Here is a 115,343-nt window from a genome sequence, read left to right as displayed (position 1 = left end):
ACGCGTTCGGTCGTGCTGGTCAGCAGGGGGCGAAGCTGACCACTTTCGATCGGACCGATCAGACCTGAGAGGTTGTGGAAGATGAAGTCGGCATTTCCGCTGACAACACCTGTGGTTGCTGCACCGCCCCCTTTGAAGGGCACGTGGATCAACGCTTCGGGATCGACGCCCAGATCATCCAGCAGGATCAAAACAGCCATGTGCAGCAATGTTCCGACGCCAGCGGAGGAATAGGTCAGACGTTCACCGCTTTGGATTGCGTTGGCCAGATCTTCGAAGGACTGGTATTCGGAATCCGCGCCAACTGCGATCACAAAGGGGTTGGTCTCCACCAGCCCCAAAAAGGTGAACTCGTCCCACGTGTAGGGAATGGTGGTGTTCATAGCGGGCACCGTAGCCTGCGAGCCAACGCGTGACATCAACAGGGTGTGCCCGTCAGGGTTTCCCTTGGCCACCATGGTCGAGCCGGTGACGCCACCGGCGCCGGCCTGGTTGACCACAAGCACATTGCCGCCCAGGTATTCCGGGGCCTCGGCGCCGATGATGCGGGCCGCCAGATCAGCTGCGCCGCCTGGGCCGTATGGAACAACCAGCGTGACGGGTTTGGATGGATACTCCGCCACCGCCGCAGATGCGGTAAGCGCCACAGCGAATCCGGCGGCTGCAGCTATTTTATTGAAAAAAACCATAAGGTTACCTCCCTAAACTAGGTTTGTTTGGACGTGTTTTTTTTATTGCCCTTATCAAAACCATATGTTATTTACTTACCGTTGGCAACTATTTAGTGAAGCGCATCATACCGTCGGAGGGTTTGGGTGAGGTGCGGTTCTGGATGTCAACGCGGAGGCGAAAGTCAAAGGTGGTGTGTCTTTGCGGACTGTGCAGATGATGGCCATCCGGGGAGGAAACGAAATGCAATTCACCAAAAGCAAAGACCTTTTGGCCGGGGTCATTTTTTGCGCGGTGGGGCTTGCGGCGATATTCTTGTTTATTCCAAAAGGCGTTGCGGTGCCGGGAAGCGTGAAGATATCGGCGTTGTCTCCGGATTTCTGGCCAAGAATAATCGCCTGGGGAGCAGTGCTCGCATCAGTGGCCCTGATTTTGGAAAGCGTTTTTCTGCAACAGCCCCCGGCTGATGATGAGGAAGATGCCGAGGCAGCGGCCCAATACAAGTTGGCCACACTCCCAGCGGTGTTGCGCACACTTGTTTTGATCGTCGTTCTGTTCGGCTTTTATTTCAGCCTGACGACCCTTGGCATGGTGGTGACATCGGTGTTTCTGATTGCAGCGATGATGCTGTTTTTTGGCGAACGAAAATACGTGATGATCGCCTGTCTGAGCATCGGGGTGCCGGTGTTGCTGTATTTGTTCTTTCGCTATGTCGCCAACGTTCCAATTCCGCTTGGCATGTTTGGGTGAAAAGGAGTCGTAACCTATGGATATCATTCTCGAAGCCTTTTCGATTTTCTTCAGCCTTCAAAACATTCTTGTCGTAGGCATCGGTGTTGCGATTGGGACAGTGATCGGGGCAATCCCCGGCATGACCACGCCGATGGGCGTGGCGCTGGCGCTGCCATTTACGTTCAGCATGCCTCCGGTGGCGGGCATCTTGCTGTTGCTGGGTGTTTACAAAGGCGGCCTTTACGGTGGCTCTCTGACCGCGATCCTGATCAAGACGCCAGGGACACCGGCGGCATCCTGTACCGTTTTGGATGGCTATCCGCTGACACAGAAAGGGCAAGCGCGTAAGGCACTGGACATCGCCCTGTATTCGTCCTGTGTGGCGGATCTGATCTCGAACATCGCGCTGATCCTGTTTGCTGGCGTTCTGGCCAGCTTCGCGCTGCGGTTTGGTCCGCCAGAATTCTTCACGCTGATTGTCTTTTCTCTGACAATCATCGCCGGTGTATCAGGTCCCAGCCTGTCAAAAGGCATCGTATCCGCGTCGCTTGGCCTGATCTTGGCGACAGTCGGTCTGGATCTGATCTATGGCACGGAACGCTTTGTCTTTGGCGACTATCGCCTGATGAGCGGCCTGAGCTTTATTCCGGTTCTGATCGGGCTCTTTGCCTTGCCCGAAATCATTGACCGTGCGACGCGACGTGCCCGACCGCCCGGAGCGTCTAAGCAGGAATTGGGCACAGGCGCGACTTTTGCCGAGTTCAAGCGCGTGCTGAAGTCCGTTGTGCGCGGCAGTATCTTTGGCGTTATCCTGGGTGCAATTCCCGGGATCGGGGGTGCGCCAGCAGCGTTTCTGTCCTATTCCGAGGCGCGCCGGAACTCGAAGAACCCGGAAAACTTCGGTAAGGGTGAAATCGAGGGCATTGCCGCCGCTGAGGCGGGCAACAACGGGGTTGCCGGTGCAACCATGATCCCGTTGCTTGCTCTGGGTGTCCCGGGCGATGTGATTACGGCGGTTATTCTGGGTGCTTTCATGATCCACGGCTTGCGCCCTGGTCCGCTGATGTTCGACCAGAACCTGCCAATGATCTACGCCTTGTTCATGGGCATCCTGCTCAGCTCGGCCTATTTGTTTGTGGTCGGCAAAGTCGCGATCAAGTTCTTCAGCCGGGTCGCAACGGTGCCGAACAGAATCCTGTACCCCATCGTTTTCGTACTGTGCGTCTACGGTGCCTATGCGGTGAACAACACACTGTTTGATGTCTTCATCATGCTGTCGATGGGGCTGGTCGGTTATTTGATGCTTAAGCTGGATGTTCCAGTGGCACCTTTCCTTATCGCCTTTGTGCTGGGGCCGTTGCTTGAAGACAACTTCCGACAATCGCTTTTGATCTCTGATGGTGATCCGACGATCTTCTTCCGCAATGCGATCTGTATTGTCTTCTGGGGTCTGACTGCACTGTCGGTATTTGTCCTGATCCGCAGTCGGATCGAGGCGGCACGCACTGGCAAGGCGTCAGTCTTGACCACGGGCGGCTGAGCGATGGCCATTCCACAAAATACACATCTCGGCGAGCGGGTTTTTTCGTTCGCCGTGATCTCCGATACACATGTCAATGTCGATGAAGACAGCTGCAATTCACCCTTCCCTGTAAACGCGCGCGCGAATCGCAGGTTCCGGCACGTGGTGTCCGACCTCAACCAACGTGACATCGACTTTGTTCTGCATCTGGGTGATCTGGTGCACCCCGTTCCCGAATCCGGACCGATATACAGTCAGGCCGCCGACGCATTTCGCAGGATAGCCTCGGAGCTTTCGGTGCCGATCTATTTCACACCGGGAAACCACGATATCGGGGATACACCCGTCTCGGGTGCCCCTGCCGCCCCGACCACGCCGCCGATGATCGCGGCCTGGACGCAGGAGTTCGGGCCGCAATACCAAAGCATTGTCCATAAGGGCATCACATTTGTGATGTTCAATGCCCAACTGCTCAATTCGGGCCTGCCCGAGGAAGCAGAGCAACGCCAATGGGTTGAGACCACTTTGAAACAGACAACTGGGCGCATTGTCTTAGCCTATCATCACCCGGCCTATATCTGCACGCCAGATGAGGCTCCGCATTACGACAACACAGATCCTCCGGGCCGAGAGTGGCTGCTTGGATTGCTCAAGACACACAAAGTGGATCTGATGTTCTGCGGTCATGCCCACAACTTCTGGTATGACCGCGTGTTGGGGACTGACTATTACCTTGCGCCCGCAACCAGTTTCGTGCGGCAGGACTACAGTGAAATGCTGCGCGCTGCGCCGCCGGAAGGTACCGAGTATGGTCGGGATGACCGGGGAAAGCTTGGCTACTTTGTCGTCAATATCTACGAAAATGGGCATACGGTTCAGATCGTCAGAACGCAGGGGGCAGAGCAGGGGGCCGAACAAGAGGCTGCACTGGCATGTCCGGCAGGGCCAACCCCATTGGAAAACAAGCGTCCATCCATCGGTTTCGACCTGCGGGCCAACTGGGCTGAAATCAGCGAAATCGCCCCGTCCGGCGGATTGGATGAGTTTGACCGCAAATTGGCCCGAAATGACTATCCGCTGCTGGCCCTGATTGAGATGGGTGTCCGCGATATCAGAATACCCTTGTCCGACATCCGACGACCGGATCGCGTCGACAGGCTGCGGGCGCTGCATGGTTTGGGTATCCGACCGACCTTATTTAGCTTTGGTGCCCCGACGGAGGCCGATGTTGGGTTGGCCCAATCGTTGTACGGGGTCCTTACAGGCTGGGAAATCACCATCGATTGGGGTCGGTTTGAAGACTGCCTACCTGCCATTTCGGTTGCGCAAGCGTTCACAGGGTTGCCGATTTATCTGTCCCGGATGAGGTCCAAAGACGATCTGGCGGCTGGATCAGTGTATTACCATGTGATCAATCACGGTTTTTCCGCATCAGATATCGGTATGCTGGACACATTAGCCGACCATCGGGACAAGGGAATATCGGGGGCTGTTTTCCGTCTTGGTTCTGATCAGGATGTGCCATCTGGCTTGGCCGAGATCAATGCAGCCGCATCGGCACGCGGTCTGCAGGCCTCCGTACATTTCAAATGCGGTGCCGCGAACCCGGCCGAACCTGCGACGGACCGGAAAAATCTGCTTGGACGTATCGAACAAGTGTTGGCGTTTTCTGAACGGTCCTCATCGACAAGGGTGTATTGCGATACGCTTGCGGATGTGGATCGCGGTTACTTCGCAAGAGTTGGCGCAATTGATCCCTGTGGCAATCCGACAGATGTATCCCGCCGCATTGCCGCCCATCACAAGATGCGGTTGCGTTCGGAACAATGACGGATCTGTTGAGAAGCATTTGAGCGACCTTTGCGGGCCATGTGCGCATATGAGCTATTCCTTTAGGTCTCGGGTCTGAAATCTTCCTTGCTATACGTCAAAGGCACCCGAACAGGTCCGTCTGAGGCGCATAGCCTCACCGACGATACGCTGGTGATCTATACGTCCGATCATAGCATGGCGTTGGGTGAGCATGGCTTTTGGGGTCATGGCGAAGATAGCCGGCCGTCAAATACGCATTGCGAGGCCAACCACATCCCGATGATCATCAAATCACAGCACGCGCCGCGCCGTGGACAGGTTTGCGATCATCTGGTTGGGACAGCGGACATCACTGCCACGATGTTTGATTACACGGGCGCTAAACCATTGGAGCGAGAGAAAGCCACGCGCGTACGATGCGGCCTCTGCTTGAACAGGATACGGCGGATTGGGCCGATGAGATTTTCATGGAGCAGGAGGAAATTCGCTCGATCCGAACCCGCCGATTGAACTTCATGCGCCGCTTTTAGCCCACCTCTTTTGGATTTGGACATACGCTCTTTGATTTGGCGAATGACCCTGATGAACGTGTGAACATGGCAGATGATCCGAAATATGCGTCTGTTGTGAAAGAGCTTTGTGCTCGGTTGGATCAGCAGTGGGGGCCATATTCGGATCCGAAATGGGCCCTTTGGAATGTGGGGCATGTCAAATCGAGCTCGCCCCGATCTTTCCTATGGCGTGAGGTCTGGGGAGAGGATTGGACACCCGGTTTTTAAAGTCCGGACAGGACAGTGCCCTTTGCACTCATGCAAATTCTGGCTGTCCTATCGCGCGGTATTCCACCTGATGCCGAAATCCGAAAGATGTCTTTGAACTCGTCCGGGATAATCCGACACGATTGAATCCACACCAAGATTGATCATCCTGTCTATGTCGTCGGGTTCGTTGACGGTCCACACTGCAACACACAGGCCCAACGATTTTGCATGATCAACATTTTCTGCGGTCACATCTGCAAAGTACGGGCACCAAAGCCCACCACCCGCTTCCTTGACCAACTTTGGAATTTCATCGCGACGGCCACGAAAGTCCGGACAAACTGTTTTTGATGAGTCCTCGCCCACATCGGCTGCGTTCTCTGGAAGCTGCGTCAAGTACGAAGACGGCATATAGGGGGCCTGTCGCTGACATTCCTCCAAGAGAGTCCAGTCAAAGCTGTGCAGAACCGCACGCGACGACATATCCTTGGCGCGAACGTCTTGAAGAACCCGGCCGACGAAGCTCTGTCTGTAAGCCGCATCATGTGCCAAATCAGGATCAGACTTTAGTTCGAGCATCAGGCAGGCATCGCGGTATTTTGGGTCATCGACCAATTCCAGCAGGTTCATCAGCGTTGGAACACGAACACCGTCCATTTGGGCCTGGTCTGGAAAACGACGACCATAGGCCGAATGCCCATCCAACCGTCCGATGTCGAATTGCTGCATCTGTTCGACGGTCAGCGAGGAAACCTTTGGCTCTTCTCCGACCAAAAATCGACCATTGGCGTCACGAAATGTCGGTGCGTGCAGTCGGTGGTTATGGGTTATGACCGGAATGCTATCTGCGGTCAGAACGACATCAAATTCCAGGAGCGGGACGCCGATGGACAGCGAAAAGTCAAAGCCAATCATACTGTTTTCTGGTAAAACGCCGCGTGCACCCCGATGCCCCACAACCCGGATCAGGTTTTCACCGCCACGAAAGGCTTCAACCTGTGGAAACGTCATCAGCCTTGCAGCCTTTCACCGGTTGAATGGTCAAACAGGTGCATATTCTCTGAGGCGACTGAAAACCGCATGTTCGGATGCTGGCCTTCGATTGGGTGGACACCCGGAAGGCTTATCGTAATCGCGCTGCCAGAGCCTATGAGCTGACCGTGCAAAAGTGTGTTTGCGCCCAACGGTTCCGCAATCTGAATCGTAGCTTCCAGCGGACCGTTTTCATCCAACAACAGATGCTCTGGCCGTATCCCCAACTTTACTGCGATATCAGGCCCCTGAGATGCGCCAACCTCAATTTCTCCGATCTTGACCGTCCCGTTTTCACGGCGGGCATCAAACACGTTCATCGCAGGGCTGCCAATAAACTGCGCCGCGAACAGAGTTCTGGGTGTTTCGTAAACTTCCAGTGGCGTTCCAATCTGCTCGGCGATACCGCCATTCATCACGATCATCCTGTCCGCCATCGTCATGGCCTCGACCTGGTCGTGCGTAACGTACAGGGAGGTGACTCCAAGCTTTTCCTGGAGCTCACGGATTTCCAGGCGCATCTGAACACGCAGTTTGGCATCGAGGTTCGAGAGCGGCTCATCAAACAGGAAGACTGCTGGTTCGCGGACAATGGCACGGCCCATGGCCACCCTTTGGCGTTGACCGCCAGACAGTTGTCTGGGCTTACGATCCAGCAAAGGTTCCAACTGCAATAGCTTTGCCGCGGCAGTCACCTTTTGATCGATCTGATCTTTGGGAAGTCCGGCAATCTTCAGGCCGTAACCCATATTCTGACGCACGGACATGTGCGGGTAGAGCGCATAGTTCTGGAACACCATCGCGATGTCCCGATCCATAGGCTCTTTGTCGTTGGCCCGTTCCTCGCCGATCCGGATTTCCCCGGACGTAACCGTTTCCAGCCCCGCCACCATTCGCAGCAGCGTGGATTTACCGCAGCCCGAGGGGCCGACGATCACGATGAACTCTCCGTCTGCGATATTGACATCAATACCGTGGATCACATCCGTCGGGCCAAAACTCTTTTTGACGTTCTCTAGGGTTACTGTTGCCATTTCTTATTTCTCGCTATCGACAAGGCCGCGGACAAAGAGCTTTTGCATCGACACCACCACGATGACCGGCGGGATCATTGCCAGAATTGAGGTCGCCATGATTGTGGGCCAATGCGCAAAATCATCACCCGACGGGAACATCTGCTTGATGCCCATCACGATGGTGTTCATTTCAGGATCTGTAGTGATCAGCAGCGGCCACAGGTATTGGTTCCAGCCGTAGATGAACAAGATCACAAACAACGCCGCGATATTGGTCCGGCTCATGGGCACAACGATGTCGATGAAGAACCGCATCGGTCGCGCGCCATCCACGCGGGCAGCTTCGGCCAGTTCATCAGGGATCGTCAGGAAGAACTGACGAAACAGGAAGGTCGCCGTTGCCGAAGCGATCAGGGGAAAGATCAGACCGTAATAACTGTTGAGCATGCCAAACCCGGCCACAACCTCGAAGGTTGGAACGATCCGCACCTCGACCGGCAGCATCAGGGTCAGGAAGATCAGCCAGAAAAACGTCGTACGGCCTGGAAACTTGAAGTAGACAATCGCAAAAGCGGACAGCAGCGAGATGATGATTTTGCCCACCGCGATGCCAATTGCCATCACCAGGCTGTTGAACAACATCGTCGCAACGGGCACGTTTACACCCGAGAACAGCGCCGCTTTGTAGTTCACCCAGAACTGATCACCCGGCACTACGGGCATAGGTGGCGAGACGATGTCCGCCTGGGTCACGGTCGAGGCCACAAAGGCCAGCCAGATCGGAAAAAAGATGATCAGAACGCCTAGGACCATGAACGCATGGGTGAACCAGATGCCTACGCCCCGTTTTTCGACCATTCCGTGTTGTTGGGCTGCCATCAGTAATGCACCCTCTTTTCCACGTATTTGAACTGAATGACGGTCAGCAGGCCGACAACAATCAGCAAGATGACAGATTGTGCCGATGATGACCCAAGATCCTGCCCAACAAATCCATCTGAGAAGACCTTGTAGACCAAGATTGTCGTAGCCTGTTGTGGGCCGCCCCCGGTGATCGTGTGGATCACCCCGAAGGTCTCAAAGAAGGCATAGACAACATTCACCACCAGCAGGAAGAATGCAGTCGGAGACAGCAGCGGCAGCACAATCGTGAAGAACCGGCGCCAGAAATGCGCGCCGTCAATCGCCGCCGCTTCGATGACCGAGCGGGGAACGGATTGCAGCGCTGCAAAGAAGAACAGGAAGTTATAACTGATGCGGCCCCAGGCCGAGGCGACGACAACCAACCCCATAGCTTCGGTGTCGTTCAGGACATGGTTCCAGTCATAGCCAAGTTGACTGAGATACCACGCCACCACGCCAACGCGTGTATTGAACATGAACAGCCACAGCACACCAGCCACGGCGGGGGCCACGGCATAAGGCCAGATCAGCAATGTGCGATAGACACCCGAACCTTTGATGAGCCTGTCCGCGATAACTGCCAGAAATAACGCCGGTATCATCGAGCAGAGCGTCACAAGCGTCGAAAACACGGCGGTTGTGACGAAAGATGCGCGATAATACTTGTCGCTCAGAAGAAACTCAAAGTTGCCGAGCCCCACAAACTGCGACGACAAACCGAACGGGTCGGGAATGAACAGGGACTGCCACACCGCCTGACCGGCGGGATAAAAGAAGAAGACGGCGGAAATGATGACCTGAGGGGCGATCAGCGCCAATGGCAATAGCCAGCCGCGAAAGGTGACGCGTTTTTCCATCCTGAATTTCCACCGAAGAAAGATAATGCGGGCCCGAGAAGGGCCCGCATGAATTTATGACTTATTGATTGGCGGATTCGAAGCGGCGCAGCAGCGCGTCACCACGTTCCTTCGCGCTATCCATCGCTTCCTGAGCAGTTTTCTCACCGGCCCAGACGGCCTCAAGCTCTTCGTCGATGATACCGCGGATCTGGTCGAATGATCCCAGACGCAGACCTTTGGAATTCGCAGTCGGCTCTTTCGCGGTCATTTGGATCACAGCGATGTCGGTGCCGGGGTTTTCGTCATAAAAACCTGCTGCACGTGTCGCATCACCCGCTTCGGCCGTGATTGGAAGGTAGCCGGTGTTCTGGTGCCAGGCCGACTGCACGTCAGACGATGACAGGAAGCTCAGGAACTCTCCGACGCCCTTGTACTCCTCAGGGTCATGACCTTCCATTACCCAAAGGGATGCGCCACCGATAATGGTGTTCTGCGGCTCACTCGTGACAGCTTCCCAATAAGGCAGCGGGCGGACGTCGAAATCGAATTCGGCCTCTGCCTTGATGCCCGCGTAACCGGCTGAGCTTTCAGTGAACAATGCGCATTCGCCTGACCGGAAGTTCGCCCCGCCTTCGTTTCTGCGACCGGTGTAGATGAACTTGCCATCCTTGGCCCAGTCACCCATCGCGGTCAGGTGTGCCACCTGCGCCGGACCGTTCAGCATCAGCTCGGTATCCAGACCGGCAAAACCGTTGTCCTGAGACGCGAACGGAACGTCGTGATAGGCCGACATGTTTTCAAGATGGATCCAGCTTTGCCATGCGGTGACCAGCGGGCAGTCTTCGCCCCCGGCCTTGAGCTGTTCAAGTACGTCTCCAACCTTTTCCCAGGTGGACAGATCCGTATCTGGATCAACGCCGGCGGCTTGCATGGCGTCGCGGTTGACCCACAAAACCGGCGTGGATGAGTTGAAGGGCAGCGAAAGCATGTCTCCGTCAGTGGTCGTATAGTACCCTTTGACGGCACCGATATACGCATCGGGATCAAAAGACGCGCCACTTTCAGCCATCACTTCGTAGACCGGCCGGATCGCACCTTCGGCTGACATCATCGTTGCCGTGCCGACCTCGAATACCATCAGGATTTGCGGCTGCTCACCGGCGCGGAAGGCAGCGATGCCCGCGTTCAGGGTTTCCGAGTAGTTGCCTTTGTGGCTTTCAACCACGACATACTCGTCCTGACTGGCGTTGAATTCTTCCACTTGCGCTTTGACAAGCTCACCAAGGCGGCCGGTAAAGGCGTGCCAGAACTGAACCTCGGTTTGTGCCATTGCCGCCACTGGGGACAATGCAGTTGTAACGGCAAGAGCGCCGAGAAAATTCTTTTTCATGATTCCTCCCATGCATCAGGTTCGATGCTTCGTTGAATACCGACCGCAACGGGTAAACGGCACACATGACGATTTCACGACGTTAACGTTACAGAAATATAATTCAAGCCCAATTTACTGGATAAAAAAATAACATAGTGTTATGAGGTGAAGGCGGCAGATTGGGATCGGTAATGAGTCAAATTCTTAGGGTCCGGCAGTTAGAAGCCCTTATGGCTGTAACCACCAACGGCTCTGTTACGGCGGCAGCGACCGACCTGGGGGTGAGCCAGCCAGCCGTCAGCAGGTTGCTTTCGGATCTTGAAAAGTCACTTGGGTTTCAGCTTTTTGATCGACGCGAAGGCCGGTTGGTGCCGACGCAGGAGGTTCGGTATCTTTTGCCCAGTGTCGAGCGTGTTCTGGAACTGATGAGGCAAATATCTGACGTTAGCCAGGACATCACACAGCGCAAAGCAGGGCACATCCGTGTTGCATGCCTGCCCGGGTTCGCCACCAGCCATTTGCCCGATGTTGTCGCCAGATTCTTGAAGGATCGGCCCGGCGTCACCCTGACGATCGAACCTGACAGACCCGAGCGCATTCTTGAATGGATGATTGGCGAGCAGTATGATTTCGGGATCACCGACAGCTTTAACGGTCACCCCGCCGTCGAAAGCTGGGATATCGAGGTCCGAACCGTCTGTGTGTTCCCCACCGGAAATGAATTGGAAAACCTCTCTGAGGTCACACCGACGGACCTTGTAAACAGCAAAATTATCCACACTCGACGCGACAGCGACTTTTTCGGACGGCTGTCAAAAGCATTTCAAAGTGCCAATGTGGAATTGAATTCCCATATTGAAGTCAGGCAGTTCACGGCGGCATGTGAATTGGCCGTTAAAGGCGTTGGTGTCTCCGTCGTGAGCGAACTTGACGCCGTCCAATACGCAGCGCACGGATTAAGCTATCGACCGTTCAAGCCATTTCTGCCGCATACTCTTTCTCTTGTTCGACCAATTTTGAAGCAACCTTCACTGGTGACTCTGGAATTCATCGAACAGTTCCGAGACAGCCTTGAGCCTTTCAAGGCAGAATAGGGCGGTCGAAATTAAATGTTGCAACCGGTTGCAAAAATATTGATTGTGTCACCTGAGAATTGATTCGGGGGACCGTATGTTGAAGATCGGATTGCTGGGGGCTGGACGTATTGGTCGCGTGCATGCGGAAGCGATTTCGGCACACCCCAAAACCGAATTGACAGCTATTTCAGACGCGGTGAATGATGCCGCTGTCGGATTGGCTGCTGAGTACGGGGCCAGGGTGCAAAGCTCTGACGAGATTATCGGTGATTCCACCATTGATGCGGTTCTGATCGCAACGCCTACCGATACGCATTCCGATCTGATCGAAGCGGCAACGCAGGCCGGCAAAGCGGTCCTGTGCGAAAAACCCGTCGATCTGAACCTTGAGCGAGCAAAAATTTGCCAAAAAGCCGCGGGCGCGACTGGTCAACCGGTCATGCTTGGCTTCAACCGTCGCTTCGACCCAAATTTCCAGACGCTGAAAGCCGCCTATGATGCGGGCGAGGTCGGTAAAGCTGAACTATTGTCCATTACGTCGTTTGATCCGGCGCCGCCTCCGGTAAGTTATGTCAAGGTATCAGGCGGGTTGTTCCGGGACATGATGATCCATGATTTTGACATGGCCAACTACCTGACGGGACAAATTCCTGTCACCATTTCAGCCGTGGGAACCTCGGTCGTCGATCCGGAAATAGGGCAGGCCGGTGACGTGGATACGGCTGTGGTAACAATGACTTATCCGGATGGCAGTCTGGCCGTGATCAAGAACTCGCGGCGGGCAGCATACGGGTATGATCAACGGGTCGAACTACTAGGCTCAAAAGGTCTTTTGCAGGCGCATAATGTCCTTGAGAACTCAGTTGTTAAATCAACAGCCGACGGCGTGACCGGAGCGAAGCCAACATACTTCTTTCTTGAACGCTACATGGCCGCTTATCGCGCCGAATGGGATGCGTTTACGCGCGCCATTCAGTCCGGCTCGGACGTGCCGGTAACACTTGAGGATGGTGTCGCGGCGTTGGCGATGGCCGAAGCCGCAACGCGCTCGGCGATGTCCGGAAGGCCCGTTGCGATGGAGGAAGTTTTTTGAAACCGGTTGCAAAATGATCGGATATCCGGAAACTGAAGGAAGCCCGATCACCGATCGGAGCAGACGAGATTCGGTTTAGCCGAATGGCCGGGCGGATCCGGCACCAAGATTGAATTTTCTATTGGGAGGAATGGAAATGAAAAAAATCGTAAAAGGTGTGCTGATGGCCAGCGCAGTCGCATTTGCCGGCGCCACAGGCGTTGCGGCAGAAGGCGAGAAATATATTCTGGTCAGCCATGCTCCGGACAGTGACAGCTGGTGGAACACCATCAAGAACGGTATTGCCCTGGCGGGCGATCAGATGGGTGTTGAGGTTGAATATCGCAACCCGCCCACCGGTGACCTTGCCGACATGGCGCGGATTATCGATCAAGCCGCCGCTTCGGGACCCAATGGTATCATCACCACGCTTGCCGACCCGGACATTCTGGAAGGTCCGATCAAAGCCGCCGTGGATTCCGGTATCGACGTCATCATCATGAACACCGGCACGCCGGAAAAGGCGCGCGAAGTTGGTGCGCTGATGTATGTCGGACAGCCGGAATATGACGCTGGATTGGCTGCTGGCCAGCGCGCCAAAGGCGATGGCATCAGCTCGTTCCTGTGCGTGAACCACTATATCGTGCAGCCATCCAGCCAAGAACGCTGCCAGGGCTTTGCAGACGGTCTGGGCATTGAACTGGGTGAGCAGATGATCGACGCGGGTCAAGACCCGGCCGAGATCAAGAACCGAGTTCTGGCCTACTTGTCGGCAAACCCCGAAACGGAAGCCGTTTTGACACTTGGCCCGACTTCGGCTGACCCGACCATTCTGGCACTGGAAGAAAATGGCATGGCCGGTGACATCTACTTCGGCACCTTCGATCTGGGTGGCGAAATCGTCAAAGGCATCAAAAGCGGCGTGATCCAGTGGGGCATCGACCAACAGCCTTTCCTGCAGGCCTACCTGCCAGTTGTCGTGATGACGAACTACCACCGTTACGGCGTTCTGCCGGGCAACAACATCAACTCTGGCCCCGGTTTCGTGACCGCTGACGGGTTGGAAAAGATCGAAGAGTTCGCGGGCGAATACCGCTGACCTTCAAAACGGTGCGGACGCATGACGTGTGTCCGCACCACCTGATGCAAGCATTCAGACGAACGCGCCAAGGAGGCAACAATGGCTGAGTCAGCGCAATCCGCAGTCGGCGGCGACGAGCGGGTAAAAGAGATCTCACCCCTGCGCCAGGCCCTGATACGCCCCGAATTGGGCGGAATGGTCGGCACAGTCGCGGTGTTCACGTTTTTCCTGCTGTTCGCTTTTGACAGCGGCATGTTCACCAGCCAGGGCGTGATGAACTGGTCCGTGGTTTCCGCGCAGTTCATGATCATCGCTGTTGGTGCCTGTTTGCTTATGATCGCGGGTGAGTTTGATCTTTCCGTCGGCTCAATGATCGGGTTCGCAGGCATGATGATCGCGATTTTCTCGGTTACTCTTAGCTGGCCGGTCTGGATTGCTATTATGGTGACCTTTGTACTTTGCGTCTCGATTGGGGCGTTGAACGGCTTTATCGTCGTGCGCACCGGGTTGCCAAGTTTTATCGTAACGCTGGCCTTCCTGTTCATCCTGCGTGGCTTTACCATTTTCCTGCCGCAAACCATCGAGCGGAAGACCATCATTGGCGGCATCCGGGATGTGGCCGAAGGTGACTGGCTGGCATCGATGTTTGGCGGCAAGATTGGGCAGGGCTTTTTCGTCTGGCTGGGCGATAATGGCATTATAGAAACTTTCGAACGCGGTACGCGCGAGGGTCAGCCGGTGGTTGATGGGATCCCGATGCTGATCATTTGGGCCATCGTGATTATCATCTTCGGCCATGTGCTTCTGACCAAAACAAAATTTGGCAACTGGATCTTCGCCTCTGGCGGTGACGCTGAGGCTGCGCGAAACTCGGGTGTTCCGGTGAACAGAGTCAAAGTTCTGATGTTCATGTTCACCGCCTTCTGCGCGACGGTTTTTGCGACCTGTCAGGTGATGGAATTCGGTTCCGCCGGTGCGGATCGCGGGTTGCTGAAGGAATTCGAGGCGATCATCGCCGTGGTGATCGGCGGTGCGTTGTTGACTGGCGGATACGGCTCGGTTCTGGGTGCGGCCCTTGGGGCTTTGATCTTTGGCGTGGTGCAGCAGGGGCTGTTCTTTGCCGGGGTCGAAAGCTCTCTGTTCCGGGTGTTCCTGGGTGTGATCCTGCTGGGTGCCGTGATCCTGAACACCTACATTCGTCGCATCATCACAGGAGAACGCTGAGATGACTGAAGATAGCAAATTCCATCACGGCGATGCACAGGACAAAAAGCCGATCATCCAGATGATCGACATCCAAAAGCACTTCGGTTCCGTAATTGCTTTGGCTGGGGTCAGCTTTGATCTGAAGCCAGGGGAGTGTCACTGCCTGCTGGGCGACAATGGTGCGGGTAAATCGACCTTCATCAAGACAATGTCCGGGGTCCACAAGCCGACAGCAGGTGAGATCATCTTCGAAGACAAACCTATGCACTTCGAGGACCCGCGCGATGCTATCGAAGCCGGTATCGCGACGGTGCACCAGCATCTGGCAATGATCCCGCTGATGAGTGTCAGTCGGAACTTCTTCATGGGAAATGAGCCGACCCGCAAGGTCGCAGGGATCAATTTCTTCGACAAGAAACTTGCCGACGAAATCACCATGGAAGAAATGCGTAAGATGGGCATAAACCTGCGTGGCCCCGATCAGGCTGTGGGAACGTTGTCAGGCGGAGAGCGTCAGACAGTTGCGATTGCACGTGCCGTGCACTTTGGCGCTAAGATCCTGATCCTGGACGAGCCGACGTCGGCCCTTGGAGTACGCCAAACCTCGAACGTTCTGGCAACCATCGACAAAGTGCGCAGTCAGGGTGTGGGTGTGGTGTTTATCAGCCACAATGTCCGTCACGCGCTGGCCGTCGGCGATAGGTTTACCGTGTTGAACCGGGGTCAAACTCTGGGCACGGCCAAACGCGGCGAAATCTCGCCCGAAGAACTGCAGGACTTGATGGCAGGTGGTCAGGAACTGGCCCAGCTGGAAGGGTCTTTGGGTGGAACGGTCTGACGCGGTCCCGCGCAGACCCAGCTTTCGAAAAACTGGTATTCAACGGACTGGCCGGGTGGCCTTGAGTTGAAAGGGATCAATATGGGCAAAACTATCAGACTGACCGCAGCGCAAGCTCTGGTTCGCTATCTGGGCGCGCAGATGAATGAGGCCGGAGAGCCTTTTATCGCAGGTGTCTGGGCTATTTTCGGTCACGGCAACGTAGCTGGCCTGGGCGAGGCGCTGCATGCTGTAAAAGACAGCCTGCCGACCTATCGCGGCCATAACGAACAGACGATGGCGCATTGTGCTATCGCGTATGCGAAGCAGATGCGGCGCACGCGCGCGATGGCCGTGACCTCGTCCATTGGGCCGGGCGCGACCAATATGGTGACAGCCGCCGCGCTGGCGCATGTGAACCGCTTGCCGGTTCTGATCATTCCCGGCGACGTATTTGCAACGCGTGGCCCCGACCCGGTGTTGCAGCAAATCGAGAGTTTTGGCGACGGAACAGTCAGCGTCAACGATTGCTTTAAACCCGTAAGCAGGTATTTCGACCGGATCAGCCGGCCGGAACATCTGCTGACCGCATTGCCGCGGGCGTTCCGCACCATGACGGATCCTGCCGATTGTGGCCCGGCGACTCTGGCCTTTTGTCAGGATGTGCAGGCTGAAGCCTATGACTATCCCGAAAGCTTTTTTGAGCCGCGCGTCTGGTATCAGCGCCGCATTCGCCCGGATGAGGGAGAGTTGGCTCGTGCAGTGGCGGCCATTAAGGCGGCAAAGCGCCCGGTCATCGTGGCGGGTGGCGGTGTTCACTACTCTGGCGCTACAGATGCGCTGCAGAGTTTCGTGGAAACGCACAATATCCCGATCACCGAGACACAAGCAGGTAAGTCTGCGCTTGCATGGGATCACCCGTTGAACCTCGGGCCTGTAGGGGTGACTGGCTGCGAACCGGCCAATTCTGTTTGCGCTGAAGCGGATCTGGTGCTGGCCGTTGGCTCTCGCATGCAGGATTTCACTACCGGATCGTGGGGCCTGTTCTCAAACCCTCAGCGCGAGATGATCTGCCTGAATACTGCGGCTTATGACGCGGAAAAGCACGGTGCGATGCCATTGCAATCCGATGCGCGCGTTGGGCTAGAGGAGCTGGGAGCGGCCTTGCAGGGATACCGCGCCGATCCGGTTGCGGATACAATTAAAGCGGATTGGTTTGGCAAGGTCGACAAGTTGACCGATGCCCCCGGCGACGGGAATGCATTGCCGACAGATATGCAGGTTGTTGGTGCGGTCCAGCGTGCCTCGAACAATGACACTGTCGTCATGTGCGCGGCGGGCACCATGCCCGGAGAGCTACACAAACTATGGAAAGCGCCACGTCCCGGTGCCTATCACATGGAATATGGTTTTAGCTGCATGGGGTATGAGATTGCCGGTGCGATGGGCATCAAGATGGCGCAACCGGATCGCGATGTGATCTGTTTTACCGGCGACGGCACCTATATGATGGCGAATTCAGAAATGGCGACGGCGGCGATGATGGGCGTTTCGTTTACCGTCGTCATTACCGACAATCGCGGCTTTGGCTGCATCAACCGTCTGCAAATGGGCACAGGTGGTGCCGAGTTTAACAACCTGCTGGATCATGCCGTGCATGAGACCCCCTCTGCTATCGATTTCGCGGCCCATGCGGCGGCGATGGGGGCGACTTCGATCAAGGTCACTTCGATTGCAGAACTGGAAGACGCACTCGCCAAACGTGGCGAAGTCAAAGGGCCTTACGTGGTGGTCATCGACACCGATCCGTATCCGTCGACCGAGTTCGGCGGCACATGGTGGGAAGTGGCGGTGCCTGAGGTCAGCATCCGTCCTGAAGTGAACGAAAAACGCGCGGCTTATGAGCTGGCGATTAAGGAAAGAAACACGAAATGAGCGTGAAAATCGGGATTTCTCCGATCGCCTGGCAAAATGACGATTTGCCGGACCTGACGGCGGCGTACACGATGGAACAGGCCCTGAAAGAGGCGCGCGAGATCGGGTACACCGGTGTCGAGCGTGGCCAGCGGATGCCCAGCGATACTGAAGGGTTGCGTGCCTATCTGGAAGGCAGCGACATCGCGCTCTGTGGTGGGTGGTGCTCGGGTGCCTCGCTGGTCAATGATTTCGCTGCAGAACGTGAGGCCGTGCGGGAACAGGTTGAGCAGTTTGTCGCCTTGAACAGCCCGTGCATCGTCTATGCGGAATGCTCGAATACCGTGCAGGGTCAAGCGGGTACGCCGGTGAACAACCGACCCAGGCTGACCAAAGACGAAGTGTTGGCCTATGCCGCCAAGATCACCGAGCTGGCCAAATGGATGGCCGACCAGGGTATGCCGATGGCCTATCATCATCACATGGGCACGGTCATCGAGACAGAGGATGACGTGAACTGGTTGATGGAAGGGTCTGGACCCGAAGTAAAGTTGTGCTTTGACACTGGTCACCTGCTATTCGGTGGTGGCGATGTGATGGCAACGCTGAACCGTTGGGGTGATCGCGTGCATCATGTGCATTTCAAAGACATCCGCCCGGCCATTGTGCAGGACGTAAAAGAAAATGACCGCAGTTTCCTGGACGCGGTCGTTGCCGGAGCTTTCACCGTGCCGGGCGATGGTTGTATCGATTTTCAGGCCGTGGCGAATGCGCTCAAATCCTTGGGTTACAACGGATGGATCGTTGTCGAGGCCGAACAGGACCCGGCCAAGGCACCGCCATATGAATACTCCAAGAAAGGTTACGAGCACATTCTCGACGTCTGTGGACAGGCGGGTTTGGAGGTCCAGGCGTAACGACTCTCCCTACGGGGTTAACACCTAAGCCATGAAAAAGGAGAAGATCATGGTAGATCAACAGTTAGGTTTTATCGGCTATTTCGACCGGGAATCCTGTGATCTGGATGAATTCAAGGTGTTGACCTCGCAGAACCTTACAGCCGATGTCGTCCCGTACGCCACGACGATCGAAAAGAACGTTCCAGTCTATGACATGGACGAGCTGCGCCCTGCGCTGGAAAACGTAGGTAAGCGTAAGGCTCTGCTGGCTGAGTGGGGCCATGTGTTGGACAAATCGTCGGGCGTGATCGTTCTGAAACGTGCGTTCGCCGATACGTCCGTGATTGACCGCGCAACCGATGTCTTTCGCCAGATCATAGTTGACGAAAGCCAAAGCGGCGCGGGAGAGGGTGACCACTTTGCGGCGTCCGGGGCCAATGATCGGATCTGGAACGCCCTGCAAAAGCAATGCCTGCGCGACCCCGAGGGCTTTGCCCTCTATTTCGGGAACACGGCTGTTGCTGCAGCCTGCGAGGCGTGGTTGGGGCCAAACTATCAGGTCACGGCACAGATCAATCAAGTGCGTCCAGGCGGTAACGCGCAGCAGGCGCACAGGGATTACCACCTTGGATTTCAGAGCGCAGAAAGTGCTGCGCGCTATCCCGCACATGCACATCTGGTCACGGCATCACTGACGTTGCAGGGGGCGGTCGCCCATTGCGATATGCCGGTCGAAAGCGGGCCAACCAAGCTGCTGCCGTTCTCGCAGCTTTATCCGCCGGGCTACCTGGCGTTTCATGACGAGGGCCACCGCGCGCATTTCGAAGACTGCTATATCCAGCTGGCGCTGGACAAGGGGGATGCTGTGTTCTTCAATCCGGCACTGTTCCATGCGGCAGGTGAAAATCGCAGTGCGGATATCGACCGGATGGCGAACTTGTTGCAAATCTCATCCGCCTTTGGCCGCGCAATGGAAGTTGTTGACCGACGGTCTATGTCCGAGGTGGTGTTTCCGTCGCTTGTTGCGTTGAAACAGCGCGGCGCGTTGGTCGCTTCCGAATTGGACGCGGCCATTGCTGCCACAGCCGAGGGGTATCCCTTCCCAACCAATCTGGATACGGACCCGCCCGTAGGTGGCAACGCCCCGGAAAGTCAGGCCGACATTTTGCGTCGTGCTGTGTCAGAAGGCTGGACCGAACCACAATTGGCCGAGACGTTTTCGGCACTGCAATCAAGGCAAGCCGCCTGAGACAATAAGGACGGGTTAGTCAAACCCGCCCAATACGGAGAAGAAAACATGGCTGACCTACTCAAAAAGCCCTTTGGGCGTCGAGGTAAAGTGCATGACATCACTCCGGCCAGTGCCGGGTGGCGCTATGTGGGGTTTGGGCTTTACCACCTTCGGGCAGGCGATACAGTGGCCGAGGCAACGGGTGATCGCGAGGTCATTCTGGTCATGGTCGAGGGCAAGGCCCGCATCGCCGGAGCTGAGCGGGACTGGGGTGTTCTGGGCGATCGGATGAACGTTTTTGAGAAGACGCCGCCGCACTGTCTTTATCTGCCGAACGGCACAGAATGGACGGCCACAGCCGAAACGGATTGCGTGATTGCGGTGTGTACAGCCCCGGGCAAGAGTGGCCACTCTGCGCGACGCATCGGCCCCGAAGGCATTACTCTGACCGAGCGCGGCAAGGGCGTAAATACGCGCTATATCAACAACATTGCGATGGAGAATGAGGACTTTGCCGATAGTCTTCTGGTGACCGAAGTGTTTACGCCAAACGGGCATTGGTCGTCGTATCCCAGCCATCGACACGATGAAGATGATTTTCCGCGGATCACCTATCTGGAAGAGACCTACTACCACCGCTTGAACCCGGCGAATGGGTTCGGGATTCAGCGCGTCTATACCGATGACGGGCAATTAGACGAGACTATGGCTGTTTCCGATGGCGATGTTGTCTGCGTGCCCCGCGGTCATCATCCCTGCGGCGCACCTTATGGGTTCGAGATGTATTATCTGAACGTTATGGCCGGACCGCTGCGCAAATGGCGCTTTGTTCCGGCCCCCGAAGTTGAATGGATCATGGAGCGCGACGCGTAACGCCGACGCCTACCTTTGCACAGGGGCACCAAAGGCGCGAATGACCATGCGAGCTGCCGCCTCAACCGGGTCGTGGGTCTCTTTCAGGATCGTCACGCGGTCAAATCTATCAGGGTCTCGGTTGACTGCCTCGCGCAGCGCGTTACCAAATGCCATGCGCAGTTCGGTACCGATATTGAACTTGCAGATCGACGTTTCCCGCGCCAACCGGCTGCGTTGTTCCACAGGCACGCCAGAGCCGCCATGAATGACCAACGGAACACTTGTCGCAGCGTCGATTTCGGCGATGCGGACCTCATCCAAACCGCCTTCTTTGTTCTGTTGCAGATGAACGTTTCCGACTGAGATGGCCATTGCGTCCACGCCGCTTTCACGAGCGAACTGCGCGGCCTCGTTTGGATCTGTCCCGTTCGATCCTTCGCCGCCGGAATAGCCGACAAAGCCGATCTCACCTTCGCAGGAAATACCTGCCGCATGGGCCATTTCGGCAATGGCAGCAGTTTCGTCGATGTTTTGCTGCAGCGGCTTGCGTGACCCGTCGAACATGAGCGATGTGAACCCGCTGTCCAATGCGATCTTGCAGTCCTCGAATGTATAACCGTGATCCAGATGGGCCGCGACCGGAACCGAGGCATTTTCCGCCAGGAAGCGAAACATCTTGCCCAGAACAGGCAGGGGTGTGTGCTCGCGGCAGCTTGGACCAGCCTGAAGGATCACCGGCGCATTTTCCGCCTCGGCTGCGGCTACATAGGCACGCATATCCTCCCATCCCAGCGTAACAAGCCCGCCAACAGCGTAGCCGTTTTCGTATGCGGGGGTGAGGACGTCTTTGAGCGTAGCGAGGGTCATTTGAATTTGGCAATCATGTCTTTGATGCCCGGAATGGTCTCGACCTGATAGGCATGGGTTGGTTGAAAGTACTGAACCAGCGAACGCTGAGTCAGACCGCCCAGGATGGTGAAATAGTACATCTCGTATCCCGGCAGAACACAGCAGGGGTGGTACCCCTTGTCGATGCAGATCGTTGAGCCGTCGACGATGTGGTACGCATCGCCCGGTTCGTTGTCCTCACGCTGCAACATCTGAAGGCCCGATCCCCAGTTGGGTTTGAAACGGAAATTGTAGGTCTCATCGTGCCGCGTCTCGTCGGGCAGACGGTTCGTGTCATGCTTGTGGCTGGGGAAGCCGGACCAGCCGCCCTGACCCACGGTGAACAGTTCACTGACCAGCAGGCGACCCACTTTGTCGTGTTGTTTCTGGCCGAGGATATGTTTGATTTTGCGATGAGTTTTAGTGTCGTCGCTGCCGTATTGCACAAGGTCGTGTTCACGCACATCGAACGGATCCAGTACCTTGTCGTACTTGGCGCCCGCTATGAAGATTTCGGTTTCATCCGACACGCAGACCAGTTGGACCTTAGCGCCGACCGGCACATAAACGCCTTCCGGATCCCCATCCCAGACGTCTTCGCCCCGCTTGCCCAGCTTGGCGAACTGCTCGCCTTCTACATCGACATCGACACTGCCCGTGGCAGGTACGATACACGTCTCGTAACCGGGCACCTGATACTCGAACGCTTCGCCTTTTTTCAGTTTGACGATGTTGAAGTAATTCAGCGGAACCGTTGGATCATCGGCGTCGACGATCGGTTTGTTCTGATTGTCATAGGGAGCGATGTGCATGAGAGGTTCCTATGTCGTTGGGCCGGGATGGGCGGCAAGAAATGCGTCCAGTTCCGGAGTTGTTGGCATGGCCGGAGCGCAGCCGGGCTTGGACACGACGATTGAGGCGCAGGCTGAGCCGCGCATAGCCGCATCCTTAAGCTCGCTTCCAGCGGCGATCGAGGCCAGCAGGCCGGCCATGAAACTGTCGCCAGCACCGTTGGGTTTGACTGCTGTGACGGGATAGATGCCGGTTTCGATTTCCTGATCATCGAGCAACGTGACTGCGCCCTTTTCGCCCATCTTGTAGATCACGATCCGGCCCGGTTTCGCCGCCAACTCCTTGGCTTTGGCGAAGCCTTTGTCGATGCCGCCTGCCATGAACCCAAATTCTTCGTCATTGCCGACGATTAGATCGCTTGCTTCGCCCGCGCGCGACAGGACTTCGGCGGCAACCTCCGGTGATGGCCAACTGTAGGGACGGTAGTCTATGTCAAAAATTACCGGCAAACCCGCATTGCGGGCGTTTTCGAACGCGCGAAACGTGGCGCTGCGCGAGGGTTCAGCGGCAAACACCGTTCCGGCAGATATCACGGCTGAAAATTTGCCGTAGTCGACCTTGTCCATGTCATCCTCGGTCACCTGAAAGTCGACTGCGCCGTTGCGGTAGATGACATTTTGAAATTCTTCGATCCGGCTTTCGTAAACGGCCAGAGACATGCGGTATTCACCGCCGACGACGCGGATATAGGACGTGTCTACACCGTAATGAGCAAGCTTATTCAGGCAGAAGCGGCCAACCGCATCATCTGAGACCGAAGTGATCAAGGATGCCTGGCTGCCCAGTTTGACCAGCCCGGCGCAGATATTTGCTGATGACCCGCCCAGATCGGCGTGAAACGTGTCGGCGTCTTCGCTTTTAACACCAACGGGATCGGCATACAGGTCCATGCCCGCGCGTCCAAAGACCGCGAACCGGTTTCCTTTGATACCGTCTATCAAAGCGCTCACGTCATGTCCTCCGGCAAAAATGGGCTGGCGAGGATCGTTGGTCCTTGCGTTGAATCGATTCACACGATACTGATTTTGCAACCGGTTGCAAATACATTGTTCGGAGCCGTTGCAGATGCCTGAAATCGGAATTGGAATAATCGGCGGTGGCTATATGGGCAAAGCTCATTCAGTCGCGATGTCAGCCGTAGGCGCAGTGTTCAACACAGCCTTGCGGCCACGACTTGAGATGATCTGCGCATCCACACCCGAAAGCGCCGAGCGATACCGCGCGGCTTACGGTTTTCGTCGCGCGACCTCCGATTGGTCGATGCTGGTCAATGACCCGGCAGTGGATGCTGTCGTGATTGCTTCGCCACAAACAACGCATAGACAGATTGCAGAGGCCGCGTTAGCCTTGGGCAAGCCTGTGTTGTGCGAAAAACCCCTCGGATCTTCTTTGGATGATGGACGCGCGATGATTGCCGCGGCCGAGGCCGCGGGCGTCACCAATATGGTCGGGTTCAACTATGTCAGAACGCCCGCAACACAGTTTGCTCGTCAATTGATCGCCAACGGTGAATTGGGGGACATAACCTGGTTTCGCGGCGAGCATACTGAGGACTTCTATGCCGACCCTGACGCCCCGGCCACATGGCGGACGTCCGGAATGGCCAACGGCACGATCGGAGATCTTGCCCCACATATGATCAACGGTGCTTTGGCCCTGATCGGTCCGATTGTCGAGGTTATGGCCGAAGTGGAAACGGTTCATAGTGAACGCCCAGGCGGCACCGTTACCAATGATGACCACGCCCAGATAATGTGCCGGTTTGCCGGTGGTGCGATGGGTAATATCTATGTCAGCCGCATCGCGACGGGGCGAAAGATGGGCTATGCCTATGAAATTACAGGCACCAAAGGCGCAATCCGGTTCGATCAGGAAGATCAGAACGCCCTGTGGCTTTATCGACGCGAAGGACCAGAGGAAGAAAGGGGCTTCACCAAGATCCTGACGGGTCCGGCGCACCCCGACTACGAGCCTTTCTGTCAGGGCCCGGGTCATGGAACAGGTTATCAGGACCAGATCATCATCGAGGCCAAAGATTTTCTTGAGGCCATTCACACGGGCAAATCAATCTGGCCCACATTCCGAGATGGGCATGAGGTCAACTGCGTCCTTGCTGCTGCGCTAATGTCGTCAGAGCAGCGGCAATGGCAGGACGTCAGCACCGTCTGAACACAAAAACTAAGAGATCATCTAAGAGAGACGAGAACCATGGCAAAGCTGAAATGGGGCATGATTGGTGGTGGTGAAGGCAGTCAGATCGGACCCGCACACCGGTTAGGAGCGTTGGCGGATGGGATGTTTGAATTCGCTGCGGGTGCTTTGGATCACCGACCCGATGTTGGGCGAGAATATGCGCAACGACTTGGAGTGGCGTCGGATCGCGCCTATGGCGACTGGCAGGAAATGCTGGCCGGGGAAAAGGACCGCCCCGACCGGGTTGATCTGGTGACCATCGCCACTCCGAACTCCACCCATTTTGAGATTGCCAAAACGTTCCTTGAAGCCGGGTTCAATGTGCTTTGCGAAAAGCCAATGACAATGACCGTGGAAGAGGGCCAAGAGATCGTTCGCGTTGCAGAGGCCTCGGGCAAGATTTGTGCCGTGAACTATTGCTATTCCGCTTATCCGATGGTGCGCCAGGCGCGCGCGATGGTTCGCGCCGGGGATATTGGCAAGGTGCGTCTTGTTGTGACGAATTTCAGCCATGGCCACCATGGCGACGCGACTGACGCCGATAACCCGCGCGTACGCTGGCGCTATGATCCAGCGATGGCGGGTGTGTCTGGCCAATTCGCCGATTGCGGTATCCATGCGCTGCACATGGCCAGTTTCATCAGTGACGATGAAGTCAAAACCTTGTCTGCAGATATGGCGTCTACGATTTCAAGCCGCGAACTTGAGGACGATGCCATGGTCAACTTCCGGACCGAAGGCGGTGCTGTCGGGCGGTTGTGGACCTCTTCGGTGGCAATTGGGCGTCAGCACGGGTTTGATATTCAGGTGTTTGGCGAAACCGGAGGCCTTCGCTGGACGTCCGAGCAACCCAATCAATTGATCTATACGCCTGTCGGCGGCCGTACACAGATCATTGAAAAAGGCGAGGGCGGTCTTCACGACGATGCGCAACGATTGTCCCGTGTGGCGATTGCCCATCCCGAAGGGTTCCCGCTGGCCGTGGCCAACATCTATTGCGATCTTGCCGACGCTATTCGCGGAGAGGCGCGTGATGGTCTGCCTACACCTGCCGACGGAGTGCGGTCGATCGCAGCCGTGCATGCCGCAGTGGCGTCTGCGAAAAATGACGGGGCATGGACGGACGCGCGCCCACCGATGTTTCGCTGATCAGGGTCGGGGCCGCAATGTGCCCCGCTCGATCACACGGCAGGGGAAAATACGGGCCTCGGGGTAACGCTCGGGGTCTTTCAGCATCTCTTCGACCAGATCGACGGAAGCGGTAATGATTTGTTTAATCGGCTGATGAATCGTCGTCAGGTTCACGCTTTCCCAGCGCGACATCTCCATGTCGTTCAGGCCGATGATGCCGATGTCTTTGCCCGGTTTCAGTCCGTGATCGGATAATGCGGACAGGGCACCTATGGACAGAATGTCGTCGCCGCAAAAGTACCCTTCTGCAGGGCCTTCCGCCAGTTGCTGAAGCATTTCTTCTCGCCCGGCTTCAAATGAATAGGCGCCTGCGAAGCAATGCGTCACTTCGAGTTCCGGGTGCTTTTCAACTTCTTCCATGAAGCCGCGATACCGATCCATCGCCGATGTCGCATCTTTCGGGCCGCCCAGATAGCCGATACGACGATACCCCCGCGACGACAGCTCGCGTGCGGCCATGCGTCCGCATTCAACGTTGTCTATGCCTACAACATGCACCTCAGGTGACGTCGCAGATCGACCGAAAGTGTGCACTACCGGAACACCTGCATCGTGGAACGCCTTGGCAAAGCTTGGGGGCAAGGTAGATGAGGCGACGATGGCAGCATCCACAGAATACTGCCGCAGCATTCGGACCGAATTTGTCGGCTCGGTTTCGTCGGTCAGGTTCACGATCAGCGGACGCAGGCCGCGTTCCTGCAGGGCGCGGGTAAACTGGTCAAAGACTTCAAGAAAAATGGGGTTGTGGAAGTTGTTAGAAATCAAACCGATCAACTTGGTGCGTCCGGTTGTCAGCGAAGAAGCCAACGCGTTTGGGCTGTACCCCAGTTCGGCTGCAGCCTTCTCCACCTTGCTACGTGTCTTTGGTGAGACGGACGCGCCTTCGGTAAAGGTCCGCGATACGGCAGAGCGGGATACACCGGCCAGTGCGGCCACTTCTTTTAGGGTCACACTCATGGCTGGCACCGATGGGTTCGGGGATGGCTTTCGGTCAAATTCATGGGAAAATACTACGCCCTATTGCGTCGGGTTTGCAATCGGTTGCAAGGTTGTGCTGAAAAGACGTTGGGTTCCTTGCAAAGGAGCATCTAAAATCTCAAGCCCTTCGACTTGGATGCAATCTGTAGAGCCAGACGCTGTATCGAAAGGGTTTAGGCAGGCGCATCGCACTTAAAGACCCTGACATTGCGTGGCCAGCAACCTGAGAATACCCCTTTCCCGACCTCATTGAAGCAGTGACCATTCAAGACGGTTATCTTTGCACTCTTCAACCCGAGCGCGCATTGCCCCGCCTTTGGTGGGCATAGTGACTATTGTGCCTTCTTTGACGGGCGACAAGGGTGTTGTCGTCCATTGCAGTCTTTGTTCCGGGGTAACATGCTTAAGAGGGCGTTGCAGGCTGGGTTCTTCGTAAAAAACGGGGCGATGAGGTGCATAAACGTTCAGGGAAGTCATCTTGTAGGCGGTGAACACATCAAACGGCTTACTCCGTTTTATGGCCGCCCGCATGGAATACCGCCACGCATCCAGACCTGCTGGTGACACATAGAGAATAGCTATTGCACCGGCCATAGAATGCAGTCTCAGCCAATCGCTGTTCTCAGTCGAAGCGAGTGCAAGGTTGTAATGCGCGCGGTGGCCGAAACGTTGAACATAGCGACGTGTCCAGGGAAAGCAGCCGAAGGGCGAAACCCCCAAATAAACGACGTCCGCATCTTTTGGAATTTCAGGAATGGTCAGGTCTTCGGTCAACGCGAAGACATCATCCTCCAGAACCAATGCCGGGAGCGTTTTGAGTGACTCAAGCGCTGCAAGGTGGGCGCGGGCGCAGTTTAAGGCATGGCTTTGTCCGGTGCTGCCTTCTGAAAATGAAAAACTGATGCCGTGCTTGTTCATCAAGTTGGTCATATGAAGCCGTCTGCTATTGTTATCGGGTAAATTGATGACCCGGCAGTCTGCGACGATTGCGCTCAACTTTTTCATTTTGGTGTCCGTCAGCTGCGCCACGCAATTCGCGCAGCCGATGAATGATCGTGGATCGGGGGTTTCAAGATGCTTGAGCATCGGCTCTGTTGCAATCGTTGCTTTGGCCTACGCGGGGCATGGGACATGGACCTGAATCCGCCCGACAACAATTGTCAGGCAAGAGACAAAGTTGGGCTGTTCTTACATAGCTTGGACGCCTGCCAAAACAGAACGTCCTCAAAATCCTGAAGCGCCTGAGATTTCTCCTGCGTTGCGGGGTACAACAAACCAAAGGTCATCCAACGCTCTGGTGCGATCGGAACCAGGGCCAAACGTTCTTTTGTTTCCTGTGCTGCGACCAACTCGTCAGCAATGGTTATACCGGCGCCTTCCGCGACAAGCGAACAGGCAAGCTGGGACGCCGCGACTTCGCAGGTATGTCTGGGATTTACGCCCGCTGACCGGAAGATGTCATCAAGTTGTTCGCGCAATAGAAGTCCGTTCATCAGCCGAATGACCGGCTCGCGGGCGAGATCAGTGGCGGTTACCGACTTGCGATCAGATAATGCATGCGCAACCGGCAAAACGGCCTGCGCCCGCACCCGCAGCAGGGGTTTTGTCCTGACGCCCGGATGCTCGACCGGCAATGCTCCGATGCCGATGTCATATTCACGTCCGGCAAGCCATTTGCTGGCCTCACGTCGTGCCCGGATGTCCAGAGTTACGTTTGTATCAGGGTGGGCTTGCAAAAACATCGCAAGTGCAGGCGCCGAAATTGCCCGTGCGATACGCGGCATCGTGACCACGCGCAGTGTTTCCGTACGTCCGGCTTTAATCTCTGCAGCGATGCGGGGCACTTCATCAAGGTTGTCCAGGATACGCCCGGCTTCGCGGTAGAATGCCAACCCTTCGCGTGTCGGAGTCAAGTTGCGGCCGCTGCGGTCAAACAGGGTCAGGCCCAATTCTGCCTCAAGCCCGGAAATCAGTCGGCTGATTGCAGGCTGACTCAGGTGCAGAATTTCAGATGCAGCAACCAGCGTTCCTTCGGAAAGGGTGGCACGAAAGGCGCGAAGGGCTTTGATATTCATCAGGTGGACTCTTTACTAATTTGCAAGATAAGATAACATCTTTGCATTTTTATTAACACTGAATTTAAGCTAATTTTGATCGCATCTTAGGGAGGATGCTATGAAGCGTAGAACAATTCTCACTGCTGTTCTTGCGGCAGTAACCGTGACTGCAACGGCAACGGCAAGTTTCGCAGCCGACTGGCCGAAACGTCCGATCAACCTGGTTGTTCCTTACAAAGCCGGCGGTGGTACAGACGCTTATGCCCGCGCTATTTCGGCAGCAGCCGAAGGCATTCTGGACGTTCCAGTAGTCGTCGTGAACAAACCCGGCTCGGGCGGTCTGAATGGTGCGAACTCGGTCGTGGGTGCACGCCCTGACGGCTATACTTTGATGATGACTTCGGGCGGTTCGTTCCTGTTGTCGACCATGACACGTGACACCGATATCGATGCGCTGGACAGCTTTGAGTTTGTTGCTCAGGTCGGTCAGCTGCAAACGTCGCTGATGGTGCCGCTGAACAGCCCGTTCGAGTCCGTTCAGGACGTGATCGACGCGGCCAAAGCCAACCCCGGTCAATTGCGTTGGGCCCATTCGGGTCGCGGAGGCTTCCACCACGTTGGCGGCATGGGCTTCCTGGCCAGCAATGACATCGAAGCGCAGGATGTACCGTTCAAAGGTGGCGGACCGACCCGCGCGGCACTGATCGGTGAACAGGCTGACTTTGGTTTCCTGGGTGTTCAGCAGCTGGCAGGGTTTGAAGAGCAGCTTCGCGCTCTGGCGGTCAACAGCCAAGAACGTGATGGCATCATGAAAGACGTGCCTGCATTTGGTGAGCTGGGCATCCCGTTTGCCGCTGTATCTTCGCCAGTCATCGTTTTCGCCCCGAAGGGCACCCCGGCCGAGGTCGTTGCCGCGATGGAAACTGCGCTGGAGCAGATCGCCGCGAAACCCGAATTTGCCGAACTGCTGGCCTCGCGCGGAACAGGCCCGGTCTATCAGAATGGTGCGGACGCCAAAGCAACGCTGTCCGCCATGAAAGAGGACGCCGCTCCCCTGGTCGAAAGTCTGACCAACTAAAGTCCTCGGGGCCGGGTGGATATTCTTCCCCCGGCCTTTTTGTATCTAACGCAATCAGGGAGGAACGATATGCGCGCCTATGCAGAAGGCCTTGTGCTTGCCCTTATTTCCATCGTTGCCATTTGGGGCGCCTGGCAAGTGCCAGCAGCTTCGCCGGGGGATACCTGGGCTGGCATCGTACCATTCTCAGCATCCATCGCGCTGCTGTTTCTTTCCGGCCTGTTACTGTTAGGTGCCGTCCGTCAACCGGCTGGCGATACCGGTCAGGAACAGGATAACGGCGCAACCCTCCAGATCATTGGTCTGTTCATCATCGCCCTGATCTATCAGCAGTCATTCCGCTGGTTTGGCTATCTTTTGCCAACAGCGATCGCTGCGCCGGTCGTTTTGTACTTCTTCGGAGTTCGAAGCTGGATCGGTCTGGCGGTTTCCGTCGTTCTGTGCCCGTTGATCTTCCACCTCATCTTTTTTGTGCTGCTTGGTGTGTACCCGCCTTATGGCGAGGTCTTTGACCTGCTCAGCTGGATACAGGGGTAAATCGTCATGGAAATTTTTCCCGCACTTCTTTCGGTCATAACCGACCCCAGTTTGCTGTTTGCCATCGTGTTGGCCGCAGCTGTGGGCATGGTCGTTGGGGCCACGCCCGGTCTGACCGCATCGGCAGCGATTGCCATGCTGCTGCCCATCACCTTTTACATGTCGCCACTATTCGCGCTCGCCTTCCTGTATGTGATCGGTAAATCCGGTCGCTATGGCGGATCGATCGCGGCAATTCTGTTCAACACGCCGGGCACTGCGGCCAGTGCCGCGACACAGATTGACGGTTATCCCCTTGCGCGCGCTGGGCAGGCTGGAAAGGCGATGAAGGTCGCGACCATATCATCAGTCATCGGTGACCTCATGGGGGATATCCTGCTGGTCGTCGGTGTCGGTTTCATTGCGGCTATTGCCCTGAAGCTTGGCCCGCCAGAAACCTTTGCGATCTACTTTGCAGCCTTCGTGGTCATCGGTTCGGTCATCGGCAGCTCAATCGTCAAAGGATTGGCATCTGCCCTGATGGGTATTTTGATCGCCATGGTCGGATTGGACCCAATCTCAAGCGAAGAGCGCTATACCTTTGGCTCGTTCGACCTGTCCAACGGGATTGGCCTTGTGCCCCTGATGATCGGTGTATTCGTTTTGGGAGAGGTCTTTGCCCAGTTGGAAACGCGCCGCAAGGCAACCGGTGAAACCAAAGAAAATGAAAGCACGGAAGACGGCAACAGCCTGACATGGGAAGAGTACAAACCTTGCTTGCCCCATGCGTTCCGCGGTGGCTTCATCGGTGCAGGCATCGGTGTGCTGCCAGGTCTGGGTTCAGCTATTGCGGCCTTCATTTCATACGGTGAAGGCAAACGCCGCGCCAAAAATCCCGAGAAGTGGGGCAAGGGCGCGCTGGAAGGTGTCGCAGCACCCGAAGCTGCAAACAACGCGGTGTCCGGTCCGTCGATGGCCCCGCTGCTGACGCTGGGCATCCCGGGTTCGACAATTGGTGCGATCCTTTTGGGTGTTTTCCTGATCCACGGCATCCAGGTCGGACCAACCCTGTTCCTGACCGACAAAGAGCTGGTCTACAAACTGTTCGCCTGCGGGATGTTGGGTATCGTGGCCTATGGTCTGATCGGTTACTTCGGTGCCACTCAGGTTGCGCGAATTATCCTGAAGATCCCGACCAATGTCCTGTACCCGCTGATCTTCCTGACCGCGTTTGTCGCAGCTTATTCTGCACGTGGATCAATGTTTGACGTCACAGTCATGACTTGCGCGGGCTTTGCCGGATGGCTGATGCGGAAATACGACTTCAACGTTGCGGCATTTGTCATTTCGTTCGTGCTGGCCAAAGGTGCTGAAGAGACATTCCGTCAGTCGTTGCTGATGTCGGAGGGTGGCGCCCTGATCTTCGTTGAACGTCCGATCGCTTTGGCCTTCCTGGTCATCGGCGCAGGGGCAATTGCCTACCGTATCCGCGGGATCATGAAAGAGCGCAAGATCGCGAAGGGAGCATTAGAAGATGCTTGAGCACTCCCTCTATCGCGACTGCTTTTCCAGCGCCGATATGCGGTCCGTCTGGTCGGAACACGCCACGATCTCGGCCTGGTTGAAGGTTGAACAGACACTGGCCCATCACCAGGCGTTGGAAAACCTAATCCCGCAAGAGGCTGCAGATGCGTTGGATGCGGTGTCAGTCTGCAATCTGGATACCGAGCGGTTGCACGAAGACATGATGCTTGTCGGGCGCCCGATCGTTGGTCTTGTCGAACAATTGCGAAGGCAGGTCGGCGACCATGCGGAAAAGGTCCACTATAGGGCGACAACGCAGGACATTATGGACACCGCTCTGGCCCTGCAAATGAAGATCGGTCTGGAGCACATCCAGACCGGACTGCAAAGACTGACCACCGCTATTGAGCAACACATCGATCAGCTTGGTGATACTATCATGATCGGTCGCACGAATGGACAGCATGCCTTGCCTATTCGGGCTGAAACCAAACTGACCGTCTGGAAAGTTGAACTGCAGCGGCGTTCACAAGCGTTGGAAGAAGCGGGCGTTCGCGGTTTGAATGCCCAGATTGGTGGCCCCGTTGGCGATCTGCGCGGTTACGAAAACGGGACCGGACATCGCATCAAGGAAGGCGTTGCGGCCACTTTGGGTCTGAATGTAGTTGAACCCCATTGGCAAAACGCCCGTGACGGGCTTGCCGATGTTGTAACTGCGCTGGGAGGGCTGTGTGCGACGCTGTGCAAGATCTCGCATAACGTCAATCTGTTGTCTTCATCGGATATTTCCGAATGTTCCGAGGTGCATGAAGCCGGTAAAGGCGCGTCTTCGGCTATGGCGCACAAACAGAACCAGCGCGCGTCAGAATTCGGAGAGGCCGTCGCCCGGCTTGGACGACAGCGGGCTGAACAGATCGGCGAATTCACCACCCATCAACACGAACGTTCGGGTGGTATGTGGATCGGCGAATGGAACGTCATCCCAGAGACGTTCTTGCTGACTTCGGGCGCTTTGTCATGGGTCGAAACGATCTTTGCGAACCTGGTTGTGGACTCTGAATCCATGGCCCGCAAGGTTTCCGACTTTGAGTATAGCACGGCTGGGAAAACGCACTGAAGCGATAAGATTGGTCATATCACCGCTCTTTTTTCGAGCGGTGATTAACGACGTGGGATAAGATCACAGGGTCCTGCGCCTGAACTGCGGTTTTCGCTTTTCCAGAAAGGCATTCATGCCTTCTTGTTGGGCCGGCAATCCATAAAGCGCGTGATACATCTGCCGCTCGAACCGCAAACCCGATTCAAGTGTGCTCTGGTCGGCCATGTTTACGCAGGTGCGCGCCATATTGACGATATCATCAGCGTAATCTGCAATGGTTTCGGCCACCTCTTGTGCTGTGTCCAAAAGGGTATTCTGCGTGACAACTCGACTGACCAAGCCCATCTGCAGGGCCTCTGACGCGTCGATCATGCGCCCGGTCAGGATCATGTCCATAGCTCTGGCACGACCGATCAGCCGTGTAAGCCGCTGCGTGCCACCAATGCCGGGAATGCAGCCGATTTTGATTTCGGGCTGGCCGAATTTGGCAGTGCCCGAGGCCAGAATGACGTCACACATCAGCGCAACTTCACATCCACCGCCCAAGGCATAGCCACTGACCGCCGCCACCTTGGGCAGGCGAAGCGCTGCAAACTTATCCCATTCGGCAAAGTAGTCACTTGCTTGCATAGTTGCGTAGGTTTGCACCGCAAGCTCGCCGATATCTGCCCCGGCGGCAAAAGCACGATCACTGCCCATAAGGATCAAGCAGCCGATGCCGGGATCCTTGTCGAACGCGGTCGCGGCGGCCAGGACTTCGTTCATGAGTTGAGTGTTCAACGCGTTCAGCTGATCGGGACGGTTGAAGCGGATCGTTGCGACCCGCCCCCGTGTTTCGGTTTCAATTGTCTCAAACATGATCAGCTATCCCAAATTGCGCCATAGGCGGGAATGCCAAGGCTTTCCATGTCATGCACTACCTTGCGGGTCAGCTTTTGGTTTGAGATCACGATGACCGCCTCAGCCGCACTGTCGCGAACGGCTTGCAAGGCAAGGGCCGAAAGGTTCGGTTTGCCGTCTTCGTCGGTGTCCCAGATCAAAGGCTGCTCGGTGTTGGCCTCGATCTCATCCACCAGCGCGTCACCATAGGTTTTGCGTGGGCTGCGGGTGGACCAGATCAGGCGGTTTGGCACCTCTTTAGCCAGCAGATGCGGCAGGATCGGTCCGATGCCTGAACCGGTGCCTACATACACCACCTTTTTGAACAACACTTCGATCCGTGCGACACCTGATGTGGTGATACCCTTGACCCAAACCTTCTTGGGCGGATTGTCGATAAAACGCCCGGTCCAGTCGCCCGCACGGCTGATGGCCAATCGGTAACCCGGCTGGTCCGGGGATGGGATATTGGCGAATGAGTGATACTCGCCAAACGGGGTGTGGCTGATCGCGTTCGAACTGCCGGGGAACGGAGTATCTCCATAGTCAAACTGCGCAATCACCGCATGGTTTGACGGCTTTTCGATCCGGACATTCACGCGTTTCAGGGTCAGCCAAGGGGACAGGATCGACAAGGTGATCAGGCAGAGCATCCAAAAGGCCGGGCTGTGCAACAACATGCCCCCCATGTCCTTAGTGATCGAGATCGTCTGCGCCCAAAACAATCCTAAAACCGTCCAGCCGACAAAGCGGTGCGTTTTCTCGAATGCATTGTGAAACCGGGCGCGGATCGGGCCGAGGGCCGAAATCACCATCAATGTCATCAAGACAACCATTGTGGCGCTCAGGCCCAGTGTCAGGTCTGAGGGCACGGCGGCGCCGTTGGAGCGGTTCCAAATCATCGCAAACAGAAGAAAACCGAACCAGATGGTCCCAGTGACGGTGCCGCCGGAATGCAACCCGCCAAAGTGGAACACCTTGCCGGCCCCCCAACGGATCCAAAGTGGCCATGATGTGGGAATGCGTGTGGCCAGCCAGAACAGGGCGTTGACCACCCGCTGTTGTCGGATCAGGATACCGAGGCTGAGGTTGATCAGCGCCATATCCGCAATAGGGCCGAGCGTGAATGCATTCTCAGCGAACCAAGTCCCATCGCGCAATCCAAACCCAAAGGCGGCCAGATTCACCAATGCAACTAGCATCACCAGGCGGCGGTATTCCATCAGGGCCGGGTGGCGGGTCACCCGCCGCCAGTTCAGGCCACCTGTGTCAAGATTTGTCGTCTGGGTCGTCATCAGCTCAACTCCGCACCAGTTGTCGCAATATGGGTGCGCGCGAGATCCAGCAGTAGACGCTTGTCCAGTTTGCCGCGCGGAGTGCGGGGCAGCGTGTCCATCGGGACTACAACGGCGGGGCTGCAGTAATATGGCAAGCGATCCGAAACGGATTGTGCCGCCTGCTTGGGGCAGGCCGACGACGGTGAGATAAAGCTGACCAGATTGCGGCTGTCATATTGCAACGTCACCGCCTGCTGACAGCAGGGCGAGGCCTCAAGCGCGGATGTAACGCCGTCCAGCTCAACCCGAAAACCCCGTACTTTGACTAGGTCGTCAACGCGCCCGAAATGTTCTAACTCACCGGTCTTCGTCCAGCGTCCCAGATCCCGGGTGCGGAACATCATATGGCCGGGTCGGAATGGGTCGGGTCGATAACGCTCGGCCGTCAGTTTGGGGTTGGCGAGGTAACCGGCTGTGACGCAATCGCCGCCAGCCCACATCTCGCCCTTTTCGCCGATGGGCAAAGGGCGCATGTTGTCGTCCAGAACATAGACCGTGTTGTTCGGTGTCGGGCGCCCGATCGACAGAACCGGTTTGTCGGGGTGATGCGGTTCGGCCGTATTGATGATGGTGGTCTCGGTCGGACCACAGGAATTGTAGAAAGTGCAAAAGGTTGACCAGCGATCGGCCAGCGGGCGGGGGCAAGGTTCGCCCGCTACGGCGACAGCCTTGACCTGCGTGCAGCGGGTCTGGTCCAGTGCATTCAGTATCGAAGGTGTGGCGATCAGTACATCCACCTTCTCGGCCGTTTCCTGAATCGATTTGCCACGGATCACCAAAGTTGCGCCATTGGACAAAGCGCCAAGGATCTCCCACGCGGCCATGTCGAATGAGATCGACAGGATCTGTCCGACCCGCAAGCCCGGCCGCATCCCCAGATCCCCGGGGGCGGTCAGCAGGATGTTGGCCAGGTTCTGATGGCTGACCTGTACGCCGTTTGGAACGCCGGTAGTGCCGGACGTGAACAATATCATCGCCAAATCGTCGGGGCTGGCCCGATAAGCAGGGCCGGGGGCCGGGGCGTCCAGCATCGGGTCGAACATCGTCGTATCAATTGTGATCAGGGTCTGGTCTAGTCCAACGAGGATTTGATCTGCCAGTTCGCTCAGGCTGAGTATGATTTTTGCACCAGTTACATTCGCAACATGGCGTAAGGTTTCCGTCGGCGCGACACCGACATGCTGCGGAATATAAGCGGCCCCAAGCTTTATGGCGGCGACGATACCTACGACCATTTCGACCGAACGATGCAGGAACAGGCACACCGCGTCGCCGCGTCTCACGCCATGGGCGCGCATGACATTTGCCAATCGGTTCGAGGCCTCGTCCAGCGCCCGGTAGCTAAGGTTATGGTCCGCGCATTCCACCGCGGTGGCATCGGGTTGATCTCGCAACGACTGGCGCAGCGCGTCGGCGATGGTGGCATAGCGTGGCGGAACCTGCGGGCCCCAACCAAAGGATAGAAACAGCTCTTGATCTTCGGGGCTGAGCGCGTCCAACGCACCCGGTTTTTTTGTGCGGGTTAAATCGGTTTGAGATAGGGGGGGGTAGTTTGTCTGGGGATCGGTTGCGATAAGGTGCATGGCATTCTCCAGTTCAAGAAGGGGTCACACCTTAGTGATAATGGGAAAAATTCCCATTAAAGATCACATTCGATCACATTTTGAACACGAAAGCGTTGAATTCGTTAATTCTAGGAAAATGTTATCAACTACCAATCCGTGACGAGTTCCCTAATGTCGAATGATCCCAAACCTCCTCTTGAAACCGCCCTGTCTGCGTTGCTGGTCCCACTGGCGCAGGCAATGGTTGCGCATGGGGTGACGCTTGGCACCGCGACCGAAGCGCTCAAACAAGCCCTGCTGACGGCAGCTGAGCAAAGCACAGACGGAAAGCTAAGCGACAGCCGCGCCAGCCTGTTGACGGGCCTGCATCGCAAGGATGTCAAAAGGCTGCGCAACACCGACGATGATGCCCCTTTGAAACGCAGTTGTAATGCGGCGGCACTGGTCATCAGCTTTTGGTCGACGACGCCCGAATTTTTGGACGACTTGGGCGCGCCACGGCTGCTGAGCCGCAAAGGCGACGAAACTGGCCCGGGATTTGATGATTTGGTGCGGCGCGCGCGTGTGGACATGGCCCCAGGTACCGTTCTGGAAACCTTGATCGACCAAAAGAACGTGGAACAGGTCGGCAAAGGCAATCTTCGCCTGTTGTCCCAAGCCTTTCTTCCTTCTGCTGGCAGCGCTGAACAGGTGGCGGCCTACGAGGCGACACTGTCTGCGCACCTTGCGGCGGCAACACAGAACCTGCTGGCCGAGCCGGATGCTCCAAGAAATTTCGACCGCGCGGTTCGGTATTCTCATATGTCGCCTGAATCAATTGAAGAGTTGCGCCAATTTTCGTCAGATCGGGCGCAATCATTGTTGCTAGAAATCAATGCCCTCGCTCGCGCGTTACAGGAAAAGGACAGTGACGGCGATCACAGCGGTCGGTTTGCAATGGGCGCCTTTGTCCTGCCCTCTCCGCAAAGGGTGCCAAGTAAAAACACGAAAGAGGATGAGTAGGCATGGGTGTGTTTCTTCGTGTGCTCGCGGCGTTTTTTATGGTGTTTTGGCTGCCCGCTCCGATTCAGGCCGAAGACAAAGGTGAAACTGATCGTGAAGGTGGCATTATCGGCACCGGTATCGTGGGCACGATCACCCATCTGGGCAGCATCCATGTAAATGGGCAGCATATTCTGTTCGATGACCAGATGCCGGTTGCCGGCTCGGCTCCTCTGATCACTGCGGGCGAGTTGAAGCCGGGTCATACCGTTGCGGTTGTTGTAACTCAGGAAAATGGTGGGTGGCACGCAAAACACATCCGTCAGGTCCTGCCGCTGGTCGGACCAGTGTCCAGCGTGCAGGACGGCAGGATATCGGTTCTTGGGACCGAAGTTGCGTTTGAACGGCGTGCAGACATTCAGGTCGGCGATTGGGTCGCTATCAGCGGATTGTGGCAAGGTCAGTCAGTGCGCGCTTCACACATTGAAAAACTGACAAGCGTTGGGCATCAGGCGCGGTTGTCCGGCACATATCTTGGGTCTGACCCTCAGGCCCAAACAGTGATCGGGGCAAGCGTTGTCAGTGGGCTTGAGCCGCAACATCTGTCGCCGGGTGATCTTGTTCGAGTTGTCGGGCAGCCAACACGCGACGGGATTATGGCCGAGCGTCAAGAAGCCGGGCTGTTCGCCGGTGCGGTCGGCGTTGTTCAGGTTCAGGGCTATTACTCGGAACCCCAGCCCAGTGGGTTGTATACGGTGCTGGGAAGTGGCTTGATCGCCTATAGCGATCAGCCCGAGATGATAGACCCGAACACCCTTGTTATCCGCTGCGGCGACGGCAGCGGGTTGGTGAATGCAGGCAGCATAGGTGCTTTCGCTCAGCTGGGATGCTGAAACGTGAACTCTGGTTTTGGCTTTCCGGCGACACGTTTGATCCGGGAGGGTTTAGTCGTGCCGTCAATCTAATCATAAGGTCTGATCCGTGTGGATTCGGCCGGAGTTTTGAAAGCACGAAAGCGTTTCAGAAATGAAACGCGAGGTGACTTGCCCCAAAGGCAAAGCTGAACTTATCGTCGCACGTAGGATAAGCACCCTGCGGGCAGCGCAGGGTAAAACTCTGGGAAAGCAAGTTTTCAAGAAGGTATGCCAGATGTCTGAAAGCACCCCAACGCGTGACGTCGTACTTAGCCAGGCGCAATCCGACAAATATTGGGGGGATGGGTTTCTTTTTCCGCTGACCATCTTTTCCGAAAAGGAGGCTGCCGAAACCCGCGCTGAGCTTGAGCGGATAGAGCGGGAGTGGCTTGACGCGGATCTGCCCTTGCCGTTGAACACCTATAAACGGGTCAACGCACATCTGGTGATGCCGCTTGCGGCGCGTGTCGCGACGGATCCCCGCGTATTGGATGTGGTTGAGGGTGTATTGGGGCCGGATATCATGGTCTGGTCAGCTGAATTCTTCATTAAAGAGCCGCACACAGCCCATACCGTCGGGATGCACCAGGATTTGACCTACTGGGGTATGGGTGAAACCCCGGATCAGGTCACCGCCTGGATTGCGTTGTCGCCGGCAAGGGTTGAAAGTGGGTGTATGGATTTTGTGCGCGGCAGCCACAAGAACCCGATCCTTCCCCATAAGGACACGTATTCAGACACCAATCTTCTGTCGCGCGGACAAGAGGTTGCTGTGGATGTCGCCGAGAAAGACAAGACCCACATCGAATTGGCACCAGGGCAGATGTCTCTGCATCATGGGCTGACAATCCACGGTTCGGGGCCCAATCAATCGGGTGACCGGCGTATTGGTCTTGCAATCCGCTATCTTAACCCGAATGCCAAGCAACTGGTTGCCGAGCGAGACTATGCCATGCTGGCGCGCGGTCAGGACGGCCAAAGCAATTTTGTTCATGTCGAGCCACCAACCGAGTTGTTTTCTGCTGATGCGCTTGCGCTGTACGACAGGGTTCGCAGCGATCAAAGCGCAGCGCTGGCAGAAGGTGCAAAAGGCTCAGTACCGTTATATGCGTCGTTCTGAAGCGCGTGCGCAAACGGTGGTCAACTGCAGTTGAATCAAAGCCCGATCGTGGCGCAGGGTTGCATTCAGGGGTATATTGCTGTTTCTGAGGCGGCGAAAAGCAAATCAGATATTCTCGGATCGCGGCTATGACAAAAACAGCATTGGTGACTGGTATTACAGGGCAGGACGGATCTTATCTTGCTGAGCTATTGCTGGAAAAAGGGTATGAAGTCCATGGGATCAAGCGCCGTGCATCTTCGTTCAACACACAGCGCATTGACCACATTTATCAGGACCCGCATGTGCCCAATCCGCGCCTGCACCTGCATTACGGTGACCTAAGCGATACATCGAACCTGACGCGCATCATTCAAGAGGTTCAGCCGGACGAGGTGTATAACCTTGGCGCTCAGTCCCACGTGGCGGTCAGTTTTGAATCGCCCGAGTATACCGCTGATGTCGACGCGATCGGTACGTTGCGCCTTCTCGAGGCGATCCGCTTTCTGGGTCTTGAGAAAAAGACACGCTTTTATCAGGCGTCCACGTCCGAACTGTACGGATTGGTCCAAGAAACACCGCAACGCGAGACAACGCCGTTTTATCCGCGTTCCCCTTATGCGGTGGCCAAGCTGTATTCCTATTGGATTACAGTGAACTACCGCGAAGCGTATGGCATGTATGCCTGCAACGGCATCCTGTTCAATCATGAAAGCCCACGCCGGGGCGAAACCTTTGTGACGCGCAAGATCACCCGTGGTCTCTCCAACATTGCACAAGGTCTGGAAAGCTGCCTTTACATGGGCAACATCGACAGCCTGCGCGACTGGGGGCACGCCAAGGATTACGTCCGGATGCAATGGTTGATGCTGCAACAGGACGCCCCCGAGGATTTTGTTATCGCAACGGGTGTGCAGTATTCAGTGCGGCAATTCATCGAATGGTCTGCCGCTGAACTGGGCGTGACGCTTGAATTCTCAGGTACAGGCGTCGATGAAATCGCTACGGTCAAATCCGTCGAGGGCGATAGTGCACCTGCGTTGAAGCCCGGCGATGTCATCATGCGCATCGATCCGCAATATTTCCGCCCGGCCGAAGTGGAAACATTGCTTGGCGATCCTTCGAACGCCAAAAACAAACTGGGCTGGGAACCGGAACTGACGGTTCAGCAGATGTGCGTTGAAATGATCACCGAGGACCTGAAGACAGCCAAACGGCATGCCTTGCTGAAACAGCATGGTTATGAATTGCCGGTCACTCTGGAAAATGGCTGAGGCGGGGGGCATGCGCAAGATCTACGTCGCCGGGCATCGCGGCATGGTCGGCGGCGCAATCCTGCGTCGCTTGCAAGACCGTCAGGCATCAGGTGAGGCGCTAGAACTTGTAACACGGACCCATGCGGAACTTGATCTGACCAGTCAAGCCGCTGTCGCCGATTTCATGCAGGCCGAGCGCCCAGACGTTGTCATTCTGGCGGCGGCTAAAGTCGGCGGAATCCATGCCAACAACACCTACCCGGCGGATTTCATTTACAAAAACCTGATGATCGAGTGCAACGTGATCCATCAGGCGTTTGCCGCGGGGGTCAAAAACCTGCTGCAATTGGGTAGTTCCTGCATCTATCCGCGCGCTGTGCCGCAACCAATGCGCGAAGATGCCCTGCTGACAGGTGTGCTAGAGCCGACAAACGAACCCTATGCCGTGGCAAAGATTGCCGGAATCAAGCTGTGTGAAAGCTACAATCGACAACATGACGTGGACTATCGTTCCGTGATGCCGACAAACCTGTACGGACCTGGCGATAATTTTCACCCTGAAAACAGTCACGTCCTACCCGCCCTGATCCGCCGATTTCACGAGGCACAGCGGAATGGGCTGAAGGAGGTTGTCATCTGGGGCACAGGTAAGCCCCGGCGCGAGTTTCTGCATGTTGACGACATGGCTGAGGCGTCTTTGTTCGTAATGGACCTGCCCCGTGCTGAGTATGAGGCAAATACCCAACCCATGCTGAGCCATATCAACGTGGGATGTGGCGAAGATATTTCGATCGCGGAACTGGCGGCGATGGTGGCAAAGATCACCGGGTTCACCGGGCGGATTACGCAAGACGTCAGCAAGCCGGACGGTACTATGCGGAAGCTGATGGATGTTTCCCGGCTGGCCGACATGGGATGGCGCGCGACTATCGGGATCGAAGACGGGATTCGTGAAACCTATGCCTGGTTTCTGGAGCAAGCCGAGGCAGAACTTCGCGCGAAGTGACCGCTCGGACAAAGATCCGGGCAGTCTGGCGGATCAGAACCAGCGGCCAATAGCTATGGCCGTTGGTGGTAAAGCCGTCGCGTCAGAAGCAGACGAAAGAACTTTGTACACGACCTGAGTTTCGGACGGTTCATCAAAGCCCATGAACCTGCTGATCGCGCCCCCACTGCCGCTGATTGCCGGGTTGGTGCCGGCAGCAAAGGCGGCTGGAAAATCCCATGTTTCCGACGAGCTTGCGAACAGTGCACCTTCGGTGTTTGTGCAAGTCGTTGCATCTAGTGTAGCGGTGCAAATCTGGGTGCCATCAGCAAACCGGACGAAATCACCACTTGGTGTGGCTCCTCGCTCAATCACAGCGCCGGTCGGGGTTCCGCTACTTTGCGTGACCGCCCCCAAAATATTTCCGGGCCCATAGCCATAGTCAGCCCGCATCAGGCGGCCAGCTGTTGTGTCCTCTGCGCTGTTTTGCACGGCCGTGCCAGAGGCGACCCCGGACGCTGGATCAAAGCTTAACGCCTCAAACCAATTGTTCCCATCCGGCGAGACCTTGATAGAAAATCCCGTGCTACCGGACAGACCCATTTCTGCATGACCGGTCCAATTGGATTGAAACAACAGGGATGCGGTCTCATCGGCATTTGCCTTGTTGATCTTTAGTTGATGCCCGGCACCTTCGTGGCTTAGCAAGGTTGCCGGCGCGCGCACTGACAGACGGTTGGTCGTGTCGTGCCCGGTGGCGATTCCGATGCCTGGCAGGTTCTGCGTCGTGGTCGGGGGTTCGATCCATGCTGACCCGTCCCAAATTGTCAGACGGTTATTCTCTTGGTCCCACGCGCGCCAGCCGGATTTGGGGGTTATAAAATGCCAGCCATTGTCCAACCAGGCTGCAAGGTCTCCGGCATGATCCGACCAATCGCCGATGGGTGTCGATCCAAGGGCATAAAGCTCACCCTGTGCCGGAACTGCGGGCGGGGTTGAGGCATTGGTAGACGCAACACTCAGCTGGACGATCAGATCAAGGCGTCTCAGGGCTTCGTTATGTGTGATGTGCTTTTGCGCTTGCGAAGGTTGCAGGAATGGCAGGTTCAATTTGGGCGAATTTTGGGACAAAGGGCATTCTCCGTTGGTTGTCGGATCGACAATTGCGTTGCGCGCCAGACTGCCGTGCCTCACGTGAATCCCACCTGACCGGTACGAACGCTCGGTTAATGTCGTGCCAATATTCTGGCTGAGTGAAGGGCTATCCAATCGCCCCCTGGGCCTTTCATCCACACCGAAAGAAAAAGGCAAACTGCAATGCCCGCAGTTTGCCCTTTAAACGATACCGTTTACCTCGTCTTCGAGGCCGTCATCCCTGGTTACTGAGCTGCCTGACCCGTGGCGACAACGTCGTGCAGGTATTTCTGCAAATCCTCTCGAAGGTCATCGCGCGCCAGCGCAAAGGCGACGGTCGCCTGCAGGAAACCCGCTTTGGACCCGCAGTCAAACCGCTGCCCATCGAATTTGTACCCGAAGACCGGGACACCGTTTCTGATGTCTTCGGCGATTGCGTCCGTCAGTTGAATCTCGCCGCCACTGCCCTGCTTATTCTGGTTGAGGTTGTACAGCACCGATGAACGCAGAATGTAACGGCCGATAACCGCCAGATTGGACGGTGCTTCCTCGGGTTTCGGTTTCTCGACCATGCCGCGCGCGCGGACAACTGTCCCGATGTTATCGCCTACATCCAGAACGCCGTAAGAGCTTGTCTTTTCAGAAGGAACCTCCATTGTGGCAACCATGTTGCCACCGGTTTCTTCATAAGCTTCCATCATCTGCTGCAGACACGGTTTTTCCGCGGCAATAACGTCGTCAGGCAGCATGACCGCAAATGGTTCATCTCCGATCAAGCGGCGCGCGCACCAAACAGCGTGACCTAACCCCAAGGCCTTGTGCTGCCGGATATAGGCGATCGCCCCGCTTTCCATGTTGGTGGCATTCAGCGTTTCCAACAGGTCGTCTTTGCCCTTTTCCTTAAGCGTTTGTTCAAGGATTTGATTGTGGTCAAAATAGTCCTCAAGCGCCGATTTTCCGCGGGATGTCACAAAGATAAATTCGGTGATCCCGGCGGCCCGGGCTTCGTCGATGGCATATTGAACCAGCGGGCGATCGACCAGGGTCATGATTTCCTTAGGTACCGACTTTGTCGCAGGCAGAAAGCGTGTGCCAAGACCCGCTACCGGAAAAACTGCCTTTGTGACCTTACGTCCCATACTACCTCTCAACTAAATGTCTTGTCCGAATGAATGCGCTTTGTCGACGCCACCTAATAGTGCGCGCGGTTGGAACAATCAACGCAAATAGGCAAAGCCAGCCAAGTTGGAGAAATCGTGCCACCGTTGAATTGGGAAGTCAAAATGCCTTGTTCAAGGCGGCCAAATCATAGCCTCGGTTGCGGCGCTAAATTAGTATAAAGCGCGCTTATCGGCATGTATTGGCTTCAAATAGGAAACAATTTGGCGTCCTTGATATTGCCAGGAAGAACCCGCCCCGAATGCAAGGACTTGCTTCGGGGCAGGAAAGTTATGCCTTAGCCATGATCGCTTCGAGCGAGTCGTGCTCGGCCACAAAATGATTGGGCTTTACTTCGCTAAGTTGCGGAACATAGTCATTCTGACCAGCCGCCAAACGACTGGGCAGGAAACGCAACGCGGCTTTCGGATCCATCGGTGAGGGCAGTTCGCCGGGCAATTTCAGGCGTGTGCGACTGCGCTCTACGTCCGGGTCCGGAATTGGCACGGCCGAGATCAGCGATTTCGTGTATGGGTGGATCGGATCGGAGCAGATCACTTCTCCGTCACCCAACTCCACGATCCGGCCCAGATACAAGACCATGATCCGGTTCGATACAGCGCGTACCACGGAAAGGTCATGACTGATGAAGATCATCGACAGACCAAATTCCTGCTGCAACTCGCGCAATAGTTCCACGATCTGCGCCTGAATTGACACGTCCAATGCCGACACGGCTTCGTCACAGATGATCAGCTTGGGTTTGTTGATCATCGCCCGCGCAATGCCGACGCGCTGGTTCTGACCGCCCGAAAGCTCGTGCGGATAGCGGTTGATCATGTTGGCTTTCAGGCCGACCCTTTCCATCATTTCGGCGACCAGCTTCTTGCGTTCCCGCTCGGTCAGGTCAGGGCGATAGGTCTTCAGCGGTTCCGCAATTGAGGCCGAGATGGTCATCCGCGGATCGAGGCTGGCCAGTGGATCCTGGAACACGATCTGCAAGTCCTTGCGGTACTTGTTCAGTTCGCGCCGTTTCAACCCGACAATAGGATGGCCCAGCCAGCTGACATTACCCGCGCTGGGTTCGATCAATTGCAGAACGGCCCGCGCCAGCGTTGACTTGCCGCAGCCGGACTCGCCCACCACGCCCAGTGTTTCACCCTTGCGGATGTCAAAGCTGACGCCATCAACGGCTTTCAGCGGGACTTTGTGCCCAAACAATCCGCCCGAGACATGGATTGGAAAGTGCACTTTGACATCGTCAACTTTCAGCAGAGGGTCATCGACCTTATCAAGAGCCTTGGGCGCATCGCCGGCATCAATACGCGGCATCGCTTCCAGCAATGTTCGTGTGTACTCATGCTTTGGCGCGCGGAAGATTTCGCGCGTCTCACCAGCTTCGACGAATTGACCCAGACGCATGACCTGAACGCGGTCGCACATACGCGCGACAACGCCCATGTCATGTGTGATCAGGGCAATCGCCGTGCCTTCGTCCTTTTGCAGGCGTACCATCAGGTCCAAAATGTCTGCCTGAACGGTGACATCCAGCGCGGTTGTGGGTTCATCCGCAATCAACAGCTTCGGGTTACACAGCATGGACATTGCGATCATCACGCGCTGGCGCATACCGCCTGACAGTTCGTGGGGATACTGGTCCAGGCGCCGTTTGGCCTCGGGGATGCGTACACGGTCCAGCCATTCCAGGCATCGCGCCCGAGCAGCCGAACCTTGCAGCCCTTCGTGAACCTGCAGAACTTCGCGCATTTGTTGGCCAATCCGCAGATGCGGGGTCAGGGCGGTCAGCGGATCCTGGAAGATCATGCCGACATCGTCGCCACGGATCTGGTTCAGCTTGTTGACCGGCAGGTTCAGAATTTCCTGACCGTTCAGCATGGCAGAACCAGTTGCCTGCCCCGCAGGTGGCAACAGGCCCATCGCGGCCATGAATGTCTGGCTTTTGCCGGACCCACTTTCGCCCACGATGCCCAGGCATTCGCCTGGATTGATGTCAAAACTGATGCCTTTGACGGCCTCGACTACGCCATCGGCGGTGTTGAACTGGACGCCCAGGTCTTTTACGGAAAACAGGCTCATATCAGCGATCCTTCGGGTCCAGAGCGTCACGCAGGCCATCACCTATGAAGAACATGGTGATGATGATTGCGACGTAGAATGTCAGCGGGAACAACAGTTGCCACAAGGTGCCATAGCCCATCGTCCCGGCCCCTTCGGCGATCAAGCGACCCAGCGACGTGTAGGGTTCAGAAATCCCGAGACCGAGGAAAGAGATGAAGCTTTCCGTCAAGATCATTTCCGGTACCAGCAGCGAGGCATATACAATCACCACGCCCAGAAGGTTGGGCAGGATATGGCGATACATGATGGTGAACTCGCTAACCCCAGCTGCGCGTGCGGCCTCAATGAACTCGCGATTTTTTAGGGTCAGGGTCTGGCCTCGAACAATCCGTGCCATCGTCAGCCAACCAACCGCGCCGAGTGCGATAAACAGCATAACGAACGATCGACCCGCGACAACCAGCAACAGGATGATGACGAGCGTCGCCGGAATGGCCAGCAAGATATCGACGAAGCGCATCATCACGCCATCAGTGCGGCCTCCGATATAGCCCGCGGCAATACCGTAGCAGGTCCCAACGATCAGGGCCGTCGCGGCACCGATCAGCCCGACGAGCAGTGATGTTGTCGTCGCCTGAATGACACGGCTGTATAGATCGCGCCCCAGATCGTCGACGCCGAAGAAATGTCCAGTCTCTGCGGACGGCATTCCCATGCCGCGTACGTCGCCCATGACGTTCCAGTCGATTTCCTCGTTGCTCCAAACGGCAAAGTAGGGGCCAATGATCGTGAACAACACGATCATCGCCAGAATGAACAGGCTCGCCATGGCGGCTTTGTTGCGAACAAAACGCATCCGTGCGTCCTGCCAGAGTGAACGCCCCTGAATGACCGTGTAATCGGTGATGTCTTCGGCCAGGTGGGCGGCTTTTTGTGATTTACCAAGCATTGCCAGCCCCTCAGTAACGGATTTTCGGATCGAACCAGGCATAGGCCAGGTCGGTCAGCAGGTTTACGAGTACGGTCAGGACGCCATATAGGATCGTGACACCCAACAGCACCGCGTAATCACGCGATAGCGCGGACCCCACATAGGCCTGCCCCAGCCCACCGGTCGAAAAATAGATGTCCACAAAGACCGAACCGGTCAGTACATAGACGAAAACCGGACCCAGATAAGACACGACGGGCAGCAAGGTTGGTTTCAGTGCATGGCGCCAGATCACAGTTCTTGTCGGCAGACCCTTGGCGCGAGCCGTGCGGATGAAGTTCGAGTTCAGAACTTCCAGCATCGATGACCGCGTGATCCGCGCAATGGACCCCATGTATGAGGTCGCAAGCGCGATAACGGGCATGATCAGGTACGGCCACTGGCCGCCATTCCAGCCACCGCCCGGCAGCCATCCCAGCCACAAGGTGAAGGTCAGGATCAGGATCGGACCCATGATGAAGTTCGGCAGCGCCTGCGCTGCGATACCCAAGCCAACAGCGAAATAGTCGATCCAGCTGTTGTGCTTGATCGCCGCGGCAATCCCCAGCGCGACTCCGACGGTTGTTGCCACCAGGAAGGACAGCGAACCGTAGGTCAGCGAGATCGGGAAACCCTGCGCGATGATGTCATTCACATCCCGGTCCTTGAACTTAAAGGACGGGCCGAAATCAAAATGCACGACGATGTTGTACAGATAGTCCCACAGCTGTTTCCACAGCGGTTGGTCCAACCCGTACCGCGCCTCGATATTGGCCAGAACCGCGGGCGGCAGTGGCCGCTCCGAGGTGAAAGGCCCACCTGGCGCGAAGTGCATCAGAAAGAAACTTGCAACGATCAGCAAAAGGATCGTTGGGACGGCGATCAGCAATCGCCGGACGATATAGGCAAGCATTTCATGCCCCCATTATTGGCTTTGCCCCGGAAAGAACTCCGGGGCAAAGCTTGGTCTAAGGAAGATTATTCGGCGGTTTTGTAGAGGTTCTTGGAATACCAGTTCTGCTCTACGTTTTTGACCGGCCAGTTACCGACATCGCTGTCCATCATGTAAACGCCAGCATAGTGATAGATCGGGATAACGGGCGTCTCTTGCGCGATGATACGCTCGACCTCGGTGTACAGAGGTGCCGCATCGTCAGAGGTTTTGGCTTCGGACAGCAATTCATCAACGCGGGCGTTGTTGTACTTGCCGTCGTTATAGCCGGAATCCGACTGTAGCAGATCGAGGAAGGTAGAGGCTTCGTTATAGTCGCCACACCATGCGCCGCGTGCCATATCGAAGTTCTGGTTGCCACGCTCTTCCAGGAAGATTTTCCATTCCATGTTGGCCAGCTCGGCATTTACGCCCAGCTTTTGCTTCCACATCTGGCTCAGGGCTACGGCAACTTTTTTGTGCGCTTCCGAGGTGTTGTAAACCATCTCAAAGCTCAGTGGGTTGTCGGGACCATAACCAGCTGCGGCTAGCAGTTCCTTGGCCAGTTCGTCGCGCTCGGCCTGCGACATGGACGCCATTTCTACGTCTGGAACGTCAAAGCCAGCGGTTGCTGCCGGGGCAAAGGTATAAGCTTGCGGTTGCCCACCTGCCATGATGTTCTCGGTGATGATCTTACGATCAACTGCCAGGGACAGCGCCTGACGGACGTTCGGGTCCTTGAAGGCTTCGGGGCCACCATCGGACAGGTTGAACGTGTAATAATAGTTACACAGGCGCGGGAAGCTGATTGCTTCTTCCGGATGCTCTTTTTGCAAGCGTGGGAACTGACCTGCCGGAACTTCTGTGCGGTCCAGCTCACCTGCCAGGTAACGGGTCAGCGCGACGTTTTCGTCGTTGATGACCAGTGCCACGACTTTTTCGATGATCGTGTTGTCGTTATCCCAGTAGTTTTCGTTCCGCTCACGAACCGAACGTTCCTGCGGCAGATGCTCGGTCAGGACGTATGCACCGTTCGATACGATGTTTTCAGGCTTGGTCCAGGCGTCGCCAAACTCTTCAATGACTTTCTGCGGGGCAGGGAAAGTGGTCGAATGCGTGGTCATTTGCGGGAAGTACGGCAGTGGTGCGCTGAGCGTCACTTCAAGCGTGTGGTCGTCGATGGCTTTAACGCCCAAGTCGTCAACCGACTTGTCACCTGCGATGATTTCAGATGCGTTCTCGATCGACATCAGTTCCATGAACCATGCATAGGGCGAGGACAGGGCGGGATCGACGGCACGTTTCCAGGCGAAAACAAAATCGCTGGCGGTTACCGGATCACCATTCGACCACTTCGCATTGTCGCGCAGGGTAAAGGTGTAAACGTCTTTAGAGTCGTTGGTCGTGTAACCGGTGGCAACACCGGGGACCAGATTGCCGTCTTCGTCCTGGTTCATCAGGCCTTCGAACAGGTCACGCACGATCTCGGCGCCGGATACATCTTCAACAACCTGAGGGTCGACTGAACTGTGCTCGTCCAGAATACGATAGGTAAAGGTCTGGTCATCCGCCAACGCTTCGCCGGTTTCTGGATGGGTTCCGGCGGCAAAGGCAGCGCCGGTAATCATGGTCGAGGTCAACAGCCCCGCAAGAGATGTACGAATATACTTGTTCATGTTTTTCAACTCCCGTTTTTTATTCGGCAACCCACGCGCATCCCTTCAGGATGGCTGAAGGCCACCATGTTTGTCCGACCCAGAAAGAGACCGGGACTGGTTCGAATTTTGCTTTTTCAGATCGCAATGAACACCGCGTCGCAGTCTTTCGGTTTGCAGTCGGGAACGTGTTTGCAAAAGTCGCCTTTCACTGACGTCGAACGTGGCATTATTTCAAAAAAGGTTAAAGCCTTTGCCTGAAAATTGGGCAACCAGAGGTGGATTGTGAATGGAAACGGGGGTGCAGTGGAAATTTTATGTTGAAACTCGAAGGCTTCGTGACATTTTCGTGAAAGGCGACGTTTTTCGTTTGGCTGTTGCCGTCGGGTCAAACAGCTGAAGGGTCTCAGGAACAGGGCGAATCGCTACTGTTTCAGGCTGGCCTTCATTCCCGCATCAGGAAAGCAGGTAGGAGCCTGGCCGATCGATTCTTGCCAGCGTCCGATCGAGCGACGGGTTTTGAAACCCGGTAGGCCATCTGCTCCGCCCACGTCGTGTCCTTGTTGTTCCAGTGTGCGTTGCATGGCAGCGATATCGGATCGGTACATGGCGTCGATCTTGCCCCAGCGACCAGAAAAATCGCCAACGCCATATTGAATGCGGTCTCCGACGTGTCCAACGAACAAGGCATACAGATCGCTTTTGTTGTATTCCTTGAGGACATAGAAGTTCGGCGTGACGACAAAGGCAGGGCCGTTCCGCCCTGCGGGCATCATCAAATACCCATCTCCGGCCAGTTCATGTTTTGGAAACGGCTTGCCTGACACGCGCGCAATTCCCATTGCGGCCCAGTCCCTAATGGGTCTGCCCTGGTCAGGACCTTCCAGCGCGCAGGATATGGTGTCAGGAACAACGACTTCGAACCCCCAATCGCGCCCGGCCCTCCAGCTATGCTGCGCCAGATAATTCCCGATAGAAGCAATAGTGTCTTCGGCAGAGGTCCAAATGTCAGCTTTCCCGTCCGCGTTCCCGTCGGCCGCATAGGTCAGGAAATTGGAGGGCATGAATTGCGGTTGACCCAAAGCGCCCGCCCAACTGCTTTTCATTGAGCCCGGTGGTGCATCGCCCGCCTCTGCGATTTGCAGTGCCGCGATCAGCTCTTTGGTAAAATAGTCAGCGCGGGTACTCATGAACCCTTTGGTGCCCAACACCTGGAACGTGTTGTGCCGAATGGGAACTTGCCCATAGCCGCTCTCACGACCCCATATGGCCAGAATGATGCGGGCGGGCACGCCTGTTTCGGCCTCGACGCGCGACAAGGTTGCGGCGTGTCGCCGGGCCATCTGCCGCCCGACTGATGTCGCTCCCTGTACGGAACCCGCCTTGAAGTAACGACCCGGAGAGCCAAATTCAGCCTGTTTTTGCCGTTTCGGGGTTTTGATCGGTTGCCCCGGCGGCACGAGATCCGGCAATTTCCAGTTCAGCGTCACACCGTCAAAGGCCTGCTGCATCGTGCGCCTGGAAACACCCTTGGCTCTGGCCTTTGGCCAGATGGTTTCTTGCAGCCAAGCCTGGAATTGTTTTTCAACCGCAGCACGATCTTGTGCGGTTGCGCTTGTGGACAGGCACCAAAGACCCAGGACGAACATAATCCATCGCATCGCTTAAGGTCTGGCTTGGTCAAAGCCGCAAGTCAACAGCGGTTTTCCCGTGGTTTTGTCTGCACCTATTCCCACAGTTGATCAGGGTCGGTGGCAGAGCACCGACCTATTTGGGAAAAAGCCTTGAGAAATTTCATTTGTCTGCTGATAGTTGGCGCGAGAGATTGCTTTAGGAGGACAATCAGGCGTGGCCCTATTCCGAATGTCACCAAAGGCGATGCAAGTTGTGATTGTCGCTGCGGCTCTCTCTGCTACGGCGCAAGCTGCCGGTGCAAGTGACAGTTTCATGGACCCACAAGGTCCGATTGCCGCTGTCCAAAAAGTGCACCTTTTCCGGGCAACTGTCCTGATCCTATTGGCAGTTATTCCGGTTCTTGTTCTGGTGCCGCTGATTGCTTTTCGGTATCGCCGCCGAAAAGAAGGCGGAGCCACATACCGGCCCAAGTGGGATTTCTCCGGTCCGTTGGAGTTCGTTATGTGGGGCGTGCCGGTCCTGATTGTCGCGCTGCTGTCTTTCTATCTGTGGAAGGCGACCCACCGATTGGACCCATATTCGGATCGCTTTGGCGAAATGCCTGCGCTGAACGTTCAGGTCGTCGGATTGGATTGGAAATGGCTGTTCATCTACCCTGACCTAGGCATCGCCAGCGTCGGAGAGCTTGGCATTCCCGTCAAACAGCAGGTCGCAATGACACTGACGACCGACACTGTGATGCAGTCCTTCATGATCCCTGCTTTGGCTGGCCAGATTTATGCAATGCCCGGTATGACGACAGAACTGCATGTCGTGTCGGATGTGGCTGCAACAATGCAGGGCGAGAACACCCAATATAACGGGCGCGGGTTCACCAAACAGAAGTTCCAAACCGTCGCCATGTCCGCTGAGGAATTCAACGAATGGGCCGACAAGGTCCGCAGCAACGGCATTGCGCTGAATGACGAGACCTATCGCATTTTAGCCATGCGGACGGACCGGGACGAGGTGCAGGCCGCGTTGGGAACCGCGCAAATGCCAGATAACGCGTTGTATTTCACGCTGGAGGACAGCAACCTGTTTCATTCAATTGTGCATCGGTATCACGGCAACAATGCTCTGACCGCCGACCAGCAGCCAGGGACGGTAGAATTCGGACGGGAGGCGCAGCAATGACCACCAATGGTTCTGGCTTCTTCGGCCGCCTGGATTGGGACGCGTTTCCGATCACAGGGCTTATTCAGAATCCCAACACAAATGAGATTGTCGCCAACACGGCCGCTGCGATAGTGATCGTCGGTGTCATCGTCGTCGTCGGATCATTAACGTGGTTTCGTCTTTGGGGACCATTGTGGCGCGATTGGCTGACCAGTTCGGATCACAAGAAGATCGGCATCATGTACATCGTCTTTGCAATCGTCATGCTGGCGCGCGGTGTGTTGGAAGGCGTGGCAATGCGTGCGCAGCAGGCGGCAGGGCCGGGCGACGGGTTTCTAGAGGCCGAGCATTTTGCCGAGCTCTTCAGTACTCACGGGACCATCATGATCTTCTTCGTCGCCGTACCATTTGTGTTCGGTCTTGCGAATTTCCTGATACCGCTGATGATCGGCGCTCGCGATGTGGCTTTCCCCGTGATGAACCAAATCAGCCTTGGGCTGACCGTCTCAGCCGGGATGATGCTGATGGTCTCGCTTGTGGTGGGCGAGTTTTCGACTGGCGGCTGGACAGCATACCCGCCGTACACTGGTGCGGCGTTCAATCCCGGTGTTGGCCCTGACTACTGGATCTGGGCGATCGTCGTCTCTGGTGTCGGAACCACACTTACGGGCATCAATTTTGCAGTCACGATCTATAAGCTGCGCGCGCCGGGCATGAAATTCATGCGGCTGCCGATGTATTGCTGGACAATCATCTGCAGCTCAATCCTGATCGTCTTTGCCATGCCGCCTCTGGGCGTTGCCGCACTGATGCTTGCAGCAGACCGGTATCTGGACTTTCATTTTTTCACCAACGACCTTGGTGGCAACATGATGAACTATGCCAATATGTTTTGGCTGTTTGGTCATCCCGAAGTCTATTTGCTGGTTCTGCCGGCCTACGGTATCTACTCAGAGGTCTTCGCAACATTCTCGGCCAAGCGCTTGTATGGCTACAACTCACTGGTTATCGCCACCATGTCGATTGCGGTGTTGTCATTCACCGTCTGGCTACACCACTTCTTCACTATGGGTCAAAGCGCGCTGATCAATGCCGTGTTTGGCATCGCCACAATGCTAATCGCGATCCCGACCGGCGTGAAAGTCTATGACTGGATGGCAACGCTGTTCCGGGGGCGCATCCGGTTTTCCGTTCCCATGCTCTATGGCCTGTCTTTCCTGATGCTGTTCGTTATAGGTGGGCTATCCGGCGTGATCCTCGCCAACCCGACGGTGGACTATCAGGTTCACAACACACTGTTCCTGGTCGCCCACTTCCATAACGTCCTGTTGCCAGGCGTGCTGTTCGGACTGCTTGCCGGATACAACTATTGGTTCCCCAAAGCATTCGGGTTCCGCCTGAACGAGTTCTGGGGCCGTATCTCGGTTGCGTTGTGGACCGTCGGGTTCATGCTTACATTCCTGCCGCTGTATTTCGTCGGCCTGATGGGAATGCCACGCAGGTCATTCAGTTGGGAGGACCCGAGTTTCCACCCGTACATGATCGTCGCCGTCGTCGGCGCGCTGATGATATTGGCGGCTTTGCTGTCGGTGGTCGTGCAACTGTGGGTCAGTATCCGTGATCGGGAAAACGCACGCGTTCCGGTCGGTGATCCGTGGGATGCGCACACGTTGGAATGGGCGATCCCGGCCCCGCCTCCCTCCTACAATTTTGCCATCATCCCCCATGTGACCGATCGAGACGATTTTGCCGCCGCGAAAGAGCGCGGCAACGCGTATCCGTCGCCTGAGGCCTATGAGGATATCTCGGTTCCGTTGAACACTGGCATTGGGTTCAGTCTCTGCGTGCTCAGCGGGGTTTGGATGTTTGCGCTGGTCTGGTGGATTTGGTGGCTGGCGGCGCTGATGACAATCTTGATGCTTGCATCCTTTATCGCATGGACGTTTAAGGCCGAAACAGAGCGGGTCATCCCGGCAGACGACGTGCGTAAGCAGCACGAAGCCTGGTTGGATCTGGTTCACAATTCTACGCCCGTTGACCGTGATCACGAAACAGCCCCGGAAAATCGCGGATTGGCCCGCTCTGATCTGGAGGCCGTGACATGAAACGCGCGCCCACCCACAGCTATCCCGGCCTGAACCTTGGACGGCGGCACGCAAGTGCCGACAAGGCAAGCGAAGTCGTCACCTTTGGGTTCTGGGTCTTTCTGATGAGCGATCTGGTCTATTTCGGGCTGATGTTCGCGATCTACATCACGATGATCGACGCACAGGCAGGCGGACTCGGGCCGCACGAACTGTTCGACCTTAAAAGCATCTTTGCGCAGACGCTGATCCTTTTGACCAGCAGCCTTACCGTGGGTCTGGCGATGCTTGCGCTCAAATACAATCTTCCGCGGTGGCGGATCATATTCTGGTTCTTCGTGACTCTGGTTCTTGGTCTCAGTTTTCTGGTTCTGGAGATCCGCGATTTCATGGCGATGGCGGAAAAGGGCGGTATCCCTCAGCGTAGCGGTTTTCTGTCCGCGTTTTATGGCTTGGTACCCCTTCACGGCCTGCACGTTACAGCAGGGTGCATTTGGCTGATCGTGCTGGGCATTCAGCTAAGGGTCTTTGGCCTGACTGATCTCCTGATGTCACGCGTGGTGCGGCTGGCGTTGTTCTGGCACTTTCTGGACCTCATCTGGATCGGCATCATCACGATCGTTTATTTCGGAGGGCTGACTTATGGATAAACGTAGCGAAATGCATCGCCGCGAGCGCCGCCGTTATGTGATCGGCTATGGTGGGTCGCTTTTGTTGACCTTTGCAGTTTTCGGAATCGCTTATCGTTACGGCATTGAGACAAAGGGCGTTTACCTTGCAATCAGTCTGCTTGGGTTGGCTCAGCTGATCGTACAGCTGGTTTATTTCCTGCACATCGACCGACGTCGCAGCAGCCGCGAAGATCTGGACCTTATCCTGTTTTCCACGATGGTGCTGCTGATCATCATTCTTGGAACTGTTTGGATCATGGGTAATCTGGCGGTTCGGATGCACACGTTTCCAATGTGACGTTCGGCCAAGCCAAATGAAGGGGGCTGGTTCATGAAATCTCTTAAGGTCGTTGGCGCGGTGGTCATCTTGGCCGCAATTGCCGTCGGGCTGCTGTAGTACTGGCGCCATCAGGAACGATACCCTTCGACCGATGACGCCTATGTGGGGGCGAACATCATATACGTGGCACCACAAGTCACCGGTCAGGTTGCCGAAGTGCTTGTGATTGAGAACCAGCCGGTCAAAACCGGGGACTTGCTGTTCACAATCGACGATACGCAATTCAAAGCTTCGGTCGATCAGGCCAAGGCCAACCTCGACAGCGCGGTGCAGCAGGCGCAGTCTTACGGTACGCAGATCGCGGCTGCACAAGCAGTGGTCGACAGCACGCAGTCGGCCTACAATACGGCTCAGAGCAATCTGGAACGTGCTAAGGCGCTGTTTTCAGATGGTGATCTGGCGCAGGCGTCACTGGATCAGACCAGTTCGGAATTTGCGCGCGCCGCGGCGCAACTTACCACAAGCCAATCCGCCCTGTTGGCCTTACAAAGTGGTTTGGCGGCCAAACAGGACGATATACTGTCATCGCAAGCCCAAGTGGAAATTGCTCAGGCCAATCAAAATTGGACCAAGATCTTTGCATCGGCAGATGGGTGGATCGCCAACCTGACTCTCAGGCCCGGATCGTCGGTTTCAGCTAACGCGCCGCAGTTTTCGATCGTCGAGTCGTCTGATTGGTGGGTAGATGCCAATTTCAAAGAGACATCACTGCCGCGCATTCGTCCGGGTCAGCAGGTCACGGTAAAGATCGACATGATGCCGGGCGTCACCCTGACGGGCAAAGTTGCGTCAATCGGACGGGGGTCGGGGGATACGTTTTCGCTTCTGCCGTCCGAAAATGCCAGCGGCAATTGGGTCAAGGTGACGAGGCGCTTTCCGGTGCGGGTTGAACTTGATCCGACGGATGCCCCATTGCGAGTGGGTGGCAGTAGCAAGGTGACCGTGGATACCACACCGCAGGCCCAAAAATGACATCCCCGGCAGCAGGCCACATCAATCCGGTGATTGTGGTTGCTGTTGTCCTCAGCGCTATTCTTGAGGTGCTCGACAGTACAATCGTCAATGTCGCGCTGCCCCATATTCAGGCGGCGTTCGGCGCAACAACCGATCAGGCCACGTGGATACTGACCAGTTATATTGTGTCGGCCGTTGTGGTCATGCCACTGACGGGCTTTGTCGCCCGCCGTGTCGGCCGTCGACGTCTGATCCTGACCGCTGTGACCGGGTTCGCGACGATGTCGGTCATGTGTGGCCTGTCCTGGAGCCTTGAGACCATTGTTGCCTTTCGCCTGGCGCAAGGCATGTTCGGGGCGTTTCTGATCCCGTTGTCCCAATCCATTCTATTCGACGCCTATCCCCGTGAAAAACGTGGGCAGGCGATGGCGGTCTTCGGTTTGGGAGTCGTCGTGGCCCCGGTGTTGGGTCCCACGGTAGGAGCAATCCTGACCGAATACTTCTCGTGGCGAATGGTGTTCTTCGTGAACCTGCCGGTAGCCGCGATGGCGTTGCTTTTGTTGGCCGGAGAGTTGCCAGACGATGAAACAGAAGAAGTTAGCATCGATTGGACCGGTCTTGCCCTTCTGGCCATCGGAATTGGCTGCCTTCAGTTTTTTCTGGATCAGGGAGAAACCAAGGACTGGCTGTCATCGCGTGTCATTCAGGTTGCAGTAATCGCGTCGATTTTGGGTGCGCTTGGTTTCATCATTCATGTTTTGACCACCGAGAAGCCGGTAGTCGATTTGCGGTTTTTTGCGGATCGCAATTTTGCGCTGTGCAATCTGGTAATCGCCGGATTTGCGATTTCCCTTTTTGGGGGTATCGCGATCCTGCCGACTTTCGTTCAGAATCTGCTGGATTATCCGGTCATCACATCCGGACATCTGTTTATACCGCGAGGCGTCGCGGCGGGGCTGTCGATGGTTCTGACCGGCGCAGTTCTGGTCACGCGATTTGACCCGCGCGTTCTGGCTGGTTTGGGCATGTTTCTGACGGCCGTCAGCAATTTCATGATGGGCAGGCTCAACATGGATGCAGGTTTTTGGGAACTGGCATGGCCAGGAGCAGTAAGTGGTCTGGGGATGGGGCTGGTGTTTGTGCCAATGTCGATTTTGGCTTTCGAGAGCATCTCGAAGACCCGTCAGGACGAAGCATCCGGCCTGTTCAATGTGACCCGCCAGCTTGGGTCATCGGTTGGTATTTCTCTGGTGGGCACTTGGGTCGTTCGTGGGCTTCAGACAAACACAGCTATTCTCAGCCAAAATGTGACGCCCTATAACCCGGCCGCGCAAGCTTATCTTGCGCCACTGAACCTGACGCCAGACAGTGCGCAGGGGGCGGCCATTCTGGGGCAGGAGATCGCGCAGCAGGCTGAACTGATTTCATATCTAACCGTCTTCAACAATCTGGGGCTTTTGGCTTTGGCGACCATTCCGCTGCTGTTCTTTTGCAAAGCACCTAAACCTGGAATGCAGACGTCGGTGCCTGCACATTAACGCATTACGAACAAGCCAAATGCCAATGCCGCCCAGCAAAGACCCAGGCTGAGCATTATATTGCCCGCCGCCAGCGCGATGGTCCGTTCGCGTCTGAGTTCCAGCGACTGATAGGCAAAACTGGAAAAAGTCGTGAAGCCGCCACAAAAGCCAAAGACCAGGCGTCTTTGTTCTTCGCCCATCTCTATTGATCCGCCGAGATAGCCGATCCACAAACCCAGCAGCAGGCTACCCAGAACGTTTACAATCAGGGTCGAAAACGGCAGGTCATGAACAATCCGCAGTGCGATCCAGTGGCGCAAAACAGCCCCTAAACCGCCGCCCAATCCGAACATCGCGTGCAGGAACAATTCGTTCATTCAGTCGCCCTCGGCGGATGAAAGCGCCGTCCGATAGCCTCACCCAGAATGGCGGCTGCCAGTCCCGCCGCGATTTCCAACGCGGCGGCCGAAGCCGCAACCCAGATGTTGGACAACGCCAACCGCTCCAATTCCGCAACAAACGAGGAAAAGGTCGACAGGCCACCACAAAAGCCGACAGCTCCAAGATGCAGCACATGGGCATGGACGCGGTTTCGAACCGAATACAGCCACCCCAGTATGAAGCAGGCCACTATATTGATGCCAAAGGTCTGCGTCAGAAATCCGGCATGCGGTATGCTCACCGAGAACAACTCGCGCAGCAGCGACCCAACTGCGCCACCAAAGAACACGGCTCCGAACATCAATGCCGTGGTCCGAACATGCGTTCGTTTCTGTGTCACAGCCTGCCGTCCTGCCCCAATCCCGTTTCTTCGGGCATAATGGCTGACGTTGCCCGGATCAACCGTGACCAATGTCCGCGCCTTATTTCACATCTTCGCCCGATTACGTGAAGGCGGGCACAATCGCTTGCAATCTAACAGCGATTTGGCCCACGTTTGGCAAACACCTCGGCTGCTACCGCAGACCGGAAAGCACGCGATCCTGGGAGAGCACGAATGATTGTACGCAGACTCTATTACTTCATTGCATATGTGTGTCTGCCGCTGACTCTGTTGTGGGGTTTTTTCTGGCCGCCCGCCCATTGGTTGCTGGTAGTGCTTATTCCATATGCCGTAATCGGCCTTTACGACATGCTGACGACCAAGCACAACGTTCTGAACAATTATCCGGTCCTGGGGCATTTCCGGTACATGCTGGAGTTCGTCAGCCCGGAAATCCGGCAGTATTTTGTTGAAACCAACGAAAGCGGCCGCCCTTTTAACAGAATCGTACGATCACTTGTCTACTCGCGTGCCAAAGGACAGGTGGATACGCAGGCATTTGGTACACAATACGACGTCCTGTCAGTCGGATATCATCGTGCCAACCACTCGCTTGCGCCCAAGCATGTGGATGAAAGCGAAGAACGGATCATGCTGGGTGGGCCGCAATGCACGCAGCCATACAGCGCGTCGCGGCTGAACGTCTCCGCCATGAGCTTTGGGGCACTCAGCGCCAATGCGATCCGGGCTTTGAATGGCGGCGCCAAGGACGGAGGATTTGCGCACAACACCGGGGAAGGCGGCCTGTCCCCGCACCATCTGGCCGAGGGTGGCGACATCATTTGGCAGATCGGAACAGGCTATTTTGGTTGCCGCACGCCCGAGGGTGGTTTTGACAAGGACCTGTTTGCCGAAAAGGCCAAAAAGGACGTTGTCAAAGCGATTGAAATCAAGCTGTCGCAGGGGGCCAAACCCTCGCATGGCGGGGTGCTGCCTGCCGCAAAAGTGGATCAGGAAATTGCCGAAATTCGCGGCGTGCCCGAACATCAGGACGTGATATCCCCGCCCACCCACTCTGCCTTCGAAGGCCCGACCGGTCTGATCCATTTTGTGCAGCATCTGCGGGAAATGTCTGGCGGCAAACCAATCGGGTTCAAGCTGTGTATTGGCAGACCGTCCGAATTCATGGCGATTTGCAAGGCGATGCTGGAAACAGGAATCCTGCCGGATTTCATCACAATTGACGGTGCCGAAGGCGGTACCGGTGCCGCCCCGGTCGAATTCACCAACCGTTTGGGCATGCCGTTGAACGAGGCGCTGATTTTCGTAAACAACTGCCTGCGTGGCGTCGGTTTGCGCGACGAAATCCGGATCATCTGTTCGGGTAAGGTGGCCACCGGCTACGACATGGTCGAGAAATTCGCGCTGGGGGCCGACATGTGCAACGCGGCACGCGCGATGATGTTTGCCGTGGGGTGTATTCAGGCGTTGCATTGCAACACCAACCGCTGCCCGTCCGGCGTTGCCACTCAGGACCCGATACGGGGCAGGGCGGTCAATGTTCCCCAAAAACGCCAGCGCGTACACCGCTTTCACGATGCGACCTTGGAAAGCTTCCGCGAACTTTTGGGCGCTATGGGCAAAGACAAGGTGTCCGAGCTTCACCCGGTGGATATCCGCCGCCGCACGGCAGACGAGCGGGAACGGTCTTATGCCGAACTATATACCCTTATCGACGAAGGCGTTTTGTTGACAGACGCAATACCGTCCGACTTCGCGGCCGATTGGAAACTCGCGTCGGCGGACCGCTATTAATTTTTTTTGGCTATTTCGCCAAGGATTGACGTTTTCGATCCGTCATACTCAGTGTGATGCGTATGAAAACATCGGATGAGGACTTGGCCAGGGCCGCCGCGGACGGGGACGCTGATGCGTTTGCGACCCTGTTGCAGCGCCATTACGATCGGGTCTTTCGTCTGGCTTTTCGTCTGACCGGACGGGCTGATCAGGCTGAGGATCTCACACAGGATATCTGTGCGGCGCTGCCCACCAAAATCGCGGGCTTCCGGGCGCAGGCCAAGTTCACGACCTGGCTCTATCGCGTCGTCGTCAACGCGGCCGAGGACGCTCGGCGTCGCCAGGCAAGTCACAGCCGCGCCGTCGCAGGGTGGGGTGATGTGGAGCAATTGCGACGGGCAGAGGCGACCGAAACGGCCCAAGCAATGGATTGGTTGCAGCGCGCCATGCGGTCTCTGCCACTCGATTTGCAAGACACACTGGCCCTGACATTAGAGGATGAAATGACTCACGCCGAAGCTGCTGCAGTTCTGGGCGTGTCCGAAGGCACCGTGTCCTGGCGCATGTCCGACATTCGCAAACGTCTGCGCGCCCTGCGACAAGAGGAATTGGCACAATGACCGATGATCTTGATGACTTCAAAGCCTTGATGGATGTCGCGACGCCGGCACCAGATGCCGAACGGCGGGCGAAAAACTTGAAATTGGCTCAGAAAAAATTTGCACACAGCCAAGGATCGCATGCTGCGGTGCGTCCGACTGTTAAGCGAGGCCCAATGGCCCGCATGACAGAAGGAGCGAAATCCATGTTGAATGCCTTGTCCCATCGCGGCGCCCTGACCGCCACAACCGCAATTGCCGCTGTTGCGCTGATCATGTTCGTGCCGCAGTCCCGCGACATCGTTGTGCAGCCCCTATCGCGCAGTGAAAGCCCTGCGCCCGCACCCGAAGCAGATTCTGCCGCATTGGAAGATCTCGTCGTTGAGGCCCCGGTCGTAGTTGAAGAGTATGCCGCGCCCGTGCGATCCAAAGCGGCCGCCCCTCAGCAAGGCGTTTCGGGCTTGGTTGCTAAAAACACTGCGCGACTTGGCGTCACTTCGGGCGATGCCACTCATATGATGGTTGAAACAGAGGTGGGAATTCTGCCCCTCCCGGATACCGAGGTGTTTTCAAACGCTGAAGCCAATCCTCTGAAAGTCACCAGTGAAGAGCCTGTTTCCACCTTTTCAATTGACGTTGATACGGCCTCATATTCGATCGTCCGGTCCTCTCTTATGCGCGGTCAGCTTCCACCCAAGGACGCCGTCCGTGTCGAAGAGATGGTAAATTATTTTCCTTACTCGTACCCCGCACCAGAAGGGGACGCGCCGTTCCGGCCGACGATCACAGTAACACCGACGCCTTGGAATGAGGGTACACAGCTTGTGCACGTCGGTATCCAAGGGGCATTGCCGCAGATTGAGGACCGACCACCGCTTAATCTGGTCTTTCTGATCGATACCTCGGGATCGATGCATGATGCCAACAAACTACCTCTGTTAAAACAATCGTTCCGTTTGATGCTGTCAGAGTTGCGAGATGAGGACGAGGTCTCGATCGTGACCTATGCCGGAAGCGCGGGGCAGGTTCTGGAACCCACCGCGGCCGTGGAACGTGACAAAATCCTCGGCGCGCTCGACCAGTTGGAGGCAGGCGGTTCGACCGCAGGTCAGGCCGGGTTGCAACAGGCATATCAGGTAGCCGAAAGCATGAGCGCCGACGACGAGGTCACGCGCGTCATCCTGGCAACGGATGGCGACTTTAATGTTGGCTTGTCTGATCCTGATGCGCTGAAAGACTTCATAGCAAATAAACGTGACAGCGGTACGTTTCTGAGTGTTTTGGGTTTTGGCCGGGGAAATCTGGACGATGCCACGATGCAGGCACTTGCGCAGAACGGAAACGGACAGGCCGCGTATATCGACACGCTGAGCGAGGCGCAAAAAGTCCTGGTGGACCAGTTGACCGGCGCATTGTTCCCAATCGCAAACGACGTAAAAATTCAGGTCGAATTCAACCCGTCACAAATCGCTGAGTATCGCCTGATAGGATACGAGACGCGCGCGTTGCGTCGGGAAGATTTCACCAATGACAAAGTGGACGCCGGCGATATCGGCGCAGGCCACTCGGTTACGGCGATTTACGAGGTCACGCCTGTTGGTTCAGACGCGATCCTGAACGATCCGTTGCGTTATAATGCCCAAGCGGTACGTGACGGTTCGGATGAGATCGGGTTTTTCAAACTGCGTTATAAAACGCCGGGGTCCGATCAGAGCCAGTTGATCGAACAGCCCATTGCGGCGGCGCAGGACGAGGTTTCAGACGATGTCCGCTTTTCCTATGCCATCGCCGGGTTCGGGCAGTTATTGCGCGGTGCAGAATATCTGGGGAACTGGTCCTACGACGATGCGATCGGATTGGCAAACGCAGCCCGCGGTGAAGATCCCTTTGGGTACAGGGCCGAAGCCGCCACGCTCATGCGGCTTGCGCAAACGTTGTCAAGGTAACAGCGGGCAATGGGGCGCTGCGTTGGGCAGCGCCCGTGTCCCGTCAATACGATCTTTGGTTGTTGGCCGCATGTGTATTGATCCGGCGCACGCTCCACTCTACGGCGTCGCGCATGGTCCTGCCCAAAGCATCGTCAAAGGCTTTCACAAGGTCAGGCGTCGCATCGCTAGCAGAGGCAACAACTTCCCGAAATGAACTGGACGCGATGATCTTGTCTTCGAATTCATCAATGATCTTAATGTTCATGCGCACTTCGACGCGAATGGTTTTTGTCCCCTCAACATCGCTGACGACGAACCCCTGAAATTCGCGCAGGTCCGGAACGATGACATAATCTGCGCGCAGACCCACGGTTGAGCGACCAACAGCGGCCACCTTGCCGCTGTTTTCATAGCTTTCGACCAACAGCGCCTGTACGATAAGCGGTGCACGGTCGACCCATCTGGCGCGCGGTAGATATTGCACCTGCAATGGGGTTGGCTGAACAGCGATCTGATCGGTATTGACCGCGGCCGTAGCCGTCGGTTCCTGTACAACGATTTGTTTTTGCACACGCGGTAACGAAGACGAAAAGGTGCTTTTGGGCGTCAAGAGATACAGGTCGTTTGGCTTGGAGGCCTGCCTCAGCGTACCCAACCCGGTGCATGCGCCCAGCGACACCAACGCCAGAACCAAAAGAAACAGCCTGATCATTGGCGAAACTCCGAAGCTTGGGTTCCCAGTAAGAACCTTGCTGGGTCACGTTCGACTTTGTCCACCAGCCGATCCAGGCTGATCACCAGTCGTTGCGACTCTTCTATGAAACGTGTGAATTGGGGCAGGCCGACGCGGAGGAAGTCGGACAATTGCCGCCGATTGTCCTGGACGATGCCGTCGATGGTCCCCAGTAACTCGGATGCCGATCGCGATGCATTGAGGATATCTGCCGAAATCTCGTCCAGCTTGCTTGTGACATTAGACACCGTCGAGGCGACCTGATTGGCCGCATTGCGGATATCGTCCATGACTGCGCCGACGTCTTTGTTGATGACCTCATTGGCCGAGTCAAAAGCGCGTTCCGCAGAAGCCAATGTGGTGTTTGCCGTATCCATCGCTGCCGTGATCGACCCCAGTGTTTTGTTTGCATTCACAAAGGTCTCGGTCGCGGTCGCCAAAGCAACGCTGCCTTCGTCGGACAGGCCGGTCAGGCGTTCTGCCAATGTCGAGGCGCGATCGATGAAGGGTTTCACGTCGTCCTGTATTATGCGATCGGCCGATTCAATTGTGGTCTTGGCGCTGTTCAGTGTTTCCGTTGCGGACTCGGATGCAGTTTTTACGCTTTTGAGTGTGTCTGTCCCTGTCGTCAGGGTGGTTTCGGCTGTGTCGGCCAATTTATCAAGCCGCGTTGTAAAGTTGCCCAGTTGCTTGGCAGCGCCGCCAAGGTCGGTGGACAAGCTTTCGAAATCTGTCAGCGTTTTGTCCAGCCTGCCGGATGCAGAAGCCAGGTTGTCCAAAATTTTGCTGACGGATTGGCGGTTCTTGTCGTCAACGACCGAATTCAGACTCTCAAGCAGGGTAACCGCCTCATCCAGAACTTTCGGGGCACCTTCGAACAAGGATTGAATCGCGCTGCGCTTGCTTTTGATTACGCTGTTTTCCGGCAAGGGTTTGTCGCTGCTTTTGCCACCCGTCAGCTCAACATAACTGACGCCAGTTACGCCCAGAGATTGTAGCTGCGCGATGGTATCTTCGGTGACGGGTATGTCGGCATCTACTTCAAGCTTAACGCGCACCTTTGACGGATCGTCCTCGTCCAGGTTCAACGAAATCACCTGACCCACGGGCAAGCCGTTGAAGCTTACGCCACCTGCGGAGGAGAGGCCCGATACGTTTTCGAACAGAACGTCGTAATATGCGTATTGGCGCGACACCTCGAATTTCGCGAGCCATAGGAAAAACCCGAAGGCACCAAGGATGCCCGCGATTGTGAACGCGCCGATCAGGATATAGTTTGCCCGGGTTTCCATAGCCTTTACCTATCCTGACCCTTCTCTTGCGCCGCGCGGGCCCGGGGGCCGGTGAAATACTCTTGAACCCAAGGATGGTCGACTTTGGTCATTTCTTCAATCGGACCTTCAACCAGAACCCGTTTTTCTGCGAGCACTGCGACCCTATCGCAAATGGCATAAAGACTATCGAGGTCATGCGTGACCATAAAGACCGTCAAGCCTAATGCATGCTGCAATTCGCCGATCAACTCGTCATACGCAGCCGCGCCGATTGGGTCGAGGCCCGCGGTTGGCTCGTCCAGAAACACAATTTCCGGGTCCAACGCCAAGGCGCGGGCAAGGGCGGCGCGTTTGCGCATTCCGCCGGACAATTCGGAAGGCAATTTCCCGCAACTCAGTTGCGGCAAACCGACAAGGCTGATCTTCAGGTTACCAAGCGCGCACATCAGGTTTTCGCTCAGCCCTGTATGTTCGCGCAGTGGCGCCATCACGTTCTGCAAGACCGTCAGCGAGGAAAACAATGCCCCATCCTGAAAGGCAACGCCCCAGCGACGCTCAATCCGGCGGCGTTCCTGCTCTGGGCCATTCAATACGTCGACACCCAGCACCTCGATGCTGCCCGCCGCGGGTCTGTTCAAGCCCACAATCGTGCGCAGCAGAACCGATTTGCCAGTTCCCGATCCGCCGACGATCCCCAGAACTTCACCACGCCACACATCCAGATTCAGATTCTGATGTACAACTTGAGGCCCAAACTGGTTTGTAAGATTGCGAACGCGGATAACCGCTTCGCGTTGAGCGTCGGATTTAGAAGTTTGTTCCAGCGTCGTACCGTCCAACTCAGACCTCCATCACCGAAAAGAAGATCGAGAACAAAGCATCCAAAGCGATCACCAGAAAGATGGATTGCACAACCGAAGCCGTGGTTCGTTGCCCGACGGATTGGGCAGACCCCTTGACCTGCATGGCCTGCCAACAAGCAATTACGCCGATGACCAAAGCAAAGAAGGGGGCCTTGATCATGCCAATGGCGAATTGCCAAATACCGGTGTTCTCTTTCAGGCGTGTGACGAACATGCCCGGGCTAACACCCAGGTCAATCCAACTCATCAATCCGCCGCCGATAAGGGCGGCAAGGTCGGCGATGAAACCAAGGATCGGCAGCATGATCAACAGGGCAACAACACGCGGGATCACCAACACCTCGATTGGGTCCAAACCCAACGTGCGCATTGCGTCGATCTCTTCCTGAACCTTCATCGAGCCAATCGAGGCGGTAAAAGCCGATCCTGAACGCCCCGCAACGATGATTGCGGTCAGCAAAATGCCGAGCTCACGCAAAACTGAGATCGAAATCAATTCGACCACGAAAATCTCGGCGCCGAACTGCTTTAGCTGGGTTGCGCCCTGAAAGGCCAGTACGACGCCGATCAGGAACCCCATAAGGGCAACGATCGGGATGGCCTTGAGTCCGGTCTCTTCCATTTGCGAGACCAAGGCCGCTTTGCGCAGACGGCGCGGCATTAGAATTGTACGGACAAGGCGATGCAGCGTCAGACCCAGGAAGCCCAGCAGGGATAGCATGTCTTTTCCGGCCTGGGCGGTGCGTTCCCCGACACTTGCGACCCAGTCGGTAAAACTGCGTTTTTCAGTTGCCACACCGGGGTCGTCGGGAATGTTTTCCGCCACGGTGTCTAAAAGAGCGGAATGGGCGGGCTTTAACCCTTCATAATGTACGGTCGCGCCACTTGCCTTTGCGCGCCGTGCAACATCGGCAATCAGCCATGCGCCACCGGTATCCAGTGCTCCGACCTTCGAAAGATCGACTGTTAGTTCGTCTCTGTCAGCGCTAAACTCTTCAAACGCCTTTTCGACCGTGTCCAGGGATTGAGTCACCAAATCACCCGAAACCCGCAGGTAAACGCCGTTGGCGTCACGGTCCGACTGTATCACTGGCTGCGTCATGAGCGTATGTGATGGCAAAGGACATTGACCTGCAACGGATTTTTGCGAACTGTGTTGTATTTATTGGCGCTCAATAGCGTCTAAGTGACATCTCCAGACACGAAGGTCGTGGTTGTGGTTGGTTTTGCGCTCAACTGGGCCGATCGGCGCAAGATCATTTCAAATAAATCTGTTGCTTCTGTTGCATGGGCGCGCCGGGCGAAAATCCGATGGGTCGTGACTCAGGTGTTGCGGGGTTCTGCGAACCAAGACAGAGTTCGCTCTGGCGCCACTGACGTGGAATCAGGGAGAGCGAAATGCGGCACGCTAAGAATGTTTTGTTCATCATCATAGATCAGTTGCGCGCCGACTGTTTGAACGGCGCTTTAGCGGCCCATGTCGATCTGCCAAACCTGCGTGCATTCATGGACGAGGCGGTGACGTTTGACCGGCATTTTTCGGTGACCAACCCCTGTGGTCCATCGCGTGTGTCAATCCTGACCGGGCAATATGCGATGAACCACCGATCGGTTCGCAATGGAACCCCGTTGCGGCATGACACCCCGAACATCGCGACCGAAATGCGCAAAGCCGGCTATCTGCCCATGCTGTTTGGATACACGGATACATCCGCCGACCCTAGGGTACATGACCACAACGATCCGATCCTGAAATCCTATGAACACCCAATGGCTGGGTTTCATGAGGTCCTCGAAATGCGGTTGGAGGAATCCTATCCTTGGCGCGGACATCTGATGCAAAAGGGCTATGCGTTCGAGGATTACTGGGATGTTCACAAGCCGGTCGCGCCGGATGGGGGTGAACCCCGGTTGAATGACCCGGCTATGTACCGGGCTGAAGACAGCGATACAGCCTTTCTGACGGACGTGTTCTTGAACAGCATGGCGCCTTATGTTGGCCAAGACTGGTTTGCCCATCTGACCTATATTCGACCACACCCGCCATTGGTCGCCCCGGCACCCTACAACGATATGTATGACCTAGCGACCCTGCCTCGGCCCGCAGGGTTCTCTGATCCGATGGATGAACGGGCGATGCATCCGTTTATTGGCCCGACAATTGACAATACGTCCGCCGGTGACTTTGTTTTGGGCTTTGAAGGGGTAGAGCCGACGCTTGAAAACATCCAAACGCTGCGCGCGGTTTATCTGGGTCTCGCAACCGAGGTTGACCATCACATCGGGCGTGTCGTCCAATTCCTGAAGGATAGTGGCCAATACGACAACACGATGGTTGTCATTACTGCGGACCACGGAGAGATGCTGGGCGACCGACACAGCTGGGGCAAGATGGCGGTCTTTGACGCCGCCTATAAAACGCCATTGATGATTAGGGACCCCAACAATCAATCGCATGCCGGGTCGGTGATCTCGGTACCGACGGAATCCATCGACATTACGCCGACTATTTTGGATTGGATCGGCCAGCCGATCCCAAATTCCATGGACGGTCGATCGTTGCTGCCGCTGATGCAAGGGCAAATCCCTGACGATTGGCGCAGCTATTCCTTCAGCGAGTTGGATTTTGCCGAACCAGAGCAACCTACGATCTGGCAGCAGGTTTTGGGTACGGGTAATAGCGATTCATGTCTGGGCATCCTGAGGGATGAGCGTTTCACTCTGGTCGAGTTCGCCGCAGACCTTCCGCCCATGCTGTTTGATCACCAGGATGGTGGAGAATTGCGGAACAAGGCGAATGATCCCGAATATTTGTCGGTCTTGATGCGCCTATCCAGACAAATGTTGCGCCATCGGATGAAAAATATGGATCATACACTGTCTCTGGATTCCATTACGGCGGATGGTCCCAAGACCAAATCCAGGTATTGATCGCAAAATATGTGCGACCCGTTTTTCCAACCTGTCGCGCTCTTGCCCTCTACACCTGTAACAGATCCAGTGTTACGCATGTGTCGCGGGGAGGATGGATTTGGAAATAACCGAGCAACAGATAAAGTCCATGACGACGGCTGGTCTGAATCTGATCGGCCAGGCCCTGTCAATTTATGACAGCCAGCTTCGGCTGGTGGTCAGCAATCGACCGTTTCAGACGATGTTTGATCTGCCGGACCATCTCGTACAGCCCGGCGCTTTGTTCAGTGACACGATCCGCCACCTCGCATCCAGTGGCGAATACGGCGATGTCGATGATGTCGAAGCGGCTGTCGATCTGCGCGTCAATCAGGCGCTGACATTCGAACCTCATTACATCGAACGCGTTCGGGCCAATGGTCAGGTTATTTCGGTTGAAGGTGCCCCCTTGCCCAAAGGCGGATGGGTGGCGGTCTATACAGACATCACCAATACGAAACAGGCTGAGGCGCTGTTGCGCGCCCGTTCCGAGGAGCTTTCTGGTCAGTTGTTCGACAGGGCTGAAGAGCTGTCAGCAGCGAACAGAAAACTGGCGGCCACAAACTCGGCTTTGGAAGAAGCCAAACGCCAATTGACCGAGATCGAAGCGCGCACCCGTATGACGACCGAGATGATGCCGGCCCATATTGCACATCTGGACGCCAAAGGCTGCTACGATTACTCCAACCGGCGGCTAAACTCGGTCATGCCAGGTCGCCCGTCCGAGATTTTGGGTATGCATATTTCTAAGGCTTTGGGCTCTGCCGCTTTTACACGGGTCCAGGCGCATCTGCAAAAGGCCTATGCCGGGGAAACCTCTGTTTTCGAGTTTACCGAAGATCAGGATTCCAGGCGCATTCGCGTATCCTTCACACCTGATGGCGAAGGTGGTGTTTACATCATGTCCGTCGACATCACTGAGGAAACGCAAGCGCGCGTCGCGCTGCAACAAACCCGTCGCCGCGCGATGGCCGCACAAATGACCAGCGGGTTGGCGCATGATTTCTCGAACCTTTTGACCATTATTCTGGGCATGCAGTCCAGGCTGGAAAAGATGGATTTGCCGGAAGATGCTCGTGAGCTGATTGACGCTACCAAGCAGACAGCGCGCAGGGGTGGGCAACTGTTGAATCGCATCGCCGATATGACGGGTAACCGGACACCTCAACCCAAAGCGACGGACATGCGCGGATTGCTTGAGGATTTGCGCATTCTGGCCTCTCCATCCCTGCCGCGCGGGGTCGGCTTGTCGGTGGTTAATACGTTGCCGGACAAAGCTCTGATGCTGGATCCCGGGATGGTTCAGGACGCCTTGCTGAACCTGGTTTTGAACGCGCGGGATGCTTGTGGAGAATCCGGCCAGATCACAATCAGCGCCCATACCATTGGTGAAATATGGACCGAAATCGCAGTGTCAGACACTGGCCCCGGGTTTTCGAAAGATGCATTGGAAAAGGCGTTGAACCCGTTTTTCACAACCAAAGGCGACAAAGGGTCGGGTCTTGGTCTGCCGATGGTCTACGACACCGTCAAGCTGGCCGGCGGCGACCTGAGTTTGCGCAATACTCCGTCAGGTGCATCGGTCATTTTGCGACTGCCGTACCGAGTAGCCCTGCCAGTACAGGAAGGGTTGGTTCTGTTGGTCGAAGACAGCAACGATCTGCGCAGTCAATTCCGCGATATGTTGGTCGACATCGGGTTTGCAGTGATTGAGGCGACGTCTTGTGACGAAGCCATCGCCCTGGCAAAAGATGTCAAAGACATTGCTTTGGTGCTGTCCGATATTCGCCTTGAAGGGCAGGAGACGGGTTTGGATCTTTTGGCAAAACTGGAGCCCGCCTTGCCCCGTATCCTTATGACATCCTTGCCTTATTCCGATCCGTTGTATCGCGAGGCGCTGAAACGTGCGCCGGTGCTGCGGAAACCCTTTACCCGGGCCCAACTGTCCGCCCTGATCCGTGACGAGGCTGCCTGATGACCCAACCGCTGGTGACCATCGTCGATGATGAGCCCGAGATCCGGCGCATTCTGACCGACGCGCTTGAAGAAGCAGGCTTTCGCACCCAGAGTTTTGCGCGCGCGCGGGAATTCGAAGCGTCGCTCAAACGGGTTACGCCGGACGTATGTCTGGTTGATTTGTCCCTGCCGGATACGGATGGGTTGGCACTGGTCCATCGGCTGGCATTGGAGCAGGGGGCTTCGGTCATCATCATTTCTGGTCGTGCGCAGGTACAGGATCGCGTCACCGGTCTGGAACTGGGGGCGGATGACTATATTACCAAGCCGTTCGACCCGGCCGAAGTTGTGGCACGCATTCGGGCGCGGTTGCGATCCCCCAAGGCGCAGACCGCACAATCTGACGTGGCACGTTTCAACGGCTGGACGGCCTACTTTGATCGCTACATCCTAGAAGACGGATCCGGTGCCGAAACTCCGTTCAGCCATGCAGAGGGCGAAGTTCTGAAGCTGTTTCTGGAAAGTCCCAAGCGATTGATCAGCCGCACTCAGATGCAAGATGCTCTGGGTGGTGCTGCCGGCGACAGTTTTGATCGTGCGATGGATGTCAGAATTTCCAGGTTGCGGACCAAACTGGGCGAAGACCCCAAAAACCCTCGCCTGATCAAAACTATCTATGGTGCCGGATATATTTTTTTGGGCGATGTTGAATGGTAAGCACTGGTCAAAACGACGACTTGCCGCACAAAAAGACAGGGCGCTGTTCCGGTCGTGTCGCGGTTTTTTGACTGAGGTAGAGGTAAACGCATGCCTTGGTGCTTGTTGATGTTAATCAATCGCGAGCAGGTTTCTGAGTGATTTCCTTGAAAGGCTGCCACTTACCCACGGGATTGGATGAAACCTATCTGCGAGTTCGCGGTAGGTGGGTGCAAATTTATTGAGGCGTCAACATAGCATGAAAAAGTCAGTTCACACCCGGACTCCCTCTGTTTCTGCGGCTTGCTCAATTGGCAAGGAGCAGCGCCACTTGAGCGGTTCAAATTGAAAGTTAGTGCACGGTTGGCCTTGACCTCTCCCGGTTTCCGGTCAGGTATTCATGCGGCCTTTCGGGTTTCGGTTAGTTGGCCACGATTACGTTCAGCGTCAAGTTTCCGAGCGAAGAATATGACCTGTTTTCATAATAGTCGTGCCTCCAATTGTTGATCTGGGTTTGCGCGCCATCCATCGGCAATAGCCATGTCGCGTCCTCGTCTGACTAGGCGGGCAAAACGCCTGCCTATTCCTCACGTCCCGCTACGATCAATCCCCTGGACCGCAGAAGTTCGGTCAATGGTCCGTCTTCCAGACCAACATCCAGAATCTCGTAGTTTTCCAGTGCCGTAGCATCGGCATTACCCATCCGGCCGAGAGTCAGGTCCGGAGTGTGGGTTTCAAGCTGTATATCACCTTAGGCCAGCGCAACGCTCCAGCCAGATCGATCACGCGCCAAAGCCGGTAATTGCGTTCGGAGGGATTCATAACAACTTCATTATTCAAGACATCGCAAGGGCGCGCTGGTTACGCGTAGTATCATCTCTTCTACTTCACGCAGGCTCGAATTGAAGCAAAAAAGAGAGCCACACCGTGTGAGTGTTGTCCAAACGAGGCAATCGATAGCGCAAGTAGCAGACTAACGAAAAATTCATCGAAGTCATCAATGCACAATTGCCAACATGTGCAACTAAACGACGGTCAGCGTGACGGCACCGACCGAGTTGCCCTGCTGATTTCTTAGAGTGAATCTCCGTCGTGAATTGTGTCAGAAAGGGGTTTTTGCGTGCAAAACACTTCCGATAAATTTTTAGTAATGATTTGAGACTCAATGTTGCATTTTGGCAATGAGCGCGGAGTAACTCCAACAGAGCGAATTTAATTCGAATTATCGCCTTAATCTTGTGTTTATTTTATTCCGATATGTGATGGGGAAATTCGAATTGTAGGTTGCCGTTCTGCGCGAACGCGGTTTGCCCCCATGTGTTGTGACTAAGTCGTATGTGGGGTGCAAGGGTGTCCAAGAAGTCAAGTTTGCTGCTTGCTGTTTCTTTTTATACTTTAATTTCAACACCTTTATTCGCAGCGCCCACGGCAGACTCGAAAGTAGGCGACACGGTGGCCAACCCGGTGACAGGTATGGATACCACTGTCAGCGCACTGATTGTCGACCCGGCCTCGACGCCCACAGCCGGAACAACAGCATTTGTAGAGACAGCAGATGGATACGTTTTCCTAGTCAAAGATGCCGGGGACACAATCTACAATTCCGACAATCCTCCGCTAGCATTCGAAATTGTATCCATTTCAGGAACAACGGCTCAAATTAGCAATTCCGGAGCATCCGGTACGGCCGGTTTGTCCACTCAATTGACGCTGTCGCAGTACAATAGCAATTTCAACAGCTCTGGGACTCCAGGTGCGGTGACACCACCTGAAGATGTGTCGGGACCGAACGGCGTGAACCAAGTTGTCTATGGTCAGGATGGGAGCAATGGCCGTGACGGCGCGTTGGTTGTACCGCCTAGCTCAGGCGGCAATGGCGCAACTGGTCCGACGCAAACAAAGACCCTTAGCAGTGATGTCAACGCCACCAGCAACATAGGGTGGCAGGTCGGCAGCGTCGGCGGCGATGGTGGCAATGGTGGTGACTCCTACCTGAGCTTCTGGGACGGACGCGATGGCGGCGATGGCGGCAAGGGCGGCACCGTCAACGCAACACAGTCCAGCAGCAGCACAATCCAAACCTCGGGCAGTGGCAATTACGGCATTTTCGCATTCAGTCGAAGTGGCGAGGCTGGGAATGGCGGCAGCGGGTTCGCCGCCCCCGGCGGTGGTACTGGCGGGCATTCAGCGGATGGCGGCAATGTGACCGTCACGCAGAGAGGTGAGATTTCGACGTCCGGAGATTCCGCCGATGGTATCTATGCCCTGAGCGTTTCGAACAATGGTGGCAACGGCGGCGCGCAGTGGGGCCTGGTAGGATCTTCAGGTGACGGCGGCTATGGCGGAAGCGGCGGAGCTGTGACAGTCAATACCACATCAACCGGCAGCATTCTGACAACCGGCGACTATGCGAACGGGATTTATGCACAGTCGATTGGGGGTTCGGGTGGGTCCGCAGGGACCAGCGGCAACCTATTGGTGTCCTTGATCGGCGGTGCCGACAACGGCGGTAACGGCGGGACGGTCACGGTTTCCCATGCTGGCGCCATTGAGACACAGGGAGACTTTTCGCGCGGGATTGTGGCGCAGTCCATTGGCGGCGGCGGTGGGTCTGGCGGAACAGGTGGTGGCCTGGTTTCGCTGTCTCTGGGCGGGGTCGGATCGAATGGTGGCAGCGGCAGCGCCGTTAGCGTGACGGTTCAGGGCAGCGGCAGCATTCTGACCTCAGGCAAAGGTGCCGATGGGGTCATGGCGCAATCTATTGGCGGCAGTGGTGGCACGGGTGCGAACTCATACGGGTTGGTCGCAATCGGTGGCACCGGGTCAAGAGGAGGCACAGGAGCTGCAGTAAGCGTCAGTAACTACGGACAAATCCAGACCGGGGGCGACGGCGCGCGCGGAATCATCGCTCAGTCGATTGGCGGCGGTGGCGGCGACGGTGGCTCGTCCGCAGGAATGGTATCCGTTGGCGGAAACGGCAGCGGCGGTGGCGCTGGATCAACTGTGACCATCGTCAATGACGGGATCATTACCACGACCGGAGATGATGCGATGGGCATTCTGGCCCAGTCCATCGGCGGCGGTGGCGGCAATGGCGGTTCTTCTGGAGCGGTCGGCGCATTTGTGGGCGTCGCCATCGGCGGCGATGGCGGGTCCGGAGGCAAAGGCGGCGACGTGAACGTCACATTGTCGAACACCGACAGCAGCCAGCCTTCTGCAATTCAAACCTCGGGCGCTCGCTCCACTGGTGTGTTCGCACAATCCGTCGGCGGCGGTGGCGGTAATGGCGGCGGCGCTGTTTCAGTAGCGGTCGGTGCCTTTGGCGCTGCTTCGGTCTCGGTCGGCGGCTCCGCCGGCAGTGGTGGCGACGGCGGCGATGTGTCAATCAGCGGCAGCGGGTCTGCATCTGTGCAAACCGGCGGCGACGATGCAATTGGCGTCATGCTGCAATCCGTTGGCGGCGGAGGCGGCAATGGTGGATTTGCGGTGTCTGTTGCGGTGTCTGGCGGTCCGGTTTCGGGCTCTTTGGCGGTTGGCGTCGGCGGCGATGGTAGCACGGGTGGCAAAGGCGGCACGGTCACGGTCGGCCAGTTTGACGGCAGTGGCTCTCCGACGGCTGCGGGGTTTGAAGGCACCGTTGTCACAACCGGGAACCGCTCGACCGGTATGCTTTTTCAATCCGTTGGCGGCGGTGGTGGTAATGGCGGATTGGCTGTGGCAGCAACCGGTGGTGCCTCGGCGCTGTTTTCCGGCAATGTCTCGGTTGGTATCGGCGGTGAGGCTGGCAGTGGCGGCGACGGCGGCGATGTGCAGGTCTATACCAAGGCTGACATCACAACGACGGGAACCAGTTCGAGTGCTTTGATCGCACAGTCCGTTGGCGGCGGCGGCGGCAATGGCGGTGGCAGCATTGCAGCCGGTGTCAGCGCAAGCGGCGTGGCGGCAATTGGGATCAACGTGGGTGTTGGCGGAGATGGCGGCGGTGCCGGGATCGGCGGCGACGTCACCCTGATTGCAGGCGGGACAAACATCGAAACCAGCGGAGCGTTTTCCAGCGGTGTTGTCGCACAGTCCGTGGGTGGCGGCGGCGGCAATGGCGGCTACAGCGTCGGCGCGAGCGCCGATATTGGCGGGGCGGCTGCTGGGTCTGTCAGTGTGGGCCTTGGCGGCAAAGCCGGCGGTGGCGGTGACGGCGGCGCAGTGACCGCACAGGTTGACGCAAACGTCACAACGCGGGGCGATGACTCTGGTGCTGTTGTAGTTCAGTCCATCGGCGGCGGTGGCGGCAATGGCGGCTTCAGTGTCGCCGCGGGTCTGGCCGCAGGCGGAGCCGGTGCAGGAACCGTTGGTGTCGGGCTTGGCGGCGAAGGCGGCAGCGGCGGTATCGGCGGCAGCGTGACCGGTGTTCTTGTCAATGGTGATGTCCGCACCGAGGGACTGCGCTCGACCGGTGTTGTGATCCAGTCCATCGGCGGTGGCGGTGGTAACGGCGGTTTCAACGTGACGGCCGGTGTGGCCGCTGGTGGCGCAGGCGCTGGTTCGATTGGTGTCGGACTTGGCGGCGGCGGTGCAACAGGCGGCAATGGCGGCATTGTTGAAGGACAGGTCGTGGGCAACGTGACCACGCTTTCCGACAATTCCAGCGGTGTCGTATTCCAATCTATCGGCGGCGGTGGCGGCAATGGCGGTTTCAACGTAACCGCCGGGGTAGCCGGTGCAGGCGCTGGTGGCGGCGCGGTTACGGTTGGCTTGGGCGGCGACGCGTCCGGCGGTGGGATCGGTCGATCAGTGACTGGTCGGGTTACCGGAACTGTCAGCACGACTGGTGCGGATTCAACAGCGGTTCTGGCGCAATCCGTCGGCGGCGGCGGCGGTAATGGAGGCTTTAATGTCAGCGCCTCACTCGCGGGCGCGGGTGTGGGCAGCGGTGCCGTTTCAGTTGGGCTGGGCGGCAGCGGCGGCACAGGTGCAACTGGTGGCACGGTAAATCTGACAACCACGGATGCAATCGTAACGGCTGGGGACAGGTCGTCCGGCGTAGTCGCTCAGTCCATTGGCGGCGGCGGCGGCAATGGCGGCTTCAACGTCTCGGGCACAGGCGCAGGCGCCGGTGTCGGGTCCGGTGCAGTTAGCGTGGGGCTTGGCGGCGACGGAGCTGGAGGCGGCGATGGCGGCGCGGTCACTCTGACCTCCGGCGGGACAATCCTGACTCAGGGCGACTCGGCGACGGCGTTTCTGGCCCAATCCATCGGTGGCGGCGGCGGCAATGGCGGGTTCAACGTCAGTGCTTCGGTCCAGGGATCTGGCGTTGGCGGGGGCGGAGTTTCGGTTGGCCTTGGCGGCGATGGTGCTGGCGGGGGAGATGGCAACACCGTCATCGCAACTTCGAACAATTCGGTCGAAACCCGTGGTGATCAGTCCTCGGGCGTAGTGGCGCAATCCATCGGCGGCGGCGGCGGCAATGGCGGGTTCAATGTTTCTCCGGTTCTGTCAGGTGCAGGAACTGGTAGCGGAGCCGTCAGCGTCGGGCTCGGCGGGTCAGGCGACACTGGCGGCAATGGCGGCAACGTGACACTGACGTCGAACGGTACCATTCTGACTGACGGCTTTGCCTCTGGCGGTTTTGTGGCGCAGTCCCTTGGCGGTGGCGGCGGTAACGGCGGCTTTAACGTCTCGCCAACCCTGTCAGGTGCAGGCGTCGGAGCGGGTTCAGTTTCGGTTGGGCTAGGAGGTTCAGGCGGCGGCGGCGGCGACGGCAGCCTGGTAACCGCGAGCACAACGGCTAACGTAGTGACCAAGGGAGATGCTTCGGTTGGTATTCTGGCACAGTCCGTTGGTGGCGGCGGCGGCAATGGTGGCTTTAACATTTCACCTGCCTTGGCAGGTGCGGGCACCGGGGCAGGCGCGATCAGTGTCGGACTGGGCGGGTCTGGCGGTAGCGGCGGCACCGGCGGTGTCGTTGGTCTGACCGTTGCGAACAGTGTGCAAACGGAAGGCGCACAATCCGGCGCGGTTGTTGCCCAATCCATCGGCGGCGGCGGCGGTAACGGCGGCTTCAATGTCTCGGCTTCAGTTGGCGGCGCGGGCACAGGTTCTGGCGCAGCAGCCGTTGGGCTTGGTGGTCGGGGAACCGGCGGCGGCGATGCCTCAGCGGTAACCGCAAACGTGACCGGGAACCTTGTGACGTTGGGCGAAGCCTCGACCGGTTTGCTGGCGCAGTCCGTCGGCGGCGGAGGTGGTAATGGCGGAATGAACATCTCAGTCGCGGTTGCCGCGGCAGGTACGGGATCGGGCGGCGCATCCGTTGGTCTGGGCGGCGCATCTGGAACGGGCGGCGACGGAGGAACGGCTGAGGCCTCTTTGAACGGCAACGTTTCGACGCAAGGGGACGAGTCCGGCGGTTTCATAGTTCAAAGCCTTGGCGGCGGCGGCGGCAACGGCGGCATGAACGTCTCTGCCACAGTCACGGTTGCGGGAACCGGCAGCGGTGGTGCGTCTGTCGGGCTTGGCGGCAGCGGGGGTAATGGCGGTGATGCCAGTACGGCCGACGGAACGGTTGTGGGTGATGTCACAACGGCCGGCGACAATTCGGGCGGTGTTTTGGTCCAGTCCGCCGCGGGCGGCGGTGGTAACGGAGGGCTGAATGTCTCTGCGGCCGTGAATATTTCGGGCACCGGCGGCGGTGCTATTGGCGTTGGCATCGGTGGATCCGGCGGTGACGGCGGTAATGCAAGTGCGGCCACTGGTTCGGTTACCGGCGACGTTACCACCAGCGGTGAAAACGCAACCGGCGTTCTGGTTCAGTCTGTTGGCGGAGGCGGTGGCAATGGCGGCGTCAACATCTCGGGTGCGCTCAGCATTGCGCGCACGGGGTCCGGTGCTGCAGGAATCGGAGTGGGCGGCTTTGGCGGTAGCGGCGGTACCAGTGGGGCCGTCGACAATACGTTCTCGGGCAATGTCAGCACTTCGGGCACACGCTCGGCTGGTATTATTGCCCAAAGCCTCGGCGGCGGCGGCGGCAACGGTGCCACGAATATTTCCGGCGCGATTTCGGTGGCCAGCAACTATTCAGGTGGTCTCGGGATTGGTGTTGGTGGCTTTGGAGGTGACGGTGGTAATGCAAACAATGTCACGCAACAAGTCACCGGCAGTGTTGTAACAACAGGAGACGACTCGGTCGGGATTCTGACACAAAGCCTTGGTGGCGGCGGCGGCAATGGTGGCACCAACATTTCGGCCGCGTTGTCCCTGTCTCGGTCGGCCAATGCAGCCGTGGGTATCGGCGTAGGCGGCTTTGGTGGCGGCGGCGCAAATGCTGGTGCCCTGGTTCAGTCGACTGTTACGGGCGGTGTTGGCACCGTCGGCGATCGCAGTACAGGTATTCTGACACAGAGCGTCGGTGGCGGTGGCGGCAATGGCGGCACGAATATCTCGGCCTCGTTGGGCATTAGTCAGGAAAATGGCGGCTCGGTCAGTCTGGGCGTGGGTGGCTTCGGGGGCGGGGCCGGTAACGCGGGTGACGTGATCAGCACCCTGCGGTCCAGCACAGATAGCAGCGGCACAACCTCGGTGGTCACAATAGGGGCGGACAGCATCGGTGTCATGGCGCAATCCGTTGGCGGCGGCGGCGGCAATGGCGGCCTGAACGTCTCGGGTGCCGTCAACCTGACAGGTAAATCCGGTGCGGCGGTTGCTTTGGGGCTTGGTGGCTTTGGCGGCGGCGGCGGTGATGCCGGGGCAGTAACTCTGGATGTGGAGAGCGATGTTGTCACGGCGGGTGACGGGTCGCATGGCGTGTTCGCCCAGAGCCTCGGTGGTGGCGGCGGCACAGGAGGCGTGAATATCTCGGGCTCTCTGGCGCTGACAAAGCCCTCGGGGTCGGACACAATCTTTTCGGTCGCGGCTGGTGTTGGCGGCTTTGGCGGATCGGGTGGCGATGCCAGCAATGTTGATCTGGACTACACCGGCAATGTTCAGGCCGTTCCGATGGTCAGGCAACCCGACGGCACATTTGCCGTCGACCAAAGCAAAGGCGCCAGCGGTATTATCGCGCAATCGCTGGGCGGTGGCGGTGGCAATGGCGGCACCAATGTCTCCGGCGGTATCGCGATCAGCGGCAAGCCAGGTGCGGGCCAAACGGACAGCAGTAAGTCCTATGCGGTGGTCGTGGGCGTCGGTGGGTTCGGCGGCGGCGGCGGTGATGCCGGGAATGTCGATGTGAATATCGGCGCAGGCAGCACGATCAGGGCGCACGGAACCGGCCAATCCGGTCTGTTGGCCCAATCCCTTGGCGGCGGTGGCGGCAATGGCGGCCTGAATGTGTCGGGTGGTATCGTATCCGACAGCTCGTTGATTGTTGGTGTTGGGGGTTTCGCCGGTGACGGCGGCAAGGCAGGAGACGTCACGCTCACGTCGCAGGCTGACATCACAGTCACAACCAACCCGGACGATATCTCTATTCCCGATACGACAACATTTGAAGACAAGCTGCGCGATTTCCTCGGCGACACGATTGTCGACGACACCGAAGAGCTGGCCTCGTCCTTCGGGCTCGAACGTTTGTTCATCGATATGGGTGTCTTCAACGAAGAAAAACCGGATACGGATGGCTCAGCTGGTTTGATGGCACAGTCCATTGGCGGCGGGGGTGGTAACGGCGGTCTGAACGTTTCGGGCGGTATTGCGCTGAGCAAAGATGGCAAGATCCCTTCGGTTACCTTTGGCGTCGGCGGCTTTGGCGGCGACGGCAATGTTTCGGGTGATGTGACCGTGGGTCATACCGGCACCGTTTCGGTGGCAGGTAACTGGAAGCACGGTGTTTTGGCGCAGTCCATCGCCGGCGGTGGTGGTAACGGCGCGTTGAACGTGACCGGGCAGCTGAACTATGGCGACTCTAACAACTCCGACGGTAAAACCGATCTGAGCATTGTGGGCGGTCTGGGTGGCCACGGTGGTACCGGCGCTGATGCTGGTGGTGTTTCAGTTACGCAATCTGGAAATATTTCGACAAATGGCTATCACGCGCGCGGTATCTTTGCCCAAAGCATAGGCGGCGGCGGCGGCACCGGTGGGATTAATGCGACCTTCGTCGGCACGAAAGACAGCTCGCCAATTGCTATGGGTATCGGCGGCTTTGGCGGTGGCGGCGGCGATGCAGGCGATGTCACGGTTGCGCGTGGATCCGCGGCTGCGGCTGCGGGTACCATCACGACTGACGGTGCCGGTTCGCACGGGATCGAAGCCTCAAGCATTGGCGGCGGCGGCGGTGATGCCGGTATCAACGCGGTTGTGGGCATCAGTAAAACCACCGGAAGCAAGAGCAATGGCGGAACCGGCGATTCAACTGACCGGAAAACGCCCACCAACACGGGCGTCGATGACTCGGTAATTGCCAACTACAACGCCGTTCTCGATGAGTTGGAGGGCAAGGTGAACCCTGCCGACTCCTCCGGCAATAAAACCGGCGTGTCGGCTGTTATCGCCATAGGCGGTGATGCTGGAACGGCCGGGGACGGCGGCACCGTGGATATCGATCACTATGGTGACATCGTTACGCTGCAGGACGGCAGCCACGGGGTCTTTGGTCAATCCATTGGTGGAGGCGGCGGCAACGCGGCTTTGAACCTTGGTATGACGTACGAACTGGCCTCAGACGCGACCAACAAGGGCTTTGGCTTAGCAATCGGTGGCGGTACGGGTGAGGGTGGTATCGGCGGTTCGGTTGATGTTCGCAATACCGGGGACATCACGACCAGCGGCGCAGACTCTCATGGTCTGTTCGCTCAATCTGTTGGAGGCGGCGGCGGCAATGCGGGCTACAACTCTGCCTCGACATCCGTAGATGGCGGCAACGTGAACATTCAAATCGGTCGGACCGGTGGCACCGGAGGAAGCGGCGGCGATGTCTATGCAAGCTCGAATGGCATCGTTCGCACCGCCGGTAACCGCTCATATGGCTTCTTCGCTCAGTCCATCGGCAACGGCGGCGGCAATTCGTCCTCGACATCAGTCAGCATAGGTACGCCCAAGACCGGCGACAGCAAGGGCAACAAAGCCAGCTTGTCAGTCGGGCTTGAAGGAGGCACTGGTGGCGAAGCGGGCGATGTGACGGCGGTTGCCGCAGGAACAGTCGTCACAGAGGGGACGGATGCTCACGCCGTGTTTGCCCAGTCCGTCGGTGGTGGCGGTGGCAATGGTGGCAAGGCCAGCAATTCAGCCGGTAAGGGTACGTCTGTTGCGCTTTCCATTGGCGGCACGGGCGGCACAGGTGGCGTAGGCGGCAAAGTCGACGTGTCCAACACTGCACGAATTGCGACCTTCGGCGATCGTTCAGTTGGTTTGATGGCGCAATCCATCGGTGGTGCGGGTGGCACCGGCGGCATGGTTCAGGCGGGTCAATCGAACCTCGACACCATCAAAGCCGTGGTCAATCCGTCGACGGTCGGCACGACTATTTCGGTTAACATCGGTGGCACAGGCGGCGACGGCATGACTTCGGATACCGTGACTGTCGTCAGCGATGGGATCATCACGACCGAGGGCACGATGGCTCATGGCATCTTCGCTCAGTCCGTTGGCGGCGGTGGCGGTATGGGTGGTCTGGTTGAAAATCGGATCATCAGCCTGCGCAAGGACATCGGGAACACAGCGACTCTGTCCATTGGTGGAAATGGCGGAACCGGGGCAATGTCTGCAGCGGTTTCCATCACAAATCGGGACCTAATCCAGACGACGGGTGACAAGTCCATTGGTATCTACGCGCAGTCCGTCGGCGGCGGGGGTGGCGATGCGCAACAGGTGCGCAACATCATTCTGGGCCGGTCCTCGGACGGGGCAACGACAAATGCAATTCTGATTGGTGGCACGGGTGGCACTGGCGGGTCTGGCAGCACGGTAACTGTCGTCAATGAAGCTGATGCCACTATCCGCACCACCGGTAAGGAGAGCCATGGCATCCTTGCGCAGTCCATCGGTGGCGGCGGCGGCAATGGTGGCTCTACGATCTCGGTCGACGGGCGCTATGGCGGGGCAGAGGCCAGCACGCGGCGAGCACTACAATTCGGTCTTGGCGGATCGGGTGGTACTGGGGGCACGGGCGGCAACGTCTTGGTGACCAATGCAGGGACGATCGTGACAACTGGTGAAGGTGCGCATGGTATTTTCGCCCAATCCATCGGTGGTGGTGGTGGCAATGGTGGCAGTTCGATCACTGGGACGCTGCGACTGAAGACGGGCGACAGCAGTTCTCCGACCGCGCAGTTGAATATTGGCGGTTCAGGTGGCAGCGGCAACATCGCCGGCAACGTGGTCGTAACAAACAGCGGTGACATCCGGGTTGATGGTGCGGGTGCATACGGCATCATGGCGCAATCCGTTGGCGGCGGTGGCGGCAATGGCGGGCTGGCTGTTGCGATGGATGTAAATGACCTCAAAAACACCATGGCAGGCAAGTCCTACTCGAAGATCGCCATTGGCGGTTCGGGCGGGGATGGCGCAGATGGTGGAGACGTCACGGTCAACCATACAGGCGCGATTGTCGTGAATGCAGAAAACGGGTTTGGCATCTTTGCGCAATCTGTTGGTGGCGGCGGCGGAAACGCCGGATATTCAGTGTCATCCCCGCTGGTCTCTGCGTTGGATTACACGGTGTCGCAACTGCTTGGTGCGCGCGAGGGTGCCACTGGGTCGGTTGGAACCGTTACCGTCAATTCGACCGGGGACATTCTTGTGAATGGGACAAGTAGCGAGGCTATTTTCGCTCAGTCCGTAAATGGCGGTGGTGGTAATTCCGAAACATCAGTCGATTTCACCACCGAAACTGCCAGTGCTGGAGGAACCGGCACTTCCTATATCAGCGACATCTCTTTGGGTGGCGATGAAGTTTCAGACATGGCTGGCAGTCAGGTTGCGCAATCACATACCGGCAATATCGCGACGACAAGCGATCGCTCGACCGGCTTGATGCTGCAGAGCGTTGGCGGTGGTGGTGGTATATCAGCGAACAACGTCAATGTTCAGGACGGTGACGGTATCGACATCACCGCACGTCTGGGTGCGATTAACACGGATGACGCCAGTGGCGGCGACGTGACCGGCAGCCGGACCGGAGATGTGGGCACAGACGGCGCATTTTCCTCGGCGGGTGCAGCGCAGTCTATCGGAGGCGGCGGTGGTAAGCTTGTGCTGAACAGCGCTGGCACCGCGAATACAAACAAAGCTGCTTCGGTGATCCTGGGTTCCGACCCAAGTTTCCGCAATGACGGCGGTGATATCGACCTCTCTCTGGACGGAGACATTACCACTACGGGTGATCGGTCATTTGGTCAGAGTGTTCAAAGCATTGGTGCGGGTGGCGGTGAGGTCGTTGTTGCTGGACTAGGACGTTTGGATGTAACTTTGGGTGCACAAGACGATTCAACCGGTGACGGCGGAACTGTTGGTCTTACCAATATCGGGGGCATCACCACCAGCGGCTCTGGGTCGCATGGTTTCGTAATCCAAAGCATAGGCGGCGGCGGCGGTCTGGTCTCTACAGATTTGGATGCAAGCCAAATCACAGTGAATCTCTCGCCTGCTAATGGTGGTGACGGTGGCGACATTACGTTCACCCAAAACGGTAATATCGTCACCACCGGTGAAAACGCGATTGGTGTTGTGGCGCAGTCACTGGGCGGTGGTGGTGGCATGGTGGATTCGGCTTTCCGTGGATCTGCGGGTGGTGCTGGGGCCGGTGGCACCATCGACATGGCGCTGAATGGCAATATCCTGTCCGTGGGCGAAGGCGGCATCGGCGTTCTGGCCCAATCCGAAGGGCGTGACGGAGCGGGTGCAATCACGCTTGGCTTCGATGGCGTCGTCATGGGCGGGACCGGGCAAGCAGACGCAATTGCATCAATCGTTGTGGACGGCGGCGCGAACAACGCGCTGACTTTGTCCAAGGACACAGTGCTTCTCGCCGGGAATAACCAGTTGGTGAACGGCGGAAACGGCAATGAACAGATTTCGTTGGCGGGTAAGGCACTGGGCAATCTGGACCTTGGCGCGGGTACCAACGGTCTGACCGTCGAGGAACAGGGCGCCTTTTATGCGCTGGACACGATCAATCTGGGCGCTTCTGGGTTGATGCAAGTGAATGGCGACTTTGTTTTGGGAGCGAACTGGGGTCTGAATACGGACATGACGCCGACTGTTAAGTCGGGTGACTTTGTCTTTACCGGTAACGTCAGCCAGACCACGAACCTGACGGGAAGCCTAGCCTTTGGTGCGACGGCATCCTCGACCTTCGACGTATATTACCTCACCACGGGTGCATCGGGTGGCAATAGCGATCTGGTTAATGTCAGCGGCAATGCCACTATAGGCGGCACACTGACACCACAGCTCAATACGCTTCAACGGGCGTTACCTCTAGTCATCGTCAACCCGAGTGGGACAGCTGCGGATGCGGGTACGACGATTCAGGACACAGTAGTGTTGGATTACTCGATTGGCTTGAACGGCTCGACATCGGACGGCAGTTCGATTGATCTGGTGATAACTCCGGACTATTCGACCGCGAACATGAACGCGAACGAGGCGGCCGTTGGTGACTACATCAACCAGGTGCTGAACGGGCAGGGTTCTGCTGCGCAAGGTGAGTTGTTCGCCCTGATCGGGAACATGACCTCCGAAGCTGACGTCATCGCGGCAATCGGTGCATTCACTGTGGCTGACTACGCAGCGGATGCAGTTGATGCCTACTACGGTACACGGGTATTCGCAGACGCACTGCACAATTGCGAGCGGTTTACCGATTACCAAGCCGGAGACGATCCACGCAATTGTGTCTGGTTCTCCGGAGGAAGGTCTTTCTACGACCGCGAGCAGACTGGTATCTACGATGAGTTGGACATCAACAATACCAACCTGTCTGCCGGTGTCCGTTTGCCGGTTGGGGATGAGCTCTATGCCGGTTTCGCGTTGGGTCACGACCAAATAAGCCTTCGGAACGGATCGCAGTACAATGCGACCGGTGACCGGTTCAATCTGGGTGCTTCGCTGACCAAATACACCGGCCCGTGGGAGTTCGCGGCCATGCTGTCAGCCGGTTGGTCAGACTATGACTCCGACCGGTCCGGTGGGATCAGTGGTGTGCTGCCCAACGGAAACGTGGTTAACACCGTTGGCGTCAGTTCGATCAAGCACAAGATGAACCAGCAGAACCTGCGGTTGAGTTTTGCCTATGATCACAGATTTGCCGGTGGCAGTTCCTATCTGCGACCCGAGATCGCTGTTGACGCCACCCGTCTGGCGACAGAAAGCAACGGTGATGCAACTCTTTCGGGGATTGTCCTGCAGGATGATAGCGAGATGATCTACTCCCTGACCCCATCGCTTGAGATCGGGACGGAACAGATTCTCAGCGCCTCTCAAAAGCTACGCGTAAGCTTCCGTGCCGGCGCCATCATCTCGTCGAACGACACGGTATCAGTAAGCGCCGGTTTTGCAGGCGCAAGCGCAGCTGATGGTGGGTTTACGAATACCAGCTTTATCGGAGACGCCCATGGGCTGGTTTCGGCGCGATTGGGGCTGTATGCGTTGGATGACAGCAGCTTTATCAATCTGAGCCTGGACCATATGTTCGGGGACTCAACCAAGGCTCTCCAGGTTGGTCTGGGCCTTGGGCTACAATTTTGAGCAATGAGGGACGGCAGTATGAAAATTTGGCTTGGTGCGCTAGGAATCTCACTGGGTTTGACACATCCTCTTGCCGCGCAAGAGAACGGCACACTCCCGTGGTCGGTAAATTGTGGAAATCCGGGCAACGGAACCGAGCTGGTCTGTGAAATGACCCAGAGTATTGTTTTGACCGAAAACAATCAGAGGCTTACCTCCGTTGCGTTCGTGAAGCCTGCGGGAAAAGATGAGACCGAAGCCGTGCTGACCTTGCCGTTTGGTCTTCTGTTTTCCGAAGGGGTGATCGCAATGGTCGATGACGTCGAAGTCGCCCGTCTGGAGTTTCTGACCTGCGAGGCTCAAGGCTGCTTTGCTCGTTCCGCTGTCTCAACAGAGTGGATGTCTGCGATGCGGGCGGGTAAGCAATTTACGATCGAAAGTAAAAACACAGCAAGAGATCCAATCTCCTTTGGTTTCGATCTGACGGGATTCAGCAAGGTATCAGATATTCTGCCATAACGACTGTTTTTTGCATACAGGCATCTGTCTGGTGCTGGTCATCGAAATCGGACCCTTGATCGTGCCGGGCATGGAACATTGATCGAACGAAGACCGCCATAATCGTACCGGGAGCAGCCATACCCCACAAACGCCATTCCAAATCATAATCAAGGGCAAAGAGATCTGGAAGGAAAAGTTCCTGAATCAAACTTGAACGGACAGACACTGCCGGAAAAACAGCCAACGGTCAGATCACATCGGAACCACTACAATTGAAGTTGCCAACATAGTTCTAAAACGCCAGTTACCCTAGCAATTCAACAACCGGATTTCGGGTGTTTGCCGAGATTGCGGGATAGGTGCACCCTCCAAGAAGCCGACTTTGTTCACTCAAAAACTCGCGGCACAATCGCTGATCCTGCGTTTCACACAGCGCTTGATTATTCACGCAGGGCGCGATCTTTGATCTTGATTACGGGTTGCAAAAAGTAGTCTAGAACCGTTTTCTTGCCAGATAAGATATCCACTTCCGCAATCATCCCCGGGATGATCTCGACGGCTACGCCGCTTGCGTCCAAAATAGCGTGACGTGTCTGGATTTCGATGACAAAGACCTCTTCATCATTGCGTTCGGGCCTTGTCACCGTGTTGGCGCCTATGCGGGTGATCTCACCGTCCAGCGCGCCGTAACGCGCAAAATCATAGGCCGTAATTTTCACCTTAACGGGCTGGCCTGCGTGTAGAAACGCGATATCTTCGGGGCGAACATAGGCCTCGACCAGAAGCCTGTCGTCCAATGGAACAATCTCGATCAGTTCTTCACCGCTGCGTGCCAAACTGCCAATCGTTGTCCGGTGAACGCGATTTATGATTCCACGCACGGGTGATCTGATCTGTGCGCGATCCGCGCGGTCTTGCAAGGCCGGTAAGGACGGCCGAAGTGCCGCGAGTTCGGCTGTCGAGACCGCAAGGTCGGTGAGCGCTGCGCTCCGGAACCTGCTATGTGCGGCTTGAATACGATCGTCGATTTCTTCCAGTCCGGTTTTCAACCTGTTGGTCACTGCAACTGCACGGACCTTGCGACCCTCCCATTCAGCGGAACTGCGGCGCAGCGACAAAAGCGTTGTCGCAGGCTCCATCCGTTTTTTCACCAACGGGGTCATGATGGCGTGTTCTTCGGCCAGAATCCCAAGCGTCTCTTCGGCTGTCACCTGGTCTACCAGCCCTTCCTCATACTCGCGCTGGCGCTGCTCACGCTGTCGCTCCAGAATGGCGATTTCAGCGGCCAGTTCCGCCTGACGGCCCTGATACAAAGCAGTTTCGGTTCTGACCACTTCTGGCGCGCCTTCAATCAGCTTTCCTGAGAAGGTAAGCTGGGTGCCGTCAATCTCTGCCTGCAATCGTTGGGCCCGAGCCATTAATCCATATGCGCGCTGTTGTTCCTGGCTCAACTGACTGTCGATCTGCGTTGTGTCGAACTCCATTAACAGCGTTCCCTTGTCGACAACCAGCCCTTCCGCGACGTGCAAGTATTGTAATACTCCGGGTTCTGTTGCCTCAATCAACTGCACGTCCGCCGACGGCACAATCCGGCCATCCACGCGGGTCACGTCGTCGAGTTCCGTCATGTAGGCCCAAAGCCCGGCGGAGACGAGGCAGGCAAGGATAACAAGCAACAGGAGAGATCCCCCCAACGGAGATTTCCCCCGCATTTCTCTTGCCATCATGGCAAGGTCAGGATGCCGCGACATTCAGATGCCTCCCTGTTGCGCGCGCGCGCTGGGTCAGCATGCTTTTTGGACCGTCTGCGCCGACCCGGCCGCGTTCGACCACAATGACCCTGTCGACCAGATCAAGCAGGCTGGTCCGATGTGTGACGATAACCATTGTGGTGTCTTTGGTTTCTTGTTTCAGACGCTTGATAACCTCGGCTTCGGTCTTCACATCCATTGCACTGGTCGGTTCATCCAACAACAACACTGGTGGGCGTCCAATCAGCGCGCGGGCCAGCGCGATGGCTTGACGCTGGCCGCCCGATATTCCTTCGCCACGTTCTGCCAGTTGTTGGTCATAGCCGTTGGGGCAATGCGCGATAAAATCTTCAACCCCGGCCACGTGGCCCGCTCTGATCAAATCTTGATCCATGGGCCGGATCGCACCGCTGGCAATGTTTTCGCGAATTGAGCCGGAAAAAAGCCAAACGTCCTGCAAAACCGAACCGACATTGCGACGTAAGTCGCCGGGGTCAATCTGACGGATATCGACCCCATCCAGCATTACCGAACCGGTCCTCGGCTCGAATAAACCGAGCATCAAACGCGCGATGGTGCTTTTCCCGGATCCGATCGCGCCCAGAATGGCAACTTTTTCACCCGGTTCTATGTCGAATGAGACACCTGAAAGGGCATCATCGGCTTGTTCAGGATAGGCAAAATGCACATCTTTGAAAGAAATGCGGCCTTTTGCATGTGGTCGACTGATCCAGTTGCGTCCTTCGGGCCGCTCATTTTCCGCCCGCATCAAAGCGTTTAGATTGCGATACGCGCTGCGCGCCTGGTTCACACGTGTGAGTGTCTGGGCAAGCTGCCCCAGTGGCGCCAGCGCGCGTCCAGTCAGCATTACAGACGCAATTAACGCACCCATACTTGCCTGCCCTTCAGTGATCAGGAACACGCCGAAGAAAACAATCAGGACCTGCGCCGCCTGTTGCGTGAATCCTGTCAGGTTCAATGCGAATTGGGTAACTGTCCGGCTGCGGATTCCATGGGAGGACTGCCGCTCGATAGCATCTTCCCATCGCGCCCGCATTTGTTTTGCCGCTGCGGTTGTTTTGATGGTTTCAAGACCGGAAACGGTCTCGACCAGTACGGATTGTTTTGACTGACCGTCCGCAAAACTTTTTTCGGCCAAGCGCGATAACATTGGTTGCACTGCCAGGCCCGCAATCAAAACAATCGGAACGGCAAGGGCAGGTATCAGCGCCAGAGGTCCACCAACGAGGTGAATGACCAGTATAAAGAGGGCGATGAAGGGCAGGTCCACGAGGGCGACCAGAGTTGCCGATGTAAAAAACTCGCGCAGAGTTTCAAATTCGCGGATCGTGCTGGCCATAGCACCGGTCGATCCGGTCCGCGATTTCATTTTGATATTCAAAACCTGGTCAAAAACGCGCCGCCCCATAAACATGTCGGCCTTTTGCCCGGCCCGATCAATAAAGCCAGCGCGCAAGAGTTTGAGGGCGAAATCGAAAGAAAGGGCAAGACCAACCCCTGCGGTCAGTGCGATAAGGGATTCCGTCGCCTCATTCGGAAGAACCCTGTCATAGACGACCATGATGAAAACGGATGTGGAAAGACCCAAAAAATTCGCTACCGCGGCGGCAAGCACCACTTGCGCATAAGACCAGCGGTTTGCCAACATGGCCGACCAAAACCAATGCCCGGATGCGGTCCTGTTTCGACCTGGTGTTTCCTCATTGTGGCTGCGCCGAAACAAAAGTGTGTAGCTGGTGTAGCTTTTCCCTAAAACTGTTTCTTCAACCTCTCCGATGCCTTCCCCCATCTCAGGGTCGAAAATCAGAAAACGGCCGCTCTTGGTACGCCCGTGAAATACAACTGCTTTATTGTCGTCCAACAGAAAAATTGCTGGGACCAGTGTGTCATCGAAATCCGCAAGTTTTCGCGACCCAAATCCCGCCTGCAACCCGGCATGGCGTGCCACTTCGAGTGCATCGCGCTGGGTCAAATGGCTTGCGGTGCCGGATTGCGCAGCGTGAACTGCCCCAACCGTGATTGAGCGACCAAGATGCGAGGCGACGTGCAGCAAGCAAATTTCCAACGGAGAAAGCTCTTGTTTAGGTGCCAAAGGGTTCAACGCGGCCATGAATCTTCACCTGTGTTTGCAATCGAAATGCCGAGGTAATCCAGAATGTCCCCAGTCAGGCTGAGGGCAGCGTAGTTTGTGAGGAAGAAGCTTTGTTCCGCCAAAATCAGCCTTTGCTGCGCGTTCACATAGTCTCTCTGTGCATCCAGTATCTCGACCAAGCTGCGTCGGCCGATGGTGAATTGGGCCCGTGCAGCTTCCACGCTTTCGGCGTTGGCCTGGGCAGCTAAACGAGCCGCTTGCAGGCGAACCGCGCCTGCGTCCTGATCTGACCGGATGAACTCTAATTCGCGGCGGATTTCTCGAATTAACGTCTCACGGGCGAATTCGGCCTCTTTCACCTGAGCTTGGGCAGCAGCTATGGCAGCCTTACGTTGACCGGTGCTGTCCAGTTCATAGTTTACGGACAGGTCGACACCGAAATTAGCATCATTGCTGTCATCGCGATCTGCAAAAGCCGCGATTTCTACACCTGGCTGTCGCCGCGCAATGGCTGCAGTTTGCTCGGCCTTTGCAGCGATCAAAGCGGCATTCGCACGTCGTACTTGTGGGCTGTCCAAAACGATTTGCGAATCCGTTCTGGCCAATTTGGGCGCAGCGACCGGAGCGGTAAGTGCCCCCGGTGGGCGTCCGAAGACTTCCTGGTACTGTGCCTCCGCCCTGTCTGTCCGAGCCTCTGCATCGGCAAGCTGCGTTCGCGCGTCTGCCATGCGCGAGCGTGCGGTCAAAACGTCTGCATTTGAGCCCACGCCCTGCGTGCTGCGTTCGGTGATCTGGCGCACGATCTCAGCGTGCACCTCAACATTCTGGGCTGAGATTTCCAGGATCTTTCGTCGATCAAGGACCACAACATACGCTTCGATTGCGGCAAGGGCCAGCGCCGCAGCGGTTTGCAGTTGACCGCCCCGGCTTTCGAGGACGCGAGCCTGAGCCGCAGCCAGTTCGCCCGACGCAGCGCCTCCGTCATAGACGAGTTGCGAAACGCGCAGATACGGGGTGAAGTCTGCAATATCGGAATTCACACGCTGTGATCGCGCATTGATTCCCATTGATACGCGAGGAAGGAAAGCACCCTTGGCCGCATTTTCGTCAGCGTCTGCGATTTCCAGTCGTGTCGCGCTTTGTGCGAGGTTTGGGTTGGTTTCGACGGCCGCCCGCACCCGTTGACCAAACTCGCTTTGCGTCAGACGTGGAAGGGGGGGCTGCGCACCAGCCCCGACAGAACCTGCTGACAGAGAAACCTCTACGCCCGTAAGGTCGGGTGGAGGCGCGCAAGCCGCCATCAAAGGAATACACAGACAGGCAAGATACTTTAGGCCAGAGTTGCAGGAGATCAGAGGCATTTTCACACCTCACCAGCCATAAAAAGTTCGTCATTTTGAGCGTGTGCCATGGCGGTAAGGAAACGCGAAATGTCTGAATTTTCGGTATATTGGTTTTGAAGTTTTGGCTTCGCCAGCTGCTCTTGCGCCTGCGACAGCCAAGAAATGTGTGAAAGTGATACTTGATGGGCGTGCAGTAATTGAATTGCACCGACATCGAACAATGCAAGTTTCTCTGTCTGCGAAAGAGCCTTCAAGCGTCGGACATCCAGGACCAGATACCCTGCCGGCAGCGCGACGTCATCGTAGCTTGCCATTTGTTCAAAAAGACCCATCCCTTGAATGACGTTACACACGGACCGAATGTCCTTGGCCGAGGCCTCTCGTGCTTGAAAAAATCTGAGGACGTTTGAAAGCTCAACGGTCAACTCACCAGCATCGGTAAAGAACGGTTCGTCCTTCGGAGCATCGGTGACCAGACCAGAAGATTCATCGATCAGAAGTTGCGGATCACAACCCGTTTTACTCGGCAAACCCGCTTGAAATGGCGGGCACCGCAACGCGGACGGAATGTAGGCGGCCAACCATCGCCCTTCGTCGGACACAAAAGGGGTTGGCGCGTCCGGATTCAATGACATTAGTGCTACAGGTTCAATTTCCCCCCTGATTTCGCGAAACATTACCGGATACGTGGCCGCGACGAGCAGAATTTCTTTCTCGACAATCGAGCAAGCCTGCTGGGTTTCCGCAAAGTGGTAAGATGAAAAACGCTTCCAGTATTTGTCACCGTGCCGCTCATATGTGACTGGAAACAGGCCGTTCTCTGCCATGTTTGATCCTTTGGTGTATGGAGTGGCTGCCGGTTGAAAAGCCGGCAGTCCGTGTTTTGATCAAGCCGTTGCTCCGGTCGGGTCGGCGATCAGGATATTGTCCGCGCTCAATCCGCTCAGATCGTCTAACCCCGAAAATTGCGCCATGGTTTCAACGGTGGCTGCAGTCGGGGAGGAATAGTCGACCCTGACCAGAACGCTATCGTCTCCATCTGTCGCGAGTACGTACATCTCGTCACCCGCCTGAAGTCCCGTCAAACTTTCGACGGCAGTTTCAATTGTATTGGTCGACAGGTCTGCCAGAACTGTGGTTAAGCCGATGACGCCCGTGTTGGCACCAACCGCGCCGCCTACATTTAATGTCTCAATGCCCGTGCCATCGCCGCGCAAGGTAGAGTGATCGAGGCCATTGAACATCAACGCATCTGCCACATCCTCTGCCGCTCCGAGTGAAAAGCCGGTGATCGTGTCTACCCCGTTTGCCGCAGGGGCGGCTTCGAACACAACGACGTCGCGACCCGCGTCCGAGACATTGATGGCGTCGTCGCCGTCCTGACCACGAACAAAGCTGTCCACATCGCTGGCGACCAGGGTGTCATTTCCATCAGTGCCGATTATGACGGTCGTCGGACCCCCATCCGGGGTGGTAAGCGACAGTTCAACCGGTTTGCTGGGATCCTGAACGGTCATGGTGAATGTCACCAGGGGTTGGTTCAGATCCGTAAAGCTGGTCGCGACACCTGCAAAGTTGATCACGGAGCCCCCAACTGGGTTGGACAGATACAGACCGAAAGCCCCGTTCCCAACATCGGATCCTGCGTCGAAGGTCACAACTGACGGATCAAATCCCAACTCGATCGTCATCGCTAGCCCGCTGGAAACGTCGCGGTCAGCGTCTGCGAAGATTTGGTACGTGATAGTTGAACCGCTCCGACCCGCTTCTGCAATGACATATGCGCCCGGTACATGCGCCGTCGTCTCACCGGTTACCGGTAAAGGATCAGGGCCGCCGGAAACCGTGGCCTGCGCCTGAAAGTTCAGGTCATCACCTGCTGAAATACCTGTGAAATCCGACGCCGGAACTGCAAGCGACCAGGTTCCATCAGCTGCGATAGTAGCGGTGCCGACAGAGTTACTATTGAGTGTTACGTTCACCGCTTGGCCAGCGGCGAGGCCAACGGATGTTCCAGATACAACAACGCCAGAACTCTGTGCGTCGCCGAGTGAGATTGAGTTGTTCGCCCCTATAGAATTCAGGTCTAACAGCGGCCGGAAATCCGTAGCGAGTGTTGTGGTCGCTGGACTGGCGCTATTGCCGGCCTGATCACTGACCGTTGCAGAAATGGGGAAATTTGTACTGTCCGCCAATCCGGAAAGATCCGCCGCAGGTACAGTGACCGACCAAGTGCCACCAGTGGCGACACCGGTATATGATTGGCCATCCAGCATGACGGTGACTATTTGTCCTTCTTCCGCCGATGTCGCCCCGGAAATGGACAGATCGTTGCCCTTTTCGGAGACGTCCAAAACAGATCCTACAGCCAATGGGTTGATCGTCACAGTTGGTGCTGTGAAGTCTGTTCCAAACCCATCACTCGCGCTGGCGCTGTTTCCAGCCGTGTCTGAAACCGTCGCATTCACACTGTAAATTTCGTCGTCTTGCAGGGCATTTAAGCCGGCCGCCGGCGAAACCAACGTCCAGGTGCCGCCACTGACCGTAGTGGTATTGCTCAGGTCTACAGTGCCATCCGCTCTGACGACTTCCACGGTGATGGTGGTGCCGTCCGGGGCATCCGACGTGCCTGAGACCGTCAGATCCGTGCCGCGTTCCGCCAAGTTCATGACCGGGCCGTCGGACAAATTGGTGATGGTGATGGAATGAGGTGAGAAATCAGTGTCAAAATTGCCGCTTGCCTGCAGTGCTGGGTTTCCGGCGGCATCTGTCACGTCTGCAGTCACCGGGATTGTTGCGGCATCGGACAGTGCCGTCAAAACTGCTGCGGATACAGTCGCGCTCCAGACGCCACCAGAGACGGTACCAGTATAATCTTGGCCGTTTAACGATACGGTTACGGTCTGTCCGTCCTCTGCATCAGTTGACCCGGTGATTGTCAGGTCCGTATCACGCTCAGCGGCATTCAGGACGGCACCATCAGAGTATCCGTCGATGGTAAGGGTCGGGGCGGTGACATCCTTGGACACGGGTGCATTCGCCTGGTTGGCTGCGAGCCCGTCCGTATTGGATACATCTGCGGTGATGGTGAATGTGCCCCCATCTGCCAATGCTCTAAGGTCGGTCGCTGGGATGGTCACCGACCAGCTGTTGCCGGATACTGCACCGGTGTAACTCTGGCCGTCCAGCACGACTGTTACTTGCTGGCCGTCTTCTACGTTCCCGGTAATTCCCGAAACCGTTAAATCCGAACCGACTTCAGCCGCGTTCACAGCGGATCCAACTGATAGCGGCGATATGGAAATTGCAGGGCCAGTCAGATCTACCGGAACGGAGGTCATTGCCGGAACCGAAGTGTTTCCTGCTTCATCGCTGACGACGACCCTTATTGACACAGGAGTACCTGAGGGCAGATTTGCGAGATCAGCGGATGGAATAGTGACGCTCCAACTACCGTCAGAGGCGGTTGTCGAATAGGTTTGCCCGCCGAATTCGACCATAACTGTCCGGCCATCAGCTGCTGTTGTCGATCCGCTCAGCTCCATATCGTTCTGAACGTCGACCAATTCGATTTTGTCGACGGGGAGAGGATCCAAGGTAACGGTCGGCGCCGTAAAGTCTGTCTCAATGCTGTCACCGATCTGTGCTGCCGGGTTCCCCGCCATATCTGAAACATCTGCGGTCAACACGATGGTTTCGCCATCCGGCAACGCGGCAAGATCGCTGGCAGGAACAGTGACGGCCCATTGACCGTCGGTCACAGTGCTAGAGTATGTTCCGCCGTTCAGAGTTACCGTCACGGTCTGACCGTTTTCCGCGTTTGTCGTCCCGGAAACGGTCAGATCCGTTGCGCTTTCCGCCGCATTTATGACCGCACCGTCCGACAATCCGGAAATTGTCAGAGTAGGGGGTACTGTATCGATGTTGTAAGATACGGTCTCTACCGAAAGTTCTCGCCCGCCGCTGTCCAAGTGACGAACCGTGACGTTCTGAACACCTTGTGGCAGACTGGCCGCTTCGACGGCTGTCAGCGAAATGCTCCAACTTCCATCGGGATTGCGTGGCACGGACTTGACCAAAGACCCGATCGTAAGTTCCACTGTTTCGGTTCCATCCGGGACCCTGATATTCGCCTCCGTGCTGCTGAGCGCAGTGGATTGTGCCTGCGCGAGGTTCAAAACCTGAGGCGGTGCAGGCGGCGCGGGTTGAAAATCACCATCGTCTCCACCACCGCCGCCGCCGGCCCCCGCAGCGGCGGCCCCCGCGAGGCCCAATCCGCCCAATGCAGCCCCGACGCCACTGATGCCGCCGCCCGCCGCAGCGGCACCACCTGCTTCGGCAGCCAGACTGAATTGCGCAATTTCACTCACGGCATTTTCGGCGATCATGATCGCGCCGCTGTCCAGAACCTGAACGTTTTCCGCAGCGACAATCATTGTACTGCCATCTATCATCTTCAGCAGAACATCCCCGTTTTTTAGGAGCTTCACTGACTGAACGCCGGGAATCGTTTCTGCAAACTGATAGGCATAAAGCTCTTCTATCGTTGCCTGCGCCAAGGCGGGTAGCGCCATGAGAGTCGAGCCAAGCCCCCCAGCGATACCGCGTCCAATCCAGCGTCGCATCTTGCCATCAATCCACCGGCGAATGTGGTCCTTGCGACCATTGTCTGATCCGGCGTCTGCAGTTTTGGCTTTGGGATCATGTTCTTTGGTCATCTTACCCTCACATGTGATGTCTGTGTCCGCCTGGATGGGCCAGGTTTTGTTCATCAGTCTTTCGCGTTTGTGACTCATGCGGTCGGACCAGGAAAAATTGTGTTAAACTGAAACCGAACTCCTCGTTTTCACCACAATTCCGCTTTGGTATCGGGCCGGGCATCGGATCATCCTGCAGTCATTGCCAATTTTGGCGTGGGGTGATGTAGTATGATGCTTCAGTTCGAAAGCGTGGTTGCAACAGGAAGCGCAGCGCTCGATTCAGGTATCCGTGATACGGCTTTAAAAACGTTTAACGGGACCACGTATCTGTACAGTTTGACCGGCCCCGGCGGCGGTGTTGCTGTTTGGAAGCTTGTCGATGGCGCGGTTCCGCAACTGGTCGATACCGAGTATTTCAGCGGTTCGATCACGTTTCAGGTGGGCCGCACGGGGACTCCGGTTTCGTTTGGTGGCAGTGATCAGCTCGTATTGGATATCGACACGGCAAATGGGCTGGTGGGGTATGATTTGAACCCGGATGGGACCGTTGGATCCTTGCGGGAAACCGGGATATTGACCGGCGGCGGTGACATTTCGGCCTTGGTGAAACTGTCGACCGGGTCCGGCGATCTGCTGATGATGGCGCATGAAGATACCGGGCGGATTGTCACTTATACCGTGAATGGGGACGGCACATTGACGTCCTCGGGCGTAATCGTGGCACGATCTGATTCGATGCAGTCATTGAACATTGGTGCAGACAACTTTGTTATTGCGACCGACGGGGCCAGCAACACTGTCTCGACTTACAGGGTTGACGGGGGAACCGCAGCCATAGCAGTGGTAGACAACAGCGAGGCCCTGACGACTTTGGGAATCGCGACGCCCACAGCGGTTGAAGTGATACAGGCATATGGCAAGTCCTGGGTGGTGGTCGCGGGGGCTGAAAGTAACTCTCTCAGTGTCATGGAATTAGCCGCCGATGGCCGTCTAATTCCAACCGACCATGCCCTGGATTCGCTGCACACACGGTTCGAGTCGGTTCAGGACCTTTCTGTGGTCGAGATCAACGGGCATGTGTTCGTCGTCGCGGGTGGTGGCGATGATGGAATAACCTTGTTCGCCATGACGCCCGGTGGACAACTGGTGCATTTGGACAGTTTTGCCGATACGCTTCAAAGCGGTTTGCAGAATGTGGAGTCGTTCAGCGTCGCGCAGGTCGGTGATGAGCTACAGATTCTGGTCGCTTCGCAACAGGATGCGGGGCTGACCCAACTAACGGTGGATGTCGCAGAACTGGGTGTCGTGCGTAGTGGCTTGGGAACAGTTAACGGTACAGCTGGTAACGATATGCTCAGCGGCAATATTCTTCCAACGACCCTTATTGCTGGGGCAGGGGATGACATATTGATTGCCGGTTCGGCCGAGACCACGATGACCGGTGGATCCGGTGCAGACATCTTTGTCATGCAATACGGAGCGGAAACCACCACTATCACGGACTTTCAGGCTGGTGTCGACCGGTTGGACATGTTCGATTATCCGCTGCTCAGAACGCCTGGACAGTTGACTTTTACCGTGACGGCGCAAGGCGCCCGGATTGAATACTTCAATGAGACAATATACGTGAATTCAGCCTCAGGTGGTCCGCTAACCAGCGCTCAGGTGTTTGGCGCGGGTTTTGGCGGCCCCGATCACATTCCCGTCGATTTCGGCGATTTCGGGGGGCTCGATCCGGGCAGTTCCGATGGGGTTTTAGGGGATGTCTCAATCAATTCAGAAACCGCCAACCCCAGCCTCAGTGACGCTGAAATCAGCTTCACCCCAAATGGCGGAGCCACAATCAGTGCTCGTGCAGACAGCAATGGACGGTTCGATTTGAATTTACCGTCCGGCACTTTTGAGGGCGAGTTTGACGTCATCAAGACCTATTCCACTGCGAGCAAGGACATCAACGCATTGGACGCGCTGCAAGTTTTGCGAATTTCGGTCGGACTGGACCTGACATGGGGACCGGCCTCGCCGGAGAATTTGATCGCGGCAGATTTCAACCGGGATGGTTCGGTGAATGCGCTCGATGCTTTGTCGATTCTGCAAGTAGCAGTCGGACAGCCGACTGCCGTTCGCCCGGAATGGGTTTTCATCGACAGTGACGCGGACCTTTCAGGGATCACGCGCACCGACGTTTCTTATGATACCGGGGCCAATGTGGTGGCTGTGGATGGCGTGATTGCCACCGACATGACCTCGATCCTGCTGGGCAACCTCGAAGCGCCTTAGTGCGACCGGGCGGTCACTCTCGGAACGCCCGATTGAAGTAATCTGCCAGTGGTTTGACCAAATAAGACATTGGCGTACGTTCGTCCGTCTTGATCAACGTTTCCACTGGCATACCGGGCAGCAGTTCCTGCCCTTTCAGACGATCAACTTGCCCGTCTTGTGGAACGACTTCGGCGCGATAGAACGTCTGGCCGGTGTTTTCGTCGGTAAACGTATCAGCCGAGACATTCATAACCTGTCCGTCAATTTCAGGCGTTTCACGCTGATTGAACGCGGGAAACCGCAACAAAACGGGCTGACCAACATGCAACTGGTCCACGTGAATTGCATCGACGCGCGCGGCGACGACCAGGGGCGTATCCTGCGGTACCAGATACATCATAGGTTCCGCGGGTTGGATCACGGACTGCAGGGCAAAGACCTGACTGCCGTAAACCGTTCCCGAAACTGGGGCGCGGATATCCAGTCGCGAAAGGCGGGTGTCCAGCGACAGACGGCGCTCGGCCAATTCAGCAATCTGGGACTGAATATCACGCAGGGTCGTGATGGCTTCTTCTCGCCGTGTTGCTTCAAGCTCAAGGATCGAGATTTCGGTCGCTGATATCTGGCCTCCTAGGCGCGCAGCGGCGGCTTCCAAACGACCGATATCCCCTGTGAGGCTGGCCTCTTCACGCTGTAGGGCCGAAACACGGCTGGCCTGGGTAAGGCCGCGCTGAAGCAAGCTTTGCTGATCGTCCAGTTCGGTTTGGATCAATTCAACCTGACGCCGCAGCGAGACAAGCTGCGCTTCGGTACCGTCGATTTCGCTTTCGATTTGAACGGTCTGTTTGCCCAGTTGCTCAGTTTGCTGGTCCAATGTATTCAATCGCGCCTCGAACAGGCGTTGCTGACCGGCGATCAGATCAGGGTCGATGTTTTCCTGTTGCTGAATCTCAGCCAACCGGGTGGCCAAAGCTTCGGCATTTGCGCCATCGCGCTCGACTTCCAAACGTGCCCGGCGGGCCAGCAGTTCGAACAGCTGGGCTTCGACAATGGTTTTCTCGGACGACAGAAACGTATCATCCAATCGCAATAGTAACTCGCCGCTGGTGACGGCATCGCCATCGCGCACATAAATCTCACCAACAACGCCGCCGTCGGGGTGTTCAATCACCTGACGGTTGCTTTCGACCTCGATAATGCCCTGAGAGATAATGGCCCCGGCCAAACGCGTGTTGACTGCCCAAACACCCAAACCGCCAACAAGGATGCCAAGGGCCGTAAATCCGACCAGGGCAGGGATGGTTATGCGCCATACGGGGCGCTGACTATTTGTTTTGTCCTGCATCAGTTGCCAGCCTTGCTGAGGTTGCGCTTGATCGATCCGGCGTTTTGAACGACTGCACCCAAAACCTCATCCCTTGGGCCGGATCTGACAACCTGTCCCCGTTCGACCACCGCAAGATCATCACATTCCGAGATCGCTTGGGGACGGTGAGTCATAATGATCGTAGACTTTCCTGCGGCCTTAAGATCGCGGACAGCGGCGTTCAGCGCCTCGGTTCCATCGGCATCCAACGCCGAGTTCGGTTCGTCCAGAATCAACAAAACGGGGTCTCCGTACAACGCGCGCGAGAGCGCGATCCGCTGCTTCTGACCGCCTGACAGCTGACTGTCATTGCCTTCCAGAATGGTATCGTAGCCTTTTTCCAGCGTCAGAATCAGCTCATGCGCATTGGCTTTTTTGGCGGCCGCTACAACGGCTTCCGGGTTTGGGTCTTCCGACATACGCGCGATGTTTTCGGCGACAGTTCCGTTGAACAACGTAACTTCTTGCGGAAGGTATCCGATATGTTGGCCCAGATCAGTTGGATCGTACTGATCCAGCGTTGCGCCTCCCAGACGGATCTCGCCTGCTGCAGGACGCCAAATACCCAGAAGCGCCTTGGCCAAAGTGGACTTTCCTGACCCGCTTTTTCCGATTACACCAAGTGCCCGCCCGGGCTCGAGGTTCAATGAGACGTTGCGGAGGGTTGGAGTATCCGCTCCAGGCGGGATGACCGTCAGACCCTTGGCCGTCAGCCGGGCTTGGGGCACAGGCAACTTGGTGCGCTGTTTTTCTGGCGGCGTGGCATCCAGAAACTGGCTCAACGAGTTCCACGCCGTTCGGGCGCGTTCAACGACAGCCCATTGCCCAACAACCTGCTCGACGGGTGCCAAAGCACGACCCAGCAGGATCGAACCTGCGATCATCGCGCCGGGGGTCAATTCATTGCGCAGAACAAGCAAAGCCCCAAGCGCCAGCATTGCAGATTGCAAAAACAGCCGCAGCGATTTCGTCACTGACGTAAAGCTGCCGGTCCAGTCACTGGCGGCGATTGTTTGTTGCAAGGCGTCTGTTCGTTGACGCTGCCATCTACGCGTGATGTCCTCTTGCATGCCTTGCGAGTGTACTACCTCGGCTGCCTGTCGGGCATGTTCGGAAAAGATGTTGGCTTTTGCCGACGCTGATTGAGCCAAGGCGACCTTGCGACGAGTCAGTATTTGGTTCAGCAACGCGATCACAACTAAAAGCGAGCCACCACCAACGGCCAGCCAACCCAGCAGAGGATGGAACAGAAAAATTGCCGCGATAAAGATAGGCGTCCAAGGGATGTCCATGACGGCCAGCAGAACTGGAGAAGAGCACAGGTTTTGGATCGACTCCAGATCCCGCAACGCCGTTGCCGGCGCGGCGCGCGCGCGCGGGTGCAGCGATCGGCGCAGGGTTGCGTCAAACACCCGTTCGTCCAATTGGGACTGAAACCGAGCGCCGAAACGCGCCACGATTCGACCCCGCGCAAAATCGAGCATAGCCATAAGGCCGTACAATAACGCGACCAGCAAGAACAGCGCCGCCAAGGTCTCGACCGCTCGGGACCCAAGAACGCGATCATAGACCTGCAACATGAACAAAGGTCCGGTCAACATCAACAAGTTGACAAAGATGCTGAACAAAAACGCAAGCGCCAGGAATGTGATCCCCTGGTTGCGCGCAGATTGCATTTCACGTCTTGGCTGTGCTGCCATGTGGTTCTTAATATTCACGAACGAAGCTTCTCGTTTTTGTTGCGCAGGTTTGGAATGGGCTAGTATTTGCGCGCATCCTAGACTGATGTCCCAATAGTGGAAATACATCTCGTTGCAGATTGTCCATATACCGCCGACCAAGATCCCAATCGGTGTTTTGGCAATGGCTTATCGACATCTGACTTGCGCGTTGACTGAAGTGAAACTCTCTTTATCTCTACGTAGTGCAATTGAGGCGAAGACCAGGTGGCAAACATCTCAGACCTTACTGCCCGTGTGATTTTTGCGGTCTCGTCCGGCCTTAACCTGACCGCTACAATAGTGTTTGCCGATCTGTTTCGCGCGACCAACAAATTGGATGGCAAGCCCTAGTTTTCAAGAGGCTTCTTGGCCGAGAGAGGCGGCAATTGTGTCGCAAGCAATGGTGCAGGGAAAAGAAGCGTTGTCTTTGGTGACGTTGATGTGGCCGACATCGTAGTGGTATTAACAAGCTGGACATGAGGGCATTCATGCCGGCGCGGTCCGGACTTCTGAATGCGCGGCGGGCGACCGGTCACTAGGAACATATTGATGGCTTTCAGGAGTTTTACTCGGTTATTGAAGTGGTCGAAAACCTGTTGGTGATTGATGAAAACCGGGTTTCATGTTGTGGCGGCAGCGCCTCGGCGAATATTTGGGTACATCGGTTCCCGCCAAGCTCAGGGCGGCCAATCCGGCAAGGGAAACTAATCTGGAAGATCCGATACCATCGCCCGAGATTTGCATGAGGGCTGGTATATCGCATAGCCGGTTGAACTGGGCGTTCGAAACATACATCAAAAAAACGCCCACGTTGTATTGCTGGGATATCCGTTTGGATCGGGCACGCAGTTTGTCGGATTGTCTGCACTATGAGCGGGCCAACGGGTCGATGCCGATATTGATGCCGTGGCTGAAACGATCCGAAATCGCGATAGGCGGCGAGCTGGGCGAACAGGCCAGATTCTTCTACCCGCCGACGGTCGCAGTGAATGCCGACAACAATGCGGAGATTGCGTATAATGAGGTGTTCGGACCTCTTGTCACCCCGTCGCACATTGGCGAGGCGAAAAACGCTCGTCGGATCGCCAACGCCAGGCGCTATGATCTGGCTTCAACAGTTTTGACCAAGGATGTTTCGATGGCGATGAAAATGACGTCTCAACTGCGCTGCGGAAAGACCTAGTTTAAGAAGCATGAGATGCCCGCGACGGAAAGGTAATGGGCCGCATTGAAAGGCAAAGGCGTGGCTTGCAACATATCAGTCCCTGTTTTGGATACCCACACGTCAGCGCGTCTTGTGTTGGGTGTACGCTGATGCGATTGGTAAGAAAACGAGCGCTGGCTACCGGTGGCCGGCAAGGGATCGGGCGCGGGTCAGAATCCGAAGGGTTGTAGGACAACATCATCTGGATCCCGCTGGATGCGTTGGTTGCCAGCCCAGCCTTGGGTTTGACGCTGGGATAGATGCAACAGGGCTGAAAAAAACCCCGCCGCTTTGTTTTGGGGTGCCTGTTCGAACCCCCGCACCTGATGCCGCTGGTCGGGGTTCTGGGGAATGACAAAACCGCCTACGAGGTCATTGAGGCAGCTCAATCGTTCTATGAAAACCTAGGCACGACAACAAAGAAGTGTCTGGATACGTGGTCAATCTCTTGCATGCTGCGATTTGGCGCGAAGCAATCAATCTGGGGACAACGGGTCACGACGTGAACCGGCAACTGGTGGACAACGTCAAAGCTGCGGCATGCGGAAATACTCCGGCCGAGGTGTCGGAACAACGCGACGCTTTTTTCGTAACTCTGCAAAAGCCCGTTGCAGGTTTGGGTTGAGAACCGCCAGCTATGTAACCGTTTGCTACGACCAAATCGGATCTGGTCAACTGCTTTCGCCCATAACTTTGATGGCCCCCAGCAACCGCGCGATTTCCTGTTCCGTGTTGTAGTGACAAAAAGAAATGCGGATACAATCCGACAGGCCCAGCGGTGTAAGAACGTTGCCGGAATAGTGGTCAGCCTTTCGAGTATGGGTGCGAATGCCCTGTTGATTCAGTGTCTCGACCACGTCCTCGGATGCATGACCCTCGACCACGATTGACACCAGCCCTTCGCGTGCCGGGTTATCGGCGCCTGCCAGAATGGTCACGTGATCCATATCACTCAGCCCTGGCAGATTGCCGGTGCCGTTGATAGCAGTATCGGTCAAGTGGGTTTCATAGGCGTGAATGGCTCGGCCCGCAGCCTCGATCCGTTTGCGCGGCTCGGTCTCATCCGAAACTTCGCCACCGAGCCAGTCAAAATACGCTACTACGTCTGATACGGTTGCATACGATCCCGTATCGCGGGTCCCGAACTCCCACCCGGTTGCGGGTGCATCGATCAACATGTCATGTGGCAAAGCGCTGAGTTTGTCGGAGATCCAGGCGATGCCGTATCCGTGGCGGGAAAACACTTTGTAAGGTGAAATCGCGTAGCCATCGACATTGTAGGCGTCCAGGTCCAGTTGCCCGTGGGCCGCATGCTGAATGCCGTCGACGATTATCAAACAATCCGGTGCCACAGCACGGATCGCCGCGGAAATCGCGGCTACGTCCATGCCCATGCCTGTCACGGGCGACGCATGCAGGATCGTTGCCACTGCGACATCTGGCGTTATCAGCGCAGTATAATCCTCGGCCGTAACCAATCCGGTGTCGTTGTCGTGGGGCACATTAACGTACTCCAGCGCGGCGATTTCAGCCCAGCGACGTGCTGCGCTTCGGGTGGCCGGGTGCTCGATTGATGAACCGATCACTTTTGCACCTTTGGGGGCGACCAGACACGCGGTGCGGATCATGCGAAACAGCAGCTCGGTTCCGCTTTCACCTGCGAAGAACTGCCCAGAAGATGCGTTCATGAACACGGCCAAGTCGTCTTTGGCCTTGTTGATGACGCCTTGGGTTCCCTGACCTGCAGGATTTATGCGCCCCGGATTGTCCGGGATTGCTGCATAAAAAGCCGAGGTTTCAGCGACGGATTTCAATGTCAGTGCTCCGCCCGCATTCTCAAAAAAGATGCGTTCGCCTTGAAAGGGACAGGTGCCGACATGGGCGAACCGGCCGCGTATGGCCTCGATGAGGGCAGGGTTGTCTTGGATCATAGGTTTGTCCTGTGCTTAGTCAGAAAGCGGTTCACGATCGTGCGGCAGAGCTAGGCCACCGCGATAAGGTTTTGTCCGGAAAATCGTTGACGTTTTCATCATAGATTCGGCGAACTGAATTGATCAGGCCGCATGCAGCCATCCTGTCAAGCGACAACGCGACACGATCAGGGAATATTGCAGCTGTTTTACGCTATCGCGTCTGCTTGCTATCCAGTTTGCCTCGGAAAACCAGATCTTAGGAGGATTGGGGTGCGGAGGCATCTAATTTCCTGTAGATATTCACGGACACTTGGGACACTTCCTGTAAACTCCCTGAATTGGGGTGGAGGAAGTTTTGATGACGTATTTACGATGCTGCTGTCTGCGCTTGCTGCTCCAAACTAGCTAGGCACAATCTGGATGCGCTGTAGGACTGCATTACCAGTGACATCAATGACGCAGGCCACCTTACGCTATTGAAGTGAGCGGGAAAAACAAAGTGTCTGATGTGGTAGCTCTATTACAATTTTAGATGCAGTCAGTTTTTGAAGAAGCCACACCCAATCAGGCCATTGGCGTTAGCTTCAAGATTACCTGAAGGGTGCGCTGTCTTCTGCGCAGCTGCTATTTTTGCACTAACTCAGATTCTAGTGCAGTCCTCTTACTGGCCCGTGTTCTCGGCGGCTGATCGGGCTTCCTGCCGTTGGGCTTGTAACCCATCTTCTCGGAATTTGTCCTCACTTTAGGTTTTGGGGAGCTTGTTCTTGCGTATCCTTGATATGCGCCAGCACAGCCCCGAACCGCTTGCTCTCAGTGACTGCGGCGTGGGTGACGCGTTGGTCCATTTCGAAGATCCGATAGGGCAGGGCCCGGCCTTCCCAGCGCACTTCAAACCGGCTAGCCTCAGCTCTTTGACGAGTCGATCCTGGAGCGTGCGGTTGGCGCGTTAAACCCGGCCTTTGGCCTGAGAGTTGTTCGCGCACAGGGTCTCGATATTCAGCGCCTTTAGCGCACGGCCGAACTGGGTCATGCCAGCGCCGCCCTTGGCATCTTTGCTGGCCACACGGAACACCGTGTGTTTGTCGCTATAAAACGCCACCGGACGGCCATGTTTATGCAAATAGCTTTCAAGCATATCGATATAGCTGAAGGTGCTTTCTGACTTCACAAAGCAAAGTTCCATCAAGGTGCTGGTCGCGTCATCCATGAAGACGAGAAGGGTGCAGGGGTCGCCACGATCCTCGAACTAATGTTGATCGGAGCCGTCGATCTGGGTCAACTCACCACGGCATTCCCGCTGCAGGCGCGGCTGATGGAATGTTCGGTGCTGCTTGCGAGATAGCCAGCTTCAATCTTCCACCATCCAATTGCGCAATGTCTCATGTGAAGCCGTGATGCTCAGCTAACTTCTCTGCGGCCAATGTCGGCCCGAATTCGGACTAACTCTCTTTGACCAACATCAAGGCATAATTGCACTTCGTTTGTGAATCCACCCCGGCTACAACTTCAACTCATGCAATGGACGATATGGTAGGATGAGGCGAAGCGCGCGGTAATGTCAGCGAACTTCATTGCCATACGCATCACCGGCGACACCACACCGCGCACACTGATGAACAGACGCACCTCCGGCGAAACGAACCAGCCATCTTTGTCCAAGAAGTCGGCAATAAACTCGCCTCATGCCATGTATCCTGTTCCTGATTCAATTTGTTAGAAGATCATAAATCTCTGCAGAAACCCGAGCACGCTGACCGCTGTTTTTGGGGTTTCGTGGGGCGGCACATCACACTAAATACCCCCTCTAAAATCCGGTCGGGAAAACCAGTACGTGCTAAAATAGACATGCCGCCCACAATCTCAAAATGACATCAGGAGATTATTGAGTCCATTTTTTTCTTGGAAACTCACCGTTGACTCCAATGAAACAAGGCTTTTAAAGGACGTCCGGCATTCCCCAGGCTACAGATCAAAACTGACTGAACACCCTTGATAATTCCTTCTCCGACCGGCTTTGGCGGTCTCTGATAAACGAGTTGCCAAGTACCGACACCTACTGCCACAATCTTAACTCACCGAGGCTAAATTCCTAAAAACCGCAAATGCGGCCCCGTCCTTTCGCGAGTATGAGGCATTTGAAACTGGTGCAGCTCGCTGCAGCCATCCTCGAAATTGAACGGTGACGATCAGAGAACTTGACCAACATTGAGGTCACACCGTGCTAGAATCCCTGCATCAGCATATCGACCGCGACAGTGATCTGATCGAACTCGTCACTCAAGTCGCATACTTGGGACTTGAGGATTCCAACCGGTACTGCGGCCATGAATTGTGTGACCATAACGACTGACCCACCATCAATGTCAAAAACCGGATTGAGACGTGCCGCTGGCTTTGGTGCGTTTGACTTCGGTAGCAGCGGCACAACAACACGCGTATTCAGATCGCTTAGGAGGTCGGTCTGGACATCCAGAAGGTAGCCATCGCCGGATGGATTAGGGTAGACGTCGTATTTTGGCATCAGAACTGCCTGTAACGTTCCAGCGGAAGACCATGCCGCTCAACATATGAATTAGAACTTCTGAGTGCTGCAGCATTTTCGGCTTTCCAACGCTCAGACTTTGCTGCGATGACTGCGGCGCGCACGCCCTCCTCGGCCGCGCGGGACAGATTTACCTTCAGCGCTTTGGCCTCTGACAGCAACGCGCTATCGAGCGACAGATTCGTGGGCTTTCGCGTTTGAGCGTTCATTGTATTGCTCTCCCTATGCACGCACTGTATCGCTATGAAATATGCGCGTCAAATATGCGCATGCTTGTAATGCATGTTTCGCAGAATTGAACCGACTGACAAGTTCCATCAGCGATGCCATTAACCAGCTAACACAATGAAACGGTAGTATTGCAACATGCAGCGGCGAGAAACGACCCAATAGGCCGCTCACAACGAGGCTCTTCAATTCCCGACACGCGGACTTTGCCGACATTCGCCGCGCCTGCAAGCCATTGGGCAATACAAGGGAAAAAGTGCCACTAAATGACCTCAGTTTGGGTCGCGACGTTGGTCGAAGTGTCCTGGCCTTTGGTTGACTTAGGTCCGCATCATCACATCAAATGCCTTGCATCTCTGGGCTGGTCGGCCTTGTCAGGCGGTCGGCTGCCGGTATTCCTGTTGTTTTGTCAGCATCACCCAGATTATCCAGGCGCTCCGGATGCTTCCTGCCCATCAGCGCCCGTGACGTCATGCCGGTGATCAGGAGTTTTCGGATGTATCGGTCGCCTTTCTTAGTGATCTTGCCTAACTTTTCCTTTCCGCCGCTGGATTTGTTGAGCGGGGTCAGCCCCAGCCAGGCTGCAAGGTCGCGGCCGGTCCTGAATTGCTTAGCACTTCCGATGATCGCCACGATGGTGGAGGCGATAATAGGGCCGACGCCCGGCATGCGCATCAGGCGCCGGGCATCGGCATCAGCGGCGTCGGTCTTGCCGCGCTTTACATAGGGTTTTACATAGGCTGCTGGCATCAGGCGGACGTCATGGCCCAGCCTGCTGAGTTCACGGCCCCAATAGTGGACGGAGCCGCAGGCTTCCATGCCGACAACACAGCGCGGAAGTGTCTCGAAAAACGCAAGCAGCTTCGGGCGCCTGATCTGCTTGTTAAATATCTTGCGGCCAGCGGCCGAAATTCCATGAACCTGGAACACGTCCTTGGCCAGATCCAGTCCAACTGTTTTAACTGTCTTTGGGTGGCTCCTTTTCTAGCAGTCGGTAGCAACTGCAGTATGGCGCATCGCGACGCCGGTGGAGCAGGAGCCACCCACTCCACCCGCTAAAAACCTCGGCAATCTGTATTTGCGCGATGTTCCCAGAAAGGTGTTGTTATGATCTTTTCCAAAGTTGAATATGACCTCCCAACCAAAGGTGTCATTTTTGGAACGCAGACTCGCCGCCATACTCGCCGCTGACGTTGTTGCATACTCTTCGATGATGATCGAAGACGAAGATGCCACTTTGATGCACCTCAAGACCCATCGCGAATGTGTTTTTGATCCCAAAGTCAGCCAATACAAAGGCCGGGTGATCAAGTTGATTGGGGATGGCACATTGGTTGAGTTTCCCTCAGTCGTGGATGCTGTTAGGTGTGCCATCGAGATCCAGAAAGAACTGACGGTTCAAAACTCAGCGATAAAACTGCGCATCGGAGTGCATCTGGGCGACGTGATTGTTGATGAGGGCGATGTCTATGGGCACGGTGTCAATCTGGCGTCGCGCCTGGAAGCCGCAGCAAAAGTGGGCGGTGTTTGCATCTCTTCTATAGTTTATGAAAGCCTGGGAAACCTGATTGAAGAGACCTTTGAAGATGGCGGTGCCCAGCATCTCAAAAACATAACAAAGCCTGTCCAAATATACCATTTGGCACATGAAGGTTCTGAGAAATACGAGTCAAATCAAACTGGACGGGATAAGCCCTCAGTCGCGGTTTTGCCGTTTTCAAACGTAAGCGGCAATGCTGAGCAGCAGTTTTTCAGCGACGGCATTTCCGAAGACATCATTACCGGACTTTCCCGCTTTCGGACCTTGTTTGTGGTCGCGCGCAATTCGTCGTTTCGGTTTCGGGACTCAGATCTGGAGATTGGTGAAATCGCGGCAAAGTTGGGGGTACAATACCTTGTCGAAGGCAGTGTTCGAAAAGTCGGAAACAGAGTGCGTATTTCGGCTCAGCTGATCGCGGCTGACTCCGGCAAACATATCTGGGCCGAGCGTTATGACCGCGAACTGGAAGACATCTTTGCGGTTCAGGATGAGGTGACCCAAAGCGTCGTCGCGGTTCTTCCCGGTCGCGTTCAAAGCGACGTGGCCAACAATGTCTTGAACAAGCCCACAGACAAGATGAAGGCATATGAACTCTTGCTGCGAGGGAAAGCACTCCGAGATGGGTTGAACGCCGCCGACAACGCCACCGCCAAGGGATATTTTGAAAAAGCGCTGGCCATCGATCCCAATTACGCGCGGATCTATATGTATCTGGCCGACACCTATGTCGTCGACCTTTGGCTCGGTCTTGCCGACGCCGATGCCCCCTCCCAGGCATTGGAAATCGCGCGTCAGGGGGCGGCTTTGGACAACAAGGACGTCTATATTCAAGACCAACTTGGATATGCGTACCTATGCGCGGGCCTCTGGGATCAGGCCGATACGCAGTTTCAAAAGACACTGTCATTGATCGAAAATGAAGCGGAATCGATGGCTTGGTGCGGATATGGGTTTCTGTTGTTGGGGCAGCATGAAAAGGCCCATGGAATAGTTGTCGAGGCCATGCGACTTGACCCCCTGCACCCGCCTTCTCTCGATTGGATTATCGGACAGGTATATTTCTTTTTGGGTCGATATGATGACGCTGTCAGCAAGCTGATTGGCGAAGCACGGCTGAACTCATTGGCTGTTGCGTTTCTAGTGGCAGCCTACGCGCACTCGGGCCGACAAAAAGAGGCGGAGTCCTCGTTGCAAGCCTTTGTTCGACACCGCCATCAGGAGTTTTCAAGCCGCGGGATGGCAGTTCCGGAAAACACGTTGATTGCTCTGGCCGGTGGCTTTCAACCGATGTGGCGCAATTTGTCGGATTGGGAACACATTGCCTCTGGTCTGCGCCAAGCTGGTTTGGCAGGGTAGGCGACGCCCATTTTTCTATGTCTTCGGTGATTGGCCGTTGCCAATTTCCGCTCCTTGCTGCGACCTGCCGCTGATTGTACAAGATGTTGAGGGTAGTGACGGGTTTTTCGAGGGAACAAACCTCTGACTGGAGTAGACGTTCACCAAAACAGGACCCGACTGGTGCCCGTGAACCAGTACTTTTGATTTCGCGGCTCCTTTCCAATTGAGAGCCTCTCAAGATTTGGTCCCTTTTTCAGGGGATACCTCGGCCTCATCCAGATCCAACACCGCGGGGTCGATCATGCGCTTGTCAGCGCTCATCTTGACAGAGTTTCGCATGGCCTTGCTTTGCCGCAGCAAGCGTCGGAAACTTGCCTCGTCGAGCATAAGCAGCGTCGACGGTGCCAATGCCCGCACGTTTACGCGACGCGGCCGTTTCAATAACATGGCCAATTGCCCGAACATTTCACCACGACCCAGCCGCGAGGTGTGCCGGCCGAGTTCCACTTCGACCGCCCCGGAAGCAATGAAGAATACACTCTGGGCGAATTCGTCTTTGGAAATGATGGTATCACCCGCGTTGGCATATCGGGTCCGCAGCGCCCGGCTGAGTTTCCTAAGCGAAGACTTGTCGAGATCGGAAAATAGCGGGAACTGCCGGACCAGATCCCGTCCTTTAAGAGTGATGTCCAATTTCGGACGTCCTTCAGATAACGTACGTCGTGTCGCCACTTCCTGCATCAACACAGAATAAAGTTCTTCGCCCACAAGGCCGTCTTCGCGCATGACCGCATATTCACGTTCTTCAAGGCGCAACGCGGTTCGCTGGATGAATCGTCGCTCTAACTTTTCGGCATAACCGGGAAATTGCAGTCGCAGGCCTTCAAGCGCCGTCTTAACCGCCTCGGATCGACGCGCCAACACTTCATCCAGCAATTCCGCAACCCGGCGGCCATGGATCCGGCGGATTCGGCCGCGGACGAACCCATCTAGGTCCTGCAAGATCAGACGTTGCATGAGCAATCTTTCGAACCTGTCCGTTGTGATACGCGTGAGTGGGAACGAAATTCGAAGCCGATTGTGCAGAAACACGGCGATCCGAAAAGATCTGCCGTAAACGACCGACCGATTTGATGCGCGCTGATAGCCGATCCGCCCGCCAGTCCGTGCGCCTTCAATGAGCCGATCGGCGTCGGACAGAATCTTCTCACTTAGAACCGATGACATGGTGCGTTCCCGCATCCGGGCCAGAACAGAGTCCCGCTCTGCACCGGCCAGCGCGATTAGGCCAAGTGTGACCCGGTCACGATCAAGGATCTGCGCGCTGTCCTCGGCGGCCTTTACCGCCTCGTCCAGGCGTTCGCTAAACTGCTTGGCTTCGTTTCTGACGATATCGTGGGTCAGGTTATAGTTTTCTGCGGTGCGGGACACGTCCTCGCGAACCGATTGCAAGGCGACCGCGACCACCTGACGCGACAGGGCAGTATCAAGCGGAGAAAGCCTGTCGAGCCCCAATTTTGTGATCACCATGCGCAAAGTTGTACCCTGAACAATCAGTGTAAACAGCGTAAAGCCAGTGGCCAGAATGCCGACCAGGCGCTTCGTCTCAAGCGGGATATGTGTGCTTTCGGTGACGGCCAGCGCCAGAGCCAGCGTCACGGCACCACGCAGCCCACCCCACAGTATTGCGGTGCGATAGGGGCGTTCAACAGCGGGCGATAGTCCAATTGCTGTCAGCAATGGTAACAACCCGAACAGAATTGCCGCCCGCGCGAACATGGCGGCCAAAACCACCACAACCAGCAAGCCAAAATCAGACGGCCGCACCTCTTCCAGCAATCGCGGTATCAGCAAAGCGGCAAGAATAAAAATCAGCGCGCCGGCCCAGTGTGCCAGAAGGTCCCAAACCTCTTGCAGATTTGTCCAGGCGACCGGTGACAAACGACCAGGGCCTGTGAGGTTGAGCGTAAGCCCCGCAGCCACCACCGCAATGACACCCGAAGCCCCAACGCTTTGTTCTGCAACGATATAGGCAAGGTATGGCAGCGCGATGGAAATGGAAATCTGCGCCATTTCCCAGCGGTCGACAAAAGCCATCGTCCAAACCGCCATGCGCGCCATGAGCCAACCAGTGAGTGCTCCGCCTGCGATCAACAGCGGAAACTGCCCCACGGCTTCACTTAGCAATGGATTGGGTCTTCCGAGCATGACAAAGCTCATGAATAACCCGAACAGAGCCACAGCAGCAGCATCGTTAAGAAGGCTTTCGCCCTCGATTATTCGTGACAGCCTGCGCGGTGCCGAAATCGACCGGAATATACTGACAACTGCCGAGGGATCCGTTGTTGACACAATGGCGCCGATCAACAGGCAGGCGGCCAGCGGCAGCGCACTTGCCCAACTCAGCGCATAGCCAATTGAGAGGGTCGCGACAATCACTGCCACAACGGCCATCATCAGGATGGGCATCCAGTCATCCAGCATCCTGCGCAGGTTCATGCCGAGTGTCGCCTGAAAGAGCAGCGTGGGCAGGAAAACATAGAGGAAGACGTCTGACCGGATCGGCAGATCTATGATCGCCTGCGCCCCCGGGTTCAATGCATCCGTCAGGTCTGTGTCGAGAAAGAACGTCGCGCCAAGCCCGATCACTATCCCCAGGACGGCGAGGATAACGCTGTAAGGCAGGCGCATTCGCGCGGCCAGCGGTTCCGCCACGCCGATGACAACAAAAAGAGAAGTGATGATGGTCGTAACGACGACGATATCCATAGTTTCGTATTACCTGAGAACTCGAGTAAGTGGAATCCACTCTTAAAGCCGGATCAAACACGTGGAATCAATATGCGCACCTTCGCTCGTCCAGTCTGGGCCGCCTACGAATGCAACCTATTGGCACTAGTCTCAATGGCTTCGGCAATAGCCAAGGTACCCGCGAGTTGGACGCCGAGGTACCGGACCTTACCGTCCATCTTGGCGGGGCCTAGCAAGAGCTGGACCGATCTAAGTTTGCCGGTTTTCTTGTAGATTTGGGTGACTTTTGTGCGCCTCATTGAATGGATTCCGTATGTGCTTGCTTCAACGCCGATCGATGAGACCCAGTCTCAAACAATCCGCGCATTTTGACGCGTTGAGATGTGGATTCTGCCAGGCCAAAGATATTCCGAACGGATCATGAGTTCATCTTTCATCCATTTCTGAACAGAGGCACAGGTGCCCTCGGATATCTCGAAGCGCACAGGTCTCTGTGTCTTGCTTTGCAGTAGGGAAGCGCGTTCCTTGATCTGCCCCGATGACATGACATCGACCCCCTTCATCTTCTCCAGATCACAGCTGCGAAGTTTGCTGTCGATGGCCATGTTGCAGAGTGCAAGATCGCGATGGTTGTAAGCAAGCTCAAGGCGAACAGGGATGCTTTGGTTTCAGTGGGCGCTTTTGACCCACGATACGTCCTTTGTTCCAGACTGGGCGAAGTGCGCGAATGGCAGGTAAGTTTGGTGTTTCCATGACTGATCCTCCGATCCGCCATGCCCACCCACAACGACAACCCGACATTGACGCGATCCAATAACACAGGATGCTGCGCAATCGACGAGCGGTGGTTTTGGCGCCGCCCGCGTATTCTTTGGGCCGTGACAACTGAGCGACTACGGTTGCTCCGGTTTGACTAAAACGCCCTCAGCCAATTGCGTACTTCCGCCACGATTCGGTGTATCAGCGCAATCTGCGCCGCGGACCCACCGAAACCATCATTCTTCTCCTGCCATCCAATGTAACATTTGTCGGAATTGTCCTTTACTCGAGCAGCTTGAAATCTGATCTTCAGCATTCTTTGGTGGACAGGAGGTTAACGTGACAACAGCTTGCAAAGACCTCTGGCACCGATAGCTTGGCTGTTGTCTGCATGGATTGCGGATCAAGCTGCAAGCCGCCACCGCGCCCCACATCGGAATGGATCACATAGCCTTCATCCCGAAGCGCGCTGATATCGCGCAGCACGGTGCGGCGGGACGCGCCCACCTCATCAGCAAGGGCGTCAATAGTGGATGTACCGGTTCGGCGGAGGGTCCGCACAATCGCTTCATGTCTGAGTCGAACATTCATTCTGACAGGATAAC

The 115,343-nt window shown here is 56.4% G+C and carries 83 protein-coding genes and 5 pseudogenes (1 of these 88 running past the window's edge); 44 read left to right on the top strand and 44 right to left on the bottom strand.

Annotation, left to right across the window (positions count from 1 at the left end; genetic code table 11):
* A protein-coding gene (locus AC2FGC_RS17765; RefSeq protein ID WP_496725143.1) for a Bug family tripartite tricarboxylate transporter substrate binding protein crosses the window boundary here: on the bottom strand, positions 1-689 show its 5' portion. 289 nt of this gene lie to the left of the window's left edge; 689 of the gene's 978 nt are visible here — the first part of the coding sequence; its start codon is at positions 687-689; its stop codon lies off the left edge, out of view.
* 223 nt (positions 690-912) lie between these two features.
* Between AC2FGC_RS17765 and AC2FGC_RS17760 the strand changes: the two genes are divergently transcribed.
* The 4 genes and pseudogenes from AC2FGC_RS17760 to AC2FGC_RS17745 form a co-directional block, all read left to right on the top strand.
* The gene (locus tag AC2FGC_RS17760; protein ID WP_496725141.1) at positions 913-1,419 is read left to right on the top strand and encodes a tripartite tricarboxylate transporter TctB family protein; all 507 of its coding nucleotides are present in this window, start codon (positions 913-915) and stop codon (positions 1,417-1,419) included.
* Positions 1,420-1,435: 16 nt separating this feature from the next.
* Complete coding sequence (locus tag AC2FGC_RS17755) at positions 1,436-2,941, top strand: tripartite tricarboxylate transporter permease (protein WP_496723089.1); 1,506 nt, start codon at positions 1,436-1,438, stop codon at positions 2,939-2,941.
* Positions 2,942-2,944: 3 nt separating this feature from the next.
* A complete protein-coding gene (locus tag AC2FGC_RS17750) occupies positions 2,945-4,753 on the top strand; it encodes a metallophosphoesterase family protein (protein WP_496783031.1) in 1,809 nt (602 codons plus the stop codon).
* Positions 4,754-4,840: 87 nt separating this feature from the next.
* A pseudogene (locus AC2FGC_RS17745) lies at positions 4,841-5,104 on the top strand (sulfatase-like hydrolase/transferase); the annotation flags it as partial.
* Between the two features lie 458 nt (positions 5,105-5,562).
* Here AC2FGC_RS17745 and AC2FGC_RS17740 read toward each other — a convergent pair.
* The 5 genes from AC2FGC_RS17740 to ugpB form a co-directional block, all read right to left on the bottom strand.
* Entirely contained in the window at positions 5,563-6,507 is a 945-nt protein-coding gene (locus AC2FGC_RS17740) for a glycerophosphodiester phosphodiesterase family protein (RefSeq protein WP_496725135.1), read from the bottom strand.
* On the bottom strand, positions 6,507-7,562 hold the full coding sequence (gene ugpC / locus AC2FGC_RS17735; protein ID WP_496725133.1) for a sn-glycerol-3-phosphate ABC transporter ATP-binding protein UgpC: 1,056 nt from the start codon (positions 7,560-7,562) through the stop codon (positions 6,507-6,509). The genes AC2FGC_RS17740 and ugpC overlap by 1 nt, the downstream gene beginning before the upstream one ends.
* A 3-nt stretch (positions 7,563-7,565) precedes the next feature.
* The gene (gene ugpE, locus AC2FGC_RS17730; RefSeq protein WP_282119525.1) at positions 7,566-8,402 is read right to left on the bottom strand and encodes a sn-glycerol-3-phosphate ABC transporter permease UgpE; all 837 of its coding nucleotides are present in this window, start codon (positions 8,400-8,402) and stop codon (positions 7,566-7,568) included.
* A gap of 20 nt (positions 8,403-8,422) precedes the next feature.
* Entirely contained in the window at positions 8,423-9,304 is an 882-nt protein-coding gene (gene ugpA / locus AC2FGC_RS17725; RefSeq protein WP_058274560.1) for a sn-glycerol-3-phosphate ABC transporter permease UgpA, read from the bottom strand.
* A gap of 61 nt (positions 9,305-9,365) precedes the next feature.
* On the bottom strand, positions 9,366-10,676 hold the full coding sequence (gene ugpB, locus AC2FGC_RS17720) for a sn-glycerol-3-phosphate ABC transporter substrate-binding protein UgpB (RefSeq protein ID WP_496783029.1): 1,311 nt from the start codon (positions 10,674-10,676) through the stop codon (positions 9,366-9,368).
* A 173-nt stretch (positions 10,677-10,849) separates the two neighbouring features.
* On the opposite strand from ugpB, the gene AC2FGC_RS17715 reads away from it, so the two are divergent.
* The 9 genes from AC2FGC_RS17715 (at position 10,850) to iolB (ending at position 20,827) form a co-directional block, all read left to right on the top strand.
* Positions 10,850-11,752: a LysR substrate-binding domain-containing protein gene (locus AC2FGC_RS17715; protein WP_058277233.1), complete on the top strand. Its 903-nt coding sequence runs from the start codon at positions 10,850-10,852 to the stop codon at positions 11,750-11,752.
* 76 nt (positions 11,753-11,828) lie between these two features.
* Positions 11,829-12,827 carry an inositol 2-dehydrogenase gene (gene iolG / locus AC2FGC_RS17710; protein WP_496725129.1) on the top strand — a complete coding sequence of 333 codons (999 nt, stop codon included), beginning with the start codon at positions 11,829-11,831 and terminating at the stop codon, positions 12,825-12,827.
* Between the two features lie 136 nt (positions 12,828-12,963).
* Positions 12,964-13,905, top strand: a complete 942-nt coding sequence (locus AC2FGC_RS17705) for a sugar ABC transporter substrate-binding protein (protein ID WP_496725127.1) — start codon at positions 12,964-12,966, stop codon at positions 13,903-13,905.
* 81 nt (positions 13,906-13,986) lie between these two features.
* Positions 13,987-15,111, top strand: coding sequence for an ABC transporter permease (locus tag AC2FGC_RS17700; RefSeq protein WP_496725125.1), 1,125 nt, complete (start codon positions 13,987-13,989; stop codon positions 15,109-15,111).
* Between the two features lies 1 nt (position 15,112).
* Positions 15,113-15,931, top strand: coding sequence for an ATP-binding cassette domain-containing protein (locus AC2FGC_RS17695; protein ID WP_496725123.1), 819 nt, complete (start codon positions 15,113-15,115; stop codon positions 15,929-15,931).
* 81 nt (positions 15,932-16,012) lie between these two features.
* Positions 16,013-17,845 (top strand): 3D-(3,5/4)-trihydroxycyclohexane-1,2-dione acylhydrolase (decyclizing), encoded by a 1,833-nt coding sequence (iolD, locus tag AC2FGC_RS17690; protein WP_496725121.1) that lies wholly within the window; start codon positions 16,013-16,015, stop codon positions 17,843-17,845.
* Positions 17,842-18,741, top strand: a complete 900-nt coding sequence (gene iolE, locus AC2FGC_RS17685; RefSeq protein WP_496725119.1) for a myo-inosose-2 dehydratase — start codon at positions 17,842-17,844, stop codon at positions 18,739-18,741. Before iolD ends, iolE begins: the two co-directional genes overlap by 4 nt.
* 49 nt (positions 18,742-18,790) lie before the next feature.
* Positions 18,791-19,972: a phytanoyl-CoA dioxygenase family protein gene (locus AC2FGC_RS17680; protein ID WP_496725117.1), complete on the top strand. Its 1,182-nt coding sequence runs from the start codon at positions 18,791-18,793 to the stop codon at positions 19,970-19,972.
* A gap of 48 nt (positions 19,973-20,020) precedes the next feature.
* Entirely contained in the window at positions 20,021-20,827 is an 807-nt protein-coding gene (gene iolB / locus AC2FGC_RS17675) for a 5-deoxy-glucuronate isomerase (RefSeq protein WP_496725115.1), read from the top strand.
* A gap of 9 nt (positions 20,828-20,836) precedes the next feature.
* Here iolB and AC2FGC_RS17670 read toward each other — a convergent pair whose 3' ends face one another.
* From AC2FGC_RS17670 to iolC, 3 genes are read right to left on the bottom strand one after another with little or no spacing between them, the layout of a single operon-like run.
* Entirely contained in the window at positions 20,837-21,676 is an 840-nt protein-coding gene (locus AC2FGC_RS17670; RefSeq protein ID WP_496725113.1) for a class II fructose-bisphosphate aldolase, read from the bottom strand.
* A complete protein-coding gene (locus AC2FGC_RS17665) occupies positions 21,673-22,509 on the bottom strand; it encodes a 5-deoxy-glucuronate isomerase (RefSeq protein WP_058277227.1) in 837 nt (278 codons plus the stop codon). Before AC2FGC_RS17665 ends, AC2FGC_RS17670 begins: the two co-directional genes overlap by 4 nt.
* A 9-nt stretch (positions 22,510-22,518) precedes the next feature.
* On the bottom strand, positions 22,519-23,499 hold the full coding sequence (iolC, locus tag AC2FGC_RS17660) for a 5-dehydro-2-deoxygluconokinase (protein ID WP_496783027.1): 981 nt from the start codon (positions 23,497-23,499) through the stop codon (positions 22,519-22,521).
* A 115-nt stretch (positions 23,500-23,614) separates the two neighbouring features.
* On the opposite strand from iolC, the gene AC2FGC_RS17655 reads away from it, so the two are divergent.
* Complete coding sequence (locus AC2FGC_RS17655; RefSeq protein WP_496725107.1) at positions 23,615-24,718, top strand: Gfo/Idh/MocA family protein; 1,104 nt, start codon at positions 23,615-23,617, stop codon at positions 24,716-24,718.
* A 39-nt stretch (positions 24,719-24,757) separates the two neighbouring features.
* Entirely contained in the window at positions 24,758-25,891 is a 1,134-nt protein-coding gene (locus AC2FGC_RS17650; RefSeq protein WP_496697685.1) for a Gfo/Idh/MocA family protein, read from the top strand.
* On the opposite strand, the gene AC2FGC_RS17645 is transcribed toward AC2FGC_RS17650, so the two are convergent.
* From AC2FGC_RS17645 to AC2FGC_RS17635, 3 genes are all read right to left on the bottom strand, one after another.
* Positions 25,892-26,890 (bottom strand): LacI family DNA-binding transcriptional regulator, encoded by a 999-nt coding sequence (locus AC2FGC_RS17645; RefSeq protein ID WP_282169436.1) that lies wholly within the window; start codon positions 26,888-26,890, stop codon positions 25,892-25,894. It abuts the gene before it with no gap.
* Between the two features lie 267 nt (positions 26,891-27,157).
* Positions 27,158-27,997 (bottom strand): hypothetical protein, encoded by an 840-nt coding sequence (locus AC2FGC_RS17640; RefSeq protein WP_472725087.1) that lies wholly within the window; start codon positions 27,995-27,997, stop codon positions 27,158-27,160.
* Between the two features lie 74 nt (positions 27,998-28,071).
* Entirely contained in the window at positions 28,072-28,986 is a 915-nt protein-coding gene (locus AC2FGC_RS17635; RefSeq protein ID WP_282169438.1) for a LysR family transcriptional regulator, read from the bottom strand.
* Between the two features lie 100 nt (positions 28,987-29,086).
* On the opposite strand from AC2FGC_RS17635, the gene AC2FGC_RS17630 reads away from it, so the two are divergent.
* The 4 genes from AC2FGC_RS17630 to AC2FGC_RS17615 all read left to right on the top strand — a co-directional run bounded on the left by AC2FGC_RS17630 (position 29,087) and on the right by AC2FGC_RS17615 (position 33,203).
* Positions 29,087-30,046, top strand: a complete 960-nt coding sequence (locus AC2FGC_RS17630) for a tripartite tricarboxylate transporter substrate binding protein (protein WP_472725086.1) — start codon at positions 29,087-29,089, stop codon at positions 30,044-30,046.
* Between the two features lie 69 nt (positions 30,047-30,115).
* Positions 30,116-30,583, top strand: a complete 468-nt coding sequence (locus tag AC2FGC_RS17625; RefSeq protein ID WP_109310957.1) for a tripartite tricarboxylate transporter TctB family protein — start codon at positions 30,116-30,118, stop codon at positions 30,581-30,583.
* 6 nt (positions 30,584-30,589) lie between these two features.
* Complete coding sequence (locus tag AC2FGC_RS17620) at positions 30,590-32,104, top strand: tripartite tricarboxylate transporter permease (RefSeq protein WP_496740357.1); 1,515 nt, start codon at positions 30,590-30,592, stop codon at positions 32,102-32,104.
* Entirely contained in the window at positions 32,097-33,203 is a 1,107-nt protein-coding gene (locus AC2FGC_RS17615; RefSeq protein WP_496783024.1) for a lyase family protein, read from the top strand. Before AC2FGC_RS17620 ends, AC2FGC_RS17615 begins: the two co-directional genes overlap by 8 nt.
* A 63-nt stretch (positions 33,204-33,266) precedes the next feature.
* Here AC2FGC_RS17615 and AC2FGC_RS17610 read toward each other — a convergent pair whose 3' ends face one another.
* Genes AC2FGC_RS17610 through AC2FGC_RS17600 form a run of 3 tightly spaced genes read right to left on the bottom strand, consistent with a single transcriptional unit; the run spans position 33,267 to position 36,984 of the window.
* Positions 33,267-34,043: an enoyl-CoA hydratase-related protein gene (locus AC2FGC_RS17610; protein WP_496725091.1), complete on the bottom strand. Its 777-nt coding sequence runs from the start codon at positions 34,041-34,043 to the stop codon at positions 33,267-33,269.
* Positions 34,044-34,045: 2 nt separating this feature from the next.
* Positions 34,046-35,359, bottom strand: a complete 1,314-nt coding sequence (locus AC2FGC_RS17605) for a ferredoxin reductase domain-containing protein (RefSeq protein WP_496725089.1) — start codon at positions 35,357-35,359, stop codon at positions 34,046-34,048.
* The gene (locus AC2FGC_RS17600) at positions 35,359-36,984 is read right to left on the bottom strand and encodes an amino acid adenylation domain-containing protein (RefSeq protein WP_496725087.1); all 1,626 of its coding nucleotides are present in this window, start codon (positions 36,982-36,984) and stop codon (positions 35,359-35,361) included. The genes AC2FGC_RS17605 and AC2FGC_RS17600 overlap by 1 nt, the downstream gene beginning before the upstream one ends.
* 153 nt (positions 36,985-37,137) lie before the next feature.
* Here AC2FGC_RS17600 and AC2FGC_RS17595 point away from each other — a divergent pair, with 153 nt between their 5' ends.
* From AC2FGC_RS17595 to fcl, 5 genes are all read left to right on the top strand, one after another.
* Positions 37,138-37,968, top strand: coding sequence for a DUF6502 family protein (locus AC2FGC_RS17595; RefSeq protein WP_496783022.1), 831 nt, complete (start codon positions 37,138-37,140; stop codon positions 37,966-37,968).
* A 2-nt stretch (positions 37,969-37,970) separates the two neighbouring features.
* On the top strand, positions 37,971-38,840 hold the full coding sequence (locus tag AC2FGC_RS17590) for a DUF5666 domain-containing protein (protein ID WP_496725083.1): 870 nt from the start codon (positions 37,971-37,973) through the stop codon (positions 38,838-38,840).
* A gap of 256 nt (positions 38,841-39,096) precedes the next feature.
* Positions 39,097-39,981: a phytanoyl-CoA dioxygenase family protein gene (locus AC2FGC_RS17585; protein WP_496725081.1), complete on the top strand. Its 885-nt coding sequence runs from the start codon at positions 39,097-39,099 to the stop codon at positions 39,979-39,981.
* 128 nt (positions 39,982-40,109) lie between these two features.
* Positions 40,110-41,234: a GDP-mannose 4,6-dehydratase gene (gmd, locus tag AC2FGC_RS17580; protein ID WP_113790783.1), complete on the top strand. Its 1,125-nt coding sequence runs from the start codon at positions 40,110-40,112 to the stop codon at positions 41,232-41,234.
* Positions 41,235-41,244: 10 nt separating this feature from the next.
* Positions 41,245-42,222, top strand: coding sequence for a GDP-L-fucose synthase (fcl, locus tag AC2FGC_RS17575; protein WP_496725079.1), 978 nt, complete (start codon positions 41,245-41,247; stop codon positions 42,220-42,222).
* Between the two features lie 33 nt (positions 42,223-42,255).
* Here fcl and AC2FGC_RS17570 read toward each other — a convergent pair whose 3' ends face one another.
* The 7 genes from AC2FGC_RS17570 to AC2FGC_RS17540 form a co-directional block, all read right to left on the bottom strand.
* Positions 42,256-43,332 carry a DUF2793 domain-containing protein gene (locus tag AC2FGC_RS17570; RefSeq protein WP_496725077.1) on the bottom strand — a complete coding sequence of 359 codons (1,077 nt, stop codon included), beginning with the start codon at positions 43,330-43,332 and terminating at the stop codon, positions 42,256-42,258.
* A 248-nt stretch (positions 43,333-43,580) separates the two neighbouring features.
* A complete protein-coding gene (gene galU, locus AC2FGC_RS17565; RefSeq protein ID WP_496725075.1) occupies positions 43,581-44,474 on the bottom strand; it encodes a UTP--glucose-1-phosphate uridylyltransferase GalU in 894 nt (297 codons plus the stop codon).
* A gap of 310 nt (positions 44,475-44,784) precedes the next feature.
* Complete coding sequence (locus AC2FGC_RS17560) at positions 44,785-46,590, bottom strand: ABC transporter ATP-binding protein (protein WP_496725073.1); 1,806 nt, start codon at positions 46,588-46,590, stop codon at positions 44,785-44,787.
* A gap of 1 nt (position 46,591) precedes the next feature.
* Positions 46,592-47,521 carry an ABC transporter permease subunit gene (locus tag AC2FGC_RS17555; RefSeq protein ID WP_496725071.1) on the bottom strand — a complete coding sequence of 310 codons (930 nt, stop codon included), beginning with the start codon at positions 47,519-47,521 and terminating at the stop codon, positions 46,592-46,594.
* Between the two features lie 10 nt (positions 47,522-47,531).
* Complete coding sequence (gene oppB, locus AC2FGC_RS17550; RefSeq protein WP_058277210.1) at positions 47,532-48,455, bottom strand: oligopeptide ABC transporter permease OppB; 924 nt, start codon at positions 48,453-48,455, stop codon at positions 47,532-47,534.
* 65 nt (positions 48,456-48,520) lie between these two features.
* Positions 48,521-50,149, bottom strand: coding sequence for a peptide ABC transporter substrate-binding protein (locus AC2FGC_RS17545; RefSeq protein ID WP_496725069.1), 1,629 nt, complete (start codon positions 50,147-50,149; stop codon positions 48,521-48,523).
* Between the two features lie 404 nt (positions 50,150-50,553).
* Entirely contained in the window at positions 50,554-51,777 is a 1,224-nt protein-coding gene (locus AC2FGC_RS17540) for a lytic murein transglycosylase (protein WP_496783020.1), read from the bottom strand.
* 199 nt (positions 51,778-51,976) lie between these two features.
* On the opposite strand from AC2FGC_RS17540, the gene AC2FGC_RS17535 reads away from it, so the two are divergent.
* The 6 genes from AC2FGC_RS17535 (at position 51,977) to AC2FGC_RS17510 (ending at position 58,508) form a co-directional block, all read left to right on the top strand.
* Positions 51,977-52,939 (top strand): cytochrome ubiquinol oxidase subunit II, encoded by a 963-nt coding sequence (locus tag AC2FGC_RS17535; RefSeq protein ID WP_496725065.1) that lies wholly within the window; start codon positions 51,977-51,979, stop codon positions 52,937-52,939.
* Positions 52,936-55,026 carry a cbb3-type cytochrome c oxidase subunit I gene (locus AC2FGC_RS17530; protein WP_496783018.1) on the top strand — a complete coding sequence of 697 codons (2,091 nt, stop codon included), beginning with the start codon at positions 52,936-52,938 and terminating at the stop codon, positions 55,024-55,026. Before AC2FGC_RS17535 ends, AC2FGC_RS17530 begins: the two co-directional genes overlap by 4 nt.
* Positions 55,023-55,655 (top strand): cytochrome c oxidase subunit 3, encoded by a 633-nt coding sequence (locus tag AC2FGC_RS17525; RefSeq protein WP_496725061.1) that lies wholly within the window; start codon positions 55,023-55,025, stop codon positions 55,653-55,655. Before AC2FGC_RS17530 ends, AC2FGC_RS17525 begins: the two co-directional genes overlap by 4 nt.
* The gene (locus AC2FGC_RS17520) at positions 55,648-55,974 is read left to right on the top strand and encodes a cytochrome o ubiquinol oxidase subunit IV (protein WP_113790775.1); all 327 of its coding nucleotides are present in this window, start codon (positions 55,648-55,650) and stop codon (positions 55,972-55,974) included. Before AC2FGC_RS17525 ends, AC2FGC_RS17520 begins: the two co-directional genes overlap by 8 nt.
* Positions 55,975-56,139: 165 nt before the next feature.
* Entirely contained in the window at positions 56,140-56,988 is an 849-nt protein-coding gene (locus tag AC2FGC_RS17515; protein WP_496725058.1) for an HlyD family secretion protein, read from the top strand.
* Positions 56,985-58,508: a DHA2 family efflux MFS transporter permease subunit gene (locus AC2FGC_RS17510; RefSeq protein ID WP_496725056.1), complete on the top strand. Its 1,524-nt coding sequence runs from the start codon at positions 56,985-56,987 to the stop codon at positions 58,506-58,508. Before AC2FGC_RS17515 ends, AC2FGC_RS17510 begins: the two co-directional genes overlap by 4 nt.
* Here AC2FGC_RS17510 and AC2FGC_RS17505 read toward each other — a convergent pair.
* Together AC2FGC_RS17505 and AC2FGC_RS17500 are read right to left on the bottom strand one after the other, a co-directional pair.
* On the bottom strand, positions 58,505-58,867 hold the full coding sequence (locus AC2FGC_RS17505; RefSeq protein WP_496725054.1) for a fluoride efflux transporter FluC: 363 nt from the start codon (positions 58,865-58,867) through the stop codon (positions 58,505-58,507). The two genes, AC2FGC_RS17510 and AC2FGC_RS17505, sit on opposite strands and share 4 nt — an antisense overlap.
* The gene (locus AC2FGC_RS17500; protein ID WP_496725052.1) at positions 58,864-59,271 is read right to left on the bottom strand and encodes a fluoride efflux transporter FluC; all 408 of its coding nucleotides are present in this window, start codon (positions 59,269-59,271) and stop codon (positions 58,864-58,866) included. The genes AC2FGC_RS17505 and AC2FGC_RS17500 overlap by 4 nt, the downstream gene beginning before the upstream one ends.
* A gap of 216 nt (positions 59,272-59,487) precedes the next feature.
* Here AC2FGC_RS17500 and AC2FGC_RS17495 point away from each other — a divergent pair, with 216 nt between their 5' ends.
* The 3 genes from AC2FGC_RS17495 (at position 59,488) to AC2FGC_RS17485 (ending at position 63,595) form a co-directional block, all read left to right on the top strand.
* Positions 59,488-61,068 carry an FMN-binding glutamate synthase family protein gene (locus AC2FGC_RS17495; RefSeq protein ID WP_496783016.1) on the top strand — a complete coding sequence of 527 codons (1,581 nt, stop codon included), beginning with the start codon at positions 59,488-59,490 and terminating at the stop codon, positions 61,066-61,068.
* 62 nt (positions 61,069-61,130) lie between these two features.
* Positions 61,131-61,670, top strand: a complete 540-nt coding sequence (locus tag AC2FGC_RS17490) for an RNA polymerase sigma factor (protein ID WP_496725226.1) — start codon at positions 61,131-61,133, stop codon at positions 61,668-61,670.
* Positions 61,671-61,699: 29 nt separating this feature from the next.
* Complete coding sequence (locus AC2FGC_RS17485) at positions 61,700-63,595, top strand: vWA domain-containing protein (RefSeq protein ID WP_496783053.1); 1,896 nt, start codon at positions 61,700-61,702, stop codon at positions 63,593-63,595.
* A gap of 43 nt (positions 63,596-63,638) precedes the next feature.
* On the opposite strand, the gene AC2FGC_RS17480 is transcribed toward AC2FGC_RS17485, so the two are convergent.
* Genes AC2FGC_RS17480 through AC2FGC_RS17465 form a run of 4 tightly spaced genes read right to left on the bottom strand, consistent with a single transcriptional unit; the run spans position 63,639 to position 67,549 of the window.
* Positions 63,639-64,289, bottom strand: coding sequence for an ABC-type transport auxiliary lipoprotein family protein (locus tag AC2FGC_RS17480; protein ID WP_496740334.1), 651 nt, complete (start codon positions 64,287-64,289; stop codon positions 63,639-63,641).
* A complete protein-coding gene (locus AC2FGC_RS17475; RefSeq protein ID WP_496769283.1) occupies positions 64,286-65,602 on the bottom strand; it encodes an MlaD family protein in 1,317 nt (438 codons plus the stop codon). The genes AC2FGC_RS17480 and AC2FGC_RS17475 overlap by 4 nt, the downstream gene beginning before the upstream one ends.
* 5 nt (positions 65,603-65,607) lie before the next feature.
* Positions 65,608-66,423, bottom strand: coding sequence for an ABC transporter ATP-binding protein (locus AC2FGC_RS17470; RefSeq protein ID WP_472725066.1), 816 nt, complete (start codon positions 66,421-66,423; stop codon positions 65,608-65,610).
* A gap of 1 nt (position 66,424) precedes the next feature.
* On the bottom strand, positions 66,425-67,549 hold the full coding sequence (locus tag AC2FGC_RS17465) for an ABC transporter permease (protein WP_496725046.1): 1,125 nt from the start codon (positions 67,547-67,549) through the stop codon (positions 66,425-66,427).
* Between the two features lie 296 nt (positions 67,550-67,845).
* On the opposite strand from AC2FGC_RS17465, the gene AC2FGC_RS17460 reads away from it, so the two are divergent.
* The 3 genes from AC2FGC_RS17460 (at position 67,846) to AC2FGC_RS17450 (ending at position 72,072) form a co-directional block, all read left to right on the top strand.
* Entirely contained in the window at positions 67,846-69,378 is a 1,533-nt protein-coding gene (locus AC2FGC_RS17460; RefSeq protein WP_496769285.1) for a sulfatase-like hydrolase/transferase, read from the top strand.
* Between the two features lie 130 nt (positions 69,379-69,508).
* The gene (locus AC2FGC_RS17455; protein WP_496783013.1) at positions 69,509-71,374 is read left to right on the top strand and encodes a PAS-domain containing protein; all 1,866 of its coding nucleotides are present in this window, start codon (positions 69,509-69,511) and stop codon (positions 71,372-71,374) included.
* Positions 71,374-72,072 (top strand): response regulator transcription factor, encoded by a 699-nt coding sequence (locus AC2FGC_RS17450; RefSeq protein ID WP_496725040.1) that lies wholly within the window; start codon positions 71,374-71,376, stop codon positions 72,070-72,072. The genes AC2FGC_RS17455 and AC2FGC_RS17450 overlap by 1 nt, the downstream gene beginning before the upstream one ends.
* Before the next feature lie 559 nt (positions 72,073-72,631).
* Here AC2FGC_RS17450 and AC2FGC_RS17445 read toward each other — a convergent pair.
* Positions 72,632-72,754, bottom strand: coding sequence for a hypothetical protein (locus AC2FGC_RS17445; RefSeq protein WP_496725038.1), 123 nt, complete (start codon positions 72,752-72,754; stop codon positions 72,632-72,634).
* 770 nt (positions 72,755-73,524) lie between these two features.
* Here AC2FGC_RS17445 and AC2FGC_RS17440 point away from each other — a divergent pair.
* Positions 73,525-86,727, top strand: a complete 13,203-nt coding sequence (locus AC2FGC_RS17440; RefSeq protein ID WP_496783011.1) for a hypothetical protein — start codon at positions 73,525-73,527, stop codon at positions 86,725-86,727.
* A gap of 18 nt (positions 86,728-86,745) precedes the next feature.
* Complete coding sequence (locus AC2FGC_RS17435) at positions 86,746-87,225, top strand: invasion associated locus B family protein (RefSeq protein WP_496725034.1); 480 nt, start codon at positions 86,746-86,748, stop codon at positions 87,223-87,225.
* A 422-nt stretch (positions 87,226-87,647) separates the two neighbouring features.
* On the opposite strand, the gene AC2FGC_RS17430 is transcribed toward AC2FGC_RS17435, so the two are convergent.
* Genes AC2FGC_RS17430 through AC2FGC_RS17410 form a run of 5 tightly spaced genes read right to left on the bottom strand, consistent with a single transcriptional unit; the run spans position 87,648 to position 97,132 of the window.
* Positions 87,648-88,958: an HlyD family type I secretion periplasmic adaptor subunit gene (locus AC2FGC_RS17430; protein ID WP_496725032.1), complete on the bottom strand. Its 1,311-nt coding sequence runs from the start codon at positions 88,956-88,958 to the stop codon at positions 87,648-87,650.
* Complete coding sequence (locus tag AC2FGC_RS17425) at positions 88,942-91,089, bottom strand: type I secretion system permease/ATPase (protein WP_496783008.1); 2,148 nt, start codon at positions 91,087-91,089, stop codon at positions 88,942-88,944. Before AC2FGC_RS17425 ends, AC2FGC_RS17430 begins: the two co-directional genes overlap by 17 nt.
* Entirely contained in the window at positions 91,077-92,432 is a 1,356-nt protein-coding gene (locus AC2FGC_RS17420; RefSeq protein WP_496769299.1) for a TolC family protein, read from the bottom strand. Before AC2FGC_RS17420 ends, AC2FGC_RS17425 begins: the two co-directional genes overlap by 13 nt.
* Positions 92,433-92,434: 2 nt before the next feature.
* Complete coding sequence (locus AC2FGC_RS17415; protein ID WP_496725026.1) at positions 92,435-93,241, bottom strand: SapC family protein; 807 nt, start codon at positions 93,239-93,241, stop codon at positions 92,435-92,437.
* A 60-nt stretch (positions 93,242-93,301) separates the two neighbouring features.
* Positions 93,302-97,132, bottom strand: coding sequence for an Ig-like domain-containing protein (locus AC2FGC_RS17410; RefSeq protein ID WP_496725024.1), 3,831 nt, complete (start codon positions 97,130-97,132; stop codon positions 93,302-93,304).
* Between the two features lie 210 nt (positions 97,133-97,342).
* On the opposite strand from AC2FGC_RS17410, the gene AC2FGC_RS17405 reads away from it, so the two are divergent.
* Positions 97,343-99,394 (top strand): dockerin type I domain-containing protein, encoded by a 2,052-nt coding sequence (locus tag AC2FGC_RS17405; protein ID WP_496783006.1) that lies wholly within the window; start codon positions 97,343-97,345, stop codon positions 99,392-99,394.
* 13 nt (positions 99,395-99,407) lie between these two features.
* On the opposite strand, the gene AC2FGC_RS17400 is transcribed toward AC2FGC_RS17405, so the two are convergent.
* Positions 99,408-100,721: an HlyD family type I secretion periplasmic adaptor subunit gene (locus tag AC2FGC_RS17400; RefSeq protein WP_496769307.1), complete on the bottom strand. Its 1,314-nt coding sequence runs from the start codon at positions 100,719-100,721 to the stop codon at positions 99,408-99,410.
* A complete protein-coding gene (locus AC2FGC_RS17395; protein ID WP_496769329.1) occupies positions 100,721-102,418 on the bottom strand; it encodes a type I secretion system permease/ATPase in 1,698 nt (565 codons plus the stop codon). The genes AC2FGC_RS17400 and AC2FGC_RS17395 overlap by 1 nt, the downstream gene beginning before the upstream one ends.
* Before the next feature lie 270 nt (positions 102,419-102,688).
* Between AC2FGC_RS17395 and AC2FGC_RS17390 the strand changes: the two genes are divergently transcribed.
* The 4 genes and pseudogenes from AC2FGC_RS17390 to AC2FGC_RS17375 all read left to right on the top strand — a co-directional run bounded on the left by AC2FGC_RS17390 (position 102,689) and on the right by AC2FGC_RS17375 (position 104,292).
* Positions 102,689-102,814, top strand: coding sequence for a hypothetical protein (locus AC2FGC_RS17390; protein WP_496783004.1), 126 nt, complete (start codon positions 102,689-102,691; stop codon positions 102,812-102,814).
* Between the two features lie 391 nt (positions 102,815-103,205).
* Positions 103,206-103,646, top strand: coding sequence for an aldehyde dehydrogenase family protein (locus AC2FGC_RS17385; protein ID WP_496783003.1), 441 nt, complete (start codon positions 103,206-103,208; stop codon positions 103,644-103,646).
* Positions 103,647-103,957: 311 nt separating this feature from the next.
* Positions 103,958-104,173: pseudogene (locus tag AC2FGC_RS17380) on the top strand (hypothetical protein); the annotation flags it as partial.
* Positions 104,092-104,292 carry a hypothetical protein gene (locus AC2FGC_RS17375; RefSeq protein ID WP_496783001.1) on the top strand — a complete coding sequence of 67 codons (201 nt, stop codon included), beginning with the start codon at positions 104,092-104,094 and terminating at the stop codon, positions 104,290-104,292. The pseudogene AC2FGC_RS17380 and the gene AC2FGC_RS17375, both read left to right, overlap by 82 nt.
* A 46-nt stretch (positions 104,293-104,338) precedes the next feature.
* Here AC2FGC_RS17375 and AC2FGC_RS17370 read toward each other — a convergent pair whose 3' ends face one another.
* From AC2FGC_RS17370 to AC2FGC_RS17350, 5 genes and pseudogenes are all read right to left on the bottom strand, one after another.
* Complete coding sequence (locus AC2FGC_RS17370) at positions 104,339-105,598, bottom strand: aminotransferase class V-fold PLP-dependent enzyme (RefSeq protein ID WP_496725014.1); 1,260 nt, start codon at positions 105,596-105,598, stop codon at positions 104,339-104,341.
* A gap of 931 nt (positions 105,599-106,529) precedes the next feature.
* A pseudogene (locus AC2FGC_RS17365) lies at positions 106,530-107,019 on the bottom strand (transposase family protein); the annotation flags it as partial.
* Positions 107,020-107,801: 782 nt separating this feature from the next.
* Positions 107,802-108,101, bottom strand: a complete 300-nt coding sequence (locus AC2FGC_RS17360) for a CcdB family protein (protein WP_496782999.1) — start codon at positions 108,099-108,101, stop codon at positions 107,802-107,804.
* Positions 108,101-108,331, bottom strand: coding sequence for a type II toxin-antitoxin system CcdA family antitoxin (locus tag AC2FGC_RS17355; protein ID WP_496725008.1), 231 nt, complete (start codon positions 108,329-108,331; stop codon positions 108,101-108,103). Before AC2FGC_RS17355 ends, AC2FGC_RS17360 begins: the two co-directional genes overlap by 1 nt.
* A gap of 358 nt (positions 108,332-108,689) precedes the next feature.
* Complete coding sequence (locus tag AC2FGC_RS17350; RefSeq protein ID WP_496725220.1) at positions 108,690-109,298, bottom strand: transposase; 609 nt, start codon at positions 109,296-109,298, stop codon at positions 108,690-108,692.
* 208 nt (positions 109,299-109,506) lie between these two features.
* Here AC2FGC_RS17350 and AC2FGC_RS17345 point away from each other — a divergent pair, with 208 nt between their 5' ends.
* The gene (locus AC2FGC_RS17345) at positions 109,507-111,246 is read left to right on the top strand and encodes an adenylate/guanylate cyclase domain-containing protein (RefSeq protein ID WP_496782997.1); all 1,740 of its coding nucleotides are present in this window, start codon (positions 109,507-109,509) and stop codon (positions 111,244-111,246) included.
* A gap of 216 nt (positions 111,247-111,462) precedes the next feature.
* Here the strand turns inward: AC2FGC_RS17345 and AC2FGC_RS17340 are convergent, their stop codons facing one another.
* The 3 genes and pseudogenes from AC2FGC_RS17340 to AC2FGC_RS17330 form a co-directional block, all read right to left on the bottom strand.
* Positions 111,463-113,997 (bottom strand): cation:proton antiporter, encoded by a 2,535-nt coding sequence (locus tag AC2FGC_RS17340; protein WP_496782995.1) that lies wholly within the window; start codon positions 113,995-113,997, stop codon positions 111,463-111,465.
* A gap of 104 nt (positions 113,998-114,101) precedes the next feature.
* Positions 114,102-114,732, bottom strand: a pseudogene (locus AC2FGC_RS17335) (tyrosine-type recombinase/integrase).
* A 357-nt stretch (positions 114,733-115,089) separates the two neighbouring features.
* Positions 115,090-115,329: pseudogene (locus AC2FGC_RS17330) on the bottom strand (HTH domain-containing protein); the annotation flags it as partial.
* Between the last annotated feature and the right edge of the window lie 14 nt (positions 115,330-115,343).

The organism is Ruegeria sp. CDSC054 (genome assembly GCF_059610645.1).
Note: the sequence above shows the minus strand (reverse complement) of the source record. Positions and strands in the feature narration are given on the sequence as shown.

Excerpts from the sequence above, each read along its gene's own strand:
- ugpC (WP_496725133.1), bottom strand. The coding sequence starts at position 7,562 with ATGGCAACAGTAACCCTAGAGAACGTCAAAAAGAGTTTTGGCCCGACG.
- AC2FGC_RS17655 (WP_496725107.1), top strand. The coding sequence starts at position 23,615 with ATGCCTGAAATCGGAATTGGAATAATCGGCGGTGGCTATATGGGCAAA.
- ugpA (WP_058274560.1), bottom strand. The coding sequence starts at position 9,304 with ATGGAAAAACGCGTCACCTTTCGCGGCTGGCTATTGCCATTGGCGCTG.
- AC2FGC_RS17630 (WP_472725086.1), top strand. The coding sequence starts at position 29,087 with ATGAAGCGTAGAACAATTCTCACTGCTGTTCTTGCGGCAGTAACCGTG.
- AC2FGC_RS17410 (WP_496725024.1), bottom strand. The coding sequence starts at position 97,132 with ATGACCAAAGAACATGATCCCAAAGCCAAAACTGCAGACGCCGGATCA.
- AC2FGC_RS17525 (WP_496725061.1), top strand. The coding sequence starts at position 55,023 with ATGAAACGCGCGCCCACCCACAGCTATCCCGGCCTGAACCTTGGACGG.
- AC2FGC_RS17670 (WP_496725113.1), bottom strand. The coding sequence starts at position 21,676 with ATGACCCTCGCTACGCTCAAAGACGTCCTCACCCCCGCATACGAAAAC.
- AC2FGC_RS17360 (WP_496782999.1), bottom strand. The coding sequence starts at position 108,101 with ATGCCAAAATACGACGTCTACCCTAATCCATCCGGCGATGGCTACCTT.
- iolD (WP_496725121.1), top strand. The coding sequence starts at position 16,013 with ATGGGCAAAACTATCAGACTGACCGCAGCGCAAGCTCTGGTTCGCTAT.
- AC2FGC_RS17445 (WP_496725038.1), bottom strand. The coding sequence starts at position 72,754 with ATGGGTAATGCCGATGCTACGGCACTGGAAAACTACGAGATTCTGGAT.
- AC2FGC_RS17480 (WP_496740334.1), bottom strand. The coding sequence starts at position 64,289 with ATGATCAGGCTGTTTCTTTTGGTTCTGGCGTTGGTGTCGCTGGGCGCA.
- AC2FGC_RS17640 (WP_472725087.1), bottom strand. The coding sequence starts at position 27,997 with ATGCTCAAGCATCTTGAAACCCCCGATCCACGATCATTCATCGGCTGC.
- AC2FGC_RS17455 (WP_496783013.1), top strand. The coding sequence starts at position 69,509 with ATGACGACGGCTGGTCTGAATCTGATCGGCCAGGCCCTGTCAATTTAT.
- AC2FGC_RS17505 (WP_496725054.1), bottom strand. The coding sequence starts at position 58,867 with ATGAACGAATTGTTCCTGCACGCGATGTTCGGATTGGGCGGCGGTTTA.
- AC2FGC_RS17555 (WP_496725071.1), bottom strand. The coding sequence starts at position 47,521 with ATGCTTGGTAAATCACAAAAAGCCGCCCACCTGGCCGAAGACATCACC.
- iolG (WP_496725129.1), top strand. The coding sequence starts at position 11,829 with ATGTTGAAGATCGGATTGCTGGGGGCTGGACGTATTGGTCGCGTGCAT.
- AC2FGC_RS17485 (WP_496783053.1), top strand. The coding sequence starts at position 61,700 with ATGGATGTCGCGACGCCGGCACCAGATGCCGAACGGCGGGCGAAAAAC.
- oppB (WP_058277210.1), bottom strand. The coding sequence starts at position 48,455 with ATGCTTGCCTATATCGTCCGGCGATTGCTGATCGCCGTCCCAACGATC.
- fcl (WP_496725079.1), top strand. The coding sequence starts at position 41,245 with ATGCGCAAGATCTACGTCGCCGGGCATCGCGGCATGGTCGGCGGCGCA.
- AC2FGC_RS17750 (WP_496783031.1), top strand. The coding sequence starts at position 2,945 with ATGGCCATTCCACAAAATACACATCTCGGCGAGCGGGTTTTTTCGTTC.
- ugpE (WP_282119525.1), bottom strand. The coding sequence starts at position 8,402 with ATGGTCGAAAAACGGGGCGTAGGCATCTGGTTCACCCATGCGTTCATG.
- AC2FGC_RS17415 (WP_496725026.1), bottom strand. The coding sequence starts at position 93,241 with ATGGCAGAGAACGGCCTGTTTCCAGTCACATATGAGCGGCACGGTGAC.
- AC2FGC_RS17740 (WP_496725135.1), bottom strand. The coding sequence starts at position 6,507 with ATGACGTTTCCACAGGTTGAAGCCTTTCGTGGCGGTGAAAACCTGATC.
- iolB (WP_496725115.1), top strand. The coding sequence starts at position 20,021 with ATGGCTGACCTACTCAAAAAGCCCTTTGGGCGTCGAGGTAAAGTGCAT.
- AC2FGC_RS17650 (WP_496697685.1), top strand. The coding sequence starts at position 24,758 with ATGGCAAAGCTGAAATGGGGCATGATTGGTGGTGGTGAAGGCAGTCAG.
- AC2FGC_RS17600 (WP_496725087.1), bottom strand. The coding sequence starts at position 36,984 with ATGCACCTTATCGCAACCGATCCCCAGACAAACTACCCCCCCCTATCT.
- AC2FGC_RS17440 (WP_496783011.1), top strand. The coding sequence starts at position 73,525 with ATGGATACCACTGTCAGCGCACTGATTGTCGACCCGGCCTCGACGCCC.
- AC2FGC_RS17420 (WP_496769299.1), bottom strand. The coding sequence starts at position 92,432 with ATGCCTCTGATCTCCTGCAACTCTGGCCTAAAGTATCTTGCCTGTCTG.
- galU (WP_496725075.1), bottom strand. The coding sequence starts at position 44,474 with ATGGGACGTAAGGTCACAAAGGCAGTTTTTCCGGTAGCGGGTCTTGGC.
- AC2FGC_RS17680 (WP_496725117.1), top strand. The coding sequence starts at position 18,791 with ATGGTAGATCAACAGTTAGGTTTTATCGGCTATTTCGACCGGGAATCC.
- iolE (WP_496725119.1), top strand. The coding sequence starts at position 17,842 with ATGAGCGTGAAAATCGGGATTTCTCCGATCGCCTGGCAAAATGACGAT.
- AC2FGC_RS17620 (WP_496740357.1), top strand. The coding sequence starts at position 30,590 with ATGGAAATTTTTCCCGCACTTCTTTCGGTCATAACCGACCCCAGTTTG.
- AC2FGC_RS17385 (WP_496783003.1), top strand. The coding sequence starts at position 103,206 with ATGAGGGCTGGTATATCGCATAGCCGGTTGAACTGGGCGTTCGAAACA.
- AC2FGC_RS17605 (WP_496725089.1), bottom strand. The coding sequence starts at position 35,359 with ATGACGACCCAGACGACAAATCTTGACACAGGTGGCCTGAACTGGCGG.
- AC2FGC_RS17645 (WP_282169436.1), bottom strand. The coding sequence starts at position 26,890 with ATGAGTGTGACCCTAAAAGAAGTGGCCGCACTGGCCGGTGTATCCCGC.
- AC2FGC_RS17460 (WP_496769285.1), top strand. The coding sequence starts at position 67,846 with ATGCGGCACGCTAAGAATGTTTTGTTCATCATCATAGATCAGTTGCGC.
- AC2FGC_RS17715 (WP_058277233.1), top strand. The coding sequence starts at position 10,850 with ATGAGTCAAATTCTTAGGGTCCGGCAGTTAGAAGCCCTTATGGCTGTA.
- AC2FGC_RS17495 (WP_496783016.1), top strand. The coding sequence starts at position 59,488 with ATGATTGTACGCAGACTCTATTACTTCATTGCATATGTGTGTCTGCCG.
- AC2FGC_RS17530 (WP_496783018.1), top strand. The coding sequence starts at position 52,936 with ATGACCACCAATGGTTCTGGCTTCTTCGGCCGCCTGGATTGGGACGCG.
- AC2FGC_RS17590 (WP_496725083.1), top strand. The coding sequence starts at position 37,971 with ATGGGTGTGTTTCTTCGTGTGCTCGCGGCGTTTTTTATGGTGTTTTGG.
- AC2FGC_RS17615 (WP_496783024.1), top strand. The coding sequence starts at position 32,097 with ATGCTTGAGCACTCCCTCTATCGCGACTGCTTTTCCAGCGCCGATATG.
- AC2FGC_RS17370 (WP_496725014.1), bottom strand. The coding sequence starts at position 105,598 with ATGATCCAAGACAACCCTGCCCTCATCGAGGCCATACGCGGCCGGTTC.
- ugpB (WP_496783029.1), bottom strand. The coding sequence starts at position 10,676 with ATGAAAAAGAATTTTCTCGGCGCTCTTGCCGTTACAACTGCATTGTCC.
- AC2FGC_RS17635 (WP_282169438.1), bottom strand. The coding sequence starts at position 28,986 with ATGAATATCAAAGCCCTTCGCGCCTTTCGTGCCACCCTTTCCGAAGGA.
- AC2FGC_RS17610 (WP_496725091.1), bottom strand. The coding sequence starts at position 34,043 with ATGTTTGAGACAATTGAAACCGAAACACGGGGGCGGGTCGCAACGATC.
- gmd (WP_113790783.1), top strand. The coding sequence starts at position 40,110 with ATGACAAAAACAGCATTGGTGACTGGTATTACAGGGCAGGACGGATCT.
- AC2FGC_RS17425 (WP_496783008.1), bottom strand. The coding sequence starts at position 91,089 with ATGGCCGCGTTGAACCCTTTGGCACCTAAACAAGAGCTTTCTCCGTTG.
- AC2FGC_RS17625 (WP_109310957.1), top strand. The coding sequence starts at position 30,116 with ATGCGCGCCTATGCAGAAGGCCTTGTGCTTGCCCTTATTTCCATCGTT.
- AC2FGC_RS17700 (WP_496725125.1), top strand. The coding sequence starts at position 13,987 with ATGGCTGAGTCAGCGCAATCCGCAGTCGGCGGCGACGAGCGGGTAAAA.
- AC2FGC_RS17400 (WP_496769307.1), bottom strand. The coding sequence starts at position 100,721 with ATGCAGGACAAAACAAATAGTCAGCGCCCCGTATGGCGCATAACCATC.
- AC2FGC_RS17430 (WP_496725032.1), bottom strand. The coding sequence starts at position 88,958 with ATGTCGCGGCATCCTGACCTTGCCATGATGGCAAGAGAAATGCGGGGG.
- AC2FGC_RS17695 (WP_496725123.1), top strand. The coding sequence starts at position 15,113 with ATGACTGAAGATAGCAAATTCCATCACGGCGATGCACAGGACAAAAAG.
- AC2FGC_RS17405 (WP_496783006.1), top strand. The coding sequence starts at position 97,343 with ATGATGCTTCAGTTCGAAAGCGTGGTTGCAACAGGAAGCGCAGCGCTC.
- AC2FGC_RS17340 (WP_496782995.1), bottom strand. The coding sequence starts at position 113,997 with ATGGATATCGTCGTCGTTACGACCATCATCACTTCTCTTTTTGTTGTC.
- AC2FGC_RS17755 (WP_496723089.1), top strand. The coding sequence starts at position 1,436 with ATGGATATCATTCTCGAAGCCTTTTCGATTTTCTTCAGCCTTCAAAAC.
- AC2FGC_RS17540 (WP_496783020.1), bottom strand. The coding sequence starts at position 51,777 with ATGTTCGTCCTGGGTCTTTGGTGCCTGTCCACAAGCGCAACCGCACAA.
- AC2FGC_RS17665 (WP_058277227.1), bottom strand. The coding sequence starts at position 22,509 with ATGCACATCGCTCCCTATGACAATCAGAACAAACCGATCGTCGACGCC.
- AC2FGC_RS17395 (WP_496769329.1), bottom strand. The coding sequence starts at position 102,418 with ATGCAATCTGCGCGCAACCAGGGGATCACATTCCTGGCGCTTGCGTTT.
- AC2FGC_RS17520 (WP_113790775.1), top strand. The coding sequence starts at position 55,648 with ATGGATAAACGTAGCGAAATGCATCGCCGCGAGCGCCGCCGTTATGTG.
- AC2FGC_RS17355 (WP_496725008.1), bottom strand. The coding sequence starts at position 108,331 with ATGAACGCTCAAACGCGAAAGCCCACGAATCTGTCGCTCGATAGCGCG.
- AC2FGC_RS17595 (WP_496783022.1), top strand. The coding sequence starts at position 37,138 with ATGTCGAATGATCCCAAACCTCCTCTTGAAACCGCCCTGTCTGCGTTG.
- AC2FGC_RS17545 (WP_496725069.1), bottom strand. The coding sequence starts at position 50,149 with ATGAACAAGTATATTCGTACATCTCTTGCGGGGCTGTTGACCTCGACC.
- AC2FGC_RS17490 (WP_496725226.1), top strand. The coding sequence starts at position 61,131 with ATGAAAACATCGGATGAGGACTTGGCCAGGGCCGCCGCGGACGGGGAC.
- AC2FGC_RS17510 (WP_496725056.1), top strand. The coding sequence starts at position 56,985 with ATGACATCCCCGGCAGCAGGCCACATCAATCCGGTGATTGTGGTTGCT.
- AC2FGC_RS17585 (WP_496725081.1), top strand. The coding sequence starts at position 39,097 with ATGTCTGAAAGCACCCCAACGCGTGACGTCGTACTTAGCCAGGCGCAA.
- AC2FGC_RS17435 (WP_496725034.1), top strand. The coding sequence starts at position 86,746 with ATGAAAATTTGGCTTGGTGCGCTAGGAATCTCACTGGGTTTGACACAT.
- AC2FGC_RS17705 (WP_496725127.1), top strand. The coding sequence starts at position 12,964 with ATGAAAAAAATCGTAAAAGGTGTGCTGATGGCCAGCGCAGTCGCATTT.
- AC2FGC_RS17560 (WP_496725073.1), bottom strand. The coding sequence starts at position 46,590 with ATGAGCCTGTTTTCCGTAAAAGACCTGGGCGTCCAGTTCAACACCGCC.
- AC2FGC_RS17450 (WP_496725040.1), top strand. The coding sequence starts at position 71,374 with ATGACCCAACCGCTGGTGACCATCGTCGATGATGAGCCCGAGATCCGG.
- AC2FGC_RS17475 (WP_496769283.1), bottom strand. The coding sequence starts at position 65,602 with ATGGAAACCCGGGCAAACTATATCCTGATCGGCGCGTTCACAATCGCG.
- AC2FGC_RS17465 (WP_496725046.1), bottom strand. The coding sequence starts at position 67,549 with ATGACGCAGCCAGTGATACAGTCGGACCGTGACGCCAACGGCGTTTAC.
- AC2FGC_RS17760 (WP_496725141.1), top strand. The coding sequence starts at position 913 with ATGCAATTCACCAAAAGCAAAGACCTTTTGGCCGGGGTCATTTTTTGC.